General features: G+C 64.4%; 111 protein-coding genes, 2 tRNA genes and 1 pseudogene (2 of these 114 cut by a window edge). 68 read left to right on the top strand and 46 right to left on the bottom strand.

The window, feature by feature from the left end; translation table 11 throughout:
* Positions 1-498, top strand: the 3' portion of a protein-coding gene (locus FFS35_RS07185) for an rRNA large subunit pseudouridine synthase E (protein ID WP_137786443.1). Its footprint begins 51 nt before the window's first position; the window shows 498 of its 549 coding nt (coding positions 52-549); its start codon lies beyond the left edge, outside the window; its stop codon occupies positions 496-498.
* Complete coding sequence (locus FFS35_RS07180) at positions 483-860, top strand: reverse transcriptase-like protein (RefSeq protein ID WP_137786442.1); 378 nt, start codon at positions 483-485, stop codon at positions 858-860. The genes FFS35_RS07185 and FFS35_RS07180 overlap by 16 nt, the downstream gene beginning before the upstream one ends.
* Before the next feature lie 99 nt (positions 861-959).
* Here FFS35_RS07180 and FFS35_RS07175 read toward each other — a convergent pair.
* From FFS35_RS07175 to miaA, 11 genes are all read right to left on the bottom strand, one after another.
* A tRNA-Ile gene (locus FFS35_RS07175) sits at positions 960-1,035 on the bottom strand.
* A 281-nt stretch (positions 1,036-1,316) separates the two neighbouring features.
* Positions 1,317-1,565: a hypothetical protein gene (locus FFS35_RS07170; RefSeq protein WP_137786441.1), complete on the bottom strand. Its 249-nt coding sequence runs from the start codon at positions 1,563-1,565 to the stop codon at positions 1,317-1,319.
* Positions 1,566-1,700: 135 nt separating this feature from the next.
* Entirely contained in the window at positions 1,701-3,107 is a 1,407-nt protein-coding gene (locus FFS35_RS07165) for a M20/M25/M40 family metallo-hydrolase (protein ID WP_137786440.1), read from the bottom strand.
* 81 nt (positions 3,108-3,188) lie between these two features.
* Complete coding sequence (leuA, locus tag FFS35_RS07160; protein WP_137786439.1) at positions 3,189-4,847, bottom strand: 2-isopropylmalate synthase; 1,659 nt, start codon at positions 4,845-4,847, stop codon at positions 3,189-3,191.
* A 168-nt stretch (positions 4,848-5,015) separates the two neighbouring features.
* Positions 5,016-5,627 carry a TMEM175 family protein gene (locus FFS35_RS07155; protein WP_249341506.1) on the bottom strand — a complete coding sequence of 204 codons (612 nt, stop codon included), beginning with the start codon at positions 5,625-5,627 and terminating at the stop codon, positions 5,016-5,018.
* Positions 5,628-5,634: 7 nt separating this feature from the next.
* A complete protein-coding gene (locus tag FFS35_RS07150) occupies positions 5,635-6,444 on the bottom strand; it encodes a YceI family protein (RefSeq protein WP_349290318.1) in 810 nt (269 codons plus the stop codon).
* Positions 6,345-7,118: a hypothetical protein gene (locus FFS35_RS07145; protein ID WP_249341505.1), complete on the bottom strand. Its 774-nt coding sequence runs from the start codon at positions 7,116-7,118 to the stop codon at positions 6,345-6,347. Before FFS35_RS07145 ends, FFS35_RS07150 begins: the two co-directional genes overlap by 100 nt.
* A gap of 92 nt (positions 7,119-7,210) precedes the next feature.
* Complete coding sequence (gene ilvC / locus FFS35_RS07140; RefSeq protein ID WP_137786438.1) at positions 7,211-8,230, bottom strand: ketol-acid reductoisomerase; 1,020 nt, start codon at positions 8,228-8,230, stop codon at positions 7,211-7,213.
* A gap of 69 nt (positions 8,231-8,299) precedes the next feature.
* Positions 8,300-8,815, bottom strand: coding sequence for an acetolactate synthase small subunit (gene ilvN / locus FFS35_RS07135; RefSeq protein ID WP_137786437.1), 516 nt, complete (start codon positions 8,813-8,815; stop codon positions 8,300-8,302).
* Between the two features lie 64 nt (positions 8,816-8,879).
* Positions 8,880-10,625: an acetolactate synthase 3 large subunit gene (locus FFS35_RS07130; RefSeq protein ID WP_137786436.1), complete on the bottom strand. Its 1,746-nt coding sequence runs from the start codon at positions 10,623-10,625 to the stop codon at positions 8,880-8,882.
* A 78-nt stretch (positions 10,626-10,703) separates the two neighbouring features.
* A complete protein-coding gene (gene miaA, locus FFS35_RS07125) occupies positions 10,704-11,627 on the bottom strand; it encodes a tRNA (adenosine(37)-N6)-dimethylallyltransferase MiaA (protein WP_137786435.1) in 924 nt (307 codons plus the stop codon).
* A gap of 65 nt (positions 11,628-11,692) precedes the next feature.
* Between miaA and serB the strand changes: the two genes are divergently transcribed.
* Entirely contained in the window at positions 11,693-12,574 is an 882-nt protein-coding gene (serB, locus tag FFS35_RS07120; RefSeq protein ID WP_137786497.1) for a phosphoserine phosphatase SerB, read from the top strand.
* Between the two features lie 592 nt (positions 12,575-13,166).
* On the opposite strand, the gene FFS35_RS07115 is transcribed toward serB, so the two are convergent.
* Entirely contained in the window at positions 13,167-14,174 is a 1,008-nt protein-coding gene (locus FFS35_RS07115; protein WP_137786434.1) for an SPOR domain-containing protein, read from the bottom strand.
* A gap of 213 nt (positions 14,175-14,387) precedes the next feature.
* On the opposite strand from FFS35_RS07115, the gene FFS35_RS07110 reads away from it, so the two are divergent.
* From FFS35_RS07110 to FFS35_RS07100, 3 genes are read left to right on the top strand one after another with little or no spacing between them, the layout of a single operon-like run.
* Positions 14,388-15,104: a ParA family protein gene (locus tag FFS35_RS07110; RefSeq protein WP_137786433.1), complete on the top strand. Its 717-nt coding sequence runs from the start codon at positions 14,388-14,390 to the stop codon at positions 15,102-15,104.
* Positions 15,104-15,652: a hypothetical protein gene (locus FFS35_RS07105; RefSeq protein WP_137786432.1), complete on the top strand. Its 549-nt coding sequence runs from the start codon at positions 15,104-15,106 to the stop codon at positions 15,650-15,652. Before FFS35_RS07110 ends, FFS35_RS07105 begins: the two co-directional genes overlap by 1 nt.
* A gap of 22 nt (positions 15,653-15,674) precedes the next feature.
* Complete coding sequence (locus FFS35_RS07100) at positions 15,675-17,033, top strand: SPOR domain-containing protein (RefSeq protein WP_137786431.1); 1,359 nt, start codon at positions 15,675-15,677, stop codon at positions 17,031-17,033.
* Positions 17,034-17,060: 27 nt separating this feature from the next.
* On the opposite strand, the gene FFS35_RS07095 is transcribed toward FFS35_RS07100, so the two are convergent.
* From FFS35_RS07095 to FFS35_RS07075, 5 genes are all read right to left on the bottom strand, one after another.
* Positions 17,061-18,275 (bottom strand): amidohydrolase family protein, encoded by a 1,215-nt coding sequence (locus tag FFS35_RS07095; protein ID WP_137786430.1) that lies wholly within the window; start codon positions 18,273-18,275, stop codon positions 17,061-17,063.
* Positions 18,272-19,264, bottom strand: coding sequence for an aspartate carbamoyltransferase catalytic subunit (locus tag FFS35_RS07090; protein ID WP_137786429.1), 993 nt, complete (start codon positions 19,262-19,264; stop codon positions 18,272-18,274). The genes FFS35_RS07095 and FFS35_RS07090 overlap by 4 nt, the downstream gene beginning before the upstream one ends.
* Before the next feature lie 52 nt (positions 19,265-19,316).
* A complete protein-coding gene (locus FFS35_RS07085; protein WP_137786428.1) occupies positions 19,317-19,988 on the bottom strand; it encodes a DUF4893 domain-containing protein in 672 nt (223 codons plus the stop codon).
* Positions 19,989-20,105: 117 nt separating this feature from the next.
* A complete protein-coding gene (gene ruvX / locus FFS35_RS07080; protein WP_137786427.1) occupies positions 20,106-20,564 on the bottom strand; it encodes a Holliday junction resolvase RuvX in 459 nt (152 codons plus the stop codon).
* On the bottom strand, positions 20,561-21,655 hold the full coding sequence (locus tag FFS35_RS07075) for a DUF3089 domain-containing protein (protein WP_137786426.1): 1,095 nt from the start codon (positions 21,653-21,655) through the stop codon (positions 20,561-20,563). The genes ruvX and FFS35_RS07075 overlap by 4 nt, the downstream gene beginning before the upstream one ends.
* An 82-nt stretch (positions 21,656-21,737) precedes the next feature.
* Between FFS35_RS07075 and gatC the strand changes: the two genes are divergently transcribed.
* The 3 genes from gatC to gatB are packed head-to-tail and all read left to right on the top strand — an operon-like array spanning position 21,738 to position 24,978.
* Complete coding sequence (gene gatC / locus FFS35_RS07070) at positions 21,738-22,025, top strand: Asp-tRNA(Asn)/Glu-tRNA(Gln) amidotransferase subunit GatC (protein WP_137786425.1); 288 nt, start codon at positions 21,738-21,740, stop codon at positions 22,023-22,025.
* Positions 22,025-23,509: an Asp-tRNA(Asn)/Glu-tRNA(Gln) amidotransferase subunit GatA gene (gene gatA, locus FFS35_RS07065; RefSeq protein ID WP_137786424.1), complete on the top strand. Its 1,485-nt coding sequence runs from the start codon at positions 22,025-22,027 to the stop codon at positions 23,507-23,509. The genes gatC and gatA overlap by 1 nt, the downstream gene beginning before the upstream one ends.
* Before the next feature lie 11 nt (positions 23,510-23,520).
* Positions 23,521-24,978: an Asp-tRNA(Asn)/Glu-tRNA(Gln) amidotransferase subunit GatB gene (gene gatB / locus FFS35_RS07060; RefSeq protein ID WP_137786423.1), complete on the top strand. Its 1,458-nt coding sequence runs from the start codon at positions 23,521-23,523 to the stop codon at positions 24,976-24,978.
* A 7-nt stretch (positions 24,979-24,985) separates the two neighbouring features.
* Here the strand turns inward: gatB and moaB are convergent, their stop codons facing one another.
* Entirely contained in the window at positions 24,986-25,513 is a 528-nt protein-coding gene (gene moaB / locus FFS35_RS07055) for a molybdenum cofactor biosynthesis protein B (RefSeq protein WP_137786422.1), read from the bottom strand.
* A 265-nt stretch (positions 25,514-25,778) separates the two neighbouring features.
* On the opposite strand from moaB, the gene FFS35_RS07050 reads away from it, so the two are divergent.
* The 7 genes from FFS35_RS07050 (at position 25,779) to FFS35_RS07020 (ending at position 30,643) form a co-directional block, all read left to right on the top strand.
* A complete protein-coding gene (locus FFS35_RS07050; RefSeq protein ID WP_137786421.1) occupies positions 25,779-25,970 on the top strand; it encodes a hypothetical protein in 192 nt (63 codons plus the stop codon).
* Positions 25,971-26,141: 171 nt separating this feature from the next.
* Positions 26,142-26,507: a CsbD family protein gene (locus FFS35_RS07045; protein WP_137786420.1), complete on the top strand. Its 366-nt coding sequence runs from the start codon at positions 26,142-26,144 to the stop codon at positions 26,505-26,507.
* A gap of 10 nt (positions 26,508-26,517) precedes the next feature.
* Positions 26,518-28,038 (top strand): PAS domain S-box protein, encoded by a 1,521-nt coding sequence (locus tag FFS35_RS07040; RefSeq protein WP_137786419.1) that lies wholly within the window; start codon positions 26,518-26,520, stop codon positions 28,036-28,038.
* Positions 28,035-28,229 carry a CsbD family protein gene (locus tag FFS35_RS07035; protein ID WP_137786418.1) on the top strand — a complete coding sequence of 65 codons (195 nt, stop codon included), beginning with the start codon at positions 28,035-28,037 and terminating at the stop codon, positions 28,227-28,229. The genes FFS35_RS07040 and FFS35_RS07035 overlap by 4 nt, the downstream gene beginning before the upstream one ends.
* Positions 28,230-28,265: 36 nt before the next feature.
* Positions 28,266-29,147, top strand: coding sequence for a hypothetical protein (locus FFS35_RS07030; RefSeq protein WP_137786417.1), 882 nt, complete (start codon positions 28,266-28,268; stop codon positions 29,145-29,147).
* Positions 29,148-29,209: 62 nt separating this feature from the next.
* Positions 29,210-29,350 carry an entericidin A/B family lipoprotein gene (locus tag FFS35_RS07025; RefSeq protein ID WP_137786416.1) on the top strand — a complete coding sequence of 47 codons (141 nt, stop codon included), beginning with the start codon at positions 29,210-29,212 and terminating at the stop codon, positions 29,348-29,350.
* Positions 29,351-29,536: 186 nt separating this feature from the next.
* The gene (locus FFS35_RS07020) at positions 29,537-30,643 is read left to right on the top strand and encodes a helix-turn-helix transcriptional regulator (RefSeq protein WP_137786415.1); all 1,107 of its coding nucleotides are present in this window, start codon (positions 29,537-29,539) and stop codon (positions 30,641-30,643) included.
* A 78-nt stretch (positions 30,644-30,721) separates the two neighbouring features.
* Here FFS35_RS07020 and FFS35_RS07015 read toward each other — a convergent pair whose 3' ends face one another.
* Both FFS35_RS07015 and FFS35_RS07010 read right to left on the bottom strand, forming a co-directional pair.
* Entirely contained in the window at positions 30,722-32,557 is a 1,836-nt protein-coding gene (locus tag FFS35_RS07015; protein WP_249341504.1) for a lytic transglycosylase domain-containing protein, read from the bottom strand.
* Positions 32,554-33,315 (bottom strand): uracil-DNA glycosylase family protein, encoded by a 762-nt coding sequence (locus tag FFS35_RS07010; RefSeq protein WP_137786414.1) that lies wholly within the window; start codon positions 33,313-33,315, stop codon positions 32,554-32,556. The genes FFS35_RS07015 and FFS35_RS07010 overlap by 4 nt, the downstream gene beginning before the upstream one ends.
* A 108-nt stretch (positions 33,316-33,423) precedes the next feature.
* Here FFS35_RS07010 and FFS35_RS07005 point away from each other — a divergent pair, with 108 nt between their 5' ends.
* The 6 genes from FFS35_RS07005 (at position 33,424) to FFS35_RS06980 (ending at position 40,547) form a co-directional block, all read left to right on the top strand.
* On the top strand, positions 33,424-35,085 hold the full coding sequence (locus FFS35_RS07005; RefSeq protein ID WP_137786413.1) for an electron transfer flavoprotein-ubiquinone oxidoreductase: 1,662 nt from the start codon (positions 33,424-33,426) through the stop codon (positions 35,083-35,085).
* A gap of 22 nt (positions 35,086-35,107) precedes the next feature.
* Positions 35,108-36,679 (top strand): tetratricopeptide repeat protein, encoded by a 1,572-nt coding sequence (locus tag FFS35_RS07000; protein ID WP_171007544.1) that lies wholly within the window; start codon positions 35,108-35,110, stop codon positions 36,677-36,679.
* Complete coding sequence (locus FFS35_RS06995) at positions 36,676-37,515, top strand: 4-(cytidine 5'-diphospho)-2-C-methyl-D-erythritol kinase (RefSeq protein ID WP_249341503.1); 840 nt, start codon at positions 36,676-36,678, stop codon at positions 37,513-37,515. Before FFS35_RS07000 ends, FFS35_RS06995 begins: the two co-directional genes overlap by 4 nt.
* Positions 37,516-37,624: 109 nt before the next feature.
* Positions 37,625-38,698 carry a recombinase RecA gene (gene recA, locus FFS35_RS06990; RefSeq protein ID WP_137786411.1) on the top strand — a complete coding sequence of 358 codons (1,074 nt, stop codon included), beginning with the start codon at positions 37,625-37,627 and terminating at the stop codon, positions 38,696-38,698.
* A gap of 305 nt (positions 38,699-39,003) precedes the next feature.
* Positions 39,004-39,915, top strand: coding sequence for a class I SAM-dependent methyltransferase (locus tag FFS35_RS06985; protein ID WP_137786410.1), 912 nt, complete (start codon positions 39,004-39,006; stop codon positions 39,913-39,915).
* Positions 39,912-40,547, top strand: coding sequence for a glutathione S-transferase (locus FFS35_RS06980; protein WP_137786409.1), 636 nt, complete (start codon positions 39,912-39,914; stop codon positions 40,545-40,547). The genes FFS35_RS06985 and FFS35_RS06980 overlap by 4 nt, the downstream gene beginning before the upstream one ends.
* Positions 40,548-40,726: 179 nt before the next feature.
* On the opposite strand, the gene FFS35_RS06975 is transcribed toward FFS35_RS06980, so the two are convergent.
* A complete protein-coding gene (locus tag FFS35_RS06975) occupies positions 40,727-42,169 on the bottom strand; it encodes a pyruvate dehydrogenase complex E1 component subunit beta (protein ID WP_137786408.1) in 1,443 nt (480 codons plus the stop codon).
* A gap of 1 nt (position 42,170) precedes the next feature.
* Complete coding sequence (pdhA, locus tag FFS35_RS06970) at positions 42,171-43,202, bottom strand: pyruvate dehydrogenase (acetyl-transferring) E1 component subunit alpha (protein WP_137786407.1); 1,032 nt, start codon at positions 43,200-43,202, stop codon at positions 42,171-42,173.
* A 179-nt stretch (positions 43,203-43,381) separates the two neighbouring features.
* Between pdhA and FFS35_RS06965 the strand changes: the two genes are divergently transcribed.
* From FFS35_RS06965 to FFS35_RS06955, 3 genes are read left to right on the top strand one after another with little or no spacing between them, the layout of a single operon-like run.
* Positions 43,382-44,668 carry an MFS transporter gene (locus FFS35_RS06965; RefSeq protein ID WP_137786406.1) on the top strand — a complete coding sequence of 429 codons (1,287 nt, stop codon included), beginning with the start codon at positions 43,382-43,384 and terminating at the stop codon, positions 44,666-44,668.
* On the top strand, positions 44,665-45,585 hold the full coding sequence (gene cysK, locus FFS35_RS06960; protein ID WP_137786405.1) for a cysteine synthase A: 921 nt from the start codon (positions 44,665-44,667) through the stop codon (positions 45,583-45,585). Before FFS35_RS06965 ends, cysK begins: the two co-directional genes overlap by 4 nt.
* 11 nt (positions 45,586-45,596) lie before the next feature.
* A complete protein-coding gene (locus FFS35_RS06955; protein WP_137786404.1) occupies positions 45,597-46,832 on the top strand; it encodes a cell wall hydrolase in 1,236 nt (411 codons plus the stop codon).
* Between the two features lie 31 nt (positions 46,833-46,863).
* Here the strand turns inward: FFS35_RS06955 and FFS35_RS06950 are convergent, their stop codons facing one another.
* From FFS35_RS06950 to FFS35_RS06940, 3 genes are read right to left on the bottom strand one after another with little or no spacing between them, the layout of a single operon-like run.
* The gene (locus tag FFS35_RS06950; RefSeq protein WP_137786403.1) at positions 46,864-47,598 is read right to left on the bottom strand and encodes a hypothetical protein; all 735 of its coding nucleotides are present in this window, start codon (positions 47,596-47,598) and stop codon (positions 46,864-46,866) included.
* Positions 47,589-48,176, bottom strand: a complete 588-nt coding sequence (locus tag FFS35_RS06945; RefSeq protein WP_137786402.1) for a TadE family protein — start codon at positions 48,174-48,176, stop codon at positions 47,589-47,591. Before FFS35_RS06945 ends, FFS35_RS06950 begins: the two co-directional genes overlap by 10 nt.
* Positions 48,173-50,047 carry a TadE/TadG family type IV pilus assembly protein gene (locus FFS35_RS06940; protein WP_137786401.1) on the bottom strand — a complete coding sequence of 625 codons (1,875 nt, stop codon included), beginning with the start codon at positions 50,045-50,047 and terminating at the stop codon, positions 48,173-48,175. Before FFS35_RS06940 ends, FFS35_RS06945 begins: the two co-directional genes overlap by 4 nt.
* A gap of 80 nt (positions 50,048-50,127) precedes the next feature.
* On the opposite strand from FFS35_RS06940, the gene FFS35_RS06935 reads away from it, so the two are divergent.
* Both FFS35_RS06935 and FFS35_RS06930 read left to right on the top strand, forming a co-directional pair.
* On the top strand, positions 50,128-50,772 hold the full coding sequence (locus tag FFS35_RS06935; protein ID WP_137786400.1) for a hypothetical protein: 645 nt from the start codon (positions 50,128-50,130) through the stop codon (positions 50,770-50,772).
* Between the two features lie 68 nt (positions 50,773-50,840).
* The gene (locus FFS35_RS06930) at positions 50,841-51,299 is read left to right on the top strand and encodes an EF-hand domain-containing protein (RefSeq protein ID WP_137786494.1); all 459 of its coding nucleotides are present in this window, start codon (positions 50,841-50,843) and stop codon (positions 51,297-51,299) included.
* Here FFS35_RS06930 and trmFO read toward each other — a convergent pair.
* Entirely contained in the window at positions 51,296-52,603 is a 1,308-nt protein-coding gene (trmFO, locus tag FFS35_RS06925; RefSeq protein WP_137786399.1) for a methylenetetrahydrofolate--tRNA-(uracil(54)-C(5))-methyltransferase (FADH(2)-oxidizing) TrmFO, read from the bottom strand. The two genes, FFS35_RS06930 and trmFO, sit on opposite strands and share 4 nt — an antisense overlap.
* Before the next feature lie 74 nt (positions 52,604-52,677).
* On the opposite strand from trmFO, the gene FFS35_RS06920 reads away from it, so the two are divergent.
* From FFS35_RS06920 to FFS35_RS06805, 24 genes are all read left to right on the top strand, one after another.
* Positions 52,678-53,307, top strand: coding sequence for a lysoplasmalogenase family protein (locus FFS35_RS06920; RefSeq protein WP_137786398.1), 630 nt, complete (start codon positions 52,678-52,680; stop codon positions 53,305-53,307).
* On the top strand, positions 53,279-53,725 hold the full coding sequence (locus FFS35_RS06915) for a DUF488 domain-containing protein (protein ID WP_137786397.1): 447 nt from the start codon (positions 53,279-53,281) through the stop codon (positions 53,723-53,725). The genes FFS35_RS06920 and FFS35_RS06915 overlap by 29 nt, the downstream gene beginning before the upstream one ends.
* Positions 53,722-54,384, top strand: coding sequence for a DsbA family oxidoreductase (locus FFS35_RS06910; RefSeq protein ID WP_137786396.1), 663 nt, complete (start codon positions 53,722-53,724; stop codon positions 54,382-54,384). Before FFS35_RS06915 ends, FFS35_RS06910 begins: the two co-directional genes overlap by 4 nt.
* A 124-nt stretch (positions 54,385-54,508) precedes the next feature.
* Positions 54,509-55,195: a thiamine phosphate synthase gene (thiE, locus tag FFS35_RS06905; RefSeq protein WP_137786395.1), complete on the top strand. Its 687-nt coding sequence runs from the start codon at positions 54,509-54,511 to the stop codon at positions 55,193-55,195.
* Positions 55,196-55,292: 97 nt separating this feature from the next.
* Complete coding sequence (gene efp / locus FFS35_RS06900) at positions 55,293-55,856, top strand: elongation factor P (protein WP_137786394.1); 564 nt, start codon at positions 55,293-55,295, stop codon at positions 55,854-55,856.
* 46 nt (positions 55,857-55,902) lie between these two features.
* Positions 55,903-56,715 (top strand): inositol monophosphatase family protein, encoded by an 813-nt coding sequence (locus FFS35_RS06895; RefSeq protein ID WP_137786393.1) that lies wholly within the window; start codon positions 55,903-55,905, stop codon positions 56,713-56,715.
* A gap of 156 nt (positions 56,716-56,871) precedes the next feature.
* Positions 56,872-57,246: an NADH-quinone oxidoreductase subunit A gene (locus FFS35_RS06890; RefSeq protein WP_137786392.1), complete on the top strand. Its 375-nt coding sequence runs from the start codon at positions 56,872-56,874 to the stop codon at positions 57,244-57,246.
* Positions 57,243-57,800, top strand: a complete 558-nt coding sequence (locus FFS35_RS06885) for an NADH-quinone oxidoreductase subunit B (RefSeq protein WP_137786391.1) — start codon at positions 57,243-57,245, stop codon at positions 57,798-57,800. The genes FFS35_RS06890 and FFS35_RS06885 overlap by 4 nt, the downstream gene beginning before the upstream one ends.
* Positions 57,797-58,597, top strand: coding sequence for an NADH-quinone oxidoreductase subunit C (locus FFS35_RS06880; RefSeq protein WP_137786390.1), 801 nt, complete (start codon positions 57,797-57,799; stop codon positions 58,595-58,597). Before FFS35_RS06885 ends, FFS35_RS06880 begins: the two co-directional genes overlap by 4 nt.
* 35 nt (positions 58,598-58,632) lie before the next feature.
* Positions 58,633-59,847, top strand: a complete 1,215-nt coding sequence (locus FFS35_RS06875) for an NADH-quinone oxidoreductase subunit D (protein ID WP_137786493.1) — start codon at positions 58,633-58,635, stop codon at positions 59,845-59,847.
* Positions 59,847-60,527 (top strand): NAD(P)H-dependent oxidoreductase subunit E, encoded by a 681-nt coding sequence (locus FFS35_RS06870; RefSeq protein ID WP_137786389.1) that lies wholly within the window; start codon positions 59,847-59,849, stop codon positions 60,525-60,527. Before FFS35_RS06875 ends, FFS35_RS06870 begins: the two co-directional genes overlap by 1 nt.
* Positions 60,524-61,843 (top strand): NADH-quinone oxidoreductase subunit NuoF, encoded by a 1,320-nt coding sequence (gene nuoF / locus FFS35_RS06865; protein WP_137786388.1) that lies wholly within the window; start codon positions 60,524-60,526, stop codon positions 61,841-61,843. Before FFS35_RS06870 ends, nuoF begins: the two co-directional genes overlap by 4 nt.
* Positions 61,843-63,843, top strand: a complete 2,001-nt coding sequence (gene nuoG, locus FFS35_RS06860; protein ID WP_137786387.1) for an NADH-quinone oxidoreductase subunit NuoG — start codon at positions 61,843-61,845, stop codon at positions 63,841-63,843. The genes nuoF and nuoG overlap by 1 nt, the downstream gene beginning before the upstream one ends.
* Entirely contained in the window at positions 63,840-64,916 is a 1,077-nt protein-coding gene (gene nuoH / locus FFS35_RS06855) for an NADH-quinone oxidoreductase subunit NuoH (RefSeq protein ID WP_137786386.1), read from the top strand. Before nuoG ends, nuoH begins: the two co-directional genes overlap by 4 nt.
* A 2-nt stretch (positions 64,917-64,918) precedes the next feature.
* Positions 64,919-65,404, top strand: a complete 486-nt coding sequence (gene nuoI / locus FFS35_RS06850; RefSeq protein ID WP_137786385.1) for an NADH-quinone oxidoreductase subunit NuoI — start codon at positions 64,919-64,921, stop codon at positions 65,402-65,404.
* Positions 65,405-65,452: 48 nt separating this feature from the next.
* Entirely contained in the window at positions 65,453-66,067 is a 615-nt protein-coding gene (locus tag FFS35_RS06845; RefSeq protein WP_137786384.1) for an NADH-quinone oxidoreductase subunit J, read from the top strand.
* Positions 66,068-66,075: 8 nt separating this feature from the next.
* Positions 66,076-66,378 (top strand): NADH-quinone oxidoreductase subunit NuoK, encoded by a 303-nt coding sequence (gene nuoK, locus FFS35_RS06840; protein ID WP_137786492.1) that lies wholly within the window; start codon positions 66,076-66,078, stop codon positions 66,376-66,378.
* Positions 66,379-66,381: 3 nt separating this feature from the next.
* Entirely contained in the window at positions 66,382-68,415 is a 2,034-nt protein-coding gene (nuoL, locus tag FFS35_RS06835; protein ID WP_137786383.1) for an NADH-quinone oxidoreductase subunit L, read from the top strand.
* 10 nt (positions 68,416-68,425) lie between these two features.
* Positions 68,426-69,967 (top strand): NADH-quinone oxidoreductase subunit M, encoded by a 1,542-nt coding sequence (locus FFS35_RS06830; protein WP_137786382.1) that lies wholly within the window; start codon positions 68,426-68,428, stop codon positions 69,965-69,967.
* Complete coding sequence (gene nuoN / locus FFS35_RS06825) at positions 69,967-71,427, top strand: NADH-quinone oxidoreductase subunit NuoN (protein WP_137786381.1); 1,461 nt, start codon at positions 69,967-69,969, stop codon at positions 71,425-71,427. The genes FFS35_RS06830 and nuoN overlap by 1 nt, the downstream gene beginning before the upstream one ends.
* A gap of 5 nt (positions 71,428-71,432) precedes the next feature.
* Positions 71,433-72,128, top strand: a complete 696-nt coding sequence (locus tag FFS35_RS06820) for a biotin--[acetyl-CoA-carboxylase] ligase (RefSeq protein ID WP_137786380.1) — start codon at positions 71,433-71,435, stop codon at positions 72,126-72,128.
* An 11-nt stretch (positions 72,129-72,139) separates the two neighbouring features.
* The gene (locus FFS35_RS06815; RefSeq protein WP_137786379.1) at positions 72,140-72,922 is read left to right on the top strand and encodes a type III pantothenate kinase; all 783 of its coding nucleotides are present in this window, start codon (positions 72,140-72,142) and stop codon (positions 72,920-72,922) included.
* Between the two features lie 78 nt (positions 72,923-73,000).
* The gene (locus tag FFS35_RS06810) at positions 73,001-74,638 is read left to right on the top strand and encodes a ribonuclease J (protein WP_137786378.1); all 1,638 of its coding nucleotides are present in this window, start codon (positions 73,001-73,003) and stop codon (positions 74,636-74,638) included.
* Between the two features lie 4 nt (positions 74,639-74,642).
* Positions 74,643-74,918 carry a DUF1467 family protein gene (locus tag FFS35_RS06805; RefSeq protein WP_137786377.1) on the top strand — a complete coding sequence of 92 codons (276 nt, stop codon included), beginning with the start codon at positions 74,643-74,645 and terminating at the stop codon, positions 74,916-74,918.
* A 15-nt stretch (positions 74,919-74,933) separates the two neighbouring features.
* Here FFS35_RS06805 and FFS35_RS06800 read toward each other — a convergent pair whose 3' ends face one another.
* Complete coding sequence (locus FFS35_RS06800; RefSeq protein WP_249341501.1) at positions 74,934-77,231, bottom strand: hypothetical protein; 2,298 nt, start codon at positions 77,229-77,231, stop codon at positions 74,934-74,936.
* A 191-nt stretch (positions 77,232-77,422) separates the two neighbouring features.
* Here FFS35_RS06800 and FFS35_RS06795 point away from each other — a divergent pair, with 191 nt between their 5' ends.
* The 3 genes from FFS35_RS06795 to FFS35_RS06785 are packed head-to-tail and all read left to right on the top strand — an operon-like array spanning position 77,423 to position 81,039.
* The gene (locus FFS35_RS06795) at positions 77,423-78,601 is read left to right on the top strand and encodes a hypothetical protein (RefSeq protein ID WP_137786375.1); all 1,179 of its coding nucleotides are present in this window, start codon (positions 77,423-77,425) and stop codon (positions 78,599-78,601) included.
* Positions 78,602-78,661: 60 nt separating this feature from the next.
* Positions 78,662-79,705, top strand: coding sequence for a hypothetical protein (locus FFS35_RS06790; protein WP_137786374.1), 1,044 nt, complete (start codon positions 78,662-78,664; stop codon positions 79,703-79,705).
* Between the two features lie 8 nt (positions 79,706-79,713).
* Positions 79,714-81,039: a HAMP domain-containing sensor histidine kinase gene (locus FFS35_RS06785; RefSeq protein WP_249341500.1), complete on the top strand. Its 1,326-nt coding sequence runs from the start codon at positions 79,714-79,716 to the stop codon at positions 81,037-81,039.
* On the opposite strand, the gene FFS35_RS06780 is transcribed toward FFS35_RS06785, so the two are convergent.
* Genes FFS35_RS06780 through gltX form a run of 3 tightly spaced genes read right to left on the bottom strand, consistent with a single transcriptional unit; the run spans position 81,025 to position 83,964 of the window.
* On the bottom strand, positions 81,025-81,231 hold the full coding sequence (locus tag FFS35_RS06780) for a hypothetical protein (RefSeq protein WP_137786372.1): 207 nt from the start codon (positions 81,229-81,231) through the stop codon (positions 81,025-81,027). The two genes, FFS35_RS06785 and FFS35_RS06780, sit on opposite strands and share 15 nt — an antisense overlap.
* Positions 81,231-82,514 carry a citrate synthase gene (locus FFS35_RS06775; RefSeq protein WP_137786371.1) on the bottom strand — a complete coding sequence of 428 codons (1,284 nt, stop codon included), beginning with the start codon at positions 82,512-82,514 and terminating at the stop codon, positions 81,231-81,233. Before FFS35_RS06775 ends, FFS35_RS06780 begins: the two co-directional genes overlap by 1 nt.
* A gap of 22 nt (positions 82,515-82,536) precedes the next feature.
* Positions 82,537-83,964, bottom strand: coding sequence for a glutamate--tRNA ligase (gene gltX, locus FFS35_RS06770; RefSeq protein ID WP_137786370.1), 1,428 nt, complete (start codon positions 83,962-83,964; stop codon positions 82,537-82,539).
* Between the two features lie 29 nt (positions 83,965-83,993).
* Between gltX and FFS35_RS06765 the strand changes: the two are divergent.
* Positions 83,994-85,523 (top strand): annotated as a pseudogene (locus FFS35_RS06765) (ComEC/Rec2 family competence protein); the annotation flags it as partial.
* Positions 85,524-86,169: 646 nt separating this feature from the next.
* Here FFS35_RS06765 and lexA read toward each other — a convergent pair.
* Together lexA and FFS35_RS06755 are read right to left on the bottom strand one after the other, a co-directional pair.
* A complete protein-coding gene (gene lexA, locus FFS35_RS06760; RefSeq protein WP_137786369.1) occupies positions 86,170-86,844 on the bottom strand; it encodes a transcriptional repressor LexA in 675 nt (224 codons plus the stop codon).
* A gap of 56 nt (positions 86,845-86,900) precedes the next feature.
* Positions 86,901-88,088 carry a molybdopterin molybdotransferase MoeA gene (locus tag FFS35_RS06755; protein ID WP_137786368.1) on the bottom strand — a complete coding sequence of 396 codons (1,188 nt, stop codon included), beginning with the start codon at positions 88,086-88,088 and terminating at the stop codon, positions 86,901-86,903.
* 82 nt (positions 88,089-88,170) lie between these two features.
* Between FFS35_RS06755 and FFS35_RS06750 the strand changes: the two genes are divergently transcribed.
* Positions 88,171-89,556 (top strand): RNB domain-containing ribonuclease, encoded by a 1,386-nt coding sequence (locus FFS35_RS06750; protein WP_137786367.1) that lies wholly within the window; start codon positions 88,171-88,173, stop codon positions 89,554-89,556.
* A 5-nt stretch (positions 89,557-89,561) separates the two neighbouring features.
* Here the strand turns inward: FFS35_RS06750 and thpR are convergent, their stop codons facing one another.
* Positions 89,562-90,107, bottom strand: coding sequence for an RNA 2',3'-cyclic phosphodiesterase (gene thpR / locus FFS35_RS06745; RefSeq protein WP_137786366.1), 546 nt, complete (start codon positions 90,105-90,107; stop codon positions 89,562-89,564).
* A 121-nt stretch (positions 90,108-90,228) separates the two neighbouring features.
* Here thpR and FFS35_RS06740 point away from each other — a divergent pair, with 121 nt between their 5' ends.
* From FFS35_RS06740 to FFS35_RS06720, 5 genes are all read left to right on the top strand, one after another.
* Positions 90,229-90,975, top strand: a complete 747-nt coding sequence (locus tag FFS35_RS06740; protein ID WP_137786365.1) for a Bax inhibitor-1/YccA family protein — start codon at positions 90,229-90,231, stop codon at positions 90,973-90,975.
* A gap of 143 nt (positions 90,976-91,118) precedes the next feature.
* Complete coding sequence (locus tag FFS35_RS06735) at positions 91,119-91,427, top strand: PilZ domain-containing protein (RefSeq protein ID WP_137786364.1); 309 nt, start codon at positions 91,119-91,121, stop codon at positions 91,425-91,427.
* Positions 91,428-91,583: 156 nt separating this feature from the next.
* On the top strand, positions 91,584-92,873 hold the full coding sequence (locus FFS35_RS06730) for a 3-methyl-2-oxobutanoate dehydrogenase (2-methylpropanoyl-transferring) subunit alpha (RefSeq protein WP_137786363.1): 1,290 nt from the start codon (positions 91,584-91,586) through the stop codon (positions 92,871-92,873).
* A gap of 59 nt (positions 92,874-92,932) precedes the next feature.
* On the top strand, positions 92,933-93,937 hold the full coding sequence (locus tag FFS35_RS06725; RefSeq protein ID WP_137786491.1) for an alpha-ketoacid dehydrogenase subunit beta: 1,005 nt from the start codon (positions 92,933-92,935) through the stop codon (positions 93,935-93,937).
* Positions 93,938-93,942: 5 nt separating this feature from the next.
* Positions 93,943-95,238, top strand: coding sequence for a dihydrolipoamide acetyltransferase family protein (locus tag FFS35_RS06720; protein ID WP_137786362.1), 1,296 nt, complete (start codon positions 93,943-93,945; stop codon positions 95,236-95,238).
* Between the two features lie 45 nt (positions 95,239-95,283).
* On the opposite strand, the gene FFS35_RS06715 is transcribed toward FFS35_RS06720, so the two are convergent.
* The 4 genes from FFS35_RS06715 to FFS35_RS06700 all read right to left on the bottom strand — a co-directional run bounded on the left by FFS35_RS06715 (position 95,284) and on the right by FFS35_RS06700 (position 98,071).
* Complete coding sequence (locus FFS35_RS06715) at positions 95,284-95,427, bottom strand: lmo0937 family membrane protein (RefSeq protein ID WP_137786361.1); 144 nt, start codon at positions 95,425-95,427, stop codon at positions 95,284-95,286.
* Positions 95,428-95,526: 99 nt separating this feature from the next.
* Complete coding sequence (locus FFS35_RS06710; protein ID WP_249341498.1) at positions 95,527-96,183, bottom strand: DUF2490 domain-containing protein; 657 nt, start codon at positions 96,181-96,183, stop codon at positions 95,527-95,529.
* Between the two features lie 89 nt (positions 96,184-96,272).
* Positions 96,273-96,968 carry an NTP transferase domain-containing protein gene (locus FFS35_RS06705; protein WP_137786359.1) on the bottom strand — a complete coding sequence of 232 codons (696 nt, stop codon included), beginning with the start codon at positions 96,966-96,968 and terminating at the stop codon, positions 96,273-96,275.
* Positions 96,965-98,071, bottom strand: coding sequence for an inositol-3-phosphate synthase (locus FFS35_RS06700; protein WP_137786358.1), 1,107 nt, complete (start codon positions 98,069-98,071; stop codon positions 96,965-96,967). The genes FFS35_RS06705 and FFS35_RS06700 overlap by 4 nt, the downstream gene beginning before the upstream one ends.
* A 122-nt stretch (positions 98,072-98,193) precedes the next feature.
* On the opposite strand from FFS35_RS06700, the gene FFS35_RS06695 reads away from it, so the two are divergent.
* Positions 98,194-99,072, top strand: a complete 879-nt coding sequence (locus FFS35_RS06695; protein WP_137786357.1) for a CDP-alcohol phosphatidyltransferase family protein — start codon at positions 98,194-98,196, stop codon at positions 99,070-99,072.
* 65 nt (positions 99,073-99,137) lie between these two features.
* Entirely contained in the window at positions 99,138-99,671 is a 534-nt protein-coding gene (locus FFS35_RS06690) for a superoxide dismutase family protein (RefSeq protein ID WP_137786356.1), read from the top strand.
* Positions 99,672-99,680: 9 nt separating this feature from the next.
* On the opposite strand, the gene FFS35_RS06685 is transcribed toward FFS35_RS06690, so the two are convergent.
* Positions 99,681-100,196 (bottom strand): GNAT family N-acetyltransferase, encoded by a 516-nt coding sequence (locus FFS35_RS06685; RefSeq protein WP_137786355.1) that lies wholly within the window; start codon positions 100,194-100,196, stop codon positions 99,681-99,683.
* Between the two features lie 139 nt (positions 100,197-100,335).
* On the opposite strand from FFS35_RS06685, the gene FFS35_RS06680 reads away from it, so the two are divergent.
* Entirely contained in the window at positions 100,336-100,803 is a 468-nt protein-coding gene (locus FFS35_RS06680) for a hypothetical protein (protein WP_137786354.1), read from the top strand.
* On the opposite strand, the gene FFS35_RS06675 is transcribed toward FFS35_RS06680, so the two are convergent.
* From FFS35_RS06675 to FFS35_RS06665, 3 genes are all read right to left on the bottom strand, one after another.
* On the bottom strand, positions 100,790-101,494 hold the full coding sequence (locus tag FFS35_RS06675) for a Crp/Fnr family transcriptional regulator (protein WP_249341497.1): 705 nt from the start codon (positions 101,492-101,494) through the stop codon (positions 100,790-100,792). The two genes, FFS35_RS06680 and FFS35_RS06675, sit on opposite strands and share 14 nt — an antisense overlap.
* 45 nt (positions 101,495-101,539) lie before the next feature.
* Positions 101,540-102,796: an MFS transporter gene (locus FFS35_RS06670; protein ID WP_212742181.1), complete on the bottom strand. Its 1,257-nt coding sequence runs from the start codon at positions 102,794-102,796 to the stop codon at positions 101,540-101,542.
* 83 nt (positions 102,797-102,879) lie between these two features.
* Positions 102,880-103,629: an isocitrate lyase/phosphoenolpyruvate mutase family protein gene (locus tag FFS35_RS06665; RefSeq protein ID WP_137786353.1), complete on the bottom strand. Its 750-nt coding sequence runs from the start codon at positions 103,627-103,629 to the stop codon at positions 102,880-102,882.
* Positions 103,630-103,861: 232 nt separating this feature from the next.
* On the opposite strand from FFS35_RS06665, the gene FFS35_RS06660 reads away from it, so the two are divergent.
* On the top strand, positions 103,862-105,388 hold the full coding sequence (locus tag FFS35_RS06660; RefSeq protein WP_137786352.1) for a catalase: 1,527 nt from the start codon (positions 103,862-103,864) through the stop codon (positions 105,386-105,388).
* Positions 105,389-105,529: 141 nt separating this feature from the next.
* Positions 105,530-108,145 carry a PAS domain-containing protein gene (locus FFS35_RS06655; RefSeq protein ID WP_249341495.1) on the top strand — a complete coding sequence of 872 codons (2,616 nt, stop codon included), beginning with the start codon at positions 105,530-105,532 and terminating at the stop codon, positions 108,143-108,145.
* Positions 108,146-108,232: 87 nt separating this feature from the next.
* Here the strand turns inward: FFS35_RS06655 and FFS35_RS06650 are convergent, their stop codons facing one another.
* Both FFS35_RS06650 and FFS35_RS06645 read right to left on the bottom strand, forming a co-directional pair.
* Positions 108,233-109,030, bottom strand: a complete 798-nt coding sequence (locus FFS35_RS06650; protein WP_137786351.1) for a methyltransferase domain-containing protein — start codon at positions 109,028-109,030, stop codon at positions 108,233-108,235.
* Positions 109,031-109,232: 202 nt separating this feature from the next.
* A tRNA-Ala gene (locus tag FFS35_RS06645) sits at positions 109,233-109,308 on the bottom strand.
* A gap of 244 nt (positions 109,309-109,552) precedes the next feature.
* On the opposite strand from FFS35_RS06645, the gene FFS35_RS06640 reads away from it, so the two are divergent.
* Both FFS35_RS06640 and FFS35_RS06635 read left to right on the top strand, forming a co-directional pair.
* Positions 109,553-110,524: a DUF2171 domain-containing protein gene (locus FFS35_RS06640; RefSeq protein ID WP_137786350.1), complete on the top strand. Its 972-nt coding sequence runs from the start codon at positions 109,553-109,555 to the stop codon at positions 110,522-110,524.
* A 122-nt stretch (positions 110,525-110,646) separates the two neighbouring features.
* Positions 110,647-111,633, top strand: a complete 987-nt coding sequence (locus FFS35_RS06635) for an NADP-dependent oxidoreductase (RefSeq protein ID WP_137786349.1) — start codon at positions 110,647-110,649, stop codon at positions 111,631-111,633.
* A 19-nt stretch (positions 111,634-111,652) separates the two neighbouring features.
* Here FFS35_RS06635 and FFS35_RS06630 read toward each other — a convergent pair whose 3' ends face one another.
* From FFS35_RS06630 to hmgA, 3 genes are all read right to left on the bottom strand, one after another.
* A complete protein-coding gene (locus FFS35_RS06630) occupies positions 111,653-112,552 on the bottom strand; it encodes an alpha/beta hydrolase (protein ID WP_137786348.1) in 900 nt (299 codons plus the stop codon).
* 65 nt (positions 112,553-112,617) lie between these two features.
* Entirely contained in the window at positions 112,618-112,968 is a 351-nt protein-coding gene (locus FFS35_RS06625; protein WP_137786487.1) for a Rieske (2Fe-2S) protein, read from the bottom strand.
* A protein-coding gene (hmgA, locus tag FFS35_RS06620) for a homogentisate 1,2-dioxygenase (protein WP_137786347.1) crosses the window boundary here: on the bottom strand, positions 112,965-113,177 show its end. The gene runs 1,101 nt beyond the window's last position; the window shows 213 of its 1,314 coding nt (coding positions 1,102-1,314); its start codon lies beyond the right edge, outside the window; its stop codon occupies positions 112,965-112,967. The genes FFS35_RS06625 and hmgA overlap by 4 nt, the downstream gene beginning before the upstream one ends.

Here is a 113,177-nt window from a genome sequence, read left to right as displayed (position 1 = left end):
GATCGCGCTGCCGCCGGATCAACGCGCCGTACGCTTTCGGATTTTATCGATGTGCCGGGTGTTTATCCGGCAGGGCGGCTCGATCGGGATAGCGAGGGGTTGTTGTTGTTGACTGACGACGGGCGGTTGCAGGCGCGCATCGCCGATCCCCGCTTCAAACTGCCAAAGACCTATCTGGTGCAGATCGAAGGCGAGGTGACCGACGCGGCACTGGACGCGCTGCGCGGCGGTGTGCGCCTGAAGGACGGCCTGACGCGACCCGCTGAGGCGGGGCGGCTGGACGATCCGCAATTGTGGCCGCGGACCCCGCCGATCCGCGTCCGCAAGAACGTACCGGATTGCTGGATCAGTCTGACGATCCGCGAAGGGCGCAATCGCCAGGTGCGCCGCATGACGGCGGCCGTGGGCCATCCGACCTTGCGCCTGATCCGCTGGAGCATTGGCGACTGGGCGATCGACGACATCTCGCCGGGCGAGTGGCGATGCCACGCAGCGTGAAGGTCTATTTCGACGGCGGCTGTCGCCCCGCGCCCGCCGGCATGGAGACGGCTGTGGTGGTTAGGGGACAAACATATATCCAGCGCGATCTCGGCCCCGGAACAAGCATGGACGCCGAATGGCTGGCGCTGATCCGCGCAGTAGAGATCACGCTGGACCTTGGCCTCTCCGACCCGGTCTTCCTTGGTGATTCGCTTGCCGTTGTCCGTCAGGCTGGCGGAGCAGCGAAATGCAGGCGCGCGGCGGCCCAGCATTTCGTGAAGTTGACGGAGATAGGCACTGCACTCCTTCCGCTGCATACTCGCTATGTGCGTCGCGCTCAGAATCTTGCTGGCATTGCGCTGGCCGGGATCGCGCGCTGACATGCCGATATTTTCAGTCGCTTGTGAGATCGCGCGGGCACGCGCTGCCGATAAAGTGCCTGCTTTCACGCCCGTCAGTTCGTGCAGGAGAACGGGGATTGGTGGGCCCGGCAGGACTCGAACCCGCAACCTAGCCGTTATGAGCGGCCAGCTCTAACCATTGAGCTACAGGCCCACGCGCGCTCGTGACTAGCATCGCTATCCGACGGCGCAACCCCGCTTCAATATCCGGCGGAGTGGTCTCGCCTTAGACCGCGCTTCCGCAGGCGATCGGCGCCGTAGCTGGATCGCGCCAGACCCACCATTTCCGACAGTGATTCGCCCAGCCACTGCGTGACAAGCGCGGCCTCGGCTCTGCGCTCGACAGCCCAAACGGCCATTCATAGAAAAGGGGCGCTCTCTAAAGAGCACCCCCTCCCTGTACCGATATGACGAGCCTTTCGGCTCGTCAGCCGATCAATGTGCGTTCGACGCCGCGTCGCGGACGTTGTCCGCAGTCGCGTTCAGGTTGTCGGCGGCATTCGCCAGCGCACCAGCGGCAACAGCGTTAGACGTGTTGTCAGCAACCGCGTCCAGGTTGTCCGCAGCGCTCTGGAGGTTGTCCGCCACAACATCGGCGTTGTTCTCGGCCGGGGTCTCCGGCTTCGAGCAGGCCGCAACGGACATCAGGCCGGCGGCAGCAAGAACAAAGGCAAACTTCTTCATTCGGATGCTCCCAAGCATAACAATCATCGCGGCCGACCCTCGCCGTCGCGAAACCCCGGAATACCGAACCGTTTCGGTGGGTCAATGAGGAAATTCACGAAACAGAAAGGATGCGACGGATCGAACCACGATTTTTCAGCGCGATTTGCGCTCCACCGGTCCGATTTCTTCCGGCGCATTGGCGATAATCGCGAGCATCGCTGTCCAAGCCGCGACATTCTGGCGCAGTGCCTCGGGATCGATGCGATCTAGCGTGTCGTCGGCAGTATGATGCGTGTCGAAATAGTGCAGAGCGGACTGATTGAAGTCGATTCCCGCGACGCCCTTGGCCACGATCGGGCCGATATCGGCGCCATCGCCCCCCTCGCCTTGGCCATGCACTATTCCGAGCGGCGCGACCGCACTGGTGATCCGATCCACCACCGCTGCGGCGGTTGCGGGCAGCGACGCTTGAAACCGCCAGATTCGATCTGCGCCGAGATCGCTTTCCGCTGCGACGACGTGCTTCTCCGTTCCGTGACGCTTTTCATAGGCCTTGGCGCCGAAGCCGCCGACCTCCTCAGAGCCGAACCAGACGACCCTGATCGTGCGACGCGGTTGTTTGCCGGAATCCAGGATTCGCTTCGCAGCGGCCGCCGTGATCGCCACACCGGAAGCATCGTCAATCGCTCCGGTGGCGAGATCCCAGCTGTCTAGGTGCCCGCCGATCAGGACGATCCCCGCGTTAGGATCACTGCCGGGAACCTCGGCGATGACATTGCCCGATTCGCGCTCGCCGATCTGACGCGGCGTCAGGACCAGTTTCAACACGAGCGGCTTGCCGCGCGCTGCCATGGCCTCGATCAGCTTCGCGTCAGGAACGGATAGTGCGGCGGCCGGAATCGCTTTCACGCCATCGGGGAAATTGGTGACGCCGGTGTGCGGCGTGCGATGCGTGTCGGTCCCGATCGAGCGGATCAGCATGGCCGCCGCCCCCCGCCGCGCAGCGATCCCGGGCCCTGAGAAGCGCGCGATGCCGGACTGCCCGTAGCTGGACCCGTCCTGTGTGGGTGCCATGGCGTTGCCGACATAGACGATCTTGCCCTTGATCACGCTATCGGGCGCATTCATAAAATCGCCGAATGTCTTGAACACCGCCACTTCCGCAGTGAGGCCATTGGCTGGCGTTGCGCCCGAATTGCCGAGCGCGGTGAGCACGAGCTTCTGCGGGAAAGGCGCGACGATCTCCGCCCTCTCATCGCCGCGCACCCAGACGGGCATGCGGTAAGGCTCGCTGCGTACGTTATCGAATCCCAGTTCCTTCAGCTTCGCCACTGCCCAGTTTCGCGCGCGCGCTTCCGCCTCGGTGCCGGCAAGGCGCTGCCCCACTTCTGTCGTTAGCCCCTCCACGATACTATAGGCGATATCATCCTTAAGCGCGGCATCTCGAAGCGCGGCGACGCCGGGATCGACGGGGGCCGGGGTTACTGGTGCGACGCGCTGCGCCACTACGGGGAAAGGCAGGGTGAGCGCCAGCATGGCGGCGAGGAAACGGTTCTTCATGCGTCTGCGGTAAGGCGCGGGCGCCCGCCTCGCAAGCGATCGCGATTGTGACAATCACGCTTGCCGAAGATCGCAACGGCCTCAGGCGCGGTTTGCGGCGCTCAGCACCGCGCGAACGCTGGCGGTGGCGATATCGGTATCGATGCCAACACCCCAGACGGTGCGTCCGTCGCCGGTGCGGCATTCAAGATACGTCGCCGCTTGCGCGTCCGCGCCGTGACCGATCGCATGCTCGCTGTAATCCACCACCTCAAGTGCCGGTCCCGCCGATTCTGCGAGCGCGGCGATAACGCTGGAGATGAGGCCGTTGCCGCGCCCCGACAGCGAGCGCTCTTCGCCATCGATAGCCACGCGCCCCACGAATCGGCGATCGCCGGTCGCGCCGGTTTCCTCGTAGTCGAGCAACACGAAGCGGTCCCGCGCCGCGGGCAGATAAGTGCTGTCGAACGCATCCCAGATATCGGCAGCGTTGAGTTCACGGCTTGTCTGATCCGCCAGCGCCTGCACCACACGGCTGAAATCGGCCTGCATCCGTTTGGGCAGTTTCAGCCCCTTATCCTGCTCGATCACCCAGGCGACGCCACCCTTGCCGGATTGCGAGTTGACCCGGATCACCGCCTCGTAGCTGCGGCCAAGGTCCGCCGGGTCGATCGGTAGGTAGGGTACTTCCCAATAGTCGTCGTTGCGGGCCGCCTGCGTGGCAAAGCCCTTTCTGATCGCGTCCTGATGGCTGCCGGAGAAAGCGGTGAACACCAGTTCGCCAGCATAAGGGGTGCGCGGATGGACTGGAATGTTCGTGGCATATTCCACCGTCTTTACAACCTCGTCGATGTCCGACAGGTCCAGCTTCGGATCGACGCCCTGCGTGTACATGTTTAGTGCGACGGTCACGAGATCGCAGTTGCCGGTGCGCTCGCCATTTCCAAGCAGGCAGCCCTCGACCCGATCCGCGCCCGCCATCAATCCGAGCTCCGCAGCGGCGACGCCAGTACCGCGATCATTATGCGTGTGCAGCGAGATCACCACGCTGTCTCGGTTCGGAATATTGCGCGCGAACCATTCGATCTGATCCGCATAGACATTTGGCGTCGCGCACTCGACTGTGGCGGGCAGATTGAGGATGATAGGGTTTTCCCGCGTCGGGCGCAGGATATCCATGACTGCGGCGCACACTTCGACCGAAAAATCGAGTTCGGCAGTTGAAAAGGTTTCGGGGCTGTATTCGAAGGTCCAGCTGGTATCCGGTTGCTTGGCCGCTTCGTCTCGCAGAACCTTAGCCCCCTCGATAGCGATCTGGCGAACCTCGTCGCGGGACATGCCGAACACGATCTTCCGCCAAGCAGGCGAGACAGCGTTGTAGAGATGAACGATCGCCTGCTTCGCGCCTTTAAGGCTCTGAAAACTGGTCTCGATCAGGTCACGGCGTGATTGCGTCAACACCTGGATCGTCACGTCGTCGGGAATTTGGCCCGAACTCACCAGCCCGGAGATGAAATCAAATTCGGTTGCTCCCGCGCTGGGAAAGCCAACCTCTATTTCCTTGATCCCCACCTTCACCAGCAGATCGAAGAAGCGCGTCTTCTTCTCCGCATTCATTGGATCGATCAGCGCCTGATTACCGTCACGCAGATCGGTGGAGAGCCAGCGCGGCGCCCTCGTGATCGTCTTGGACGGCCAGGTGCGGTCCGGGATCTGGATGGTCGGAAATGGGCGGTATTTCATGGAGGGATCGCGCAGCATGACGGCTCTCTTGTGCGGGAGGGCGTTCGGGTCGTTCGGCTTGGCCCTTAGGCGCGTCGGCGTGCCGGGCACGCGGCAGAGTTCGCGCCTAAGGGCGCGTAAGTCGAAGGAGAAGGCCGAGTGCCCGCGTCATCGACACGTGCGGTAGCGTCCTTGGTGCACTCCTGTCTAGCCCCGGCGCGCGAACAAGCGGTCGAAAGGTGTCTGTGGCAGAATCCAGAACAACGCCACCACACCCGCGCAGACGATGCCCAGCCACGGCGACACCAAGGTCAGCACGAAACCGGCCGAATAGACGAGTACCGCGAAATAGCCCTTCCGCGTGGTGCGCAGATGATAATCGCGCGCGCGATCATGCTGCGCACCGGTGCGCGCGATGATGCGCTGCAGCCACGCGTAGCCGATCGCGGGCAGGAGCAACGTTATGAGATAGACCCGCGTCGCCGTCTGGCTGAATTCATGCTCGCCGAGATAGGCGGTGCCGAACGGCACGAGGCTCAATCCAAAAAGTAGTGCAAGGTTAGACCAGATCAGCGCGTTGCTGACGGTGCGGGCATGACCGAGCAGCCGGTGGTGATTGCCCCAGTAAAGCCCAACGTAGATGTAACTCACGAAGTAGGCGAGGAAGAGGTGCCACATCGACAGGATGTGGCTGATGCCGTCCTGGGCCGGTACTTTCAGTTCAAGCACCATAATCGTGATAATGATCGCGATCACACCATCGGAGAATGCCTCTATCCGGCCGATACCCTGGTCCTTGCCATCCCCTTCGCCCGCCATTGCGCGCCTACTTCTGGAACGCAGCGCTGATTTTCAGTTCCACTTCGTCAGAAATGATCGGCACGCCGAAACCAATACCGAATTCACTGCGCCGGATCGTCGTTTTCGCGGTGAAGCCGACGTTATCCTTGCCCATCATCTTGCCAGCCCCAAAGAACTTGGTGTCGAGCGTCACCGGCCTGGTCACGCCATTAAGCGTTAGATTGCCATCGATCTTTGCGGTCTGGCCGCTGGTAGTGACCTTCGTTGAAACGAAATGCGCATCGGATGGATTCGGGCCGAAGAAATCCGGTTTCGCGCCGGGCGCGGGCGCTTTCAGCAGATGCGCGGTCAGGCCGGCGCTGGTGGTGAGCACCTTGCTCACCGGGATTGTGACATCGACCTTTGCCTCGTTCGGCTTGGCCGGATCTAGCGCAAGCGTGCCGGTCGTATCGCCGAACAGCCCGAAATATGGCGTGAAGCCGAGGTGATCGACCGTCCACTCGATCAGCGTGTGATTTGGATCGACCTTGTAGGTGCCAGCGACAATGGCGGCGGTGTCCGGCTTGCCGGGCGGTGTGGTCGGCATTTGCGCGATGACCGAGGCGGATGCGAGGGCGATGATGGCAAAAGCGGCGAAACGCATTGGGGCGGCTCCCTTTTTATTCATCGCGATAGAACCACATGCGCGCCCGTTGCGGAAGCGTGTAATATCGAAACGGGCCGTTTCGGCGGAACTTACTTCACCGGGCCGTGAATCAGATCGAATTTGATCCTGACCCAGGCGCCGATCATCGGCTTGTCGCCGATGCGCGGCGGACGGACCAGGAACTGCCATGAAGCCTGCCGAAGCGCGCGCGAGATGCCCGAACCAGGCGTCTCGCCAATCTCGCGGCAATCCTCGACATGATAACGCTCGGCAATCCGGCAGATCACCATGCCCCATCCTTCACGCGCGTTGGCGGGCAGATAGGTTGCCATTTCCGCGCGTGACGGCTCACGATACCATTCTGCGTAATAGAGATCGGCGCCGCCCGGCGCGCCGCCTGCGACCGCGACGCGCGCGCCGTTCGGCGTAGCCTTGTCGCCATCCTCCCCGTCAGAAGAAGCGACCTGATCACGCTTCGATTTGATCCGCCCGATATCGGAGGCGACATAATCGGCACGCGACAGGTTGATGACGCCGGGCAGCGTTATGGGCGGCGTAGGGATGGGGGTCGATCGCTTCGGTGGCGCGGCGCGATGCTCTTCCTTATCTTGCTTCGAGACCTTTGGCCGCGGCGCGATCTCCTTTGTCTTGGTCGGCTGCTGCCCCTTGGTCTGGGATACGTTGAAGGTGGAGAGCGGCCGCATATCCACCAAAACGGGCGTGCCGGTGATCGCACCAACGGTGATAAGTGCGAGGACGACAAGCACGCCAATGCCAAGCGCCAGCAACAACGAGCCGGCGCGACCGCGCACGCCGACCTGGGATTGGTACGACGATGATCGATAGGACGCCGTCCGAATCACGCCCACGCCTCTAGCGAGGCGAGGGCGTCATTGCACCTGCCGACGAAAACGGTTCGTCGCGGTTTTCGGATTACAGATGGATTACGGAACGATCAGTTGCGCTCCTTGTCCACCAACTTGTTGGCGCTGATCCACGGCATCATCGCCCGTAGCTTGCTGCCGACCTGCTCGATCGGATGAACAGCGGCTGCCTTGCGCGCAGCCTTCAGCTCGGGCTGGCCGGCTCGATTGTCCAGCACGAAATTCTTCACGAAACGGCCGGACTGGATATCCGCCAGCACCCGCTTCATCTCTTTCTTGGTTTCGTCAGTGATGATGCGCGGGCCGGTGGTGATATCGCCATACTCGGCGGTGTTGCTGATAGAATAGCGCATGTTGGCGATCCCGCCTTCATACATCAGATCAACGATCAGCTTGAGTTCGTGAAGGCATTCGAAATACGCCATCTCGGGGGCGTAGCCGGCCTCTACCAGCGTTTCGAAACCGGCTTGCACGAGAGCCGTCGCGCCGCCGCACAGCACGGCCTGCTCGCCAAAAAGATCGGTTTCGCATTCCTCGCGGAAGTTCGTCTCGATGATACCGGAGCGGCCGCCGCCGACGCCAGAGGCATAAGCGAGCGCAATATCATGCGCGTTGCCGCTTGCGTCCTGGTGGATGGCGATCAGGCAAGGCACTCCGCCGCCGCGCGCATATTCGCTTCGCACCGTGTGACCGGGGCCTTTCGGCGCGATCATAATGACGTCGATATCCGCGGGCGGCTCGATCAGACCGAAATGCACGTTGAGGCCGTGCGCAAACGCGATCGCACTGCCGGGTTTCATATTCCCCTTGAGATCGCGCTCCCAGATCTCCGCCTGATGCTCGTCAGGAGCGAGGATCATCAGGATGTCGGCCCATTGCGCCGCTTCCTTGTTCGACAACACCTTGAAGCCGGCACCTTCCGCCTTCTTCGCGGTCATCGAGCCCTCGCGCAGGGCGATGGCGACGTCCTTCACCCCCGAATCGCGCAGGTTCTGCGCATGGGCGTGGCCCTGCGAGCCATAACCGAGGATTACGACTTTCTTGTCGGTGATGAGGTTCAGATCGGCGTCGCGATCGTAATAGACACGCATGTCATCAATCCTTTCGTGCAAAGCATATAGGTGCAGCCCACGTGTCGGTGGGCGATGGATAGAAAAGGGTCAGGCTGCCTCGTTTCCGCGCGAGATGGCGACGATCCCGGTGCGCGCGACCTCTATCAGGCCGACTTCGCCCATCAGCTCAACAAACTTGTCAATCTTGTCGATGCCGCCAGTCACCTCGAACACGAAGCTGGAGGTGGTGGCGTCGACCACGCGGGCGCGATAGACGTCGGCCAGGCGCAGCGCCTCGATCCGGTGATCGCCGGTGCCGCGTACCTTCACCAGCGCCAGCTCGCGCTCGACATGCGCGCCATCCGCCGTGAGGTCATGAACACGATGGACCGGCACCAGCCGATCGAGCTGCGCGACGATCTGCTCCAGCACCGGCGGGGAAGCCGAGGTGACGATCGTGATGCGGCTGACGGACTTGTCCGCCGTTATCTCGCTCACCGTCAGGCTTTCGATATTGTAGCCGCGCGCAGTGAACAGCCCCGCGATCCGGGCGAGGATGCCCGGTTCGTTGTTGACGATCACCGCCAGCGTGTGACGCTCGGCCTTTTCTTCCCTGATATGCATGTCATCATCCCGGCCAGCGCCGGGACCTCCCTGAAATGGTGGAAGCTTCTCGCAACGTTACAGATTAGACGAGCGCTTTCGCCTCGTCGTTCATCGTGCCCGAAACCTCGTTGGCCTGCAGGATCATATCGGTGTGCGCCGCGCCGCTGGGGATCATGGGAAAGCAGTTGGCGAGCTTCGCCACCCGGCAATCAACCATCACCGGGCCGTCATGCGCGAGCATTTCCGCAATGCCGCTGTCGAGCTGGTCGGGCCGTTCGATAAGGATGCCTTTCCAGCCATAAGCTTCCGCGAGCCTCACGAAATCGGGCAGCGCATCCGAATAGCTTTCGGCATAGCGGCTTTCATAGGTCAGTTCCTGCCACTGTCGGACCATTCCCATATATTCGTTGTTGAGAATGAAAATCTTCACCGGGAGGCGATATTGCGTGGCGGTGCCAAGCTCCTGGATGTTCATCTGGATCGAGGCTTCACCGGCGATATCGATCACAAGCGCCTTTGGGTTGCCGAGCTGCGCCCCGATCGCGGCTGGCAGCCCGTATCCCATTGTGCCAAGGCCGCCGGACGTGAGCCACTTGTTCGGACTTTCAAAGCCGAAATGCTGCGCCGCCCACATCTGATGCTGGCCAACCTCGGTGCTGATGATTGGCGCTCTTGCATGCGTCGCGTCCCACAACGCCCTTATGGCGCGTTGCGGCATGATCTCGTCGCCGCCATCGGGGAAATCGAGGCTGTTCACCGCTCGCCAGCCATCGATCCGGCGCCACCATTCGGTGATGTCTGGCTTTGGATGCTGGCGCGATTTCCAGATGCGGATCATGTCCTCCATCGCATGGCCTGCGTCGGCCAGGATGGGCAGGTCGATCCGCACTGTCTTGTTCATCGACGATCGATCCACGTCGATATGAACCTTGCGGCTGTTCGGGCTGAAAGCATCGAGTCGGCCGGTCACGCGATCGTCGAAGCGCGCGCCGATCGCGACGATCAGGTCCGCCTGATTCATCGCCATATTGGCTTCATAAGTGCCGTGCATGCCCAGCATCCCCAGCCATTGCGGGCCGGAGGCGGGATAGGCGCCGAGACCCATCAACGTGGATGTGACCGGCGCACCTGTGATCTTCGCCAGTTCGCGCAGCAACTGGCTTGCCCCTGGCCCCGAATTGATGACGCCGCCGCCAGTGTAAAAGATCGGCCGCTCGGCGGCCGCCAGCATATCGATGACCTGCTCGATACTGCGCCGATCCGCCTTCACCGGCGGGCGATAGCTCTTGTGCTGAATCGGGCCAGGCTTGGTATAGTTAGCGGTGGCGACCTGCACGTCCTTGGGAATGTCGATAACCACGGGGCCGGGGCGGCCGGAGGTGGCGATGTGGAAAGCTTCGTGAATAACGTCGCCAAGCCGGGCCGGATCTTTCACCAGATAATTATGCTTGGTGCAGTGACGCGTAATGCCGACGGTATCCGCCTCCTGGAAAGCGTCCGTTCCAATAAGGGTCGTCGGCACCTGACCGGTGATGACAACCATCGGGATCGAGTCCATCAGCGCGTCGGTGATGCCGGTGACCGCATTGGTCGCGCCGGGGCCGGAGGTCACGAGCACCACGCCAGGCTTGCCCGTGGACCGCGCGTAACCCTCCGCCGCATGCGTGGCCGCCTGTTCGTGGCGAACAAGGACGTGGCGGATGCGCTTGGCGCGGAAAATCGCGTCGTAAATCGGGAGAACCGCTCCGCCAGGATAGCCGAAGATGACTTCCACGCCGAGATCGCACAGCGCCTCGACAAGGATGTCTGCTCCGCTCTTCTCGGTCACTTCGATCACTCCTCTATCATGCTGCGCCAGCGAATAGCGGGTGCGGACGGCGGGCGCTAGGGCATCGAAAATTACTCGTCAAGGAATATTGAGGAAATATTGTTTCAAACTGCCGTTCGCGAGGGCTGATCGCCGAGGCCAAATCGGCGGGGGCTGATTTCGGAACCAGGTGTATTGCCGCTTGGCATAACGTCGCGTGGATAACTGGGCGGCAAGCAGCGCCTCTTCCCGCGTAAGATCGCCCATCAGCATTTTCGTGATCTCCGGCACGCCTATCGCCCGCCGTACCGGCGCATCGTCGGGGAGATCTGTGCGGGCCACCAGCGCTGCGACTTCCTCGACGGCGCCATGATCGAACATTTGGACCAGCCGGGCGTCACATCGGGCCACCAGCGTGTCCCGGTCGGGAAGCAGGATCAGCGGGCGCAACTCGATCGCGTCGCCGATTCCACCAGCGCGCTCGACCTGCCAATCGGCGAGCGAACGACCCGTGGACCGCACCACTTCAAGCGCGCGGGCGATCCGGGTGGTGTCGCCAGAGTTGAGCCGCGTTGCGGCTGCCGGATCCTCCCGCGTCAGTGCCGCATAGGTTTCCGTAACCGGCATGGCGCGCACCTCGGCCCGGATCGTAGCGTCGATCTCCGGCACAGGCGCAATACCGTCGAGCAGCGTACGCAGGTATAGCCCGGTCCCGCCGACCAGCACAGGCAGGCGATCCGCACTATGCGCCGCCGCGATCTCAAGCCGCGCGTCCGCCGCCCATTGCGCCGCCGAACAGGCGACCGCACCATCGATGTAACCGAAGAGACGATGCGGCACGCGCGCCTCATCCGCCGCGTCGGGCCGGGCGGAAATAACGCGCAGATCGCGATACACCTGGCTCGCATCGGCGTTGATGACGACGCCATTTGCGCTTTCCGCCAGAGCAATCGCCAGCGCGGACTTGCCGCTCGCCGTCGGCCCTGCAATGAGCGCGACCGTCGGCTTGCGCGGTTCAGTCATGGCGACGGCCGATATCCTGAGCGGCTGTGCGGATCGACGGGAGCATAAGGGATTTCGTATTGGGCATGTTCACGGCGACGTTGATAGCAACGGGAAGGCTTTCCGCCCACATCCTCGCCGACGCCACTGAACGGCTGACTGCCGCCCGGTGCGCGCCGGGCGAGGCGGTCTGGCTGGATGAGGGCGATGCCGCGGATATCTCGTTTGCGCATGATCCCGCTGCTGCGCGTATGGCGCTTGAGGGGCGGTTCGATCGCGTAGATGCGATCGTCCAGCGGACCGACGGGCGAGAGAAGAAGTTGATCGTTGCTGACATGGATTCGACGATGATAACCGTCGAGTGTATCGATGAACTCGCCGATTACGCCGGGCTCAAGCCACGGATCGCAGAGATCACCGATGCCGCGATGCGCGGTGAACTTGATTTCGCGGCGGCGCTCGATGCGCGTGTCGCACTGCTTGAGGGGCTTGGCGCCGACGCGATTGATCGCTGCCGCGCCGAGCGGGTGAAGATCATGCCGGGCGCGGTCGAACTGGTGCGCACGATGCGCGCGCGTGGCGCGAACGCCGTGCTCGTCTCTGGCGGCTTCACCGCCTTCGCCGAGCCGGTCGGGAAGGAGATCGGGTTTGATCGCGTGATCGCAAACCGCCTGGGCGTGAGCGATGGCCGGCTGACCGGCACGGTGGCCAAGCCGATCGTCGATGCCTCCACCAAGGAACACACATTGCGCGCGATGCGCGCCGAACTCGACCTCGGCGATCACGAGACGCTTGCGGTGGGCGACGGCGCGAACGACCTGGCCATGATCGGTATCGCCGGACTGGGCGTCGCCTATCACGCCAAGCCGATCGTCGCGACGGCGGCGGCGGCGCGGATTGACTATGGCGATCTCACCGCGCTGCTATGGGCGCAGGGGATTGCGCGCGATGACTGGATAAGGGGGTAAGGGCAGGGTTCGCACAATTTCTGATGACCGGAGCCTCCATCGTTCCGGCGCGCAGCCTCGAAAACCATTTCCGGTCAACGATGCTCAGCAACGAGAAGGCGATCGATGGTCGAGCTGCCGAACGCACCTTGCCGCCACCATGCTCAATTCCCAACCGATGATTAGGGTCAGCGCTTCGATCACGCCAAACACATCCCCTGCGCGGACGGCCTGAAGAAGGACAAGCGGTTCGACGCGCCGCGACCAACCCTTGCCGCAAAAGCGTTGGTCGACATGCTCATCGAAAGCAGGGCAACAGCACTGGGGGGCATTGAGACCCGCCGCACAAGACATGTCCCCACACCGGCCGGCTCGGCAGTGGGATTCGCTGGTCTCGCTATGCGAATTGTACCCGCTGATCACGCAATGTCCAAAATAACTACCCGGACAAATATGTTGACGTGAACCCGGCTACGGCCGGAAGCTACTCCCCAAAAGGAGGGTGTCTTATACGTGTAGGCTCAAGGCGTTGCGACCCGCCCGATTGCAACGCTTATCGGATATCGCAGCCGGGGGTGGTACGTAAATTGACAGCGTTCGACCAATACTCACACTATGGCCCGACCACTACACAGGCGACTCCGGCCTTACCGCAAGCCGCCTGCGCCGCTGCCTTGCTCGCGAAGCCGCTTGCCTGCACCTTGGTAATATCCCCCGCCTTGACGTAGCTTACGCGGCCGCCGGTCTTGCCGCCGACCTTGCCCCAGAGCGCGCGCGCATTGTTCTCATCGCGGAATGCGCCGAGCTGGATGCGCCAGGTGCCACCCGTCGATGTGGCCTGGGCGAGGGTGGGCTTGGGTGCCTTCGATTTCGCCGGCATGGAATGCTGCGCCGGCTCTGCCTTTTCGGCATTCTCTGGCTTAGGAGCGGGGGCTGGTTGCTTGGCCGGTGGTAGATAGCCTTGGCCGGTCGACTTGGCCGCCGAAGGACGCGGCAGATCAAGCGCGGCGGTGTGCTGCAACGCTGACGACGGCCTGCTCGCTGCGGCCAGGCGCGCGCTGCGGCCGTCGTTTTCGATCCGTTTCGCGAGTGCCAGCCCCTGTTGACGCTGCTCAGGTGCGATGTAACCGTCCATCTGCGCGAGCGTCTGCGATGCCTGCGGCAAACCCTGTTGAGACGAGCGCGTGACCAGGGCGAAGGCGCGTGCCCAGTCTTTCGTCACCGCGTCGCCGTTGAACAGCATCGTTCCCAGAACAAGCTCGGTTCGCTTCTCGTCGCGCGCGACCGACTTTTCGAGCCAGGGCAACGCCTCTGTCTTGCGGCCTTCCTGAAACAGGATCAGCGCGTAATTGTCCTCCGCTTGCGGATGGCCCTGGAGCGCAGCCTTACGGAACCAGTCTATCGCCTGATTCTGATCGGCGGGCACACCGCGCCCCAGCTTGTATGCCTGGCCCATGTTGAACTGGGCATCCGCATCACCAGCGATCGCGGGCTTGCGCCATTCGGCAATCGCCTTGTCATAGTCGCCCCGCCCCCAGGCGTCGACGCCCGCCTTCACTTCGGCCAGCGCTGGCATCGTCGTCAACAACAGCGCGACTGCGCCGAGGTAAGCAATCCTCATCGCCGAGCCCTCATCCCGCTTCTTTTCACGCACCATGCCCGATGGTTTACACTCCAGCAATTAACCATTCCTTCCCGTATAGTCCGCGGTGGAGCGATCGTTCAGTGCCGTCGCGCAGGGCGAAGAGTAAACACGCGCCCTTCCGTGGCATTTACCTTTCCTTATCCTCCCGCGTGTCATTTCTCTGCCCGAACAGGTGGATTTGAGGAACTCATGCGCGTTCTCGCAATGGCATCACAAAAGGGAGGGTCGGGCAAGACGACCCTGTCCGGCCATCTCGCTGTGCAGGCGCAGCTCGCAGGAGCCGGGCCGGTCGTGCTCATCGATATCGATCCGCAAGGCTCGCTCGCGGACTGGTGGAACGAGCGGACGGCGGAGTATCCCGCGTTCGCGCAGACAACGGTCGCACGGCTTGCAGCTGATCTGGAAGTGCTGCGCCAGCAGGGCTTCAAGCTCGCGGTCATCGATACGCCGCCGGCGATCACGATGGCAATTCAGAGCGTGATCCAAGTCGCCGAACTGATAGTGATTCCGACCCGACCCAGCCCGCACGATCTGCGCGCCGTTGGCGCTACAGTCGATCTGTGCGAGCGTGCCGGCAAGCCGCTGATCTTCGTGGTAAACGCTGCAACGCCGAAAGCGCGAATCACCAGCGAGGCGGCGGTCGCGCTGTCGCAGCACGGCACGGTCGCGCCGATCACGATCCATCAGCGCACCGATTTCGCCGCGTCGATGATCGACGGACGGACGGTTATGGAAACAGATCCAAATGGTAAATCCGCAGGCGAAGTGATCGCGCTGTGGAGCTATATCTCGGATCGGTTGGAAAAGAACTTCCGCCGCACCGTCTTTTCGGCGCCCAGCGCCGTCAATGGCTTCACGCCCGCGCGGCCAGCAGCGGCCGGCTTCGGTCGGCGGGTGATGGGCTGATGCTGGGGGCGCCAAAGCCGCTCGCGTCGCTTTCGTCGGGCCTCCTCGCCCGCAAGGGGCAGGCACGCCCCGCGATGCGTCCGCAAGGTTTCGCCAGTCTCGTCAGTGCCGGCGACGAACTCGGCTGGAACGACATGGGGGAGCCCGCACCGGCTCCACCGGTACCGCCGGTTCTGATCGAGCGCGAGGCGTTGCAGGAAAGCGTGGCGGTTCAGCCCGTCGCCCATCCCGAAGCGATAGCCGAACCGCAGCTCGAAACCGCTACGGATACGCCCGAAATCCAGCAAATGGTTTCGACCCCGCTGCCTGCGGCGATCGATGTGTCGGTCGCCACGGCGGCCCGTATTCGCCGCGAGACAGCGCATCGGCGCAAATCCGCCTTCACGCTGCGGCTGGATGAGGAGCGTCACCTGCGCCTGAGGCTCGCTACGGCGACCCGAAATCGCTCTGCGCAGCAGCTCGTAACCGAGGCGCTGGACGCCTTCATCGCCACCCTGCCGGAAGTGGAGACGCTCGTCGGGCAGCTCCCGCCGCGCAAACGGCGCTGATCGGGAAGACAGGAACATGGTCATGAATATTCGTGCGCTCGCCACCCTCAGCCTTTCGGCGCTGGCATTCGGCGGGACAATGGTCGGTTGTGCACAGGGCGGCACAGGCGTTGCCTCCGCCGGCAGCCGCAACGATGCGGCCATGGCAAAGCAGGCCGCAACCAACGCAGACAAGGCGCGCAAGGCGCTGGCAAGTGGGCGTATCGGGCAGGCCGTTTCCTTTGCGGAGTCGGCGGTGGCGATGCAGCCGCGTGACGCGGGCTATCGCGTGCTGTTGGGGCAAAGCTATCTCAAGGCGGGCCGCTTCACATCGGCGGAAACCGCATATGGTGACGTGCTGACGCTCTCTCCCACCGATTCGCGCGCCGCGCTGAATCTGGCGCTCGCGCAGATCGCCGGCGGGCATTGGGAACTCGCACAGAAGACCCTCGACATCCATGGCGAACGGATCGACGTAACCGATCTGGGGCTAGCGCTTGCGCTGGCGGGCAATCCGGCGAAGGGCGTCAGCATATTGATCGCGGCGACCCGTTCGCCAAGTGCTACGCCCAAGACCCGGCAGAATCTGGCACTCGCAATGGCGCTCGCCGGACAGTGGCAGGAAGCGCGCAACATCGCGGGCATAGATTTGCCGCCGGCGGAGGCCGACCAGCGGATTATGCAATGGGCGACGTTCGCCAAGCCGAATCACGCCGCGGATCAGGTCGCGGCGTTACTGGGCGTCACGCCGGCGCAGGATCCGGGCCAGCCGGTCGCGCTCGCGCTAAACGCGTCCGTTCCGGTAGCGCCCGTTGCCGTGGCGAAAACTGCGCCGGTGGATGCAGGCGCGTCGGTAATGACCGCGCCGAAGCCGGAGCCGAAGCCCACGCAGCTCGCCACCGCCGAAACCGCCGGGGCGCCCCCTTCGGTTGCTGTACCCGCCCCGGCCACCGCAACGGCGACCATTGCTCCCGCCTTCGCTAAAGTAACGTTCGCGCCGCGCCAGGAATTTGTGCAGGCGCTGCCGGCGAGCACCTTCGCGGCTGCGAAGGCGATGGTAGCAAAGAACGATGCGGCGCGCCGCGCGATCGTGCGCGGAAAGGAAAAGGGCGACTGGTATGTCCAGATCGGCGCATTCTCGTCCGCCGGGGTTGCCAAGGATGCTTGGGCACGCGCACAGCATCGCTTCGCCGGGTTTTCGGGCAAGGCGCCGGCTGGCATGACCTTCAAAACATCGAGCCAGGAATTCTATCGCCTATCGATCGGCGGCTTCACGCGCGCCGATGCGGACGCGACGTGCCGTTCCTATCGTGCGAAGGGCGGGGTCTGCTTCGTCCGGGCGGGAGCAGGTGATCAGGTTGCCCAATGGACCAAAGGCGGGGTGCAACTCGCCTCGCGCTGATCCGCTGGAAACTGGCGCCGCCCGATATCAGTGGATCTCGCGGCCGCCCTTGAACACCCTGCGTACACGCCCTTGAACCGGCAGACCGTCGAACGGCGTGTTTCCAGCCTTGCCAGCCATCTTTTCGGCATCGATCTGCCACGGTGCCTGATCGTCGATCAGAATGACATCGCCGGGTGCTCCAATCCGTAGCGACCCGGCTTCCACCCCAAGAATGGCGGCCGGATTGCGGGCGAGCAGGGCGAACAGCCGGTCGATGGCGATGCCGTTGTCCCGTGCGAGGCCAAGTGCGAGCGGTAGCAGCGTTTCCGCGCCCGATGCGCCGGCGCTGGCATCCGCATAAGGCAGGCGCTTTTCTTCCGGCCCCCGCGGGTCATGGCCGGAGCATAACACGTCGATCGTGCCGTCGGACAAAGCCTTCAACGCGGCGCGGCGATCGTCCTCGCAACGCAGCGGTGGCGACAGATGCGCGAAGGATCGGAAATCACTTATCGCAATATCCGACAGCAGAAGATGAGCAGGTGTTATGCCACACGTCACATTTACCCCGCGACGCTTGGCTGCGCGCACGAGATCGAAGCCCTGCGCCGTCGTGACCTGACGAACATGGATCGCCGCTTCCGCATCCTCCGCCAACATCAAATCGCGCGCGATCGCCAGCGCTTCCGCCACGGCGGGCGCGGCGGGGAGGCCGAGCCGCGTCGCCGTTTCGCCGGTGGTCGCCACTGCCTCGCCCGTGAGTCCACCATCCTCGGCGTGGGTGACGAGCGTGAGGCCGAGATCGCGCGCATAATCGAGCACGCGCCGCATCACGCCGGAATCGGCGATCCACCCGCGGCCGGTGCCTATCGCGCGCGCGCCGGCTGACTGGCAGATTGCCATCTCTGCCAGTTCCTCGCCCTGAAGTCCGCGCGTTGCGGCCGCGATTGGATGAATCCAAAGGTCGGGCTTGCCGATCAATGCGGAGCGCTGGACGATCCCGGGCTCGTCCAGCACCGGCGTCTGATCCGGCATCAGCCCGACGCGCGTGATCCCGCCAGCGCGAAAGGCGGCGTCATCGATCGTCGCGACGCCGAGATCGACGATGCCGGGCGCAAGGATCAGCCCATTGCAATCGATGATCGCCGCCCCGTCCGCCGGGCGATCCGTAATCACGCCGTTCGCGATGCACAGGTCGCCCGGCCGCTCACCGCCATCGGGGCAGACGATCCGGGCATTCTGGAAATGGAGCGCCGGGGTCATGCCCATCCCTTTACGCCGCGTGCGCGCCTCGTGAGCACGTCCAGGCAGGCCATGCGCACCGCCACGCCCATCGCCACCTGCTCCGTGATCGCAGAACGCTCGACGTGATCGGCAACGTTCGAATCGATCTCCACGCCGCGATTCATCGGGCCGGGATGCATCACCAGCGCGTCGGGCTTGGCGCGAGCCAGTCGCTCCAGCGTCAGGCCGTAACGCAGGTGATATTCGCGGGGCGATGGGACATAGCCCCCTGACATCCGCTCTGTCTGGAGCCGGAGCATCATCACTACATCCGCACCTTCAAGCGCGGCATCGAAATCAGTGAAGGCGGTCACGCCCATCCGTTCGATCGCGGCCGGCATCAGCGTGGTCGGCGCACAGACGCGGACCTCGGCGGCGAGCGCGGTGAGCGCCAAAATATTCGAGCGCGCGACGCGGCTGTGCATCAGATCGCCGCAAATCACGACGCGCTGGTGCGCGATTCCGCCGCGCCGCCGCCGGATCGTCAGGGCATCCAGCAGCGCCTGTGTGGGATGTTCGTGTCGGCCGTCGCCGGCGTTTAGCACGGGACAGTCAACCTTGTCCGCGATCAACCGCACCGCGCCGGAGGACATATGGCGGATGACGATCACATCCGCGCGCATCGCGTTGAGCGTCATCGCGGTATCGATCAGCGTCTCACCCTTCTTCACGCTCGATTGTGCAGCGTGCATGTTCACCACGTCGGCTCCCAGACGTTTCCCGGCGATCTCGAACGACAGCAACGTCCGGGTCGAATTCTCGAAGAAGGCGTTGATCTGTGTCAGGCCGGCGAGTCGCTTGTCCGGCGGCGCGTGCTCGGCGTTCGATGCGATCCAGCGTTCCGCCTCGTCGAGCAAAAACATAATCTCATGCGGTTGCAGGCCCTCGATGCCGGTGAGGTGGCGATGAGGGAAAACAGCGCCGCCCGGAATGAGAGTGGCGGGGCGGTGGTCCGACGGATCAGGCATCGAAGGTCAGCGGATAGTGATCGGGGCGGGTGGGCGCAACGGTGTTTTCCCGTTAGTCGTTGGGCACCATCGGCTTCGCACCTTTAACCTCCGGTGGCACGGGGACCATTTCGTACACATCCAGCACGCCGCCGGGTGCTGCCGAGCGATCGAGGATCACTCGCCAGCGAAACGATGAGACGCGCTCGATCAGGCCGACGATATCGCGCGAGGGATCATCGCCATAACGGTGCTGCGTCTTCTCGCCCTCTCGCCGCGCGGTGCCGAGCAGCACCATCCGCTTGTCGCCATCGGCATAGAGGCGCCCGTCCGGTCGGTTCTCGCCCGACGCTTTTGCGAAGGACAGGCTGCCGGTATCGGCGAGGATATAGCAGATATCGGGCGCGAACGATTGGAAGCCCCGCGCGCCGCCCAGCCTGATCAGCCGGCAATGATATGGCCCCGGTGATACCTGTGGCGCGAGTTGAGCCGCGTCCGGATCGAGCAGGGGGCCCTCAGCCCGGGCCTTAGAGACTGCGGCGCGGGGCAGGGCGCGGACTGCGCGCGCGAAATGCGCATCCAGCGTTTCTAGCGATCGCATCCCGGCGGGCGTTGCGATCCGCATCCATTCCGGGGTCGGCGTGCTGGTATCGACGGTCGCATGAGGGCGCATTGCCGAATCCCGCGTGGCGCATCCCGCAAGTGCGACGCCGGCCATCCCGGCCAGAAGCCATCCGCGAACCATCAATCTCTCCACGCAAACCGGCGGCCACCGGACAGCGACCGCGTTAACAAACAGTAAAACTTCGTGGTTAACGAAAGGTAAACGCGCGCCGATCGGCTCGCCGCGTCCGAGGATCTATCAGGCGCGCACCAGCGCATCTATCGCGCCCTGCAGGATGTAGGCGGCGGCCATTTTATCGACCAGCTCGGCGCGTTTCGCGCGGCTCGCATCCTGCTCGATCAGCGTGCGTGTCACCGCCTGCGTTGACCAGCGTTCGTCCCACAGCAATATCGGGCCGAGATCGGCGACATTACGGGCGAAGGCGCGGGTGGACTGGCTGCGCGGGCTCTCGCTGCCGTCGAGGTTGATAGGCAGACCGATAACGAGGCCGACAACCGCCTGTTCCACGATTAGCGCCCGCAACATTTCCTTGTCCCTGGTGAACTTGTTGCGCCGGACGAGCAGGGCGGGGCTGGCGAAGGTCCATTGCGCGTCGCACAGCGCCGTGCCGATCGTCTTGGTGCCGACATCCAGCCCGATCAGCCGGCCGCCGCCGGGCAGGGTATCGCGGAAATCGGAGACGATGGTGGTTATCATCGCGCGTACAGTCGGCGCGCCACATCCGCCCGGATGCTACCCCAGAACAGGGCATAATCATAGACGTGGTAGTTGTTGCCGGGCAGCACATAGGGTCCAAGCTGCGGCGCGGTGCCAATCAGCAGCAAGCCTCGCCCGGCGCAGCGCGCCGGCACCTTGCCCGGATCGATCACCGCCCCCGACATGTCTTGTGAAGGAAACAGCGTGCCTTTGTTGGCACTGGCGGGAGCGTCGGCGTCGGCGGTGCCGGTCAGGGGATTGGTGCAGACGATTCGCGTGCCGCGTCGCGGCCGGCCGGTGAGGCCAGTGGTGCGGTCGAAAATATCGAGGATCAGCGTGGGATCGGCCGGTTCGGCGAACGTCTCCCATGAAAGCACGCAGCCGCGCTGATCCGGCGCGGTACATTCGGGCAGGCCGAGTGCCGGAAGGTCGGCGCTGCGGCTGATCGGCCAGCCGATCACATAGGCCGCAACGATCCGATGCGCTAGCGGCGTGCCGGCGACGCGCTCCTTGAGCAGGCGCATAAGATGCAGCGCGCCCTGGCTGTGCCCGGCGAGGATGATCGGTCGATCCGGCCCGATCTCACGCAAAAATACATCGAATGCCTGCGTTATGTCGCGATAGGCGACATCCAGTGCACGAGCGGCGTCCGGGCTGGTCGTCAGGAACGAGCCGAAGGTCGCCTGCCGATAACGCGGTGCCCAGATATCTCCGGCCGCGTTGAACACGCTAGCCTGCCCCCGAAGGTATAATGCGGTGCGTTCGTTCGCTTCCTTGTCGCCCAGCGGCGCATTCCAGCCGTCGCGCTGGAGATAGGACGTGGGGTGAATGAAAAAGATCGATGCAGGCCCTGCCGCCGTCTTGTAGCCGGCGGGGGTCCACGATGCCGCTTTTTCCTTCACGCCCGGCCGCGCGAACCACATTTTCGGCAGGGCGTAGGCGTTGTCCGGCAATGGCGCGCGCGCCTCAAACGCAACGCCGGGCACGAAACGCCAGCGGATCAGCTCGTTGCCCCAGACGCGGAAAACGATCGCGGCGACGATCACCAATGCTGTCAGAAAGGCAATGATGTAGAGAAATTTGCGAGCCATCACGCGTGTGACTGCCCGAGCAGACCGGCGCGCGCAATGCCGGGCATTGCTTTCCCGCGATGCACAATGGTAGCGGCGGAGCATGTCCGTAGACACCGCCACAGTGAAGAAAGTCGCGAGCCTTGCGCGCATCGCGATCGACGATGCCGCAGCCGAGCGGCTCGTGCCCGAACTCAACAATATCCTCGGCTGGATCGAGCAACTCGGGGAGGTCGATACGCACGGGATCGAGCCGATGACGGCGGTGATCCCGAACACGCTGCGTCTGCGCGATGATGTCGTCACCGATGGCGGCATCCGCGACGCTGTGCTGGCGAATGCGCCGGCGGCCGAGCATGGCTTCTTCACGGTTCCGAAGGTGATCGAATAGTGTCCGACCTTACCGATCTCGGCATCCGCGAAATCCGCGACGGCGTACGCGCCGGCAGCTTCTCGGCGCGCGAAGTGGCCGAAGCCTTCAACGCGGCGGTCAGCGCGGCCAGGCCGCTCAACGCATTTCTGGTGGAGACTCCCGATCACGCGCTTGCCGCTGCCGATGCTGCCGATGCCGCGCGTGCGGCGGGCGAGCCACCGAAGCCGCTCGCCGGTGTGCCGATCGGCATGAAGGATCTGTTCTGCACGAAAGGCGTGACCAGCACGGCGGCGAGCCACATCCTCGAAGGTTTCACCCCGACATATGAGTCCACGGTCTCGCAGAACCTGTGGGATGCGGGCGCGGGGATGCTGGGTAAGCTCAACATGGATCAGTTCGCGATGGGTTCGTCGAACGAGACGAGCGCGTTCGGCAATGTGATCTCGCCGTGGCGGCGTAATGATGGCGGCAATGCCGCGCTTGCGCCGGGTGGTTCGTCGGGTGGTTCGTCGGCGGCGGTGGCCGCGCGAATCGCGCCCGGCGCAACCGGAACGGATACCGGTGGCTCGATCCGTCAGCCCGCGTCGTTCACGGGCATCGCCGGGATCAAGCCGACCTACGGCCGCTGCTCACGGTGGGGAACTATCGCCTTCGCCTCGTCACTAGATCAGGCCGGTCCGATGGCGCGCGACGTCCGCGATTGCACGATCATGCTGGAGGCGATGGCGGGCTTCGACCCGAAGGACGCGACCTCGCTGGAGCTGGCGGTGCCCCAATGGGAAGCGGAGCTGGACGCCAGCCTCGTCGGCAAGCGCGTGGGCGTGCCGAAGGAATATCGTGTCGATGGCATGCCGGTCGAGATCGAGCTGCTCTGGCAGCAGGGCATCGCCTGGCTGAAGGACGCGGGCGCCGAGGTGGTCGAGGTTTCGCTGCCGCATACGAAATATGCGCTGCCGGCTTATTATATCATCGCGCCGGCGGAAGCCTCGTCTAACCTAGCGCGCTATGACGGCGTGAGATATGGCGAGCGTGAACTGCCAGATGGGGCGAACTTGCAGCAGATGTATGCCGCGACGCGCGCCGCCGGTTTCGGCGAAGAGGTGAAGCGCCGCATCCTCATCGGCACCTATGTGCTCTCGGCCGGTTTCTACGACGCATATTACACCCAGGCGCAACGGGTCCGCGCGCTGATCGCGCGTGATTTCGAGGCGGCATGGGAAAAGTGCGACGTGTTGCTGACTCCGACCGCGCCGTCCGCCGCCTTCGCGTTGGGCGAGAAGCAGGCCGATCCGCTCGCGATGTATCTCAACGACGTGTTCACCGTGCCCGCGAGCCTCGCCGGCCTGCCCGCGATGAGCGTGCCCGGCGGGCTTGATCCTGCGGGCCTGCCGCTCGGCCTCCAGATCATCGGCAAACCGCTGGACGAGCAGGGCGTGCTCAACGCCGCGCTGGCGATCGAGGAGCGGGCCGGCTTCACGGCCCGCCCGCAGGCGTGGTGGTAAGGAATTGAACGATGACTGAATCCACCTATCGCATCACGGGCGCCACCGGGGACTGGGAGGTCGTGATCGGCCTCGAAGTTCATGCACAGGTCACATCGAACGCTAAACTGTTTTCCGGTGCGGCGACAGCGTTCGGCGCGGAGCCGAACACGCAGGTCAGCCTGGTCGATGCCGCCATGCCCGGCATGCTCCCGGTGCCGAACCGCGAGTGCATCCGTCAGGCGGTGCGCACCGGCATGGCGATCGATGCGCGGATCAACAAATGGTCGCGTTTCGATCGCAAGAATTATTTCTACGCCGATCTGCCGCAGGGATATCAGATTTCCCAGCTTTACCATCCCCTTGTAGGCGAAGGTTCGATAGATATCGAGGATGGGGGGCGCATCAAGACAATCGGTGTGGAACGTATCCATGTCGAGCAGGATGCCGGCAAGCTGATGCACGATCAGCATCCGACACGCTCCTATGTCGATCTCAACCGCTCCGGCGTGGCGCTTATGGAGATCGTCAGTCGACCGGACATGCGCTCGCCGGAAGAGGCGGGCGCCTATCTGCGGAAGCTGCGCGCGATCCTGCGCTATGTCGGCTCGTGTGACGGGAACATGGAAGAGGGATCGATGCGCGCCGACGTGAACGTCAGCGTACGCAAGCCGGGCGACGAATTCGGCACGCGGACCGAAACGAAAAACGTCAATTCGATACGCTTCGTGATGGCCGCGATCGAGCACGAGGCGAAGCGGCAGGTTGAGGTGCTCGAATCTGGCGGCGCGATCGTTCAGGAAACGCGTCTGTTCAATCCGGACAGCGGCACGACGCGATCGATGCGCTCCAAAGAAGATGCGCATGATTACCGCTACTTCCCGGACCCTGACCTGTTGCCGCTGGAGCTGGACGACGTCTTCCTCGACGCGTGCCGCGCCTCTCTGCCCGAACTGCCGAACGCGAAGCGCAAGCGTTACGAGGCGCTGGGCATCACCGCCTATAATGGCGAAGTGCTGACCGCAGAGGTGGAAACAGCGCGCTGGTTCGATGCTTTGCTGGAGGCAGGGGCGGCCCCTGTTGCTGCATCCAATTGGGTCACCGGGGAGCTGTTTGGCGCATTGAACCGGATCGGCAAGGGCATCGAGGAATCGCCGGTCGGGCCGAAGCAGGCGGCCGAGCTGCTCGCGCTGGTTGCCGATGGCACGCTATCGGGCAGCCTTGCCAAGCAGGTGTTCGAGGTGATGCTTGAAACTGCCGACGCGCCCGGCAAGATTGTCGAGGAGCGGGGGTTGAAGCAGACCTCCGACACTGGCGCGATCGAGGCGGTGATCGCGGACGTGCTCTCGAAAAATCCCAACCAGCTCGAACAATATCGCGCCGGCAAGGAAGCATTGTTCGGCTTCTTCGTGGGCCAGACAATGAAAGCCATGGCGGGCAAAGCCAATCCGCAGGTGGTGAACGACCTGCTGAAAAAGGCGCTGGCCTGACGCGCGATCAGCGCTCGCTCAGCCGCGGCATCAGTTCGACGAAGTTGCAGGTGCGGTGTCGGCTGTCGAGCTGATCCCGGAGGATGCCGTCCCAAGCATCCTTAACCGCGCCCGTCGATCCCGGCAGCGCGAAGATGTACGTACCGCGCGCCACGCACGCGCAGGCGCGGGATTGAACGGTCGATGTGCCGATTGTCTGGTAGCTCAGCCAGCGGAACAGCTCCCCGAACCCGGGGATCATCTTGTCCGCGATGCGCTCCACCGCTTCCGGGGTGACGTCGCGCCCGGTAACGCCGGTGCCGCCGGTCGTGATGATACAGTCAATGCTCTCGTCATCGACCCATAGATGAAGCTGCGCAACCAGATCGTCGGCGTCGTCGCGCAGTATCGCGCGTTGAGCAAGAACGTGCCCGGCACGGGTGAGGCGCTCGACAAGCGCGTCGCCGGAGCGGTCCTCGGCAAGCGTGCGGGTATCGGATACCGTCAGCACAGCGATGCGGACGGGGATGAACGGGCGGTTCTCGTCAATGGCCATTGGGCGGATGCCTTAGGGTGCGAGGGCTTTGCCGCGCAAGAGTCAGCGGACTGCTTCGTGTTGCGAGGCAGCGGTTTGGGATAAGTTGGGCAAGACTTTCTCGAATTTTCCATCTCCGTTGAGCCGCGTCGACTAAGCGATCGCGCCGCGAGCATGCTCCTGCCGCCGTTCAGCTGCGCGGCGCTCCGCACGGCGGGCAAATCTACCCAGCCGAAGGTACTTTTGCATTATATCGAATGCGGCGCAGGGGTGTTAGCTACTATCGATGACCAAAGCCGCACACGAAATCGCCCTTCGCGATCTTCAAAAAGAACGCGATTATTGGCGCAGACGTGCGGCTCAGCATGGCCAACTTGCTGAAAAGGCGGATAGTCCCGCCTCCATAGCGCTTCATCTGGACTTGCAGCGACTATACGATGCGCATGCGGACAGCTTTACCGTAGTGCAAGGCGACTAGGCCGAAGCGCAAAAATACTAGGAACGTGCCGCCTGATCGATGGTTGATGCGCCCGAACCGGCAGCACTCCTCCGATGTACATTGCTTGAGTCGAGACCGCGATGGTTTCGGCAAGCGTGTCATCCAGGATGCTGTACCGGGACCGTATCTTCTTCCCGAGAGGAAACCATGATGAACAAGCACGAGTTCAAGGGTAATGCGCGCTATGTAACCGGCAAGGTCGAGAAGGCGGTGGGCGATGCCGTCGATAGCCGCGACTGGCAGGTTGACGGGGTTGTTGATCAGGTCGCGGGCAGCGCCGAGCATGCCTATGGCCGCGCAAAGTCTGTCGCGGAAAACGCGATCGACGCTGCACCGGCGCTGGCGGAAGAGGCGCGCGATCGCCTGAAGGCTGCAGGCGACCGTGCCGCCGATCTGGCGCGCAAGAGCGGTAAGGCCGCCAATGCTTCCATGGGTGAGGCTCCGGCGCTTTGGGCGCTCGTGGCGGCTGTGGGTGGCTATGCGATCGCGTGGGCGATCCATGGGCGCCGCGCCTGAGAGACCTGCGATGAAAGCCGCGTCGTTCAAAACTCTGCGCGAGACCGCGGATCTGCGCCACTTGCGCCAGATCATCGCGGGGCTGGACGAGGGTGTGATCCTGATCGATCCGGACCAGAGCCTGCTCTGGGCGAACGATTCGGCGCTAACCATGCACGGTGTCGACACGATCGCCGATCTTGGCGCGACCGTGAATGATTATCGCGCCCGCTTCCAGTTGCGGTATCGCAACAACCATCGACTGGAAGCGGACGACTATCCGATCGAGCGTGTCGTAGCGGGTGACTCCTTTTCCGAGGTGGTGGTTGAAGTCATCGTCGCGGGCGAGGATCAGCCGCGGTGGGTGCATCAGGTTCGCAGCCTCGTGCTGAACGACGCCGATGATGGAGAACCTGCTTGCCTCGTGCTCGTCATCCAGGACGTATCGGCGCGCTACGAGGCGGAGGATCGATTCGAACAGTCGTTCAACGCGAATCCGGCTCCGGCGGTGATTTGCCGGCTGAGCGACTTGCGATTCGTAAAGGTCAACCAGGGCTTTCTTGAGATGACCGGGTATCAGCGCGAGCAAGTGCTTTGCAAAACGGTTTACGATATCGACGTCTTGCGCGCTGCTGATCGACGCGATCTCGCCAAAGAGCGCCTCGCGGAAGGGCGCACCATCCCGCAGATGGAGGCAGAGCTCGATATCCCCGACGGCGGGGCCAAGCTCGTCATCGTCGCTGGTCAGCCGATCGAGATGGATGAACAGCCCTGCATGCTGTTCACATTTGCGGACCTGGAGCCCCGGCGCAAAGCCGAAAGCGCGCTGCGCCACAGCGAGGAACGATTCACTCGCACGTTCGAGATGGCGCCCGTGCCGATGGCGATCGGCGCGCGCGACGGCCATCTGCTGTGCGAGGTCAACACCAGTTTCACCCAGATGACCGGCTATGCCCCTACGGAGATCATGGGCCGTCCGCTCGGGGAGGTCGAACTGTGGGAAAGCAGCACCGTCCGTCGCGAGATCGAAGCGGGTATCGCGCATGGGCGCGATCTGCGCGGGCACGAGGCGCGTATTCATGCCCGCGACGGGGCGACGATCGACTGCCTCGTGTCGACCGAGTCGATAAGGCTCGGCGACGATGACTGTGTTCTGTGGGCCTTTCAGGACATCACACAGCGCAAGGCGACCGAACTCGAACTCGTCGAGGCGATCGAGGCGGTGATGAAGGATACGAGCTGGTTCAGCCGCTCGATCATGGACAAGCTGGCCCGGTTGCGGGCGCCGCAAACCGATGTGTCGGGGCCGGGCCTGGACGATCTAACCGCACGCGAACGCGACGTACTGGCGCTCATCTGTCGCGGCTACGACGACAAGCGGATCGCGCGTACGCTGAATGTCGCGGGCAATACCGTGCGTAATCATGTCGCGCGTATTTACGCCAAGATCGGTGTCAATCGCCGGATCGCTGCCGTCGCCTGGGCGCGGGCGCGCGGTTTCGACGGCGAGGGCGTTGTGATCGGCGAACCGGATCGGGAGATCGAAGCATGACCAAGGAAGCTGAAACCCGTCGTCAACGCGTGGCAAGAGAAAGGTCTGCCACCACTCGCGCCGCCAAGGGATCGGTCAAGGAAGCGATTGGCACGTTGATCGGCGACGACGCAGTTCGTGCTGAAGGTCGTGCCGAGAAGCGCGCTCGCAGCGTGGCGGTTTCGTCAGGCAAGACCTCCGCGCGCCCCTGACGCGGAACACACCCTTCTTTTTCAACAGGAGTGAATATGGCGACCATAGTGGAAACCGGCGTTGTGCCGGCGGAAGAGCTGTATGTCGGAAAAGCGCCGACAAGGTTGTCGTGGGGCGCGGTGTTTGGCGGCGTCATCATCGCAATCGCGATTCAATTGGTGCTCGGCATCCTCGGCACCGGCATCGGCCTGACGATGGTGGATCCGGTTGACGGCACGACGCCCGGCGCGGCAGGCTTTGGCATCGGAGCGGGGCTGTACTGGCTCGTCACCACGATCATCGCGCTCGGGGCCGGCGGCTATGCCGCGGCGCGTGTTGCGGGAGTGAACGGGCGGTTTGACGCGCTGGTCCACGGGCTTGTCGTGTGGGGCGTCACGCTTATTCTCACCTTGTATCTGCTGACGTCGGCGGTCGGCGGGATCATCGGTGGCGCCTTCCGGACGGTAGGGGCGGTCGCGGGCGCTGCAGGTTCGGGCGTTGGCGCCGCAGCGCCCAAGGTCGCCTCGATTGCCGGCATTGATGAAAACGATGTGCGTAACGAGGCAGCGGCTTATCTTTCGGACGCGCCAGGCGATCCCGCGCAGATGACGCCCGAGCAGGCCCAGAAAGAGATCGCGAAGAACCTTCCCGCGCTGGCGCGAGGCGGCGCTGATGGCCGGCAGGCCGAAAGCCGGATCGTCGATATCGTCGCGGCACAGCGCAAGATCAGCCGGCCAGAAGCGCAGGCACAGGTAACCCGCGCAAAAGAACGTTTCGTAACCGCGAAGAACGATACCATCGCCACCGCGAAATCCGCCGCCGACAAGGCAGCGGGCGCTGCTGCGGGCACGTCGTTCGTGCTAGTATTGGCGTTGCTGGTTGGCGCGGCGGCGGCAGGGCTCGGTGCAACGGCGGCGGCACGCCGGCGTTTGCGCTGACAGTAAGCGGCGGGCCAGCGTATCCGGCCCGCCGCACCCCATGAACAAACAAGGAGATTATCATGACCAGGAAGATCGGCACGGGGATCGCGCTCTCGATGATCGTCGCGCTCGCTGCGTGCAACACCGTTAATGGTGCGGGCAAGGACGTGAAGTCTGCCGGAACGGCGATTTCCGACGCCTCGGGCAAGCAAAAGAAGTAAAGGGCGCGCCGGGGCCTCAGCCTCAGGCCGATGCCCCGGCGGCCTGCGGATTTTGTCGCTCCATTTCGTCGAATGAAATGGCATCTGCCAAAATTGCTATGCCGATCTGCGAGATAAGCAGATTTCCCCTTCCCCCGATCGCCCTCATCTGTTTGGGACAGCCCGCTATGAGGTGGCGGCCGAAGAATGACGCGTGACGCATCCGTTGACTGGGACGATATCTTTCTGACGGCCGCGCTGGAGCCGGATCGCTGGCTTGAATCGCTGGACATGCTGGCGCGCCATACCGGCGCTCGCTGCGGCCAACTCATCGGCATTGGCGGCGCGCGGAACATTCCGTTCAATCTCGTATCGAACTTCGATGCGGACCATATCCAGGAATTCATCGAGATCGACGGCGGATCGCCGATCGTTAACTTTCGCGTGGCGGCGAACGAGGAGCTGTGCGCGCGCGGTTTCTACGATCCGATCGTGCATGAGAAACATTATGACGACGTAAAATCCCGGCTGGCCTCCGACCGCTACGAGCAATGGTGCGAAGATCTCGACATTCCATTCGGATGCCAGACAAACCTTGTAGTGGATCGCGTCGGGCTCATTGGTTTTGCGACGCTGCGTGGGCGTAAAGACGGCAGGACGACGGCGACCCAGCGGCGCGTTTTCGCCAAGGCGGCGCAAGCCGCACGGCGCGCCGTGCGGTTGCAGGAGCGATTAGAGGGTCAGCAAGCTAAGCTGCTGGCCGGCGCCTTCGAAGGGATCGGAATAGCTGCTTTCATCCTCGATGCGCGTGGCCAGTTGCTATCCCATACAACAGGTGCGGAGGCCCACCTGCGGCAGGGCGACATCCGCGTGCAGCACGGCTTGCTCGAGGCATCGGGTCGTCCTTTCTCCCTGGCGCAGGCGGTCTCCGCCCTGACCAGCGACCCAGGTATGGCGCATGTGCGTTTCGCCATCGATTCCCCGGGCGGACGCCCGCCGATCCATCTCGAAGGGTTTCGCCTGCCAGTCCGGCCCTGGTCGCTGGGCAAGCTGCCCTTTGCGATCCTGGTTTGCAGGAAGCCAGCTCGGGACCGCGCGGGTATCGGGGCCTTTCTCGGTGCGATCTACGGCCTGACACCGGCGGAGGCTGATGTCGCAATGCGTTTGTATGAGGGCAAATCGCGCGGATTGATCGCGGAGGAACGCGCCGTGACAAGCGAAACGCTGAAGAGCCAGATCAAGCGGATTTACGACAAGATGGGTCTGTCTGGCGAAGGGGATCTGATCAGGGGATTGGCGCCGCTTATGCATTGAAGCGGTAACGACGCGTATGGCCGGTACAACATCTCCGATTGGAGCACACCGTCATTGAGCTCGCGGCGCCCAATCAGCTTAGCGACCGCCGGTACTCACGGTTGAGGAGGCCGCGCTGACACGGCCATCAACCGCTATCGCGGTTTGCGTCGCGAGACGCTTGATTCTCACCGCGCTCGGGCCGGGCAGGCCGGGAAAACGCGGCCACATCCCTTGCGCCAGCGCGGTGCGGCTCGCCGACGTAGCGCGACCGGTCTGAGCCTCGTACATCCAGTAATTGCGCAACACGGTCGTCACATATCCGCGCGTTTCCCAATAAGGGATGCTTTCGATGTAAAGCAGTGGATCGCCGCCATCCTGAACGATCGCATTCCAGTCCTGCACCGGCTTCGGGCCGGCGTTATAGGCCGCGATCACCTTGGGCAGCAGGCCTTGCGTCAGCCCCATGTCGCGCAGCTTTTCCAGATGGCGCTGGCCGATATCCATGTTGGTGGAGGGCCGGGTGAGGGCGGTGCGATCAACCGATACGCCGCGCTCGCGCATATAGTCCGTAGCGGCCGCCGGCATAATCTGCATCAGGCCATAGGCCCCGGCCGGGCTGACTACTTTGTTGCGGAAGCCCGATTCCTGCAGCGTGTGGGCCCACACCAAGGCCTTGTCGACGCGCCAGCCGGTGTCGGGCGTCCAGTTCGGTGTCGGGTAGCGCGCCTCGGCGGTCGCGGTGACGCCCGCTGGGCAGTTATGGGCGAGCCACACCACGCTCGCCGGCAGATCCATCTGCTCGGTCAGACGGATGAGCGCGGCGAATTCTTCGGGCGCGCCGATGCGTGCCTGCTGGCGAACCACCTGATCGGCGGCGTCATTCTCCCCGATCTCAACCAGTGCGGCCGCGACGCGAACGTTCGGGCGCCGCTCCAGCAACGCCCAGTCCGCTGTCACGCGCTGCGGCTGGACGATCTGTCGCGAGATCCCCAACGCCTGGCGCGCAAGCTGCCCGTAAAACGCCTCGCCGAACTGGGCGGCGTTCTTGAGCCGGCGTTCCACCCGGTCGGGTCGCCCGCAACGCATATCAGCGCGCGCCGCCCAGTAAAGGCCAGCCGCGCGCAGATCGGTGTCGCCCGCACGGCTCGACACCCCTTCGAAACCGCTGCCGGCAGCGACGCAATCGCCGACCCGCCAGGCGGAGAGCGCTGCCGTCCAGCGTGCCTGAACCGCCCATTCGCCGACGCCCATCGCGCCGCGCTCGCCCAATCGGCGTGCGTCGGCATCCAGCCCCTGGAGGAAGTAGATCCACGCGACCCGCGCAGTCCATTCGGTTTGCGCCTCCGAGGATAGGCCGCTGGTGGATTCGAGCAGCGTTTCTGCCTCGCGCCCCATGTCGCCCTTCACATACGGTTGCATCCGCACCGCGAGATCGGCTGCCACCAGGTCGCTGCGGGTCGCCTTGGCGCGGACGCGGTTAGGGGCGCCATCCTGCCAGATGAGTCGCTGCGTGCCGGGTAGCGGAGGAAGATCGGTCCCGCCGCGCGCGCGCGCCAGCCGCGCCAGCGCGTCGGCCTGCGGCAATTCGGGTGCCTCGGTGAGCAGCTTCACCAGCGGCTCAAGCTCGACGCGCGGTGAGCCCTTGGCCGTGTATAGCTCGGCGAGGGCATAGGAATGGAGCGGCCCCGGCGCCATGCTCGCCAATCCGATTTGTGCGTCCTGCCATCGCTGCTCGCGGATTGCAGTGAGCACCGCGCGATAGCCGATGCGTTGCTCGGGGGAGAGTTGCGCCGGTACAGGCGCGTAGGCTGTGGCGCTGATGGCGGTTGCACCTGTCGTGCCAACGGCGCTCGCGGAGGGCAGCGGGTCGGCCGAGGCGAAACCTGCCGACAGCGCGCCAATTCCCGCTGCCGCTACCAGCTTCGCGATCACGCCTGCATCCCCCTCACCAGCAATTGAAGATCCCTCCAGGCCTCGGCCTTGGCGATGGGCCGCTCGCGCAACAGGCGCGGATGATAGCTCGCCACGGCTTCGGTCCTCTTTCCACCCTTATGGTCAAGGGAGTGCAAACGCCCACGGGCATCGGCGACATCCGCCGAAAGCAGCGCACGACTCGCCGCATTTCCAAGCATAAGCAGTCTTTTTGGGGCGAGCAGCGCCACGTGGTGGCGGGCGATGGCGAATAACTCGTCCTGCTGTTCGCGCGGTAAGCGGCCGGCGCTGGGACGCGCGGCGGCGATCGTGGCGAGATGAACGTCCGCGCGGCTGCGCCCGATCGCCGCAAGCATCCGGTCGAACAGGCGCGCGGTTTCGCCCGTCAGCAGGCCGTCACGATCCTCGCGGTCGGGGCAATCGATAAGGATCATCAGATCGGCGGTCGACGGGCCGCTTGCCGGGAATAGCGGCGCTCCCCACGCGGCTTCCGGTGCATCCGGGCCGACTCGCCAGGCGAGGAACGCCTCCAGCGTCGGCGGGATCACGAGCGGACGCGGCGGAACGGTGACGAGGGCGCCATGCGCCTCGAATTGTGGCGCGGAGCGGTTCGTTTGCGCTGCCACGACTTCCGGCTCAGCAGTGGCGAGCCAGTCGAATGCCTCGTCGCCCACCACCACGTCCGCGCCGGCGGTTTCCCACCATTCCAGCGTGCTTGCCGCGGCTCCGGCCCAATCGAAAATCTGTTCTGCCCCCATCGCGCGTATAAGGATTGGCGTTGACGCGCGGGTCAATTCCCTTGAGAGCCGGTCACGGACAGGACGTTGCCGGATCGCGGCCGGATGCGAGCGGCTCGGGAGAGAATAATGAGCGAACGCGAATCGATGCCCTATGACGTGGTGATCGTCGGCGCCGGCCCCGCAGGCCTTGGCGCGGCGATCCGTCTGAAGCAACTCGCCGCTGAAAAAGAGGCGGAGATTTCGGTATGTGTGCTCGAAAAGGGCTCAGAAGTCGGCGCGCACATCCTGTCGGGCGCGGTGATCGATCCGCGCAGTCTTGATGAACTGCTGCCCACGTGGCGCGACGATGGCTGCCCGCTGGCGGAAGTGCCGGTGAAGAAGAACGAGCATTGGGTGCTGTCGCGCGGCGGCAAGTTCGACATGCCGCATTTCCTCACGCCGCCTTTCATGCACAACAAGGGCACCTACACCGGCTCGCTGGGGAACCTGTGTCGCTGGCTGGCGGAGAAGGCGGGCGAACTCGGCGTGGAGATTTTCCCTGGCTTTGCAGCTGCGGAAATTCTCTATGACGATCAGGGTCGGGTGAAGGGCGTGGCGACCGGCGACATGGGCGTCGCGCGGGATGGCACGCGCAAGCCCGATTATCAGCCGGGGCTGGAGCTGCATGCGAAATACACTTTCTTTTCAGAGGGGTGTCGCGGACATTTGACAAAACAGCTTATCCGCCAATTCGATCTTGATGCGGAAAGCGATCCGCAGGTCTATGGTATCGGTGTCAAGGAATTGTGGGATATCGATCCCGAATTGCACGAGCCCGGCCGTGTAATCCATACGCAGGGGTGGCCGCTTTCGGAGACGGACGGATCGAACGGCGGCGGCTGGATCTATCATCAGGCGAACGGGCAGGTCAGCATCGGCTTCGTCACCTGGCTCAACTATACCAATCCGCATCTCTCGCCGTTTCAGGAGATGCAGCGGTGGAAGACGCACCCTGAGATCGCGAAGCTGTTAAAGGGCGGCAATCGCGTCAGCTATGGCGCGCGCGCGATCAGCGATGGCGGATTGCAGTCGATCCCGAAGCTGGTGTTCCCGGGCGGGGCGCTGATAGGCGACACGGCGGGCTTCCTTAACGTGCCGCGTATCAAGGGCACGCACACAGCGATGAAATCCGGCATGATGGCGGCGGAAGCGGCGGTCGATGCGATCCTGTCGCAGCGCGAGGGCGATGAACTCGCGGCATATCCGGCTGCATTCGAAGCAGGCTGGGTGAAGAAAGAATTGTCGGTCGTCCGCAATGTCGTTCCGCTTGTGAAGAAGTTCGGCGATTTCCTCGGTTCCGGCCTCGCCGGCATCACGATGTGGCTGGAGCATCTAGGCATCAAGGTGCCCTTCACGCTGCACCATCACCCGGATAACGAAACGCTGTGGCGCAAGGATCTCGTCAGGAAGATCGACTATCCCAAACCGGACGGCGTGCTGACGTTCGACCGGCTTTCGTCTGTGTTCCTTTCGAACACCAATCATGAGGAAGATCAGCCGGTCCATCTCACGCTCAAGGATCCGTCGATCCCGGTGGATTACGACCTGCCGATGTTCGACGAGCCGGCGCAGCGTTATTGCCCGGCCGGTGTGTATGAGATCGTCGGTGAGGAGGAAGGCAATCCGCGCTTCGTCATCAACGCGCAGAACTGCGTCCATTGCAAGACGTGTGATATCAAGGATCCGACCCAGAATATCACCTGGGTCGTGCCGGAAGGTGGCGGTGGGCCGAATTATCCCAATATGTAAGGCAATACTGCTGATAAGCGGTGTGAGCCTGACGCTGGCGGCGCCCGTGGCCGCCGCCAGCCGCGCGACGGCATCGTCGGCGCTGCTTGCCTATCTCGCTGCGCGCGCCGATGCCGCGAACGGCAGTGGTGACGAGTCCGTGCGCCGTTATGTCGCCGCGCTTGCCGATGCGCCGGGCAATGCCGAGGTTGCCCAAAGCGCCTATCGCGAGGCGCTGATCGTTGGCGACGACGCGCTTACGGATCGTGCGATCGCGGCCCTGCTCGCGATCGGCGACGCGCCACCGGACAGCGCCTTGATCTCGGTCGCCTCGGCAGCGCACGCGCGTGATTTCACCACCGCCGACGCTGCGATCGCGCGGCTTTCCAGCGGGCAGCTCGCGATCCTGGCCGGGCCGCTCCGGGCCTGGGCCGCGCAGGAGCGGGGCGGCGATCCGCTCGCCATTCTCGCGCAGCGTCCCCGCGATGCCGTGGCGAAGCGCCTGAACGATGAAACCCGCGCGCTGATCCTGATCGCGCGGGGGCGCTACGACGACGGCCTGGCCGCGTTACGCGCTGTTCTGGGCAACGATCAGGCGGCCGTCGATCTGCGCATCGCGGCGGCGCAATTGTTGATCGGAGCGGGGCAGGTCGAGCGCGCCCGGGCATTGCTGGACGGCGATATCGCGCCAGTGGTTGCCCTCCGCGAGCGGCCGCAGGGAATGAAGCCTACGCTGGCGTTCGGCGCCACGCGCCTTTTCGTTCGGCTGGCGGATGATCTTGCGGCGGGCGATCCCGGGCCGCTATCGATCACGTTGACCCGCGGGGCGTTACGTGCGGAGCCGGGCAACGATCGTGCACGGTTGCTGCTCGCCGGAACGCTCGCGCGGCTCGATCGCACCGATCGTGCGCTGGTCGTTTTGGCGGGCGTCGACAAGGCTGGCCCCTACGGCGCGACGGTGGCGTCGGCGCGGATCGCGATCCTGGCGAGCGCGGAGCGATATGACGAAGCGATTGCCATTGCCGCTCCGCTCGCGCAGTCGCGCGATGCGTCGGACCAATCGCTGGCGACGCTCGGCGACCTGCTATTCACCGCGAACCGCGCGAAACTGGCGGTGCCAGTCTATCGCCGCTTGGTAGAGCGACCCTCAGGCGCCGCGAAATGGGACGTGTGGCTGCATTATGCGGCTGCGCTCGATCAGGGCGACGACTGGCCGGCAGCGCGCGAGGCACTGTTGCGCGCCCTGGCTATCGCGCCCGACGAGCCGTCTGTCCTCAACTATCTCGGTTATGGTGATATAACCCATGGTGGTGATGTGCCAAAGGCGCTGGCGATGCTGCAGCGTGCGATGATGCTGCGCCCGGATGATCCGGCGATCGTTGATTCGCTTGGCTGGGCCTATTTCCGTAACGGCGATCTAGCGAACGCCCTGCCGCTGCTGGAGCGAGCGGCGCAGGCGGCGCCGGAAAATCCCGAAATCGGCGAACATCTTGGCGATGCCTATTGGCGTGCCGGCCGCCGTTACGAAGCGCGCTACGCATGGCGCGCGGCTCAGGTGGCGGCGGATGCGAAGGATCGCGATCGCCTCGCAAAGAAGGTTACTGACGGCCTGTGACGACTGCGGAAAATGGCGCCGTGATCGTCGAGCACGCGCCCGCCAAACTCAATCTAGCGCTGCATGTCCGGCGCCGGCGGCCGGACGGCTATCACGATATCGAGACATTGTTCGTATTCTGTCGTGATGGCGATCTGATCTCCCTGTCCCCAGCGGCGCAGGATAGTTTTGCGATCGAGGGGCCTTTCGGTGCCACCTTGTCTGGCGAGAAAGACAATCTCGTCACGCGCGCGCGTGACCACTTCCGCGCCGCTTTCGATTTACCGACGCCATGCGCAATCGTGCTTGAAAAAAATCTGCCGGTGGCCTCGGGGATCGGCGGGGGCTCTGCCGATGCGGCGGCGACGTTGCGCGCGCTCGCGCGGTTGCATGGCATCGCGGCCGATGATGCGCGCCTGTTCGAAATCGCGGCCGGCCTCGGTGCTGACGTTCCTGCGTGTCTGCTGGGCATGAGCGCCGTTGGCCATGGTCGGGGCGACGATCTGCATCAGGTCACAGGCTATGCCGGAACGCCGGTGCTGCTGGTAAACCCTGGCGTCGCAATTTCGACCGCGCGGGTTTTTTCCGGTTGGGACGGCGAGGATCGCGGGCCGATTTCCGGCGATCCCGCCGATGACCGCAACGATCTCTCTCTCCCTGCGATCGCCGCCGTGCCGATGATCGCAGAGGTGCTGGCGGTGCTCGATCGCCAGCCCGGCGTTTCGCTTGCCCGCATGTCAGGCTCGGGCGCGACGTGCTTTGGATTGTTTGACACCGCCAGCGCCGCACAGTCCTCAGCCGCCGCGATAACGGCCAGATATCCAGACTGGTGGACGCTGGCCACCTCTCTGACGTGACGAGTGCATGGAAATTTTGTTCCCCTCTTGTTCGATGAGAACAAATGGGATACTTACGGCGGAACGCGTTGAATGGTTCACGCGCATGGTCTAGCGACGAGGGCAGACAATGGCCGCCAACCTCAAGGTGATCGATAACGGCATGGCAATCGCGAACGCAGACCGTCAGAAGGCGCTTGACGCCGCATTGGCACAGATCGACCGGGCTTTCGGCAAAGGCTCGGCGATGAAGCTTGGGCAGCGCGAGACGATGAAGGTGGAAACTGTCTCCACCGGCAGCCTCGGGCTGGATATAGCGCTCGGCGTTGGTGGATTGCCGCGCGGACGCATCGTCGAGATTTACGGGCCGGAAAGCTCGGGTAAGACGACGCTGGCGCTTCATGCCATCGCGGAGGCGCAGCGGGTCGGTGGCACCGCGGCTTTCGTCGATGCCGAACACGCCCTCGATCCGGTCTATGCCAAGAAGCTCGGCGTCGACATCAACGATTTGATTATTTCGCAGCCCGATACGGGCGAGCAGGCACTTGAGATCGTTGATACGTTGGTCCGCTCAAACGCGATCGATGTGCTGGTCGTGGATTCGGTTGCGGCGCTGGTCCCCCGCGCGGAGATCGAGGGGGAAATGGGCGACAGCCACGTCGGCCTGCAGGCGCGGTTGATGAGCCAGGCGCTGCGCAAGCTGACCGGCACGATCAGCCGCTCGCGCTGCCTCGTCATCTTCATCAACCAGATCCGCATGAAGATCGGCGTGATGTATGGATCGCCGGAGACGACGACGGGCGGCAATGCGTTGAAGTTCTACGCCTCGGTCCGGCTCGATATCCGGCGGACCGGCTCGATCAAGGATCGCGACGAGGCAATCGGCAATACCGTGCGAGTGAAGGTGGTGAAAAACAAGGTCGCGCCGCCGTTCAAACAGGTCGAATTCGACATCATGTTCGGACAGGGCATTTCGAAGCTCGGCGAGATGATCGATCTGGGCGTGAAGGCCGGGCTGGTCGAGAAATCGGGCTCGTGGTTCAGCTACGATAGCGTTCGGATCGGCCAGGGACGCGAGAATGCTAAGCAGTTTTTGCGCGACAATCCCGAGCTGGCCGAGCGACTGGAGCGCGCGATTCGTGCCCGCACGGAAGGGCTGAGCGAGGAACTGATGGTCGGCGAATCGGAGCAGGACGATCTTTGATCGTTAGCCCGGTGCATTCGTTTCAATGCGGCGGGGCGACCGTCGCAACAATCGCGAAGGCCCGTTCCGTAAAGGAGCGGGCCTTTCGTTATGTTCTGCGCGTTCAATTCACATCATCGTCCGGTGATATGTCGAATCCGACGAGCGCTGTGGGTCGTTGGGCAAGGTGACGGTGCGCGCGGGGCGCGTCTGCACGCGTGTTGACACCGTTGGATTCGGAAGGTTCGTATTTCCGTTTACGCGTCGATGTGTATTCTCGCGAGGGCGTCGAAGCGAACCGCTCGCGCCACGAAAGGGGTTCCCGGATGACTGGGTCGTTCGAGTGGCAGGGGTCGGTGGGCAACGCATGGGCGCAGGACTGGCGCCTTACCGATATGAGCTTCGCGGGCCTTGCTGCGCCGTTTGATGCCGCGATCGTGGAGGCTGCGCCCGCGCAAGGCGCGGCCCTGGATATCGGGTGCGGGGCGGGGGTCACCAGCCTCGCGCTGGCCGCTGCTCGCCCGGATCTTGAGATAACCGGGGTGGATCTTTCTCAGAGCCTCGTCGACGTGGCAAATTCTCGTGGCAAGCAGTCGCCGAATCTTCGTTTCTTCGTGGCAGACGTCACGAAAATGACGGACAGCGCGATGCCCGCCGCCCGTTTTGACCTCGCGTTTTCGCGGCACGGCGTGATGTTCTTCGATGATCCGGTCGCGGGATTTCGCGCCATTCGACGCTTGCTTGCCGATGAAGCAAGGCTTGTCTTCTCCTGCTTCGCGGATGTCGACCGCAATCCCTGGGCCGCTCAACTCGTCAACGTCATCGCGGGCACCTCGGAGGTCATCCCCCCGGGCGCCGGCACGTCCCCCGATACCATGCCGATGGCGGAGGCCGGCCCGGCGGAATCGCGCGCGCTGTCGTACGTTCCTGGTCCGTTCGGATTTGGCGACCCGGCATTCGTCCGGGGCGTGCTGGAGCGGAGCGGCTTCGTTCCGGGTAAGCCGGAACTTGTGAACTACCGCTATCGCGCGGGCGAGGGGGCGGACGCAGTGGCGCAGGCACTGCATTTTTTTCAGCGCATCGGGCCGGCGGCGCGGGCGCTTGCGATGATCGAACCGGCGGCGCGGACAGCCGCGCTTGAGCGGCTTCGTGCGCTGCTCGCGCATCGGGCGCGCGAAGGAGCGGTGGAATTTCCGGCTGCGGCCTGGATATGGACGGCAAGGGCGGAGGCACAATGACGATCATCGTACACCATCTGGAAAACTCGCGGTCGCAGCGCATCCTGTGGATGCTGGAGGAGGTGGAGCTTCCGTACGAAATTCGCCGGTATCAGCGCGACCCCCGCACCATGCTTGCACCGCCTGCATTGCGCGCGATCCATCCGCTCGGCAAGTCCCCCGTTATCGAAGATACAGACGAACCCGGCCGCGTCATCGCGGAGACGGGCGCGATCGTCGAATATCTGGTCGACAAAGCGGACGGCCGGTTTGGTCCGCCTGCCAACCGCGATCGTGCCCTAGCGTATCGTTTCTGGCTGCATTACGCGGAGGGATCGATGATGCCGCCGCTGCTCGTAAAGCTCGTCCTGACGCGGATACCGCTGATCGGGGGACGGGTGGCGAAGCGGCTCCAGCCGATGATCGACATCCATCTCGACTATGTCGAGCGGACGCTCGCTGGCAGCCAATGGTTCGCGGGCGATGTGATCAGCGCCGCGGATATCATGATGAGCTTCCCGCTGGAGGCCGCCCGAGCGCGCGCTGGGCTGGATGAGAGCCGGCCACATACGATCGCGTGGCTTGATCGGGTCCATGCTCGCCCCGCCTATCGCCGCGCGCTGGAGGCGGGCGGACCCTATGCCTATGCGTGACAATGGGGAGGGCGGTGTTCGGCCTGAACGCGGTCCCCGACGATCATAATCGCAAGCCTTCGTTGCGGAGCACGCGGAGGGCGGACAGTAATCGCGCAGCGGCCGCGCCGATCCGTTTTTCAGCAGAAACGGGACGATCCGATCCGATCGGCGCGCCCCGTTTCAACCGCTCGTCTGGATCACGCGCGGTAGGTGACCTTTTTCACCGCGGCGATGATCTTGTCCGCTGAGATCAGTGCCAGCTTCTCGAGGTTAGCCGCATAAGGGAGGGGCACATCCTCGTTGCACACGCGCACGACCGGCGCGTCGAGATCGTCGAACCCTTCCTCCATGCAGATCGCGACGATCTCGCTGGCGATCGAGCAGGTCGGCCAGCCTTCCTCGGCCACCACCAGTCGATTGGTCTTCGCGAGCGACGTCAACACCGCCTGCTTGTCGAGCGGGCGCAGCGTGCGCAGATCGATCACCTCGGCGTCCACGCCTTCTTCGGCCAGCTTGTCGGCAGCTTCGAGCGCCAGGCCGACGCCGATCGAATAGCTGACGATCGTGACATCCTTGCCCTCACGCATGATCCGCGCCTTGCCGATGGGAAGTACCCAATCGTCCAGCTTCGGCACCTCGAACGAGCGGCCATAAAGCAGCTCGTTCTCGAGGAACACCACCGGATCGTTCGAGCGGATCGCCGCCTTCAAAAGGCCCTTCGCATCGGCCGCATCATACGGCGCGATAACGATCAGGCCGGGGACACTGGCGTACCACGGGCCGTAATTCTGGCTGTGCTGCGCCGCGACGCGGCTCGCGGCGCCGTTGGGGCCGCGAAATACGATCGGGCAGCGCATCTGGCCGCCGGACATATAGTTCGTCTTGGCGGCTGAGTTCACGATATGGTCGATCGCCTGCATCGCGAAATTGAACGTCATGAACTCGACGATCGGGCGCAGCCCGCCCATCGCCGCGCCCGTGCCAACGCCGGCAAAGCCATATTCGGTGATCGGCGTATCGATCACGCGGCGCTCGCCGAATTCGTCGAGCAATCCCTGCGTCACCTTGTATGCGCCCTGATATTGCGCAACCTCCTCGCCCATCACGAAGACACGATCATCGGCGCGCATTTCCTCGGCCATGGCGTCGCGCAGCGCCTCGCGCAGCGTAACCTTCACCATCTCGGTGCCTTCGGGCACAGCCGGGTCGCTGATCTCGGCGTCATGTTTCGCCGCCTCGAACATCTGGCGCGCCCCGGTTTCCACCTTGTGCGGCGTGGGTGCCTCGCTTTCGGCGGCCTGTTCCTGAGTCTCGGGCTGCTCGGCGGAGGCGACCGGCTTCGATTCCGGCGCCGGCTTCGGCTCAGCCCGAGGCTTGGTCGTGGAAGATACGTCCTCGCCTTCGCCAGCGATCTGCATGATGACGGTGCCGACCTTTACGCCATCGGTTCCTTCGGCGACCAGGATGTGCGCGACGGTGCCTTCATCGACCGCCTCGAATTCCATCGTTGCCTTGTCCGTCTCGATCTCGGCGAGGATGTCGCCGGACTTCACGGTGTCGCCTTCCTTGACCAGCCACTTGGCCAGCGTGCCTTCTTCCATCGTGGGCGACAGCGCCGGCATCTTGATGTCGATCGCCATCTCAATATTTCTCCACCAGCACGTCGGTATAAAGCTCTTCGGGTTCGGGTTCGGGTGTGTTCTCGGCGAAATCGGCCGCCTCGTTCACCTGCCGGCGGATCTCGCTCTCGACCGCCTTCAGCTCGTCTTCCTTCACCCCCTCCGCCTCGAGCAGCTTCTTGACGTGTTCGATCGGGTCGGACTTGTCCCGCACCGACTGCACTTCCTCGCGGCTGCGATACTTGGCCGGATCGGACATGGAATGACCACGATAGCGATAGGTCTTCATTTCGAGGATGATCGGCCCCTTGCCCGCGCGCACCCAGGCGAGCGCTTCCTCCGCCGCCCCGCGTGCGGCTAGCACGTCCATTCCGTCGATCTGGAGACCGGGGATGCGGAAGCTTTCGCCGCGGCGGAAGAGTTGGTCCTCGGATGAAGCGCGGTTGACCGAGGTGCCCATGGCATATTGGTTGTTTTCGATCACGAAGATCACCGGCAGCTTCCACAGCTCGGCCATGTTGAAGGCTTCGTAAACCTGGCCCTGATTTGCCGCGCCGTCACCGAAATAGGCAAGGCAGACGCCGCCGTCGTCATTATATTTGTGCGCGAAGCCAAGGCCGGCGCCGAGCGACACCTGCGCGCCCACGATGCCGTGCCCGCCGTAGAACTTATGCTCCACGCTGAACATGTGCATCGAGCCGCCCTTGCCCTTGGAAATGCCGGCGGCACGACCGGTAAGCTCGGCCATCACATCCTTTGGCGGGATGCCGCACAACAGCATGTGGCCATGATCGCGGTAGCCGGTGATGACGCTGTCCTTGTCGGTCAGCGCCGATTGCAGCCCGACGGCGACCGCCTCCTGGCCGATATACAGGTGGCAGAAACCACCGATCAGGCCGAGGCCGTAAAGCTGCCCGGCCTTCTCCTCGAACCGGCGGATCAGCAGCATGTCGTGATAGAATTGGAGCAGTTCGTCCTTCGAAGCCTTGTATGGCTGCGGCTCTGCCGGGCGTTCGCGGTTCGGCGTCGCGGGCGGGGCGCTGCGGGCTTTCATGCTCCGTGCGGGGGCTTTTGCCACGTTTGAAAAGACCTCGTTTTCCTTGGGGAAGAGCGACGCCTATAGTCTCGCAGGCCCCGCGCGCGCAATCCGCGCCGTGCCGAGAAGGTTGGCTATCGCCCGGTTCAGGCGAAGCATCGTTGCGCGGCGGGATCGTGCGCCTTAATCGACAGGTAATGGCCGTCCCGACCCATCCGCTGCGCATCGCCAATTTTCGCGCTTATTGGTGTTCGCGCCTCGCCGGCACGATCGGCACCAGTGCGCAGGCGATCATCATCGGCTGGCAAGTCTATGGCATCGCGCGTGAAACCATGGATATCAAGCGGGCCGCGTTCCTGCTCGGAATGATGGGGTTGGCACAGTTTCTGCCGCTGTTCTTCCTCACGCCGGTGGTAGGGCTGGTCGCCGATACGTTCGACCGGCGCTGGGTCGTGCGCTTCACCACATTGCTGCTGATCTTCGTTTCGGCGATGCTGGGTATGCTGACCTGGCTGGGGGCGCTGACACTGCCAGCGCTGTTCTTTGCCGCCGTGCTGCTGGGCGTGGCGCGCGCCTTTTCGGGGCCGGCCTATTCGGCGCTCGCCCCGAACCTCGTGCCGCGAGAAACCCTGCCCACCGCGATCGCGATTTCCTCGATCGCATGGCAGGTGGGCACGATCGCGGGCCCGAGCCTTGGCGGCCTGCTTTATGCGATCCATCCTGATGTCGCCTATGGCTGCGTCTCGATCCTGTACCTCGTGGCGCTGATCGGCATCTTCCTGATCGGCCGCGTCCCGCAACCGCCGGCGCAGACCGATCGGCACCCGATCGCGCGCGTGCTGGACGGCTTCGCCTATGTGAAGCGCAATCGGCTGGTTCAGGCGACGATCACGCTCGATCTCTTCGTCGTGCTGCTGGCTGGAGCGACGGCGCTGCTGCCGATCTACGCTCGCGATATCCTGCACGTCGGCGCAACCGGTCTGGGCGTGCTTGCGGCGGGAATGGGCATCGGCGCGGCGGTGACGGCGATCTGGTTCTCTTTCCGCCCGATGCGCCATGATGTCGGCCGAAAGATGCTGTTGGCCGTTATGGTGTTCGCGCTGGCGATCCTGATCTTCGGCATCTCGACGAGCTTCATCATCAGCTTCCTCGCGCTGATCGTCGCCGGGGGTGCGGATATGGTGTCGGTCTATGTCCGCTCGTCGCTGATCCAGCTCCACACGCCGGATGCGATGCGTGGGCGGGTGAATGCGGTCAGCCAACTCACGATCTCGGCGTCTAACGAGCTTGGGGAGGCGGAGAGCGGGCTGATGGCTTCTATCCTCGGGCCGGTTGGTGCCGTGGTGTTCGGCGGTATCAGCGCGATAGTCATCACCCTGTTATGGTCCCGGCTGTATCCGGAACTGAAGCTCGCCAAGACGTTTGATCCACCTGACGCTGCGGGACAGGATGTGCCGCGGCCCCATGGAGTAGCGCAGTCATGAAAGCCAATACGATCCTGGAGACGATCGGCAACACTCCGCATGTCCGCATGCAGCGGCTGTTCCCGGATGCCGAGGTGTGGATCAAGTCCGAACGCTCCAACCCCGGCGGCTCGATCAAGGATCGTATCGCGCTCGCGATGATCGAGGCGGCCGAGCAGGACGGGCTGCTCAAGCCTGGCGGCACGATCATCGAGCCGACCAGCGGCAACACTGGTATCGGGCTGGCGATGGTTGCGGCGGTCAAGGGCTACAAGCTGGTGCTGGTGATGCCGGAGAGCATGAGCATCGAGCGCCGCCGCCTGATGCTTGCCTACGGCGCGACGTTCGATCTCACCCCGCGCGAAAAGGGCATGAAGGGGGCGATCGAGCGCGCGCTGGAACTCGTCCAGCAGACACCTGGCGCGTGGATGCCGCAACAGTTCGACAATCCGGCGAACATCGACGTGCACGTCCGCACCACCGCCCAGGAAATCCTGAAGGATTTTGCCGATGCGCCGATCGACGTGATCGTCACGGGCGTCGGCACGGGCGGCCACATCACCGGCGTTGCGGAAACGCTGAAGAAAACATGGCCGAAGCTGAAGGTGTTCGCGGTCGAGCCGAGCGCCTCGCCGGTGATCGGCGGCGGTCAGCCGGGGCCGCACCCGATCCAGGGCATCGGGGCCGGCTTCATTCCCACCAACCTCCATACCCAGTCGATCGATGGGGTGATCGCGGTGGAGGCGGATGCCGCGAAGAACATGGCTCGTCGCTCCGCGCGCGAGGAAGGCCTGCTGGTCGGCATTTCCTCGGGCGCGACGCTGGCGGCGATCGCGCAGAAACTGACCGAGCTGCCCGCAGGATCGCGCGTGCTCGGCTTCAACTACGATACCGGCGAGCGCTATCTTTCCGTGCCGGATTTCCTGCCGGAAGCCTGACGCCAGCCTCCATGACCCGCCGCCCACCGCTGCTTCACGCGATCCTGGCGCTGATCGCGGTGGGGGCGCTCGTGCTGCCGCTGGCGGTGGTGATCGGCACGCGTGCGCCAGCTTCCTGTCGTCATGCGAAGGCCCCGCGTCGCGTGATGACTCCGACCGAATTGCCTCCGGTCGAGCCGGTAAAGCTGCAGGCGCTCTCGCCAGACGACGCGCGCGCCTATAACTCGGCTATTCCGTTCGCCAGCGGGCCGAAGCCCGCGGCGCGCCCCTTCGCGTTCGTCGGCCTTGCCGCCGATCTTGCGCGCGCGACCGATTGCCTCGCCGCCGCCGCCTATTACGAGGCGGGCGACGATGCCGTCGGCGAGCGCGCGGTGGTGCAGGTGGTGCTCAACCGGCTGCGCCATCCCGCCTTTCCAAAGACGGTCTGCGGCGTCGTCTTCCAGGGAGCGGAGCGTTCGACCGGCTGCCAGTTCACCTTCACCTGCGATGGCGCGCTGGGGCGCGTGCCGTCTGAAAGTGCGTGGCGCCGGGCGCGGCAACTGGCGACCGCCGCGCTGCACGGCGCGGTCTATCGTCCGGTCGGATATGCCACGCATTATCACACTGACTGGGTGGTCCCTTACTGGAGTGCCAGCCTGGACAAGATCGCCGCCGTACACACTCACCTGTTCTTCCGCTGGACCGGCTGGTGGGGCACACCCCCGGCGTTCGGCCGCGCCTGGAGCGGCAACGAACCACTTATCATAAAGCTCGCGGATTTGTCCGAGGCGCACCGCGCGGGAGCGGGGCCGCCTGAAGACGGGGCGGCGGGGGATGCCGCGCGCTACACCGGCCGCATTCCGCCGCCGCTCGCCGACGATCCTGACGTGTTCCTTGTGCGGTTCGCGGCGGACCAGTCAGCGCAATTCCCCGTGATCGCGCGCGCGGCCTGCGGCGATCGGGCGAAATGCCGCGTAATGCTGTGGACCGATCCGGCCAAGGCGGGTCATGCGTTGCCGCTGACACTTGCGGAAATAGCGGCGATGTCTTTCAGTTATATCCGGGACACGCCCTCCGGGCTTGATCGCGCGCTGTGGAATTGTGAGGAGTTCGAGGGCCGTACGCCGTGCATGAAGCGGCAGTCGCTGCGGCTGCCCGCGGTCGCGCCAGCGGAGGCCGCGCCACCGCTATGGGGAGTGGCGGAGTTGAGCGGCGTCCGGCGCAAGGCGCCAGCGATCGACGACGGCGCGCTTGCCAACCAGCATTGAGCGCCCGATCGGGAAGCCCCCCCGCGGGCGTTCAGGCGGAATATTTGTCGCAGGTAGAGCGCGGCGCGGCCGGTGTCGGGTTGTAGATCTGCGCATAATCGCGCTTGTCGCTGCGCACGACGAATGAAGCGACATAATGGATACGCGGGATGCCGACGAAATACGCGGTGACGAGCGGCTTGTATTTGAAATTCAGCTCGACGAACATCACGCCGGCGCCGGACGGCGCGTTGACCAGCGCGGTGGGATCGCCCATCCCGGAGGGCGCCGGTGTTCCCTGGTTGCCGCTCGTCGCATCGGTCCCGGCGGCGGCCGAGGTGGTGCCGTAGGATGAATCGTATCCGGTGCCGCTCATTAACCCGACACAGCGTTGCCAGTGGATACGCTGCGTGGGGGCGCTATCATAGCTCTGCTGGACGTTTTCGAGGCTGGAGATGATGATCCGCCCGTTGCTCGTCAGGCCGATGCCGGAGCCCTGCACGCGTGCCGCCTGCAGCACGTCGTTGATGTCCCACTCGCGGATCTGCTGGATCGAGAGCGGGCTGGTAAGGCCGACGCGTGAGGCGTTGTCCGCCAGATTCAGTGCGATCTGGTTGACCCGCAGGTTCGCCAGCGCGAGATTCCCCGCCTCGAGCGCATACATCCCCATGCCGAGAACGAGCGGCATCGAAAATGCGAACTCGAGCAGCGCCAGCCCGCTGGTATCGCTGGCAAGGCGGTGAAGCAGCGCGCGGGCGCCGCGCGGTCGGGGAGCGGTCAGATGCATATGGTGGCCTGTGTCGGTTGAACCTGGGTGGCGTAGGGCTGGTTCTTCAGGAACGTCATCGCGCTGATCGTCAGCGTAGACGGCCAGCCGATCAGCGAAGCGACCGGAAACAGCCGTGGATAGGTGACGGTCATCGTATACATCGTGGCGTCGTTCGCGCCGCCCTGGCCCGTCGCGCCGGGATCGGCATCCCACGCCTTGTTGCCGTTGATGTCGGTATAGCATTCGCCGGGATCGCGCACGCCGTTGCCGTTCGTGTCGATGAACGGCTCAGGCGCCGCTGCGCCGAAATAGGCGTAGCTCTTGCGGGACGAGGCGAATGTCGCCGCGGGCGCGATATATTGCACCATCGACGTCACTTTGGCATCGAGCGCGGCGGTGTTCTGCGCATTGCCCTGGATCGTCGCGTCACGCGCGGCCTTCTGTACCGCGCCGGTCAGCACCGACTGGACGTAGCCCTGATAGAGCATGTCCCCCAGGCCCATCAGCAGGATCAGCATGACCGGCGCGACCAGCGCGAATTCCACGATGGTCACGCCGCGCCGGTCCCGGCTCAGGCGGCGGAACAGCGCGATCATTGCGAAAGCCTCAGCATGGCCACCTGCTTGGCGATGGTCTGGAACGCCGCCGTCAGCGACGCCGCATCGGTGGCGAAATAGGCGGAGCCGGACGAGGCGCAGGCATTGAGGTTCGCATCGGGCGCCGTCTTCACGCTGACGACGAAGATCGTGACGTTGCGGTTCTTCGCCTCCTGACACGTGGCAAGGAAGCGCGCGTTGTGAACGGTATCGCCGTTCAGCGTGCCGCCGGTCGTCCGCTTGTCATATTGCTCCCATCCCCACATCCCGTAGATGCTGGAATTGGTCGCCATGTTGCCGTCCGTCATGAACACGATGTAGCGGTTCGGCGGATTGCGGTTCGGCCATGCGGTGGTGTCCGACGCGAACAGGCCGGTCGGTGATATCAGGCGCAGGCCCCAGATCATGCCGGTATCGTGATACGTGCCGCCCCACGGCACGAAATCCGACGCATAGACGTAATTGGATACATCGCTGCGGCTCATCGGCTTGATGCGCGACACAGGCTTGCCGCAGACCATGAAGCCGCTCGACAGGTAGGTCAGCTTCGTGTCGGCATAGGCATAATAACCCGTGCTGCTGTTGCCGGGCGCGGCCGTATCGCCCACCGGCGGGCCGCTGCCGCTTTTGGTGATGTTTCCGCTCACGCCGTTGCGGGCATAGATCACGTCGGGCCACATCGGCCGCCAGCGCGTGCTGTCGCTGGTGGGGACGAGATCCGGATCGATGTCGGGCGTCGGGTTGGTCGGGTCGAAGGTGGACGACACGGTCGTGTCACGTTCTTCCAGGCAGCCCTGCCATTTCACCTGCGCGCCGGTGATCTTCGTCGGATCGGTGATCGTGTTCCCGAGCTTCAACTGGCTCGTATCCAGCGACTGATAGCCATAGATCCACGACATGCGGACCGGCTGGGTCGTTACGGTGCACTTGCTGCCGTTGCTGTTCCAGGAGGTGGTATAGACGGTCGCGGTGCCGGCGTTGTAGCCGCTTGCCGGGCTGCGGCCCGCCTGGTTGTTGCACGTCGTTTGCGACACGCCGCTCGTCGTGACCGACGAAGAGCTGCCGTTGTTCACATCACCGGATGGCGACGGTGCGGGCGTCCGCGTGTCGTACGTCCAGTTGTTCACGATATAATCGGGCGACAGCGAGGTCACCGCGCCGCCCGCATTCACCGTGGAAGTGTATGTGACGAAGCCATATCGGATGTGGCTCGACGGATCCATGGTCGACGCCACCGTATCGTAGAAGGTCATCACCGCGCTTTGCAGCGCGGCGATGCGCGATCCGCTCGCCGGCTGAACGTAATAGCCGGTCGTGCCGTCAGGCCGCGTATAGGAAAGGGTGGGCTGGCCGCAGGAATCGGGCTGGTTCGGCGGACACGCCATCGATCCGGTGTTGTCGAGCACGAACATCACGTCGGTATCGGCGGTGTCGTAGCGGGCGGTGCAGTTCACCGTCAGGGCGGAAGGCGCAATGCCGAACATGCCCATCAGCGCCATCGGCACCGTCGCGGAGGCGGTGCCGGCAAGCTGGTTGTCGCTGGTCGGCGATGCGCTGAAGGAGACATTGTTCGTCGTCATCCAGCCGGACGTGAAATTATTCGTGAAGAATGAGGCCGCCTGCGCCTGCGCGTTGCTATCATAGAGATTGTTCGGGGACGAGATCATCGCCTTGCGCCCGGCGAGCACCCCCGCATCGCATGCCTGCTGGAGCCGGACCTTGACGAGATAGAGCCGCGCGGTATCGACCGCGGAGCCTGCGAGGCCCGCCATCGGCACCAGCATCGCCGCCATCAACGCGAGCGTGTTGCCGCGTCGATCACGCCGTAAGCGGTTGAGAAATGTCCCTCGATCTGCTTCTTCAGCACGCATTCGCCCGACCTTAAGCTGTCCCTCCCGGTATCCGGGACCGACGCCATGGACCGGGCACGGCTAATGGCGGCTCAAATGAAATGGTAAACGCGACAGAAATCTTTGGCGTTAACCCTGCCGCCGATCGCCCCGATCGCGCGCTCGCGCTCGGCTACGCCCGCACGGGCGGCGAGACGCTTCACGCGCTGTTCGCGCTGGACGTGACGCTGGCGCGGCTCGCGCTCGGCACGAAGGAGCCGCTGGTGGCGCAGATGCGGCTCACCTGGTGGCACGATGCGCTGCGATCGGCGCAGCCACCCGCGAATCCGATCCTGCGCGCGCTTTCGGCGGTGGACGGCGCGCGGGCGGCGGCGATGGTCGATGGCTGGCAGCTGTTGCTCGATGCTCCCGACGATGCCGCGCTCGCCGGGTTTGCGCACGCGCGCGGTGGCCTGTTCGTGCTGGCCGCCGCCGCGATCCATGCCGACGACCCGGTGGATGCGGCGGGCCGCGGCTGGGCGCTCGCCGATCTCGCGCTGCTCACCGCCGATCCCGCGCTGGCGCGCCGCGCGCGCGCGGCGGCGGCACCGTTGCTGGCGCAGGCGACAGCGCAGCACTGGAGCGCCAGCGGCCGTGCGCTTGGCGCGCTGGCGCATCTCGCGCGTATCGATCTCGATGTGCCGCCCCACGAAGGTGGCGCGAGGCGTGTCGCCCGGCTTGCGTGGCATCGGCTGACCGGGCGCTGATCGCAGGCCGCCGCCCGTTGCGTCTGGCGCGCGAGGCTTTACCATCCCCGGCACCGGGGGGTTTCGATATGTGGCGATATGCGGTGGGCGGCGTGGCGGCGTTGTTGATGGTCGCAGCGGGCTGGGTGCTCTTTCATGGTGATGCGGCGCGCGAGGCGGTGCTGCCGCCGCAGCCTGCGCTGGCGGCATTGCCGCAGGACGATGCCTTGCCCGATGTGCCGGAGGCCAGCGCGCGCACGCGCGAGCAGAAGCGCTTCGATCGCTACGACAAGGATCGCGACGGCAAGGTCACGCGGGAGGAATATCTCGCCTCGCGTCGCAAGGCCTTCGCCAGGCTCGACACCAATGGCGACGGCAAGCTCTCGTTCGACGAATGGGCGATCAAGACGACGACCCGGTTCGGCGGCGCGGATCGTGATCGGTCCGGCGCGCTCGATCGCGCCGAATTCGCCACCACCGCGCCCAAACGCCATCCGAAGCCGAAGTGCGTGTGCGCGGCGGCGCCTGCTGCCCCGCCCGAGGACTAGGCCAGCCAGTCCGCCAGCGCGGTGCGGGCGCGCCCGGTGTAGAGGCGCTTGCGATCGGCTTTTTTGGTCCGGCCCTCGATCGGCGGGAACAGGCCGAAGTTGACGTTCATCGGCTGATAGGTCTCCGCGACCGCGGCGCCGGTGATGTGATGCAGCAGCGCGCCGAGCGCGGTTTCAACCGGCGGCGCGGCGATCGGCCGCCCGCGCAGTTCCGCCGCCGCGAACCGCCCCGCGAGCAGCCCGATGCTCGCGCTCTCGATATAGCCCTCGCAGCCTGTCACCTGCCCGGCGAAGCGGATGTTCGGGCGCGATTTCAGCCGCAGCTCGCCATCGAGCAATTCGGGCGAGCGCAGGAAGGTGTTGCGGTGCAGCCCGCCCAGCCGCGCGAACTCGGCCTGTTCCAGGCCCGGGATGGTGCGGAACAGGCGCACCTGCTCGGCGTGCTTCAGCTTGGTCTGAAAGCCGACGATGTTCCACAATGTTCCGCTGGCATTGTCCTGCCGGAGCTGGACGACGGCATAGGGCCAGCGCCCGGTGCGCGGATCATCGAGGCCGACCGGCTTCATCGGGCCGAAGCGCAGCGTTTCCGCCCCGCGTTCGGCCATCACCTCGATCGGCATGCAGCCCTCGAAATAGGGGACGTTCTCCCAGCCGCGATATTCCGTCTTCTCGCCCGCGATCAGCCCGGCGACGAAGGCTTCATACTGCTCCTTGTCGAGCGGGCAGTTGATGTAATCCTTGCCGTCGCCCTTGTCCCAGCGGCTCTGGAACCATGCCACGTCCATGTCGATCGAGTCGCGGTGGACGATCGGCGCGATCGCGTCGAAGAAAGCGAGCGCGTCCTTGCCCGTTTCCGCGCCGATCGCCTCGGCGAGTGCCGGTGCGGTGAGCGGCCCGGTGGCGATGATCGCCGGTCCGTCCGGCAGGGTATCGATGCGCTCGCGCACGATCGTGATGTTGTCATGCGCCTCGAGCGCGGCGGTGACGCCGGCGGAAAAGCCGTCGCGGTCCACCGCCAGCGCGGACCCGGCGGGAACACGATGCGCATCGCCCTCACGCATCACGAGCGAGCCGAGCGCGCGCATCTCCTGATGCAGCAGCCCCACCGCGTTGCTCTCGGCATCGTCGGAACGGAAGCTGTTCGAACAGACGAGCTCGGCCAGCGCGTCGCCCTGATGCGCCGGGGTCATGTCGCCGCCGCCGCGCATTTCGGACAGGCGGACGCGCAAGCCGGCTTCGGCGAGCTGCCATGCCGCTTCCGATCCGGCGAGGCCGCCGCCGATGATGTGAATGTCGTGGGTCATCGGGGCGCGTTAGCGCCGCACGGCTCGGATCGCCAGCCGCTGGCGCTTCGGTCGCTGCGCGTTACAACATCGCTATGGGGAGAGGATTCGCCGCGGCGCTGGTCGCCGGTGTCAGCTTCATGGTGCCGGTGCTCATGGGATGGAGCGGGCCGGCGATCGTGGCGTGGAAGGGGGCGGGCGTCGCCCTGCTCGCCTTATGGGCAGCGCGCCGGGCCGCCGGCCCCGACGGCCGCCTGATCGCCGCGGTCATGGCGCTCGGCGCGGCGGGGGACGTGCTGCTGGAGGTCGCGGGGCTGGAGACGGGCGCGCTCGCCTTCCTCGCGGGGCATCTGATCGCAGTCGTTCTCTATCGCCGCAACGGTGCGCCGTGGCTTGCGATCCTCGCGGGCGGAATCGCGGTGGCGGGCGCGGCGTCGATGATCCTGCCCGATCCGGGCGTCGTGGCCTATGCGCTTGGCCTTGGCGCGATGGCCGGCGGCGCGAGCAGCGCGCGTTTCCCTCGCGCCATCGTCGCGCTGGGCGCGTGGCTGTTCGTCGTGTCCGATCTGCTGATCTTTGCGCGGCGGGGCGTGCTGGCGCACAGCATGCTGCCGCATCTGCTGGTCTGGCCGACCTATTTCGCCGGGCAGGCATTGATCGCCTGGGGCGTCGTCACGACCTTGACGGGTGATCGACATGACCACCGCGTTCACCATCGGCTATGAGGCCACGACCATGGCCGAATTCCTCGCCGCCCTGCAAGGCGCCGGCGTGCGGCGGGTTATCGACGTGCGCGCGCTGCCGCTGTCCCGCCGGCCCGGTTTCTCGAAATCCCCGCTGAGCGCCGAACTGGCGGGCGTCGGGATCGGCTATGTGCATCTGAAGGCGCTGGGCACGCCCAAGCGCGGCCGCGATGCGGCGAAGAGGGGTGACGTGGAAACACTGCGCGAGGTCTATGAAGGCCAGCTCGCCCTGCCCGAAGCGCAAGCCGCCGCGGCGCAGATGCGCGCGCTGATTCGGGAAGCGCCGTCCGCACTGCTGTGCTTTGAACGCGATCCATGCCATTGCCACCGCACCTTGCTCCTCGCTGCCGAGGGAAGGGATTTCGCCGTGGTCCACCTCGTTCCCGGAGTGATGCAATGACCCGCACGATGACCTTCGACGTGATCTCCGACGTGGTCTGCCCGTGGTGCGTGATCGGGCTGCTGGGGCTGGAGCGCGCGCTCGACGCGACCGGCGACGTCGTGGCGCCGGTGATCCGTCTCCAGCCGTTCGAGCTGAACCCGCACATGCCGCCGGGCGGCCAGGATATCGGCGAGCATCTGCGCGAGAAATATGGCCCGCGCGCGGACGGTGGCGGCGAGGTGCGGGAGCGTATCCGCTCGATGGCCGCCGCGCTGGGGTTCGAGATGGTCCGGCGGCCGGGCGCGCGTATCTACAACACGTTCGACGCGCATCGCCTGATCGAGCATGCGCAGCGCGAGGGCCACGGGTTGGCGGTCGCGCACCTGCTGTTCCGCGCGTATTTCACCGAGGGCCGTGATCCGGGCGACCCGTCGGTACTGATGGATGCGGCGCGCACGGCGGGGCTGGACGCGGGCGCCGCGCGCGGGGTGATCGAAAGCGGCACCTATGCCGCCGAGGTGCGCATCGCCGAGGATGAGTGGCGCGACAACGGCATCACCTCGGTGCCGACGATCATCGTCGACAAACGCTATGTCATCCAGGGCGCGCAGGAGCCCGCCGCCTATGAGCGCGCCATTCGTCGCATCGCGGCGGAGCAGCCGACGCCGGTTGGCTGAGGAGCTGCGGGATTGTCCCGATCGCGCTCGGGACGTTCGGCCCCGGTCAGCTGGAAGCCGCGCGCGGTGCGGGCCGATGCGCCGCGTGGTTGCAGCCGCGCCGCGCTGACCCTAGGGCGTGCGCATGGACGAAGAAGACCCGCTCGGCCCGCTCGACCCCGATTTCGCCGCCGCGTTCGTGCGCGATCTGCGCCGGCCGCCATGCCAGCTTTACCTCATCTCGCCGCCCGATGTGTCGGGCGGGTTCGGCGACCGGCTGGCGCGCGCGCTAGATGCCGGGCCGGTGGCGGCCTTCCAGTTCCGCGTGAAGGACGTGGACCAGCATCAGGCGGCGAAGCTGGCCGAGCCGCTTCAGCGCATCTGCGCGGATCGGGAGGTGGCGTTCATCGTCAACGATTCGATCAGCCTCGCCAGGCGGCTGGGCGCGGACGGGGTGCATCTCGGGCAGGACGATGGCGATCCGCGTGAGGCGCGCACGGCACTTGGCCCGAATGCGCAGATCGGCGTGACCTGCCACGACAGTCGCCATCTCGCGATGGAGGCGGGCGAGGCGGGGGCCGATTATGTGGCGTTCGGCGCCTTCTATCCCACGAATACCAAGGAGGTCCGGCATCACCCGGAGCCGGTGATCCTCTCCTGGTGGTCCGCCCTGTTCGAGCTGCCATGCGTCGCGATCGGCGGGATCACCCCGGCGAACGCGGCGCCGCTGGTGGCGGCGGGCGCTGACTTCGTGGCGGTCAGCAACGCCATATGGGGCGGAGACGAGGCGGCGGCGGTGCGCGCGTTCGCCGGGGTGCTGGGCGCGGCCTGACCTTCCGCCGTCTTGCCGGACGACGCTTGTCACGCTAGATCGCGCGGCATCGGAGCCGGCAACGGCTCCTCGCGCTCTTTCAAACAGGTCAAGATCCATGAAGATCAGCGGCGTGGACATCCGTCCCGGCAATATCATCGAATATGAAGGCGGCATCTGGCGCGCCGTGAAGATTCAGCACACCCAGCCCGGCAAGGGCGGCGCCTATATGCAGGTGGAGCTGAAAAACCTGCGCGACGGGCGCAAGAACAACGTCCGCTTCCGCTCCGCCGAGACGGTCGAGCGCGTGCGGCTCGATACCAAGGATTTCCAGTTCCTGTTCGCCGAGGGCGACGGGCTCGTCTTCATGGACAAGGACACCTACGATCAGGTGACGCTGCCGCGTGATCTGCTCGGCGATGCCGCCGCCTTCCTGCAGGACGGGATGGACGTGGTGATGGAGCTTTACGACGAAGAGCCGATCAGCGTGCAATTGCCCGATACGATCGAGGCGACGATCGTCGAGGCCGATGCGGTGGTGAAGGGGCAGACCGCCTCGTCCAGCTACAAGCCCGCGATCCTCGACAATGGCGTGCGCATCATGGTGCCGCCGCATATCGCCAGCGGCACCCGCATCGTGGTCGACGTGTACGAGCAGACCTACGTCCGCCGCGCCGACTGATTTGAAGTTTGCCCCTCCCGCCGGCGGGAGGGGGGAGTAAGTTACAATGCCATCCCATTCCGGTCTGTTCACTGTGGTCGAGCGCGCCGCGCGCAAGGCCGCGCCGCGCCTGCGCCGCGATTTCAACGAGGTGCAGCAGCTTCAGGTGAGCCGCAAAGGGCCGGCCGACTTCGTCTCGATGGCCGATCAGCGTGCCGAGCAGACCATTTATGAGGAGCTGTCCAAGGCGCGGCCCGACTGGGGCTTCGTGATGGAGGAGCGCGGCGAGATCGCCGGCGATCCGAACAAGCCGCGCTTCATCGTCGATCCGCTCGACGGCACCTCTAACTTTCTCCACGGCATCCCGCATTTCGCCATCTCGATCGCGGTCGAGGAGCCGATGCCGAATGGCAAGCGGGAGGTGACGACGGCGCTCGTCTATCAGCCGCTGACCGATGAGAGCTTCTGGGCGGAGAAGGGGCGCGGCGCCTGGGTGCAGTCCGAGCGGCTGCGCGTTTCGGCGCGGCGGGATCTGTCCGACGCGCTGGTCGCCACCGGCATCCCGTTCATGGGGCATGGCGATTTCGTCCAGTGGACGCGCATCTTCGGCGCGGTCGCGCCGCAGGTGGCCGGCATCCGCCGGCTCGGCTCGGCCGCGCTGGATCTTGCCTGGGTGGCGGCCGGGCGGTTCGACGCTTATTGGGAAAGTGATCTCAATATCTGGGATGTCGCCGCCGGGATGTTGCTGGTGAAGGAAGCGGGCGGCTTCGTCACGGATTTCCGCGGGGGTGATCGCCCGATCGAACGCAACGAATATCTTGCCGCCAATGATGCGCTTCATTCGAAGCTGCACAAGCTGGTTGCCGGCGCGCTGCGCTAGGATCGGTCGCGAATTTTTCGTTCCGTGCGCGGAGCATGTGGCGGAAATCGCGGGAAAACCGTGTAGTTGCGATTCATTCTCACCGCTGCGGCGCTTGCCGGGGCGAACCCATCCGCCTAAAGCGCCTCCATTAGTTTTCGCACATGCGAGATGCCCGTGGTCGACCTGTCACAATATCTGCCGATCCTTCTGTTTCTCGGCGTCGCGCTCGTGCTTTCCAGCGCGTTCGTGTTCCTGCCGATGATCGTCGCACGCCTGACGGGCGCGCATAATCCGACGCCCGAAAAGCTTTCGGAATATGAGTGCGGCTTTCCTGCGTTTGAGGATTCGCGCGCGCAGTTCGACGTGCGTTTCTATCTCGTCGCGATCCTGTTCATCATCTTCGATCTGGAGGCCGCGTTCCTCTATCCGTGGGCGGTGAGCGTGTTCTCGCTCGGCTGGACGGCGTGGATCAGCATGATGATCTTCATTGGCGAGCTTGCGCTCGGCCTTGCCTATGCCTGGAAGAAGGGGGCGTTGGATTGGGAATGAGCATCTCCAGCCCGGTCGAACTGCTGCGTGATCCCAGCGGGCAGGCCGTCGTGCCGCCCGATCAGGGGTTCTTCGATGGCCTGAACGGCGAACTCACCGACAAGGGGTTTCTCGTCACCTCGACGGAGGAGCTGTTCCAGTGGGCGCGGACCGGCAGCCTGTGGTGGATGACGTTCGGCCTCGCGTGCTGCGCGGTCGAGATGATCCATGTCAACATGCCGCGTTACGATCTGGAGCGGTTCGGCGCCGCGCCGCGCGCGTCGCCGCGCCAGTCGGACGTGATGATCGTGGCGGGCACGCTCTGCAACAAGATGGCGCCGGCGCTCCGCAAGGTCTACGATCAGATGTCGGAGCCGAAATACGTCATCTCGATGGGCAGCTGCGCCAACGGCGGCGGCTATTATCACTACAGCTACAGCGTAGTCCGCGGCTGCGACAGGATCGTGCCGGTGGACATATATGTCCCCGGCTGCCCGCCGACCGCTGAAGCGCTGCTCTATGGCATCATGCAGCTCCAGCGGAAGATCCGCCGCAGCGGGAGCATCGAGCGATGAGGGCGCCGGCGCCGGCATTTGCGGCCGATCTGAACGGCGCGACGATTGATGCGGCGCGGGCGGCGCTCGGTTCCGCGCTGCTCGATGCGCGCGACGCGGTGGGCGAGGTTTCGCTTTTCGTGACACGCGAGGGGCTTGTCGACGCAATGATCGCGCTGCGCGACACGACGGGGCTAGAATATCAGCAGCTCATGGAAATCGCCGGGGTTGATTTTCCGGACCGTGAGGAGCGGTTCGAAGTCGTCTACTGCCTGCTCTCGCTGACGCGCAATCACCGCATCCAAATACATGTTTCAGCGACCGAAGACGCGCCTGTGCCGTCGGTCACCGACATCTGGCCGGTCGCCGGCTGGCTCGAGCGGGAAGTGTACGACATGTACGGTGTGCTGTTCGCGGGGAATCGCGATCTGCGCCGCATCCTTACCGACTATGGTTTCCGTGGCCATCCCCAGCGCAAGGATTTTCCGCTCTCGGGCTTCGTCGAGCTGCGATATTCCGAAGAGGCGAAGCGCGTCGTCTATGAGCCCGTTCAACTGGCGCAGGATTTCCGGACGTTCGATTTCATGAGCCCATGGGAGGGCGCGGAATATGTGCTGCCGGGCGACGAGAAGGGCAGGCTGCCAGAAGCCAAGGGCGCGCCCACGGCGCTGAATGCCGACCAGATCGCCAAGGCTGACGCCGCCGAATCCGGCAAGGCGCAACCGGCGGCCACGCCGAAATCCACCCAGTCGCCCGCCGAAACGGGGGCAGGCAAGCCGCATCCGAATGCGGCCGAAGACAAGGGAGCGGAGAAGTGACCGACACCCTGACGACCGATCCCGCGCTCGAAAAGATGCTGCACGAAACGGATGCCGCGCACCCCGACGCGGGCGATGTCGCGATCCAGAATTACACGATCAACTTCGGCCCACAGCATCCGGCGGCGCACGGCGTGCTGCGTCTTGTCATGGAACTGGACGGCGAGATCGTCGAACGTGTCGATCCGCATATCGGTCTGCTCCATCGCGGCACGGAAAAGCTGATCGAATACAAGACTTACGCCCAGGCGCTGCCTTATTTCGACCGGCTCGATTATTGCTCCCCGCTGGGCATGGAGCACAGCTTCGTGCTCGCGGTAGAAAAGCTGCTCGATCTGGAGGTGCCGGCCCGCGCGCAGTATCTGCGGACCTTCTTCGCCGAACTGACCCGCATCTCTAACCATATGCTGAACCTGGGTTCGCATGTGATGGACGTCGGCGCGATGACGCCGAACCTGTGGCTGTTCGAAATCCGCGAGGATTGCCTGAACTTCTTCGAGCGAGCGTCCGGCGCCCGGATGCACTCGAACTATTTCCGGCCCGGCGGCGTCCATCAGGATGTGCCGCTCAAGCTGCTGACCGACATCGCGGACTGGCTCGACACGCGCCTGCCGCGCCTGTTCGAGGATGCGATCAGCCTCGTCGCGGACAATCGCATCTTCAAGCAGCGCAACGTCGATATCGCGACGGTCAGCCGTGACGATGCGATCAAATGGGGCTTCTCCGGCCCGATGATCCGGGGCTCCGGCATCCCGTGGGATCTGCGCAAGTCGCAGCCCTACGATGCCTATGCGAAGATGGATTTCGAGGTGCCGGTCGGCACGCGCGGCGATTGCTATGACCGGTTCATGGTCCGTGTTGAGGAAGTGCGCCAGTCCGCGCGGATCATGCGGCAGTGCCTCAACGATATGCCGGACGGGCCGGTCGCGAGTTTGGATCGCAAAGTGGTGCCGCCGAAGCGCGCCGAGATGAAAAGCTCGATGGAAGCGCTCATCCACCACTTCAAGCTCTATACCGAGGGCTATCACGTCCCCGCCGGCGAAGTGTATGTCGCGACCGAAAGCCCGAAGGGCGAGTTCGGCGTATATCTCGTTTCCGACGGATCGAACAAACCCTATCGCTGCAAGATCCGCCCGACCGCGTTCAGCCATCTCCAGGCGATGGACATGATGTGCAAGGGCCACATGCTTGCGGATACGACCGCCATTCTCGGCGCGATGGATATCGTCTTTGGTGAATGTGATCGTTAATGGCTGACGCACCAGAAATTCCAGATGAGGCAGAGGTCCGCGCGCGCTGGGGCGCGTTCGCCTGGACCGAGGAGAATGCGAAGAAGCGGGACGAGATCCTCGCGCGCTACCCCAAGGGGCGCGAACAATCCGGCTCGATCCCGCTGCTCGATCTCGCTCAGCGACAGGTCGGCGCGGAGACTGATACGCAAGGGTGGCTGCCGATCCCGGTGATCGAGTTCGTCGCGCGCGAGATCGGCGTGCCTTACATGCGCGTGCTGGAGGTCGCCAGCTTCTACACGATGTTCAACCTGGCGCCGGTTGGCCGGTTCCATGTGCAGGTGTGCGGCACTACGCCCTGCATGTTGCGTGGCTCGGACGATGTGTTTGCGGCTTGCAAGAACAAGGGGCTCATCAAGGGCAAGACCACGCCCGATGGCCTGTTCACGCTAACCGAGGTGGAATGCATGGGCAATTGCTCGTCCGCCCCGATGGTGCAGGTCAATGACGACAATTACGAAGATCTGGATTACGATCGCACGATCGCCATTCTCGAGGCGCTGGAGCGTGGCGAACAGCCAAAGACCGGAACGCAGGAGCCGGGCCGCCATACCGTGGAGCCGCTGGGCGGCCCGACCACGCTGACCGCGATGGTGAGCGAGAACCACGATTACCGGCCCGAGTGGGGGAATGCCGCATGAGCGCGATCACCTCGCTGACCGACAAGGATCGCATCTTCACCAATCTCTACGGCTATCAGTCGTGGCGGCTCGATGCCGCGCGGGTGCGTGGGGATTGGGACAATACCAAGGCGCTGCTCGACCTCGGGCAGGACAAGATCATCGACGTCATCAAGGCGTCCGGCCTGCGCGGGCGCGGCGGGGCGGGCTTCCCCACGGGCATGAAATGGTCGTTCATGCCAAAGGAGCCGCGCGCCGATCGCCCGAGTTTCCTCGTCATCAACGCCGACGAATCCGAGCCTGGCTCGTGCAAGGATCGCGAAATCATCCGCCACGATCCGCACAAGCTGATCGAGGGCGCATTGGTCGCTGGCTTCGCGATGCGCGCGCGGGCGGCCTATATCTACATCCGCGGCGAATATATCCGCGAGGCTGAGACGCTGTTCGCCGCCGTGGCAGAGGCTTATGACGCCGGGCTGATCGGCAAGAACGCGGCCGGCTCCGGCTATGATTTCGACGTGTTCGTCCATCGCGGTGCAGGCGCCTATATCTGCGGTGAGGAAACCGCGATGCTGGAAAGCCTGGAGGGCAAGAAGGGCCAGCCTCGCCTGAAGCCGCCGTTCCCGGCCGGCGCGGGCCTTTATGGCTGCCCCACAACGGTGAATAACGTGGAGAGCATCGCGGTCGCGCCGACGATCCTGCGACGCGGGGCGGAATGGTTCTCCAGTTTCGGAAACGAGAACAACAAGGGCACCAAGCTCTTCCAGATCAGCGGCCATGTCGAAAAGCCATGCGTGGTGGAGGAGGCGATGAGCGTCTCCTTCCGCGAACTGATCGAGAAGCATTGCGGCGGCATCCGCGGCGGGTGGGATAATCTTCTCGCGGTGATCCCCGGCGGCTCCTCGGTGCCGTTGGTGCCGGCGAAGGAGATCATGGACTGCCCGATGGATTTCGATGGGCTGAAAGCGGTCGGCTCCGGCCTCGGCACCGCCGCTATCATCGTCATGGACAAATCCACCGACGTGATTCGCGCGATCAGCCGGCTTTCGTATTTCTACAAGCATGAAAGCTGCGGCCAGTGCACGCCGTGCCGTGAAGGGACCGGCTGGATGTGGCGCGTGATGGAGCGCCTGCGCACCGGCGATGCCGACATCGGCGAAATCGACATGCTTCAGCAAGTGACCAAGCAGGTGGAGGGCCACACGATCTGCGCGCTGGGCGATGCTGCCGCGTGGCCGATCCAAGGTCTTATCCGCCATTTCCGCCCCGAACTGGAACGTCGCATCAACGAGCGTAAGGGCGGCGATGCCGTCCGCATGCAGGAAGCTGCCGAATAATGCCCAAGGTCAAAGTCGACGGCGTAGAGATCGAGGTGCCGCAGGGCGCCACCGTGCTGCAGGCGTGTGAGCTTGCCGGCAAGGAGATCCCGCGCTTCTGCTATCATGAACGGCTCTCGATCGCGGGCAATTGTCGCATGTGCCTGGTCGAGGTGAAGCCCGGGCCGCCCAAGCCGCAGGCCTCTTGCGCGCTGCCGGCGGCGGACAATCAGGAAATTTTCACCAACACGCCGATGGTGAAGAACGCCCGCGAGGGCGTGATGGAATTTCTGCTTATCAACCACCCGCTCGATTGCCCGATCTGCGATCAGGGCGGCGAGTGCGATCTGCAGGATCAATCGATCGCTTATGGCCGTGGATCCTCGCGCTTTCATGAAAACAAGCGCGCGGTTACTGAGAAATACATGGGGCCGATCGTCAAGACGGTGATGACCCGTTGTATCCAGTGCACACGCTGCATCCGTTTTGCGGAGGAAGTGGCCGGCGTCGAGGAAATCGGCGCGCTTTACCGCGGCGAAAACATGCAGATCACCTCCTATCTGGAGGAGGCTGTCACCAGCGAGCTTTCCGGCAATGTGGTCGATCTGTGCCCTGTCGGCGCGCTCACCTCGAAGCCCTACGCGTTCGAGGCGCGCCCTTGGGAACTGAGGAAGACGCTTACCATCGACGTCATGGATGCGGTCGGCACCAACGTCCGCCTCGACAGCCGTGGCCGGCAGGTGCTGCGCTGCGTGCCGCGTATCAACGAGGACGTGAACGAGGAGTGGGCGACCGACAAGACGCGCCATGCGGTCGATGGGCTTGTGCGTCGCCGGCTCGATCGCCCGTTCGTGCGGCGCGACGGCAAGCTCGTGGAGGCGAGCTGGGACCAGGCGTTCGCGGCAATCGCAGACGTGACGAAGGAAGCAGGCGACAGCATAGCGATCGTTGCCGGCGATCTGATCGATTGCGAGACGATGTTCGCGGCCAAGGCGCTGGCGAAGTCGTTGGGTTCGTCGCTGCTCGAAGGCCGACAAACGGGAATGGACTACGATACGTCCAGCCTCGCGGCGGTGAATTTCAACAGCACGATCGCGGGAGTCGAGACGGCGGACGCGATCCTGCTGGTCGGCACCAACCTGCGCTGGGAAGCCAGCCTCGTGAACACCCGTGTTCGCAAGGCGATCAAGAAAGGCGCGAAGGTGTTTGCGGTCGGGCCTGAAACCGACCTTACCTACAAGGTCGAATGGCTGGGAGATGATCTGGGTGTGCTGGGCAAGTTGCCCGAAACACTGACCCAGACGTTCGCGAAGGCCGCTCGGCCGATGGTAATCGTTGGCGGCGGCGCGATGAAGGGCGCGCATGGCGCCGCGCTGGCGTTGATCGAGCCGCTTGGTCTCATCAAGGATGGCTGGAATGGTTTCAACGTCGTCCATATGGCAGCCAGCCGGATGGGCGGGCTGATGCTTGGTTATGCGCAGAAGGGCGGAATCTCCGACCTTTATGGCGCGAAGCTCTCCTTCTTCCTCGGTGCGGATGAGTGCGACTTCGGCAGGTTCGGGGGGTTCAAGGTCTATATCGGTCACCATGGTGACGCCGGTGCGCATCATGCGGATGTCGTGCTGCCGGGCGCAAGCTACGCCGAGAAGTCGGGTACTTGGGTTAACCTCGAAGGTCGCGTGCAGCGCGGCGAGCGTGCGGTGTTTCCGCCCGGCGATGCGCGTGAGGATTGGACGATCCTGCGCGCTCTTTCCGAGAAGCTCGGCAAGACACTGCCGTTTGACACGCTGGAAGAACTTCGGGCGGCGATGGCCGTGGACTGCCCCGATCTGGCGAACACTGGCCTGGTGACATTCCCGTGGAACCCGCCCGCGCTGACGGCACAGGCGGAAGGCGTGCTGGCCGGTTATCCGATAAAGGATTTCTACCTCACCAACGCCATCTGCCGGGCGTCACCGACGATGCAGCGCTGCTCGGCCGAGCTTGTGCATGGCGAGACCTTCGCGGAGGCGGCGGAGTGACCGAGTTTTTCCAGAACTTCAATTTTCTCGGAATCCCGGCATTGCACGTGGCGATGAGCTACGAGTGGGCATGGTTTCTCGCGACCATCATCGGAATTCTCGTCATCGCGCTTCCGCTGATGTTGGCCGTGGCGATGATCATCTACGCCGATCGCAAGATCTGGGCGGCGATGGCGCTGCGGCGTGGCCCGAACGTGGTGGGGCCGTTCGGTCTGCTCCAGTCGTTCGCGGACGGGTTGAAAGTCTTCCTTCAGGAAACGATCGTTCCGGCGGCGGCCAATCGCGGCCTATTCATTCTGGCGCCGATCATCACGTTCACGGTGGCGCTGATCGTGTGGGCGGTGGTGCCGTTTCAGGTTGGCGTGGTGCTGGCCGATATCAATGTCGGATTGCTCTATGTGCTCGCAGCGTCGTCGCTGGGGGTATACGGCATCATCCTGGCCGGCTGGTCGTCCAACTCGAAATATCCGTTCTTCTCGGCGATCCGCGCGGCGGCGCAGATGGTTAGCTACGAAGTCGCAATCGGCTTTATCCTGATCTCGATCGTGATGTGGGCGGGTACGTTCAACCTGACCGGCATCGTTGAGGCGCAGCGAGGCGTATTGGGGACGCCGATCAACGGCTTCTTCCTCAATCCCTTGCTGTTCCCGATGGCGGTGATGTTCCTCATCTCCTCGCTGGCGGAGACGCAGCGCGCGCCGTTCGATCTGACCGAGGCGGAAAGCGAACTGGTCGCAGGCTATCAGACCGAATATTCGTCGATGAGCTTCGCGCTCTATTGGCTCGGTGAATATGCCAACGTGATCCTGATGTGCACGCTGAACGCCACCCTGTTCTGGGGCGGGTATCTGCCGCCGCTGGATTGGGCGCCGCTATATGCCGTGCCGGGGATCATCTGGTTGTTCGCCAAGATCCTGTTCTTCTTCTTCGTGTTCAGCTGGGTGAAGGCGACGGTTCCGCGCTATCGCTACGACCAGCTGATGCGGCTGGGCTGGAAGGTTTTCCTGCCGGTTTCGCTGTTCTGGGTGTTCCTCGTTTCCGGTGTCCTGATGTGGCAGCGGGTAGGGTTTTGACGATGGGTATCGCGTCGACGATCAAGGCCTTCACGCTCTGGGAGTTCGTGAAGGCGCACGCCTTGACCTTGAGGTATTTTTTCAAGGCGAAGGCCACGATCAACTATCCGTTCGAGCGCAATCCGGTTTCCCCGCGCTTCCGTGGCGAACATGCGCTGCGCCGCTATCCGAACGGCGAGGAGCGTTGCATCGCGTGCAAATTGTGCGAGGCGGTCTGCCCCGCGCAGGCGATCACCATCGAGGCCGAGCCGCGCGACGACGGCAGCCGCCGCACCACGCGCTACGACATCGATATGACGAAGTGCATCTATTGCGGCCTCTGCCAGGAGGCGTGCCCGGTCGACGCGATCGTCGAGGGGCCGAACTATGAGTTCGCGACCGAGACGCGCGAGGAACTGATCTACGACAAGGCCAAGCTGCTCGACAACGGTGACCGTTGGGAGCGCGCGATCGCGGCCAATCTTGCCGCCGATGCGGCATACAGGTAGGCGCGCAGTGCATTCGGGGGCTTTCATGATTCTGACGGAGAACGGCCGGTGATACAGGCCTTCGCCTTCTATCTTTTTGCGATCGTCGTGCTGCTTTCGGGCGCGATGACGATCTCGTCGCGCAACCCGGTCCATTCGGTGCTCTGGCTGATCCTCGCGTTCTTCAACGCGGCGGGGCTGATGGTGCTGGTCGGCGCCGAGTTTATCGCGATGCTGCTCGTCATCGTCTATGTCGGCGCGGTCGCGGTGCTGTTCCTGTTCGTCGTGATGATGCTCGATATCGATTTCACCGAGCTGCGCGCCGGGTTCGTCCGTTATGCGGCGATCGGGCTGGCGCTCGCGGTGGCGCTGGTTTGCGAGATACTGATCGGCATCGGCGCGTGGAGCGCCGGGGGGATCGATCTCGCACGCCGCGCTGCGCCGGTGGAGGGATCGACGATCCCCAACATCCAGGCAATCGGCAATCTGCTGTACACGCGCTATCTGTTCGTGTTCGAGGGCGCCGGCCTGGTGCTGTTGGTAGCGATGATCGGTGCGATCGTGCTGACCCATCGCGAGCGCAAGGGCGTGAGGGTGCAGAATGTCGCGCGCCAGATCGCGCGACGGCCAGACGAAGCGACGCGTAATGTTCGGCCCGACGTGGGGCGGGGGGTGCAATTGTGAGCGGCTCTATCGGCCTCATCCACTATCTTGTCGTGGCGGCTATCCTTTTCACGATGGGCGTGCTGGGCATTTTTCTCAACCGCAAGAACATCATCGTCATCCTGATGGCGATCGAGCTGATACTGCTCGCGGTGAACATCAATCTCGTGGCTTTTTCTGCAGCGTTGCACGATCTTGTCGGGCAGGTGTTCGCGATGTTCGTGCTGACCGTCGCTGCTGGCGAAGCCGCGATCGGTCTGGCGATCCTCGTCATCTTCTTCCGCGGCCGCGGGTCGATCTCGGTCGATGATCCCAGCCGGATGAAGGGATAAAGCGTGACTTCGATCCTCTTCATCGTTTTCCTGCCGCTGCTGGCGGCGGCGATTGCCGGGCTGGGCAACCGTGCGCTCGGCAACACCGTCGCCAAATCGCTGACGACGGGCGCGCTTTTTGCCTCGTGCGCTTTGTCTTGGCCGATTTTCATCGGCTTCATGACCGGCGGCCTGAGCGCGAGCGTCACCCCGGTGTTGCACTTCATTACTTCCGGTTCGTTCGATGCGAGCTGGGCGCTGCGCGTGGACGCGCTGACGGCGGTGATGCTGGTCGTCATCACAACCGTGTCGGCACTCGTCCACCTGTATAGCTGGGGCTATATGGCGGATGACCCGGATCAGCCGCGCTTTTTCGCTTATCTCTCGCTGTTCACCTTCGCGATGCTCATGCTCGTGACCGCGGACAATCTGATCCAGATGTTCTTCGGCTGGGAAGGCGTAGGTCTCGCCAGCTACCTGCTTATCGGCTTCTGGTTCAAGAAGCCCAGCGCCAATGCCGCGGCGATCAAGGCGTTTGTCGTGAACAGGGTGGGCGATCTGGGTTTCATGCTCGGTATCTTTGGCACCTATCTGGTGTTCAACACCGTCTCGATCCCGGAAATTCTCCACGCCGCGCCTGGCATGGCCGGTTCGACGATCGGCTTTCTGGGGCACCGCTTCGATACGATGACAGTGCTCTGCCTGTTGCTGTTCGTTGGTGCGATGGGCAAGTCGGCGCAGCTCGGCCTGCACACCTGGCTGCCGGACGCGATGGAAGGCCCGACGCCGGTCTCCGCGCTGATCCATGCCGCAACGATGGTGACGGCGGGCGTGTTCATGGTTTGCCGCCTGTCGCCGATGTTCGAAACGTCGCAGACTGCGCTGCATGTGGTCACCGCTGTTGGAGCCGCGACCTGTATCTTCGCTGCGACGATCGGCACGACGCAGACCGACATCAAGCGCGTCATCGCTTACTCGACCTGCTCTCAGCTCGGCTACATGTTCTTCGCGGCTGGCGTCGGCGCCTACGGTGCGGCGATGTTTCACCTGTTCACGCATGCTTTCTTCAAGGCGCTGCTGTTCCTCGGCGCTGGCTCGGTGATCCACGCGATGCACCATGAGCAGGACATGCGCTATTACGGTGGGCTGCGCAGGCACATTCCGGTTACTTTCTTGGCGATGCTGCTGGGTACGCTGGCGATAACCGGGGTCGGTATCTACGGCGTAGGCGGGTTCGCCGGCTATCATTCCAAGGACGGTATCCTTGAAGCTGCCTGGGCGGCCGGCCAGCCGGGTGCATTCTGGACTGGAATCTTCGCGGCGCTGCTGACCAGTTTCTATTCGTGGCGGCTGATGTTCCTGACCTTCTGGGGCAAGCCGCGCTGGGCGCAGTCGGAGCATATCCAGCACGCGGTGCATGATGCGCACGGGCACGGGCATGGCCACAATCATGCCCACCACGATGCGCATGTCCACAGCGACGGCGACGGCACGGCCGGCTATCACCCGCATGAAAGCCCCCTCAACATGCTTATCCCGCTGATCGTGCTGTCGATGGGCGCGGTGGCGGCGGGCTTCGTGTTCCACGGCTGGTTCATCGAGCCGACGGCTGGCGAGCATTTCTGGCGCGGCGCGATCGCGTTCAACGAGCATCTGATGCACGCGATGCATGGCGTGCCAATCTGGGTGAAGCTGGCGGCCACGGTTGTGATGCTGCTCGGCTTCTCGGGCGCGCTCCTGGCGTACATCGTCCGCACGGACATCCCGGCGCGCTTCACCGCCACGTTCGAGGTGCTGTACGATTTCATCTATCACAAATGGTATTTCGACGAGCTGTACAATCTGCTTTTCGTCCGCCCCGCTTTCGCCATCGGCCGCCTGCTGTGGCACAAGGGCGATGAGGGAACGATCGATCGCTTCGGGCCGAATGGCTCGGCATGGGTGGTTCAGATAGGAAGTCGCGTCGCCTCCCGTGTTCAGACAGGGTATTTGTATACTTATGCGTTCGTCATGCTGATCGGGCTTACCGCCGCGGTCACCTGGGTCGTTGCGGGTTGAGGTGGGGCAGATGAACGGCTTTCCAATCCTCTCCGTTATGCTGCTGGTGCCCGCGCTGGCGGCGGTCGCGTGCCTGTTCCTGTCCGCACCGCAGGCGCGTCTGCTTGCGCTGGGGGCAACGCTCGTCAATCTCGCACTGGGCGTGCTGCTTTGGCTGAACTTTGATGTCGGTGGGGCGCAGTGGCAGTTTGTCGAGCATGCGCAGGTGTTCGGCCGGTTTGGCTGGTCGCTTGGTATCGACGGCTTCGCGCTGCTGCTGATCGAACTTTCGGTTTTTCTGATGCCGATCTGCATCGGAGCGTCGTGGGAGGCGATCGAAAAGCGCGTCCCGGAATATATGAGCCTGTTCCTGTTCACCGAAGTGCTGATGATCGGCACTTTCGCGGCGCAGGATCTGTTCCTGTTCTACATCTTCTTCGAGGCGGGCCTGATCCCGATGTATCTGATCATCGGGATCTGGGGGGGCGCGAACCGGATCTACGCGTCGTACAAGTTCTTTCTGTATACGCTGCTTGGCTCGGTCGTGATGTTCATCGCGATGCTCTACATGAGCATCACCGCGGGCACGACTTCGATCCCGGCGCTGATGGCATATGATTTCCCGCCGCATATACAGACCTGGTTGTGGCTGGCCTTCTTCGCATCCTTTGCGGTGAAAATGCCGATGTGGCCCGTTCACACCTGGTTGCCCGATGCGCACGTTCAGGCGCCCACCGCCGGGTCGGTGATCCTGGCCGGTGTGCTATTGAAGCTCGGCGGATACGGCTTTTTGCGTTTCTCCCTGCCGATGTTTCCGGAGGCATCGGCGCAGCTCGTCTGGCTTGTTTTCGGATTGTCCGCGGTGGCGGTGATCTACACGAGCCTGGTGGCGCTGGTGCAGTCGGACATGAAGAAGCTGATCGCCTATTCGTCGGTGGCGCATATGGCGATCGTCACGATCGGTCTGTTCGCGTTCAACGCGCAGGGCATCGAAGGCGCCATGATGGTGATGCTGGGCCACGGCCTGGTTTCCGGCGCGCTCTTCCTCTGCGTCGGCGTGATCTACGATCGGCTGCATACGCGAGAGATCTCCCGCTACGGTGGGCTTGCGATCAACATGCCGCGGTATGCGGTACTGTTCCTGCTGTTCACCATGGCGTCGATCGGTTTGCCGGGCACTTCGAACTTCGTCGGCGAGTTGCTCAGCCTTATGGGCACCTATCAGGTATCCACCACGATCACGCTGCTCTGCACCACCGGCATCATTCTGGGCGCTGCCTACATGCTCTATCTCTATCGCCGCGTAGTGTTTGGCGAGATCAAGTCTGATGATGTGCGCGCCATGCCGGATCTGTCGAAGCGCGAGCTGTGGTTGCTGGCGCCAATAGCGGCGGTGGTGATGTGGATGGGCGTCTATCCGGAAAGCTTCCTCGCGCCGATGCGCAAGGACACGCAGGCCCTGCTTGCGCGGATCGATCGTGCTAGGCCCGCCGGTGACTCACTGCCGACCAGGGGGAAGGTTGCAATTCCCGCCGCTCATGCCGAATCCGCCGCGCGTGGGGAGGCGCACTGATGAATTACGCCGCTCAACTCTCGATGACATTGCCGGAGGTGGTGCTGTCGCTGGGCGCCCTCGCGCTGATGATGGTCGCCGCCTGGACAGGTCCGAACGCGACGCGCGCGATCTCGTGGACCGCGGTGGCGGTGCTCGCAGGCGCGGGCATTGCGCTGGTCGGGCCCGCCTCGGCGGGGGGCAGCGCGTTCGACGGCATGTATCGCGCTGATGCTTTCGCGGCCTTCTCCAAGGCGCTGATCTACGTGGCGGCCGCTGTCGCGATCCTGCTTGCGCCGGGCTTCTTCCAGAGGACGGTCGGGGACGACTTGCGGCCAGAATATCCGGTGCTGATCCTGCTTTCGGCGGTCGGGATGGGTATCATGGTATCCGCCGCGGATATGCTTACCCTGTACGTCGGCCTCGAATTGCAGAGCCTGGCGGCTTATGTTCTGGCCAGTTTCATGCGGCGCGATGCACGATCGGCCGAAGCTGGGCTCAAGTATTTCGTGCTCGGCGCGCTGGCGAGCGGCATTCTATTGTATGGCATCAGCCTGGTCTACGGCTTCACCGGATCGACCCTGTTCGATGAGATTGCGGGCGCATATGCGGCTGCGCCGCTCACCGGCAGCGGCAAGTCATTGGGGCTGCTGTTCGGGTTGGTATTTGTATTCTCGGGTCTGGCCTTCAAGATATCCGCGGTGCCGTTCCACATGTGGACGCCCGACGTGTATGAGGGCGCGCCAACGCCGGTTACGGCTTTCTTCGCCTCCGCACCGAAAGTGGCCGGCATGAGCCTTGCCGTGCGCGTTGCGGTGGAGGCGATGGGCCCCGCGGATACGCAGTGGCGCCAGATCGTGATCGTCGCCGCGCTTCTCTCGATCCTGCTCGGGGCGGTAGCGGCGATCGGACAGAAGAACATCAAGCGGCTGCTGGCGTACTCCTCGATCAACAACGTCGGTTTCGCGCTTGTCGGCCTGGCCGCCGGTACGCCCGAAGGCGTTTCCGCCGTGCTTACCTACATGGCGATCTATATCGTCATGACGCTCGGCTCCTTCCTCGTCGTGCTCCAGATGCGGGATGCGGACGGCCAGCCGGTCGAGACGATCGCATCGCTGGCTGGTCTGTCACGAACACGGCCTGGCCTCGCGTTTGCGCTCGCCGTGTTCATGTTTAGCCTGGCGGGCATTCCGCCGCTATTCGGCTTCTACGCGAAGTTCGCGGTATTCTACGCGGCGGTGGCCGCTGGCCTGTTCCCGTTGGCTGTGGTCGGCATCGCGATGAGCGTGATCGGCGCTTATTATTATCTGCGCGTCGTCAAGACGATGTATTTCGACGAGCCCGTCGGTGAGTTCGGCCCCGGCGACAGATTGGAGGGCGGGCTAATCGCGCTAACGGCCGCGCTGGTATCGCCGCTCGGGTATCTCGCCATCCCGCTACTCGGCGGCTGGACGACGGCGGCGGCGAAGGCGCTGTTCTGACGCATATCATTACCGTTTCTGAAACGGGGTCCACCAACACCGACCTCCTCGATCTCGCCGCGAACGGGGCTGAGGAGGGCCTTTGGCTTCGTGCAGAGCGGCAACTCGCCGGCCGCGGGCGTCAGGGGCGGTCATGGGAATCCCCGGTTGGCAATCTTTACGCGTCCTCGCTGGTCAGGCTTCGCCCCGGCGATCCTGCGGCCGCCTCGCTGGCTTTGGTCGCGGCCGTGGCACTGGAAGAGGTGATTGCGCGGCTTGCGCCACGTGTCACCATGCTAAAATGGCCGAACGACCTGCTCGTTTCCGGTGCGAAGCTTTCCGGTATTCTGCTGGAGCGGATGGGCGATAATGTGGTGGTGGGGATCGGTGTGAATGTCGCGCACCATCCCGATCTTGCCGACCGCGCCGCCACCAGTCTTGCGGCAGAGGGGGTGGCGATCACGCCGATGGCACTGCTGGAGCGTCTGACGGGGATGTTTGCCGCGTGGCTCGGCATCTGGCGCGCGCAGGGGCTGGCGCCGGTTGTCACGCGGTGGCTGGAACGCGCGCACGCGACCGGCACGCCGCTGATCGCGCGGCTGGCAGATGGTTCTGCCATGGATGGCACGTTCGAGACCATGGCAAGCGACGGCGCGCTCGTCCTGCGCTTGGCGGATGGCTCGACCCGTGTCATCCACGCCGGCGACGTGTTTCTGGTTTGAAAGGAAAGAGGATGCTGCTCGCGATCGATGCCGGGAACACCAATGTCGTGTTCGCCCTGGTCGAGGATCGCGCGATCAGAGCTCGCTGGCGGATCGCCACCGATGCCCGCCGAACGGCAGACGAATATGCTGTATGGCTCAATCAGTTGCTGATGCTTGAGGGTTATGACCGCAAGGTGATCGACGCGGTCATCATCTCCACTGTGGTTCCGCGCGCGCTTCATAACCTTCAGGTGCTGTCGACAAAGTATTTCGGGCGTGAGGCGATGATCGCCGGCCGTCCCCCGGTAGAATGGGGTATCGCGATCGACGTTGACGAACCCCAGTCGCTGGGTGCGGATCGCGCGGTGAATACGATCGCGGCCCATGCATTGCATCAGGGTGACCTGATCGTCATCGATTTCGGTACCGCTACTACTTTCGACTATTCGGACTATACCGGCGCGTACAAGGGCGGAATAATCGCGCCGGGCATCAACCTGTCGCTGGACGCCCTGTTCAACGCCGCCGCCAAGTTGCCCCGCATCGCGATCGAGGCGCCGCGCGACGATGTCGGTGTGATCGGTCGCAATACAGTCGATCAGATGAACATCGGCATCTATTGGGGCTACATCTCGATGATCGAGGGGCTCGTGGCGCGGATGAAGGCGGAGGTGGGGCGGCCCGTGAAGGTGATCGCCACGGGGGGGCTCGCCACCCTGTTCGAACAGCATACCGAAGCGTTTGATGCGATCGAGCCGGATCTCACCATTCAGGGGCTGGCGATCATGTGGGAACGCGCCCATAATCAGTGAACGATGCGCCCCTATGAAAGCCGGCGCGCCCGGCCCGACCAGCTGCATGGCGGCTTGGGGCACCCAGTTAGGATCAAGATGACTCCCGGTAACGAACTTCTTTTCTGCGCGCTCGGCGGTTCGGGCGAAATCGGCATGAACGTCAACCTCTACGGCACCAAGGGCAAGTGGCTCATGGTCGATATGGGCGTGACGTTTGCCGATCACAGCTATCCTGGCATCGATCTCGTGCTGCCGGATCTTTCCTTCATTGAGGAACGCCAAGGGGAACTGGCGGGGATCGTCCTCACCCACGGGCATGAGGATCATATCGGCGCGTTGCCGTATCTTGCGCAGGATCTGGGCGTGCCGCTGTATGCGACGCCTTTTACCGCCGGGCTGATCCACGGCAAGCTGGAGGAGGAGCGGATCGCAGGCAGCGTCGATCTTCGCGTCATCCAGCCGCGCGAGCGCTTCGCGGTCGGTCCATTCGATATTCGCTTCGTGCCGCTGGCTCATTCAATCCCGGAGGCGAACGCGCTGGAGATCATCACTCCGCACGCCCGCGTGTTCCATACCGGCGACTGGAAGCTGGATCCCCGGCCTGTGATTGGCAAGCCGGCCGGCGAGGATGAACTGCGCGCGATCGGCGATGCCGGGATCGACGTGCTGGTGTGCGATTCCACCAATGTCTTCAACGCAGAGGCGTCCGGCTCCGAAGAGTCGGTGCGGCGCGGGCTGACGGAAACGGTGGCGAAGGCGCGCAGCCGCGTGCTGGTGACGAGCTTCGCTTCGAACGCCGCGCGTCTCCATACGCTGGGCGAAGTCGCGAAGGAGACCGGGCGCAAGCTGTGCGTCACCGGGCGCTCGCTCGACCGGATCATCAGAGTGGCCAAGACATGCGGCTATCTGCGCGATTTCCCGGAAACGGTTGATGTCGACACCGCGATGCGGCTGCCGCGCGATCGTGTCCTGATCGTTGCGACCGGCGGTCAGGGGGAGGCGCGTGCCGCGCTGTCGCGTATCGCGGAGGGGACCCATCCCGTTTCGCTCGACGCCGGCGATACGGTGATCTTCTCGTCCAAGCAGATCCCCGGCAATGAAGTCGCGATCGGCCGCATCCAGAATATCCTCGCCGGGCGCGGGGTGGAGATGGTCACCGAGAAGCAGGCGCATGTTCATGTCTCGGGCCATCCCGGGCGCCCCGAACTGGCGGCGATGTATGATTGGATCAGGCCCAACGTGCTCGTGCCGGTGCATGGCGAAATGCGGCACCTGATGGAGCAGGCTCGCTTCGGACTGGCACAGGGCATTCCGCGCGCCCTGGTGCAGACCGATGGCGATATCGTACGCCTGGCGCCGGGTGCACCGGAAAAGCTGGGTCACGCCTTGGTGGGGCGACTGGTGCTCGACGGCGATGTGATCCTGCCTGCCGATGGGATCACGATCAACGAGCGCCGGAAGCTGGGGGTCAATGGCCAGATATCTGTCGCTGTCGCGGTTACGCGTGAAGGGCGGCTCGCCGGATCGCCGCAGGTTCGTGCGCAGGGAGTTCCGGTCGAGGATGAGCGCGAGCCCTTCCTTGCGGAGGCCGGGGAAGCGGCTGCCGAGGCTGTGCGCGGCGCGACGGGCAACCGCGATCGACTGCGCGAGAATGTCCGCCTCGCGGTGCGCCGCGTCGCGACGCGCTGGACGGGCAAAAAGCCGATCGTCGATGTGTTGATCGTGGAGGTCTGAAGCGATGCGCTGGACGTCGATGCTGGCGATCTACGTGCTGTTCTGGGCCTTCTCGGTGTTCCTCGTCCTGCCGTTCGGGGTGCGGACGGCGGAGGAAGCAGGCGCCGAGAAGATTCCGGGGCAGGCCGAAAGCGCACCGCACGATTTTCGCATCGGGCGCACGGCAATTCGCGTTACGATCGTTGCGACGATCCTGTTCCTGCTGTTCGTGGCGAATTACCAGTTCGGCTGGATAACGACCGACATGCTCGATTTTCTGGACGTCGCCAACGGCCTGTAGGCGACGCGCAATCGCCTAGCGGAGTCGCTCGATAGCCTGCGCCAGCGCGACATAAAGCTTGCCCATGTCCGACGAGAGCAGCGTCACGCCCAGCGGCGAACCGTCCCGCTGAGTCAGGATCGTTCGCAGCATTGCCTCGAAATCGTGGATGTAGCGGTTCACCTGGTCGCGGAAGGCGAGATCGTCGTCGTATAGCCGGGCGATATCGCGCTGCTCGGCCGAATCCAGCAGCCGCACCGCGCGCCGCGTGAATACGCCGCGATCGCCCTTCAGATATGCTGCCCAGGCGCTGTCCGCGATATCGGGCGCAAAGGTGCGGGTGATATCGATCGAGGCGGAGTTCAGCGCCTCGATCAGCAGCGAGGCGCGTTTGGCGAAGCTCTCCGTCTCATGCTCCTCGCGTTCGCTGCGGGCCAGCTCGATCTTGCTGTCGACCATCGCGGATTTTTCATCGATGCTGCGGATCTGTCGATCCAGCTCTGCCGCGGCGCGCGAGGTGGCCGCGATCGCGCTTTCCGCAACCGATGAAAGTTCGGCGATCGTCTGCTCGAAACCCTGATCGACCGCGTGACGCAGCGCCACGACGCCCGATTTCTCTAGCGCTTCGGCCGCCTCCGGGATCACCTTTGCAAGCGTGTCACGTGCGTGCTCGGCGGCCTGCGTCGCGGTGTCCCGGACGCGCAGCAGCGCTTCCAGCAGGCGCGGCGCGGCGTCCTCGGCGAGGCGGTTCGCGCGCTCGGTCGCTTCATCGACCATCTGGCCGATGGCGTCGGCCTTGGCGCGGCCACTGGTGAGCGACTCGAGCAAGGTGCCGGTGAGTGTGTCAACGTTGCGGCGTTGGTCCGCAATTACCTGCGCGATCGCTTCGATGGCGTCATGGGTGCTTTCCGCCGCCGTGACGAGCGCGAGCAACTCGGGTTTGGTCGCCACTACTACAGCCTTAGACGCGGCGAAGCGGCTGTCGAGCCGATCGACGGCGGCCGGCATCGTCTCGTCCATCTCGCGCGAGGCGGCATCGAGCGCGACAAGCAACGCTTCGGTGGTGCTGATGGCGCGCGTGGCCATTTCATCCCCGGCGCGCATCGCCTCGGTCATCGCGTCCGCCGATCCGCCAAGTGCGCTGATCGAGGCGGCCAGAAGATTGGATCGCTCTATGCCGTGCTGGTGCAGGGCCGCAAGCTTGCGTTCCACCTCGGCGATGCCGTCATCGAGCTTCGTCAGCAAGGTGTCGCTCGCGCCCTGCTGGGCGTCCAGCCGCTGCGCCACGCGGTCGATCACCAGTTCGATCAGGCTGATGCGATCGGCAAGCGACTCCGCGCTGACGCGCGCCGCTGTATCCAGAGCCGCCTGATTCGCGCCAACCATCGCCAGCATCGCGTCGCCCTGCGCGGCGATACTCTTGCGCGATTCGTCGATCGCGGTCGCCGTGCGATCGAGCATCAGGTCTACCGCAGTCGACATTTCGGCGGTGACCGCTTCCAGCCGGGCGCCGGCGTTTTCGCTCGTCGCTTCCATTCGCGCGATATGCGCGGCAAGCTTCTGTGCCGCGCCGCCCGCCACCGTCTCCGCCTCGCGGCCGCGATCGGCGAGCGCGCTGACCTGCACGTCCAGCGCTGCCGCCTGCTCGCCAGCGGCGAGCGCCGCGCGATCGATGTGGATGACGAGGCTCGCAATCTCTTCCTGCGCACGTGGCAGGCCGGCAGTCAGAATATTCAAATTGTCCTGCGCGGCGCGGGCCGTATCGGCCAGCGCCCGGGCGTGGCCGGTCGCGTGCGAAACCTCTTCCGAAAGCGCGCTGCCGATCGCGGCCAGGCGCGCGGTGGCGGTGTCGCCCAGCGCGGAGAGTGTCTGCGCCTGCTCGTTGATGAGCGAGCGGTTCGACTCGATCGCAGCGGTAAGCGAGGCGACGGTCTGCTCAAGCAACCCTGCTTCGGCGCGCATCGCCCGAGCGGTCGCGCCGAAGCGGCGCGCCTCGGCCGCACTCGTGCGCAGCGTGATGAGCCACAACACGCCCGCGAGCAAAGGCACGGTGAGGAGCGCGGCGGCGAACTGAGCGATGGCGACCGGCGTCATCTCCCGCAGGCTGTTCCATGCAAGTACGCTGAGCGCGCCGACCCAGATGAGCGAAAGCACCGCCAGCGCGATCGGGGCGATCTTCGACCAGTGTGACGGCTCGGGGGTTTCCTGGACGAGATCGTTTTCGTGCAATGCCTCGCGATCAGCCACGTTGAACTCGCTCAGGAACAATGGCTGCTCCTCTTGCGCGTCCATCTGGCCGGCTGTCGTGTTGACGGCTTCGCGCAGCCCGATCATCGTTGTTCCCCCGCTCATCGGAGCGGTTTACCACGAATCGTCCGCTGACAAAGCGGTTAGCGTCAGACGGCTTGATCGATTCGCCGCAACGAGCCGCCAGTCGGACTTTTAGTCGGGTTCTCGAACTCTTATTCCGGCCATCTGCGCCACCCCGGTTTGCCATTGCCGCGTTCACCGCTAACAGCGCGGGAATGCTCGCGGGATTGCTGTTTGCCGTTCAGGATGCTGAAGATCGCCCGGGGATGCTCGCGGCGACGTTGCCGTTCGCCGGTGTTACGCTGATCGAATATCAGGCCCGCCTCCTTGCCGCGACGGGTGCGTCGCAAATTGTGATCGTCGTTTCCCGTTTGACCCCTGAATTGCTTGGTGCGATCGCACGGATCGGTCGGCGCGGGATCAGCGTGGATACCGTACGCAGCGCCGCCGAGGCGAGTGCGCGGCTGCACCCGCTCGCACAGATCATCGCGGTCGCGGATGGGCTTATAACCACCGATGCGGTAATAGCGCCGTTCAGCGAGGATGGCGGGGACGCGCTACTGGTGGTCGCGTCAGGTATCGCGACGCCGGATTACGAACTGATCGGTGGAGGGCTTGCCTGGGCCGGAATCGCGCGGCTCGACGCACGACGGCTTGCCGAAGTCGCGGCGATGCCGAGCGATTATGATGTGCAATCGGCGCTGCTGCACGCTGCCGCGCAGTCGGGTGCCCGGCACATAGCGTTGCCCGCCGGTGATGCGAACGCGGGGCACGGCGTCGAACGGCGCGGCGCGGCGCTGGAAGAGCGCAGCCGTGCGGTGATGATGGCGACCCTTGCGACGCGATCATCATGGTTCGATCGCTGGATCGTGCGCCCGATCGCCGGATTCGTCCTGCCGCCGCTGGTGAGGCGCACGGCTTCCACGGCCGCCGTCGCGGCAGGTGGCGGCGTGGCCGTCCTGCTCGGGTTCGGGCTGACGCTGATGGGCTACAATGCGGCCGGCCTGATCGCGGTGCTGGCCGGGACGATCGTGGCGGCAATGGCGGAGCGGACGGCGTGGCTTCGCGACGAGACGCGGCTGGAGCGGGCGCTCAGGCTCGAGATTCTGGCGGTGCCGGCGCTGGCCGCGCTTTTGCTCGGCTATTCGCTCGATTCGGTCGCAGCGACCGATTCGGCGCTCGTGATCGCCCTGGTGCTGGTGGTGGCGGCGGGGCTCGCCGAGCGCGCCGCGAGTGTGCCGCGTGCCGCCTGGTGGGGTAGCCCGCCTGCCTATCTGGCTACGCTCGCCGTGCTGACGCTCGTGCGGTTGCCGATGACCGGGCTGGCGCTGACCGCGATTTACGCCTTTGCCACGCTGGGCGCGACAATTGAGTTACTTCGCCGTCAGGCTTAGTCGCGTCTTAACGACATTGGCGATATTCGGATTCGCATGCCGGTCGATCAGGACGACCCCTTGCACGCGATCGCTCCCGACGCAGCGCCGATTTTCGCGCGCGCGGCAGGCGCGGATGCGCGCGCCGAGCGGCGGCTGGACGCGGCGATCGAGGATTTCTTTCTTTCCGCGCATGATCGGCTGGATGATCGCACGCGCGCCGCGCTGCATACCGCGATCGCCACGACGCTTGAGGGGATCGAGCGCGAACTCGCGGGACACGCGACACGGCTGCTGACCCGCTCCGGCGGAGGGCTGGTGACGGCGGAACCGGCCGAAACGTTGCGACGACTGCTCGATGCCGGCCTGCTGCGTGACCCCGAACTGATGGCGGAGATGATCGGGCAGGTGCGGCTCGCGTTGCTCGGTGCGGCGTTGGCCGCGGGTCGGGAGCCGGGTTTGCCAGCGACGTTGCTGCCGCGAATGGCGCAGGGTGACGATGCGGTGACCGCCGGCAGCGCACGCGATTATCTCCTCGCCGACGGCCGGCGTGATGCGGGCGGCGCGCGCGGATTGACGCTGCCGGGGGAATTGCATCGCCGGGTCGTCTGGTGGGTCGCCGCCGCGCTGCGGGAAAAGCGGCCGGGGAGGGTGGATCAGGCGCTGGTCGAATCGGCGATACGGTGCATCGATGCGCATGACGACGGAGCGCGGCTGGATTCGATCGCGCTGCGGCTGGCAACCGCGATCGATGCGCGCGCCGATGAAATCCCCGCGTTGCTGATCGAGGCGCTAGGCGACGGCCGTGCCGAACTAGCGGTGGCCCTGATAGCTTATGCGCAGCGGATCGAGCTAGGCGAGGCGCGGGCCTTACTGCTCGATATCGATGGCGATCGCCTGTGGCTGGTCCTGCGCGCGCACGGCTTCACACGGGATGACTTGGCGCGGGTGGCGCTGCTGCTGGCGGATGCCGAGCCGCGTCGCGATATCGAGGCGTTCGCCGATCTGCTCGATACGATTGCGGCGATTCCGGTGCTCGCCGCGCGCGCGGCGCTGGCGCCGCTATCGCTGCACGCCGATTTCCGCCGCGCGATCCGGGCGCTTGCACGGTCGCATCGCGCATGAGCGAAGGCATGACGCTCAGCGCGCGGCTTGATTCGTCCGATCGGCTGGTATCGGCTGACGCCGGGTTCTCCACACTCAACGATCGCGCGGGAGGTGCGATCGGTGAAGTGCTCGCGGTGCCGCAATTGGCGACTGTCGTGCGGCTGGCCCGGCGCCTTCGCATTCTGGTTCAGCGAACGGTCGTGATCGCGGATATCGACGCCGATCTCGAATGCTGGGTACGCGCGGTGCCCAGCGCGGACGGAGTCACTCTTTCAGTCGCGCCGCTGCGCGAGCGCGCGGCGTGGCGCAGTGCGACGACCGCGACGCAGCACGCGCCGCCCCCCGCCGGCGCGGACTGGTTGTGGGAGATCGATGCGGCGCTGCGGATCGTTCACTTGCCGACCGACGTGGCCACGGCTCACGGGCTGGATGCATCGATGTTGATCGGCAAGCCGCTGACGGAATTGTTTACGTTGCTGCCGGATGCACGCGGCGGGATGACGCTGCTCGAGGCCGTGGCGGCGCAGCATGATTTCGACGGACAGGTGGCAACGATTCGCGGGGCGGCCGATCGGGTGATGCTGGCCGGCACCGCGCGGCGCAATGCGATCGGGGTATTCGCCGGCTTCGTTGGCGGGGTGTTTCTGCCGCTCGGACCCGACGACACTACGGGCATCGAGCCTGCGCCGGCGTTCAACGTGAAGCTCGACGGGATCCTGCGCGGTTCGCTGAACCGGATCATCGCCAATGCCGACAGCATCAATGCTGCCGTCGATGGTCCTATCGACGCGCATTACGTCGATTATGCCGCCGATATCGCGAGCGCCGGCCGCCATCTGATGGGGCTGGTGGACGATCTATCCGATCTGGAAGCGATCGAACGTGAAGACTTCCGCATCGAATTCGAGCCGGTCGATTTTCCCGATGTGCTTCGTCGCGCGGCAGGTCTGTTCGCGGTGCGCGCGGCGGATGCAGGCGTTAGCGTGGATGTTGGCGACGCAGAGGAGGGGCTGGTCGCGATCGGCGAATTCCGCCGTGTGCTGCAGATTCTCGTCAACCTGATCGGCAATGCGCTGCGATATTCGCCGCCGGGCGGCACCGTCTGGCTGAGGGTGCAGCGCGATGGCGGCAGGATCGTGGCGATCGTGGCGGATCAGGGCAAGGGCATCGCACCAGAGGATCACACGCGCATCTTTGCCAAGTTTGCCCGGGTGGACCCGCGTGAACCGGGCGGCAGCGGTCTGGGGCTTTATATCTCGCGGCGGCTCGCGCGCGCGATGGGCGGAGACATCAGCGTCGATAGCGCTGAGAATGAAGGCGCGCGCTTCGTGTTGTCGTTACCGGCGGCCTAAACGCCGCGCGGCGAGCACCAGGAGAATGCCGACTGCGGCCAGCGCCGCGCCGCGATCGGCCCAGGGGCGCTGATCGAGCATGAAGCTCGATTGCGGCCAGTGGACATATCCCAACCCCTGGCCAATCCACAGCATGCCCATCATGAAAGAGAGCACGCCCAGCACAGTCAGCACCGGGCGTGCGATACGCATCAGCGCTTGTCCGCCGCGACATAAGGCCGCTGCGTCGGCCCGGTGTAGAGCTGGCGCGGGCGACCGATCTTCTGATCGGGATCGGTAATCATCTCGTTCCACTGCGCCACCCAGCCGACGGTGCGGGCAAGCGCGAAGAGCGCGGTGAACATGGAGGTGGGGAAGCCGATCGCCGACAGTATCACGCCGGAATAGAAATCGACGTTCGGGAACAGCTTCTTCTCGACGAAATAGTCGTCGTTCAGCGCGATTTCCTCAAGCTTCAGGGCCGTTTCGAAAACCGGATCGCTGACCTTCAGCGCCTCGAACACCTCACGCACCGTCTTTTGCATCACGGTCGCGCGCGGATCATAGTTCTTGTAGACGCGGTGGCCGAAGCCCATGAGACGGAACGGGTCGTTCTTGTCCTTCGCCCGGGCGATGAACTCCGGGATGCGATCGGGCGTGCCGATCTCGTGCAGCATGTTGAGCGCCGCCTCGTTGGCGCCGCCATGTGCCGGCCCCCAAAGACAGGCGATCCCGGCTGCAATGCACGCGAACGGGTTGGCGCCCGACGAGCCGGCGAGTCGGACGGTGGAGGTGGAGGCGTTCTGCTCGTGATCGGCGTGGAGAATGAAGATCCGGTCCATCGCCTTTTCCACGACGGGGTTCACCTCATATTGCTCGGCGGGAACGCCGAACGTCATGCGCAGGAAATTGCCCGTGTAGCTCAGCGAATTGTCGGGATAGAGAAATGGCTGCCCGACGCTGTACTTATAGGCCATCGCCGCGATCGTCGGCATCTTCGCGATCAGCCGGTGCGACGCGATCATCCGCTGCTTCGGATCGTGAATATCGGTCGAATCATGATAGAAGGCGGAAAGTGCGCCAACGACGCCGCACATGATCGCCATTGGATGGGCATCGCGGCGGAAACCGCGATAGAAGGTGGCGAGCTGCTCGTGCAGCATCGTGTGGCGGGTGATCGTCGTTTCGAACGCTTCCAGTTCGCCCGCCCCCGGCAATTCGCCGTTGAGCAGCAGATAGGCGACTTCCATGAAGCTGGAATTTTCGGCCAGATCACCGATCGCGTAGCCGCGGTGCAGCAGAACGCCCTCGTCTCCGTCGATGTACGTCAGCGCCGAACGGCACGATGCGGTCGAGGTGAAGCCCGGATCGTAGGTGAAGGCGCCGGTCGCGCCATAAAGCTTGCGGATATCCACCACATCCGGGCCGACCGAACCGGACAGGACCGGATATTCTGAAGTCTTGCCGGAGAGAGAAAGCTGCGCAGTATCCGTCATTTTAGTCTCCTTTGTCCCCGGCCTAACGCATCTGATCCGCAATCCGGGCCAGGCTTTCGTCGCGGCCCAGCAGGGCCAGCACGTCGAAGATGCCTGGCGAGGTCTTGCGACCAGTGAGAGCCGCGCGGAGCGGCTGCGCGACCTGGCCGAGCTTTACGCCCGCTGCCTCTGCCACACGCCGTACCGCATCTTCGAGCGCCTCCGTATCCCAGTTGTGCAGCGCGTCAAGGGCCGCGTGCAACTGCGACAGCAAAGCAGGTGCGTCGCCCTCCAGAAGCGGGCGCGCGGCATCGTCGATTGTCAGCGGGCGCGCGGCAAACAGAAACGTCGTGCCGTCGGCCAGTTCGTTGAGATTGGCGGCGCGGGGCTTCAGCGCCGGCATCGCGCGGATCAGCAGCTCGCGGCGCGCGTCATCGCCAGCAAAGCCAAGCCGGTCGCCGACCAGTGCCGCAAGCCGGGCGTCGTCCGTCTCGCGGATGTAGTGGCCGTTGAGATGTTCCAGCTTCTTCAGGTCAAAGCGCGACGGCGATTTGCCGACATCGGCCAGATCGAACCATTCGATCGCCTGTTCGCGGCTGATGATCTCCGCATCGCCATGGCCCCAGCCGAGCCGCATGAGATAATTGTCGAGCGCCTCGGGCAAGATGCCGAGTTCATCGCGATATGCCTCGATTCCCACGGCGCCGTGCCGCTTCGAAAGCTTCGCGCCGTCAGATCCGTGGATCAGCGGAATATGGGCATAGACCGGCTCGGCCCAACCCATCGCGCGATAGATCGGCAACTGCCGGAACGCGTTGTTGAGATGATCGTCGCCACGGATGACGTGCGTGACGCCCATGTCGTTATCATCGACCACGACTGCCAGCATATAGGTGGGCGTGCCATCGGAACGGACGAGCACCAGATCGTCAAGCTCGGCGTTCTGCACCGTGACCTGACCCTGGACGAGATCGTTGATCGTGGTCGCGCCGTCCAGCGGCGCTTTCAGGCGGATGACGTGCGGCGCATCGGGATCGGACGGCGCTTTGTCTCGCCACGGCGAGCGGATGCGCAACGGCTTCTTCGCAGCTTCCGCCTCGGCGCGCATCTTGGCCAGTTCGTCGGCGGTAAGGTAACAGCGATAGGCGCTGCCGCTTGCCACCATCGCGTTCGCCACCTCGACATGACGATGCGCACGCGCGAACTGGAACACGGCGTCGCCGTCCCAATCCAGCCCGAGCCATCGAAGCCCGCTCAGGATCGCGTCGATCGCTGGCTGGGTCGAGCGCGCGCGATCGGTATCCTCGATCCGCAGCAGGAACTTCCCGCCGTGATGGCGGGCGTAAAGAAGGTTGAACAGCGCGGTTCGCGCGCCGCCCAGATGAAGGAAGCCGGTGGGGGAGGGGGCGAAACGCGTAACGACCGAGGTCTTGCGCTCGCTCCCGTCGGCGGGATCGGTGGTTGCGCTCAAGCGCGCTTGCTCCCAGACTGAATTACGACATGGCAACGATGCCCGGGGGCGCCCCTAGCACGCGCCTGATGACGCTTCAAACCTCCGGCATCGAAGAATGGCTGGAGGCCGAGCGCGATCAGCTCGCGCTGTGGTTGCCGGTGTTCCTGGGTGCAGGCGTAATCCTGTGGTTCGCCTTGCCTGATCCGCGTGCATGGCTCGGGGCGACTTTCCTGGCTCTTGCGGCGGCGGCGTTCGCCGTAGCGCAGCATCGCGGCGGGCGGCTGGCGTGGAGCATCGCCGTGGCCAGTGGGGCGTTGGCGCTCGGGATGATGCTGATCTGGTGGCGGGCGGAGCGCGCCGCGGCGCCGGTGCTGCCGCGCGCAATGGTCGTGCGGTTCGAAGCGCGGGTCGAGCGCGTCCAGCCGTTGCCAGCGCGCGAACTGACCCGGCTTACGATGACGCCGACCCGCTGGCTGGATCGCGCGCCGGATACCGCGCCAACCCGTATCCGCATCAATCTCGCCGAGGCGGACGTGCCCGAAGCGATCGCGCCCGGTGCGGTGGTGTCGATGCGCGCGCGGCTGTTGCCGCCAGCGCCGCCGGCGGTGCCGGGTGCCTATGATTTTCAGCGTGTCGCGTGGTTCGATGGTCTCGGCGCCACCGGGCGCGGGTTCGCGCCGGTGACTGTCCTGTCGGGCGGCGATGCGCGGCAGGGGCTGCGCGTTCGCCTGTCCAGCCACATCCACGCGCAACTTGACGGGAGTGCGGGCGGCATCGCGGCCGCTCTCGCCACCGGGGATATCGGCGCGATCAGCGATGCCGACGCGGAGGCGATGCGGCGCTCCGGGCTGGCGCATCTCCTCTCGGTCAGCGGCCTCCATATCACGGCGGCGGTCGGCATCGCGATGTTGCTCGCCACGCGCCTGCTCGCCCTGAGTAGCCGCCTCGCGTTGACCGGACGGGTGCCGCTGCTGGCGGGCGTGGTGGGGGCGGGCGCCGCGATCGGCTACACATTATTGACCGGCAGCGAGGTGCCGACGATCCGCAGTTGTATCGCTGCGCTCCTGATCCTGGGCGCGCTGGCGCTCGGCCGCGAGGCGGTGACGCTGCGGCTGGTTGCGGCGGGCGCGTTCGTCGTGACACTGTTCTGGCCTGAGTCTCTGGTCGGGCCAAGCTTCCAGTTATCTTTCGCGGCGGTGACGACGATCGTCGCCCTGCACGAGCATCCCATGGCCCGGCGCTGGTTCATGAAGCGGGACGAGGGCTGGATCGCGCGGATATTGCGCGATGGCGGATCGCTGCTCCTCACCGGCCTGATGATCGAATTCGCGCTGATGCCCATCGCGGTGTATCACTTTCATCGCGCGGGGATTTACGGCGCTTTCGCGAACATCGTCGCGATCCCGCTCACCACCTTCGTTGTGATGCCGCTGGAGGCGCTGGCGCTGCTGTTCGACGCGATCGGGGTCGGGGGCCCGCTGTGGTGGCTGACCGGAAAGGCGCTCGCGTTGTTGCTGTGGATCGCGCGAACGACGGCCGCCGCGCCAGGCTCGGTGACGGCGTTGCCCGCAATGCCGGGGGCGGCCTATGCGCTGATGGCGGTCGGCGGATTGTGGCTGGCATTGTGGCGGACGCGATGGCGGCGGCTCGGCTTCATCCCGCTAACTCTCGGTGCGGGCTGGGCGCTGGCAACGCCGGCACCGGACCTGCTTGTTACCGGTGACGGACGGCATGTGGCGATCCGCACCGCGCGCGGCGATCTGGCGATACTGCGCGACCGCACCGGGGACTATGTGCGCGGGATGCTGGCGGAGAATGCCGGCGCGGAGGATGATCCCCTGCCGCTGTCGGAGCAGCCGGATGCCGCCTGCAGTCGGGATGCCTGCATGATCACAAGGATGGCAGGCGGCCGGCGATGGCGCATCCTTGCGACGCGCAGCGGATATCTGCCGGCGTGGGCGCAGATGGTGGCGGCGTGTCGCGCGGCCGATATCGTCGTCAGCGACCGTCGCCTGCCGCGCGCCTGCACGCCGCAATGGTTGCTATTGGATCGCCCGATGCTGGAGAAAACCGGCGGCATCGCCATCAGCCTTGCAAGCGGAAGGATCGCGACGGTTCACGTTGCGGGCGATCGGCATCCGTGGGTCATTGCCGCCAGGACACTAACCTCCGCCGGCGCCTACCCGCGAAAGCCGGAGCGTCGTGCCAGCGAGCGCGATCGCCTCAATCGTAGCGACGCAACAGTCCCGCAAGCTTGCCCTGCACCCGCACCTGCGCCGGCGAATAACGCTGCGGATCGTAGCTCCGGTTGGCCGGATCAAGCCGGACCATCGCCCCCTCGCGGCGGAAATATTTGAGCGTCGCCTCATTGTCGTCGATCAGCGCGACGACGATCTCGCCGTCACGCGCGGTCTCGGTGCGGCGGATCAGCGCGTAATCGCCATCGAAAATACCCGCCTCGACCATGGAATCGCCCGCCACCTCGAGCGCGAAATGCTCGCCTGCCCCCAGCAGTGCCGCGGGAACCGGCAGCGATGACGAACCCTCGAACGCCTCGATCGGCATGCCCGCCGCGATCCTGCCGTGGAGCGGAATTTCGATCACATCATTCGCTGGTTGCGGAAGCGCGCGCTTCGCCGGCTGGGCCTGATCCGCGGACGGCTGACGCTGCGCCGCCTCGATCCGTTCAGGCATCTTCACCACTTCGAGCGCGCGCGCGCGGTTGGGCAGGCGGCGCAGAAAGCCACGTTCCTCAAGCGCGCTGATAAGCCGATGGACGCCAGACTTGGATTTCAGCTCCAGTGCATCCTTCATCTCCTCGAACGACGGAGAAACGCCGGTTTCGGCGAGGCGATCATGGATGAAACAGATCAACTCATGCTGTTTCTTCGTAAGCATCGCGATCCTCCGCAGGCGAACAGACGCGGAACCTTTACGGAACAAGCGAGGAGAGGTCAAGCGATCGGCAGGATTTCCGCCGATTCGCCAATTGCCGCGGGCGGAGCATATGGCTCACGCAGGATCAGGCAGGTCGCGCGCGCCAGCGTCGCGAGCATCGAGCTGTCCTGAATCGCGGCGGTGTAAAGCAGGCCACCGCGCAGTTCCGCACGTAGATAGTCCGTGCGCTCGTTATTGGCCGGCAGGGGCTCGCCGAGCGTCGCGCGCGTGGTTTGCGGCAACGGATCGCGCGCGCCCGCGATCGCCGCCGCGAGCGGGCGCACGAAAAGCATGCCGGTGACGAAGGCCGACACCGGGTTACCCGGTAGGCCGACGACCACGCAGTCGTCGCGACGCCCAGCCATCATCGGCTTGCCGGGCCGCAGTGCGATCCGCCAGAAATCGATCGCTGTGCCGGCCGCCTCCAGGGCGGGTCGGACAAGATCGTGATCGCCCACCGATGCGCCGCCGGTGGTGACGAGCATGTCCGCCCGGACATTGGCGAACGCTTCGGTAAGAACATCGAGCCGATCGGGGAGGATGCCGAGATCGACGAACTCGACCGGCAGATCCGCAAGCATCGCACGAAGCATCAACCGGTTCGATTCCGGCAGGCCAGTGCCCCCGCCGCTGCCCGGCTCGACCAGTTCGTCTCCGGTGGCGGCCAGCGCGATGCGTATGCGGCGACTGACTGTCACGGTGCGTGCGCCGCCGGTCGCGATCAGCGCAAGGCGCGCGGGGGTCAGCCGGTCGCCGGTGGTGGCGAGCACATCGCTCGCGTGAAAATCGAGGCCGCGCGCGCGGACATTCCGCGTGCGGTAGCGCGGCCCCTCTCCAGCGAGGCGCAGCAACGCGCCGTCGCGCTCCGCTTCTTCCTGCACCAGCACGGTATCGGCGCCCGGCGGCATCGGTGCGCCGGTAAAAATGCGCACCGCCTCTCCGGCATCAATCGCCCCGTCATGGCCATGACCGGCCGCGCTCTCCCCGATCACTCGCCATGGGCCGGGCATATCCGCGAAGCGGATCGCATAACCGTCCATCGCGGACAGGTCTTGCGCCGGCTGGCTGCGTTGCGCGACGACGGGCGCACGAAGATAGCGTCCAGCCGCCTCGATCACCGCCAGTTGCTCGGTATCGATCGTGGGAGCTAGCGCGAGCAGCCGCCGCTGCGCTTCGGCCACCGGCAGAAGGGGAGGATGTGTCATCCCGCCTTCATTGCATGGCCCCGCCGCCGGGGCCACCGCGAGATGATCGACAGCGCGCGACGCCGCCGATAATCTGCGCGCGATGAAGACGTTGCTCGATCCCGATCGCGCGCTGACCGAGGGCCTCGCCGCGATCCGCACGCAATATGACGTTCCCGAAAGCTTTCCGCCGCAGGTGCTCGCGGCGGCCGAAGAGGCGGCGAGGCGCGCGCCTGCCGCGCATGTCGATCGCACCGCGATTCCGTTCGTCACGCTCGATCCGGCGAGTTCGACCGATCTGGATCAGGCTTTCGCGATTGAGCCGGCAGGAAGTGATCTGCTGCTGCGCTATGCGATCGCGGACGTGGCTTGGTTCGTTGACGAGGGTGGCGTGCTCGATGGCGAAGCATGGCTGCGTGGGGAATCGCTGTATCTCCCTGACGGCAAGGCGCCGCTCTATCCGCCGGTGCTTGGCGAGGGCGCGGCGAGCCTGCTACCGAACGGGGACCGGCCCGCTGTGATCTTCATGGTACGTGTGGCGCCGGACGGCGGCGTGCGGCTGGATGGCGTGGAGCGCGCGATGATCCGCAGCCGCGCTAAACTCGCCTATGAGAATGTGCGGCCGGCGGATCTGCCTCCCGGTTTCGCCGATCTCGCCGCACGTGTCGGCGCGGCGGAGGATCGGCGCGGTGCGACGCGCGTCGATCCGCCGGAGCAGGAACTTGCGCGGAACGGTGATGGCCGGCTGCAATTGCGGTTCCGGCCGCGCGCGGCGGCGGAGGATCAGAACGCGGCGATGTCGCTCGCGACCAATCTTGCGGTGGCGGATGCGATGCTGGCGCATCACACCGGGCTGTTCCGCGTCATGCCAGGGCCGGATGAACGCGCGATCGGGCGATTGCGCAACGCTGCGGCGGCGCTGGGGATCGTGTGGCCGGCGGGGACGACGCTCGGCGAATTCCAGCGTGAGCTGGATGGGCATGACGCGCGGCAGGCGGCGATGATGATCGCCATCCGCCGCGCGGGCGAGGGGGCGAGCTACGCGCCCTACCAACCCGGCGTTGTGCCATGGCATGCGGCGGTAGCGGCGACTTACGCCCATGCGACCGCCCCGCTGCGGCGACTGGCGGATCGCTATGTCGTGCAGGCGGCGCTGGCGATCGCGAACGGAGCGCCCGTGCCGGATGTCGTCACCGTCGCGTTCGGCAAGCTGCCCGCGGTTATGGCACGGTCCGGTTCCGTCGCCGGCGCGATCGACCGCGCGGTGATCGACATGGCGGAGGCGGTCACGCTGCACGGTCTGGAGGGGCAGGCGTTCGCCGCGATCATCCTGGATCGCGATGAACGTGGTGCGCGCATCCAGCTCTGCGACCGTCCGGTAGTGGCGCGCGTGGCGACCGATGCCGGCGAACCGGGTGAGAAGATCTCGGTGCGGCTGGATGATGCCGATCCCGTGCGGCGCGCGTTGCGTTTCACGCGTATCGGCTGAGCGCGCTACCGGCCCAGTGGGTGGCGCGAGACCGGCGTATAGCTTGCACCGCCCTGCCCGAGGCGGCTTTGGTACAGGATCAACTCGCCCATCGTGAAGGGGGCGCTGGTGAGCCCCGAATGCGTCGCCAGCCAGCGCTCGATCGCTGCGCCATGCCCTGCGCTGCGCGGCAGGCGGGCGAGCGTGACATGCGGCAGGTACGCGCGCCGCTCCGGTGCCAGCCCCAGTCGCACCAGCGCATGATCGACCTTGCGATGCAGCGTGGCCAGTTCGGCATGAGGAGTGATGGCGGCCCATAGCGCATCGGATCGGCCGCGCTTGTCGAATTGTCCCACGCCGGCGAGCCGCACTTCCGGGATCGAAGCGGACACGCCGGACAGTGCGTGTGCGATCTCCTCCGCCAGCGGACGATCGACATCGCCGATGAAACGCAGCGTCAGGTGAAGCTGTGCATCGGTCTGCCAGCGCGCGGCAGGCACGCCGCTCATCACCGCGGACAGCGCGGCGCGGATCGACGCAGGCGGGCGGAGCGCGGCGAACAGACGATACATGCGACGATGCCTTTGTAACGAAAGATTGCTTTCGGGCGGTTCGCTTGAAAATTGCGGCGGGACGGGCAATATTTCCCTCATTCCCGCGCATTTCTTTGCGGGATAAAGGAGCGAAGTGACAATGGCTAACTGGTCTGACCCCCGGCCGACCGCCGCCCCGTTCGGGACGAGCGCCGCCGATACGCGGGCTGCCGCGTATGACGCGGGTCTCCGGTCCTATATGCTCTCGGTCTATAACTATATGGCCTCGGGCGTTCTGTTGACCGGGATCGTGGCGTTGCTGTTCGCCAGCGGCGGACGCGACAGCCTCGCGGCACAGGTTTTCATGGCGCCGGGCATCCTGAAATATCTCGTGATGTTCTCGCCGCTGGCCTTCGTGCTGGTGCTGAATTTCGGTATCAACCGCCTGTCGACGGGTGCGACGCAGCTGATCTTCTGGGCCTTCGCCGCCGTGATGGGCGTGTCGATGTCCACGATCTTCCTCGTCTATACGGGCACGTCGATCGCGATCACCTTCTTTGCGACCGCTGTCGCCTTCCTGTCGCTGAGCATCTACGGCTACACGACGAAGCGCGATCTGTCGGGCTTCGGCACCTTCCTCATCATGGGTGTCGTCGGCATCATCGTCGCGTCGCTGCTCAACCTGTGGTTCAAGTCGCCCGCGATGGCGATGGTCATCAGCGCGGTCGGCGTGCTGCTGTTCGCCGGTCTTACCGCGTATGACACGCAGCGGATCAAGAGCATGTACGCTTATGTCGCCGGCACCGACATGATCGGCAAGACGGTGATCATGGGCGCGCTGTCGCTCTATCTAGACTTCATCAACATGTTCCAGTTCCTGCTGTCCTTCATGGGCCAGCGCGACTGAGACCATCGGTCTCAGACCGAACGTTCGAGAAGGCCCGGCGACGATCCGCCGGGCCTTTTTCGCGTCTGTCACGCTTCTGCGGCGCTACGATCTGTTAACCATCGCGGTGGCAGACTGCGGCAGAGGAAGACAGGGACTGATCGATGACCGCTCTCGCCAAGCCCAAGGATGCCCGTCGCGCACCGCGTGCGCCTGCGGAGTGCCGCGCCACCGCGCGTGTCGCGGTTTCCGTCGAGGTGGTCGATGCCTCGTCGAACGGCATTCGGGCGCGGATGTCGATCCCGTTGCCGGTGGGGACGACGCTGAAGATTGGTCTGCCGGGCGGGGTGCAGCGCCACGCGCGTATCATCTGGGCCAGCGATGGGGAGATCGGGTGCGAGTTCCTTGCCCCACTGGCGATCGATGAGCTCGATCTGCTCCTTGCGGCCGCCCCCGACGCGCGACCACGCTGACGCCGGCGTGCTCACGCGGCACGAGAGCTTGCTTCAACTGCACGACGGATAACCCCTTAAATAGGTCATGCCGCGCTTTTCGCCGCTTGAAATTATATTTCAAGCAAGCGAAATAGCCGTGCGCGCCGGCGAAAGAGGCGCGAGTCTGGAGAGAGCATGTCCGGCGAGCCTGTTCGCAGCAATTTGAAGCCATTGTCGCTCCACGTGCCGGAGCCTAAGTTCCGCCCCGGCGACGACGTGGATTTCTCCGCTGTCGACGTGCCTCCAGCCGGCGCCGCGCCGCGCCCCGATACGCATGCGGCGGCATCGTCCTTCACCGATCTGGCATACACCATGGTGCGCGTGCTGGATGAGCAGGGCCAGGCGGTCGGGCCGTGGAATCCGCGCCTCTCACCGGATACGATGCGCCGGATGCTGCGTCACATGGCGCTGGTCCGTGCCTTTGACGAGCGCATGTTCCGCGCGCAGCGGCAGGGCAAGACCAGCTTCTACATGAAGTCGCTGGGCGAGGAGGCGGTGGCGGTCGCCGCTGCCTATGCGCTGGAACACGATGATATGTGTTTCCCCTCCTATCGCCAGCAGGGGCTTCTGATCGCGCGGGATTGGTCGATCGTCGACATGATGAACCAGATCTATTCGAACCGCGCCGATCGCCTGCAGGGCAAGCAGCTTCCGATCATGTATTCGGTGCGCGAGGCGAGCTTCTTCTCGATCTCCGGCAACCTCACGACGCAATATCCGCAGGCGGTGGGCTGGGCGATGGCGTCCGCATCGAAGGGCGACACCCGCATCGCGGCGACATGGTGTGGCGAGGGATCGACGGCGGAGGGCGATTTCCATTCCGCGCTCACCTTCGCCACCGTCTATCGCGCGCCGGTGATCTTCAACGTCGTCAACAATCAATGGGCGATTTCCAGCTTCTCGGGCTTTGCGGGCGCGGAAGCGACCACCTTCGCCGCGCGCGCGGTGGGTTATGGCATCGCCGGTTTGCGCGTTGACGGCAACGATGCGCTCGCGGTCTATGCGGCGACGCTCTGGGCGGCCGAGCGCGCGCGCACCAACGCCGGGCCGACGCTGATCGAGCATTTCACCTATCGTGCCGAGGGCCATTCCACCTCCGATGATCCGAGCGCCTATCGCTCCGCGGGAGAGCCAAACGCCTGGCCGCTCGGGGATCCGATCCGGCGGTTGAAGGATCATCTGATCGCGATCGGCGAATGGGACGAGGAACGCCAGGGCACCATGGACCGCGAAGTCGCCGAACAGGTGAAGGCGGCGCAGAAGGATGCCGAGAAGAACGGTATCCTTGGTCATGGTCTGCATCAGCCGCTCGACAGCATGTTCGACGGCGTGTTCGAGGAAATGCCCTGGCACCTCCAGGAACAGCGGCAGATGATGATGGACGAGGAAACGGCTTCGGGCCGTCCCTGGGCGCGCAAGGGGTGATGTCAGTGTCCGAAACGATTGAAACGGAAGCGGTGTCCGACGCGGGCGAGATCACCCGCATGAACATGATCCAGGCGATAAATTCTGCCATGGACGTGATGATGGCGCGCGATCCCAATGTGATCGTGATGGGGGAGGACGTGGGCTATTTCGGCGGCGTCTTCCGCGCCACCGCGGGCCTTCAGAAGAAATACGGCAAGACGCGCGTGTTTGATACGCCGATCACCGAATGCGGCATCATCGGCGTCGCGGTGGGAATGGGTGCCTATGGCCTTCGCCCGGTGCCGGAAATCCAGTTCGCCGATTATATCTATCCCGCGCTCGATCAGGTTGTCAGCGAGGCGGCGCGACTGCGCTATCGCTCCGATGGCGAATTCATCGCGCCGCTCACCGTGCGCTCGCCCTTTGGTGGGGGGATCTTCGGCGGCCAGACGCACTCGCAATCGCCCGAAGGGATCTTCACTCACGTATCGGGCCTGAAGACGGTGATCCCGTCCACGCCTTACGATGCCAAGGGGCTGCTGATCGCCGCGATCGAGGATAATGATCCGACGATCTTCTTCGAGCCCAAGCGCATCTACAACGGCCCGTTCAACGGCCATTGGGATCGCCCGGCCGAAAATTGGTCGAAACACCCCGCGAGCGAGGTGCCCAGCGGCTATTACCGCATCCCGCTAGGCAAGGCGAACATAGTGCGCGAGGGCGAGGCGCTCACGATCCTCGCTTACGGCACGATGGTTCACGTCTGCCTCGCCGTTGTCGCCGAGGCCGGGGTAGATGCGGAGGTGATCGACCTGCGCACGCTCGTGCCGCTCGATATCGAGACGATCGAGGAGTCGGTGAAGAAAACCGGACGCTGCATGATCGTTCACGAGGCGACGCGAACTTCCGGCTTCGGCGCGGAACTTTCCGCACTGGTGCAGGAGCGGTGCTTCTATCACCTCGAGGCGCCGATCGAGCGCGTCACCGGGTTCGACACGCCCTATCCGCACAGTCTGGAGTGGGCCTATTTTCCAGGGCCGGTGCGGATCAGCCAGGCGCTCAAAAAGATTCTGAAGGACTGATGACGATGGCGCGTTTCAACTTTCGGTTGCCTGATATCGGCGAGGGGATTTCCGAAGCGGAAATCGTGGCGTGGCATATCAAGGTTGGTGATCGGGTCGAGGAGGACCAACAGATCGCGGACATGATGACCGACAAAGCGACCGTGGAAATGGAGAGCCCCGTTTCCGGCACCGTCGTGGAGTTGGCAGGGGAAGTCGGCGAGCAGGTCTCGATCGGCGCGACCCTGGTCGTGATCGAGATGGAGGGCGAAGGCGAGGCGGAGGAAGAAGCGGCAGCAGCGATCACGGCGGAAACGCCGGGGGCGGCGGTGGTCGAGCCGGTTGCGGTCGAAAGCTTTTCGCATCCTGAACTTTCCAGCACCGCCCCGGCTTCGGTGTCTCTGGCGGAAGAGGAGATCGCGCCCGCGGCGCCTGCGCCTGCGTCGGCAGAAACGCAGCGTCATGTGCTCGCGTCGCCAGCTGTGCGTGCACGCGCGGACGATCTCGGCATCGATCTGTCGCATGTTAAGCCGGCCGAGGGGGATCGTATCCGCCACGCCGATCTTGACGCTTATCTCCGCTATGCCTCAGGGCAAGGCTATCACGCGCCGCACGCCGCAAACGCGCGCGCCGACCAGCAGATCAAGGTTATCGGGATGCGCCGTCGCATCGCCGAGAACATGGCCGCGTCGAAGCGCCACATTCCCCACTTCACCTATGTCGACGAGATTGACGTAACCGAGCTCGAGCGGGTGCGCGCCGATCTCAATGCAACGCGTGGAAGCCGGCCGAAGCTGACGATGCTGCCGTTGCTGATCGTCGCGATTTGTCGCACATTGCCCGAATTCCCGATGCTCAACGCGCGGTACGATGATGAGGCCGGAGTCGTTACGCGTTCGGGCCGCGTGCATCTCGGGATGGCAACACAGACCGATGCCGGTCTGACGGTGCCCGTCATCCGAGACGCGCAGGATCGCAATATATGGCAACTCGCCAGCGAGATCGGGCGTCTTGCGGAGGCCGCGCGGGCGAACAAGCTGAAGCCTGATGAATTGGGTGGCGGAACGATCACCGTGACCAGTCTTGGCCCGCTTGGTGGTATCGCGACAACTCCGGTTATCAACAGGCCCGAAGTCGCTATCATCGGCCCGAACAAGATCGTCGAGCGCCCGGTTTTCCGGGGCGACGAGATCGTTCGCGCGAAGCTGATGAATCTGTCGATTAGCTGTGATCACCGCGTCGTGGACGGATGGGACGCCGCAAATTATGTGCAGGCGCTTCGTAAGCTGCTCGAAACGCCGGTATTGTTATTCGCGCAATGAGAAAAGCGGCGCCGGTCTGATGACTGCGACCGGCGCCTGCCTATACTATACCCTGCGACCGGTGAAAAGCTGGACCAGACCGACGACAAGCGCGACGATGAGAAGGATATGAATCAGTCCGCCGGCGATGTGCAGGCTGAAACCAAGCAGCCACAGGACCAGCAGGATCACAACAATCGTCCAAAGCATCGCATCTCTCCGTAATGTCTTGAAGCGAGAACGTGGATTGTGTCGGAATCGTTCCGGGTTTGTGACAATATTTGTCTGATCGCGATGTACGAAACCGCCTCAATGAAATGCCGCGTTGAGGGCGATTGTCACGGCGTGATCCTGCCCGTCGCTGCCACCCTGGATGAAGCGGTGCTGGTTCATATAGCCCAGTTCGACATTCAATCCTGTCACGATCGGGGTGTACAAGGTTACCGCGTTGCGCATGCGTTCCTCACCTTCGATCGCCTGAAACTTCGTGCGGTTGAGATCGATGAAACTTTCATGGCTGATCGCGATTCCGGTCTGCCCTTGGGTAGCAAGCGGCAGGGCAATGCGGACGAAGGGGCGCACGCGCCAGCCCGTTCCCACCATGCCTTCACGCCAGCGTTGCTCGCCGCGCAGTCGCAGAGCCATGCTTAGTCGGCCCAGCCGGATATCGTCGAGTGTCACCTGCTCGCGTGCGCGGTGCTCCATGATCGCGAATCTCCCGGCGTCGTAATTCGGATCATGCGTATAGCCGGCCCATAAGATCAGATTCGGCGCTAGGCTGTAACCGATGAGCGAATTGCTCTCGACCTCGTAAAGGCCGTGGCGTTGATCGCTGATCCTGGTTACGATTTCCTGCGAAAACCGCCATTTATCGCTGACTCGCACAGTGGCGAACTCGGTTAGCCAAAGCTGTGAATCGTCGCTCGCCCATGCCGATGTGGGGAAAAGCGCGATTGCCGCAGACATCATAAAGCAAGACCAGGGCGCGCGCATTGCACAACTGATGCGCATATGCGTGATACATCCGCAACAAAACTATTTGCGTGCGGGATGGATCAGGAGGCCAGCGCGGCCTCCGCCTGTGCAAGCGCGGTCGGATCGTCCACGTCCAGCCACCAGGCGTCCCCGATATCGACCACGCGCGCTCCGCCGCGATGCGCGAGCGCCTCGACTCCAGCGGAGATCGATCCGTTGCCGCCCGCCGCGATGCTATCACGCAGCGCAGCATGGAACCGGCCATCGACGGCGAACACCCCACAATCGAACGCGTCGTAATCGGCAAGATGCTTGCCGATCGCGGCGATCCGGTCCCCGCTTGTGCGGACCCGGGTCACGTCTTCGAGATCGACCAACGGATTGTTCAGGCGGCGATCGATCGCCAGTGTCAGCGGCGCATCCGGCGCAGCAAGCGTGTGTGCCACGATCGCCGGATCGAAAAGATGGTCTGACATCATCAGCAGGTGCCGCTCCGGCCCGATCGCATCCGCGCCCGTGAGCACCGAATGCCCGTTGGCGCGCGACCAGTCAGTCGTCCGGATGCAGACGATGCTCGAATCCAGCCCGCGCAGATAGCTTTCCACGGCGTCAGCCTCATGCCCCGTCACCACCGTGAAGGCGGTAGCGCCGCCGGCACGAGCCGCCGCGATGACACGCGCGATCAGCGGAACACCGGCAACCTCGGTCAGCGGCTTCGAAGGGGACACCGCGCGCAGCCGGCTGCCAAAGCCGGCTGCGACGATGAGTGCCCTCACTCGGCGGCGAGCCGCGCGTCGGCGTGGATGAAGTCGTCGGTCATCTGCGCCGCGATATCGTCGGTATATTGTTCCGGCGGATGCTTGCAGAAGAAGGAGGACGGTCCGGTCAGCGCGCCGGCGATGCCGCGATCGAGCGCGAGCTTGCAGCAGCGGATCGCGTCCACCACCACGGCCGCCGAATTCGGGCTGTCCTCGACCGAAAGGCGCAGTTCAAGGTTCATCGGCACGTCGCCGAACAGATTGCCCTCAAGCCGCAGGAAGCACAGCTTGTTGTCATGCAGCCACGGAATATAGTCCGACGGGCCAACGTGGATATTCTCGTCGGCGAGCCGCTCGGCGAGGACGGCCTGCACCGCCTCCGTCTTCGACTCCTTCTTGCTCGATAGGCGATTGCGGTCGAGCATGTTCATGAAGTCGGTATTGCCGCCGGTGTTGAGTTGGTAAGTGTGATCGATCGTCACCCCGCGGCTGCGGAACAGATTGGACAGCACGCGGTGTACGATCGTCGCGCCGACCTGCGCCTTCACGTCGTCGCCGATGATCGGCAGCCCGGCGTCGGCGAAGCGGGCTTCCCACTCCGGCTTGGACGCAATGAACACGGGCATGCAATTCACGACGGCAAGACCCGCCTCGATCGCGCACTCCATATAGAATTCGGTTGCGGCCTGGCTGCCGACCGGAAGGAAGTTCACGAGGATCTCGGCGCCGGAGTCCTTCAGCGTCTTCACCACGGTAGCGCGATCCGCGTCTGGCGTGCTGTCCACTTCGAAGCCGCGATCGTTGGCGGCAACGAGCATATGCTCTGCGACCCCGTCGAGCTTCGCACCCATCTGCACGACGGTGCCCGTCTTTGGCACGTCGGCGTGGAACACCTTCGTGCAGTTCGGCTTGGCGAAGATCGCCTCGCCCAGATCGATCCCGACCTTGCGCGAATCGACGTCGAACGCGGCGACGAATTCTATATCGCTGACCTTGTAGCCGCCGACATCCTCGTGGATCAGGCCATGGGCCGTGTTGCCGGCACTATAATGATATTTTCCCTGCACCAGGCTGCTTGCGCAATTACCAACCCCGATGATGGCAACCTTGATCGTCGACATTAAACCCCCGCTTTGCCGGCTGCCGCCGGCGGATGACCGATTAATGTCAACGTCGTGACAGATGCGCCACGCCTGTCAAGCGATCCCCGCACCTGTTATCCGGTGGAAAAGGGGACTTCGTCTTGGAATCGAGTGAATTGCCTGCGTTTGTTACAGGAAAGCCGCGCGAACTGCAGGGTTTCCTGAACCGGACTGCCTACCATCCGGCGGCGCGCCGACTCGCGGCGGCGCTCGCGCGCACCCCGATCACGCCCAATATGGTATCGATATTCGGCGCCGCGATGGTTTGCGGGGCGGGTGTGCTGTATGCGCTGATCGCGACCCCGCTGGCGATCGCGATCGGTTTCGCGCTCCACCTGCTCTGGCATGTCGTTGACGGTGCGGATGGCGATCTTGCCCGGATGACGGGCAGGGCCAGCCCGCGGGGCGAGGTGATCGACGGGTTGTGCGATTACGGCGGGCACACGGTGCTTTACCTTTTGCTTGGCTATGCGCTGCAACAGAGCTTCGGCCCGCTGATCTGGCTCGTGGTGGTGGGGGCGGGCGCGTCGCGCATTGTGCAGTCCGTCTTCGCTGAAAGTTCGCGCCGGACATACCAGTGGTGGGTCTATGGCGTGCCGTGGATCCAGCAGAATCGCGCCGTCGCTTCGGTCGGTCTGGGCGGGGCGCTTGCTGGCTTTTACCTGAAGGTATCACGCGCGATCACCGGGCCGACCGAGCGGATCAACATCCTGGTGACCAGCGCTGAAGCCGATCCGGCGGAGCGCCGGCGCATCGCGAGGCTGGCGAATGAATCCGGGCGACGCACATTGCTCCTGCCCGCCTTGCTGGGGGCGAATCCGCGCACAGTCTTGCTGGGGTTGAGCATGATCGCAGGCTCCTCCGTCTGGTTTTTCCTGGTCGAACTCACGATCTTCAATCTGCTGCTGCTGGTCGCAATCATGCGACAACGCGCCAATTGTCAGCGCCTTGCCCGTCTCATCGCGAGCGGCAGGGAGTGATGCGGGGAACCGGGCCACGTCGAGAATGGTTCGTCATCGGAACAGAATTTCAGGGAGAAGATGTGATGCGCGTGATGGTGGTAATGGCCGGAGCACTGGCGCTGGCCGCGTGCAACGATGGCGAAGGCAGAATGCATACTGGTGCGCCTGTCGCGGGCGGGGCTCGCGCGGTGGCGCTGCTCAAATCGGCGACTGGCGCGGATATAGGCCGCGCGACCGCGACGGAGGTGGCGGGCGGCCTGCGCATCACCGTTGATGCGAAAGCACTGGCGCCCGGGAAGCATGGCGCTCACGTCCATACCGCGGGTCGTTGCGACGCGCCCGATTTCGCCAGCGCCGGCGGCCATTGGAACCCGACCAATATGAAGCACGGAGCGATGAACCCTCAGGGCCCGCACGAGGGCGATCTGCCAAATCTGGAGATCGATTCCCGCGGGCGCGGGACGGTCGCGATGATGATTCCTGGCGCGACGATGACCGGCCTTCTCGACACAGACGGCGCCGCGCTGGTCATTCATGCCAGCGCCGACGATCTGATGACCGATCCGGCGGGTAACAGCGGTGCGCGGATCGCGTGCGGGGTGTTCCAGGCCGGGTGAGGGCGCGGCTCAATCAGCTTTCAGGTTGCGGCTTACCTTGACGAGCGTCGGGTCGCCTTCCAGCGGCGCGACGCTAAGTCCCAGTTCGCGCTCCAGACTGACCGCGGCGACATTGTCTCGTGACTCGATCGCCTCCACCCAATGGGCGCCCTGCGCGCGCGCCTGATCCATCGCGAAGCGCATCAATTCCCAGCCGATGCCGTGCGCCTTGTGATCCGTGCGCACCGCGACCGCCACCTCGGCGCGCTCGCCGCCCGGATCGAAGCATAACATCGCGAGCGCGAGCAGGCGGCCGTTACCGGCATCTGTCGCCAGGAATGTGCGGTCACGCCCGTCGTTACGCGTCATCGCCTCGATCAGCGAGCGGCCGACCCGGCTTGACGTGGCCAGAAAGCGGAAACGACGATCTTCGGGGGAAAGCTGATCGAAGAACTGGTCGATGAGAAACTCGTCGCCCGGCTGGGCGAGCCGTATGTCCAGTTCGGTGCCGGCGCGCGTGGTCAGTTTGCTCGTAGGCTGCTGCATGTCTTGACCTTTCGATGCCGGACGACGGATGATGCTGGCCGCACTGAACCTATGCTCCTCGTCCGCCTTTGACCATCGTCAAAGCGCACCCGCGCACGGGCGCGCAGTCTCCGCGTCGATGCCCCTGGGATGTGTTGCGATGACCGAGCTTGCCGATCCGTCAGGCCATGAAGCCATCGAACCGACGCTCGATACGATCGAGGAGGATCATGCCATCCAGCGCGCATTGTGCCGGGATCTGGAGGCGCTGGCCGATGGCCTGCCGAAGCTGCCGCCGCTGCCGGAGGTGCGTCGCCTGTGCGATTGCGTGATGCGGGTGGGAGGCACGCATCTCGTCCGCGCGGAGCTGGTGCTGGAACGGTTGCCAGCCGGTCGGCGGCCGAGCGACCCCGAACTGGAAATGTTGCGCGAGATGCATGCGCTGGATGCAACACACAGCGACGATCTGGTGGCGGCGCTGTGGGAGCATGTCGGGCGGGAGCCAAGTGCCCATGTCGGGCAGCTATCCTATATGCTGCGATGCTTTTTCGATGGTTGTCGCCGCGCGATCGCGCTCAAGGAGAGCTGGATCGCCGCGGCGCGGCGCGCGGACATCAGCCCGGGTTAGCTATAGCTTCCAGCGACCGGCGATTAACGATCGTGCAGTCGCGTTCACCTTTGGCGAATTCGATGATTCCGGCGGTTTTCAATCGTGTGAGGTGACGGCTGACGGTTTCGATGGTCAATCCAAGGAAACCGGCCATTTCGCCCCGGCTTATCGGGATCTGCACCCGTACATGCCCCGTCGGGTCGAGCGATCCGGTGCGCTCCGCCAGTTCCAGCAGGAAGCCGGCTACCCGTTCGCGCGCATCCTTGCGGCCCAGCGCCAGCATCCGCTCCCGCGCTTCATCGAGCGACGCCATCGTTCGTTCGAGCAGCAAGCGTTCCATCCGCGGGTAGGTGTGCAGCGCCTTCTCGAAGCTCGCGCGGGGAAAGGTGCACAGATCGGTGTCGGTCAATGCGGTGACGGTCAGCGATGCCTCGGTGACGAATAGCTGGCCGACGAAATCACCCGGAAAGAGCAGCCCCACGATCTGTTCCCGGCCGTCGGCGGTAGAGGCGGAAACCTTGAGCGCGCCTGACACGACGTTGGCGCAGCCGCTGTTCTGATCACCAGCCCAGGTGATGACCTGACCAGCCCCAACCTCGCGCCGGCGGCCGAAGGTGCTAAGCGTGGCAAGCTCGCAATCGCTCATGCTGGCGCACAATGAGGTGTCGCGCACGAGACAATCGAGGCAGCGTTGTGGAACCTCGGTCACGCGATGCTTTCTCGCACTTTATACGCGGCTTGTCAGCAATAGTTATTACCGCTGCGGTCCGCTGCCCGGCCGGATCCGCGCCCATGCCGTCTCCGGCAGCTTCAGCAGCACGGGCAACACGCACACGGCGACGATCGCGATCATGACGCCCGGCATCACCGGCCAGCCGGTCCGCGTGATCAGCAGGTGCGAGAGATAGGGCGTGAGGCCGCCGAACAGAGCCGTCGCCGTGGTCGCACCGAATGCAAGACCGCTGAGCCGACCCTCACCGGGAAACTGCTCCGCGGTGGTGACCGCGCCGATTGCGCTGACCGCACCGCCGAGGCAGGCGAGGGCGATCGCCCCGGTCAGCGCCATCCAGAAAATGCCCTGCATCATCAACATGAATGTCACGATCGGCAGCAGGATCGCTGCGATGCCAAGCGCGATCAGCACCGGCCTCCGCCCGATCCGGTCGGCGAGCATGCCCGTCGGCGGGGTCACCGCGATCACCGCTACGGCCGCGAGCGTGGACAGCCACAGCGCATTCGCTTCGCTCATCGCGCCCGCGCTGGTGAGGAAACTCGGGACGTATGTGATCCCGACGTAATAAGTGATGGATCCCAGCGCGGAGATCGCGAAGCCGCGCGCGATCGCCACCCGGTGATGCGTAAGGCTCAGTCGCAAGGGCTGCTTCGGCACTCGCTGCTCGGCCTGTTGTCGCAGGAAATCGGGGGACTCCTCGATCGCGGCGCGCGCTATCAACACCAGCCCAGCGAGCGCCGCACCGAACAGGAACGGGATGCGCCAGCCCCAGCTATCCAGACTTGTGCCGTCAAGCATGCCGACCGTCAGTGCCGAAAGGCCCACCGCGAGCAGGCCGCCGATTTCGCTCGCCGCAGAAGCCAGCGAGGTGATGAGCCCCCGGCGCGCGGGAGCCGCGGCCTCGAGCAGATAGGCGACGACGCCGGTATATTCTCCGCCGACCGAGAAGGCCATTATGCAGCGCAGGAGCAGTAATAGCCCGCCCGCCCATGATCCGATCTGCGCGTAAGTGGGGAGCAGTGCCGTCGCGAGCATCGCCAGCGTCATCATCGCCATCGACAGCAGCATCGCCGGTCTGCGCCCGTAGCGATCACCGATATGGCCAAAGGCGATCGCGCCGATCGGCCGCATCAGATAGGCGATGGCAAATCCGGCCAGCGCCTCGCTCAACCCAGCCGAGCCACCACCGAAGAAGGTGCGGGACAGAACGGTCGCGAGATACAGGTAGAGGGTGAAATCATACCATTCGATCACGGTCGAACAGCCGGCGATCACGATCGAACGGGTGGAAAGGCGCGGCGTGACAGCCGGCGCGTGCTCCCCCGGGCCGCGCCCGGATGCGGCGTTTGATGCCCCGTAGGTCAGGGTGCACACGCCTTCAGCCGCAGCGCCGCGTGATCGAAAGCGTCCCAGCAAATCCTGGCCAGGCTGCCGCCGATGCTGCAACGCCGGACGCCAAGTGCGGCGAAACCCGCGATCCGTTCGTCATAGTCGTGAACGAGGACGTTGACCGGCTTCGGCGCGACCGCCGCGACCAGTTCGGCAACCGCGCCATGATCCGCGATCATCGGGACGAACAGACAATCCGCCCCCGCCGCAGCATAAGCGACCGCGCGCGCGATACTGGATGAGGCGGTCATGTCTGGGATGCGGAAATTCTCGTTTCGCCCGATCAGCATCACATCGGGATTGAGCGCGTCGATCGCCGCGCGGGCGGCCGCCAGCCTTTCAACCGCGTGGCCGCGATCATACATCGCGCTTCCGGACCAGTCCTCGATCGATAGTCCGGCTACACCCGTCTCCAGCGCCAGCGTAACATTGGCCGCGAGATCTGCAGGGCTGTCCGCAAAGCCGTTTTCGAAATCGGCATTCACGGGAAGGTCGGTCGCGGAGACCAGCATCCGCAAATGGCGCAGCACCTCGTCGCGCGTAAGTTCGCCGTCGCTTTTGCCCATCGCCCAGGCCGCGCCCGAACTGGTGGAGGCGATCGCCTTGAATCCCAGCGCGGCAAGCCGCACCGCGCTGCCGCGATCCCAGGCATTCGGCAGGATGAAGAAGCCGCGCTCGTGCAGCGTGCGAAACCGGGCCGCGGCGTCGTGAGAATGGCTCATACTATTCCCCCCGCTCCACACCGCGACCAACGCGTAGCTCATTTGCTTACCGTGCTCACGCCGATCGGCAAGTCGGAACGCCGATTTTCGTAATCCAACGGCGTTTTCTTGCCGTGGGTTAAGATAGACGCCGGCTCGGCGCGACTTATTCACCTGCCGTGGCACCGCATGGAACTTCACGCGTGCTCACCCGTACCAATCGGAGCAGATAATCCAGATGATGAGGGCACCGATGTCAGAGCAATCCACACGCCGCACTACCAATGATGCCGGCGCACCGGTGCAGAGCCAGGAACATTCGCTCACGGTCGGACGGGATGGTCCGATCGTTCTCCACGATCATTATCTGCTCGAGCAGATGGCGAACTTCAATCGCGAGCGAATCCCCGAGCGGCAGCCGCACGCCAAGGGCGGCGGAGCATTCGGGCATTTCGAGGTGACGGGAGATGTCGCTCGATACACCAAGGCCCGCGTTTTCCAGCCGGGCGCGAAGGCGGATGTGGCGATGCGCTTCTCCACCGTCGCGGGGGAACGCGGCAGCCCCGATACGTGGCGTGATCCACGTGGGTTTTCGGTCAAGTTCTACACCGAAGAAGGCAATTTCGACATGGTCGGCAACAATACGCCGATCTTCTTCATTCGCGATCCGATCAAGTTCCAGAACTTCATCCGCTCGCAGAAGCGCCGGGCCGACAACGATCTGCGCGATCATGACATGCAGTGGGACTTTTGGACGCTGTCGCCCGAGAGCGCGCATCAGGTCGCCTATCTCATGGGCGATCGCGGCATCCCCAAGACGTGGCGCGAGATGAACGGCTATTCGAGCCACACCTATTCGCTGGTGAACGCGCAGGGCGAGAAATTCTGGGTCAAATTCCATTTCCGCACGGATCAGGGTGATGGCAATGCCTATCTGTCGCAGGCGGAGGCTGACGAGCTGGCGGGCAAGGACGGCGATTTCCATCGTCGGGATCTGTTCAACGCGATCGCGGGGGGGAACCATCCGAGCTGGACGCTATATTGGCAGATCATGCCGTATGAGGATGCCAAGACCTATCGCATCAATCCATTCGATCTCACGAAAATCTGGCCGCATGCCGATTATCCGCTGATCGAGGTCGGCCGGTTGACGCTGACGCGGAACCCGACCGATTTCCATACGGAGATCGAGCAGCTCGCGTTCGAGCCCAACAATATCGTGCCGGGGGTCGGGCTCTCGCCTGACAAGATGCTGTTGGCACGCGGCTTTTCCTACGCCGACGCGCATCGGGCCCGTCTTGGCGTCAATTACAAGCAGATACCCGTGAACCGGCCCGTCGCGCCGGTGAACAATTACTCGAAGGATGGCGCGATGCGGGTCGAGAAGGCGTCCGACCCGGTCTACGCGCCAAACAGCTACGGCGGCCCCGCAGCGCAACACGATCCCTACGAGGCGGGGCTGTGGCACGCTGACGGCGAGATGGTGCGCGAGGCCTATACGTTGCGCGCGGATGACGATGACTGGAGCCAGGCCGGCACATTGGTGCGCGATGTGATGGACGATGCGGCACGGTCGCGGCTGGTGGACAATGTCGTCGGCCATCTGTCTGACGGGGTAAGCGAGAAGATCCTGCAACGGGCATTTGAATATTGGCGGAACATCGATGAGCAAACCGGTAAGCGCATCGAAGCCGGCGTCCGCGAAAAACTGGGCGGTGAATCCAAGGCGCCCGGTTTAGCTTCCGCCGAAGCCGTTCGCGAGGCACAAGCCGCGGAATGACAGGAGCGCGCTCGCGGTCGATCGGGATTTCCTGGCCGGTCGCGGGCGCGTTGGTTTGAAAATCAACATTTGCAAAGCTAAATCCGACAAGCAGGAAGCTTGCGGCAGGGTTGCTCGCCGCTTGCCGAAGGAAGGCAATCGTTGACGGAACGGGAAGATAATAAGGGCCGGTCGGGGCGCAGCATCGCCGACGACGAGCGAATCGCGGGCGAACTGGCCGGGCTGGATCGGCACACCGATCCGTTCGTGGCGGCCGTTCATGCCACGCGAATGCCGATGATCATAACGAACCCGCGTCTGCCGGACAACCCGGTCGTGTTCGTCAACGAATCGTTCGTGCGCCTCACCGGATATCCCAAGGAAGAGATAATCGGCCGCAATTGCCGCTTCCTTCAGGGCCCTGACAGCGACCCGAAAACGATCCGCGCGCTGCACGATGCGGTCGAGCGCATGCAGCCGATCGAAGTCGACATCCGGAATTACCGGAAGGACGGGGAGCCGTTCTGGAACCGTTTGTTGATGGCGCCGGTATTCGATGCCGATCAGCGTCTTGCCTATTTCTTTGCCAGCCAGGTGGACGTGACGATCGAGCGCGAGCGTCTCACCGGGCTGGAGCGCGACAACGCCGCGTTGATGGCGGAACTCACCAGCCGCCTGCGCACCCAGCAGGAGCGCGAGCGGGAACTGGCGCTCGCGCTGAAGGCCGGTGGCTTCGGCACGTGGAGCCTCGAACTCTCGACCGAGGTGCTCACGGCGTCCGAGGAGTGCAAGGCGCTGTTCGGTCGGCCACCGAACGTTCCGTTCAGCTATGACGATCGGATCGCCGCGATCCACCCCGACGATCGTGCGCGCGCGGTCGAAGGCATGGCGAAAGCGGGCGCGCTCCGCGGCGAATATAGCGAAGAATATCGGGTCTTGTGGCCGGACGGGTCTACCCATTGGCTGTCATCGCGCGGGCAGCCGTTCTTTGATGCGGAGGGCAATCCCGTGCGGATTGCTGGCGTGTCGATGGACATTACGACCGCCAAGCGGCGGGAACTCAAGCGGCAGGCACTGTTCCATCTCAACGATGCGTTTCGCAGGCTCGATGATCCTGCCGACATTTCCTTTGCGGCTGCCCAGATACTGGCCGAGACGCTTGGTGTATCCCGCGCCGGTTATGGCCTGGTCGATCGCGCCGCCGAAACCATCACGATCGAGCGGGACTGGAACGCACCGGGGGTCTCGACCATTGCGGGCACGCTGAATTTTCGCGACCACGGCAGCTACATAGAGGAGCTGAAACGCGGCGAAACGGCTATCGTCGAGGATTCCCGGCTCGATCCCCGCACGGCCGAAACCTCGGCGGTGCTTGAGGCAATCAGCGCGCGTTCGTTCATCAACATGCCGCTGACCGAACAGGGCGGCCTGGTGGCGCTGCTGTTCTTGAACCACGCGGAGCCGCGGCAGTGGTCGGACGATGATCTGGATTTCGTGCGCGAAGTCGCAGAGCGCACGCGCGACGCGGTCGAACGGCGGCGGGCGGAGCGTGATCTGGCTGATCTCGCCGCCTCGCTTGAGCGGCAGGTCGCAGAGCGCACCGCCGATCTTGTGACCGCCGAAGAGGCATTGCGTCAGTCCCAGAAGATGGAGGCCGTCGGGCAGTTGACTGGCGGGTTGGCGCACGATTTCAACAACCTGCTCACCGCGATCAGCGGCAGCCTGGAAATGATCCAGTTGCGCTTCACACAGGGTCGCGGCGCAGACGTGGACCGCTATGTCGAGGCGGCAAAGGCAGCCGCCAAGCGCGCCGCCGCCCTCACGCATCGGTTGCTTGCTTTCAGCCGCCGACAGACGCTGGATCCGCGCCCGACCGACCCGAATGCCCTGATTTCGGGGATGGAGGAATTGATCCAGCGCACGGTCGGGCCATCGGTGATCGTTGAGACCTCGCTGGAGGACGGGCTTACTTCCACGCTGGTCGATCCGAGCCAGCTTGAGAATGCGCTGCTTAACCTGTGCATCAACGCCCGCGACGCGATGCCGGATGGCGGGCGGATCATGATCGGCACTCAGGCGCGCCATGTCGATGCGCGCGCCGGCCGCGAGCGGGATATCGAACCGGGCGATTACGTCTGCGTGTCGGTCAGCGACGTGGGCACGGGCATGGCGCCGGAAACCATATCGAGGGCGTTCGAGCCGTTTTTCACCACCAAGCCGATCGGGAGCGGAACGGGACTGGGCCTGTCGATGGTCTATGGCTTCGCCCGGCAATCCGGCGGGCAGGTTCGCATCCACTCGACCCCGGGGTCGGGGACGACGGTCACCATATATCTGCCGGTCGATGGACAGCCGGCGTTCGTGGAGCCGGAAGCCGCCACGCTGTCCACCGTGCCGCGCGCGGCGGGGACTGAAACGGTGCTGGTGGTGGATGACGAGGAATCGATCAGAATGCTCGTCACCGAGACGCTTGCGGGGCTTGGCTACAAAACGCTGGAGGCAGCCGATGGCCCCGCCGCGCTAAAGATGCTGACGCCCGATCGCCATATCGATCTGCTGGTTACGGATGTCGGGTTGCCCGGGATGAACGGCCGGCAGCTTGCCGATGCGGTTCGTGTGAACCGGCCGCGGCTCAAGGTGCTGTTCATCACCGGCTACGCCGAAAATGCCGTCCTCAATCACGGCCATCTCGAGCCGGGCATGCATGTCATCACCAAGCCATTTGCGATGGAGGCATTCGCATCGCGTGTTCGCGCGCTTCTCGGCGCCGCCAATTAGGGTTGAGCGGCGCGCGTGAAGAGGCGTTTGCGCCCGCTACCGCCGGGATCGGGGAAGGCCTCCCGATCCCGGCGGTGGCAGCCTTGCTCAGCGTGGTTTGACGAACCTTAGCGTCATGCGATCGCTTTCGCCGATCGCGGCATAGCGTGCGCGATCCTTGTCCTTTTCGGCGAAGGTGGGGGGCAACGTCCAGACGCCGCCCGGATAGTCATGCGTGTCCTTCGCGTTCGCGTTGATCTGGCTTTCCGCCACCAGCCGGAAGCCCGCTTTCGTGGCATAGGCGATCACGGAAGAGCGCTTCATGTAGCCGCTTTTGCCCTCCTCCACGCCCGCCTGATCCTCGGGGAGGCGATGCTCCTCGATGCCGAGTATCCCGCCAGGTTTCAGCATTGCGAACATCTGGTCGAACGCCGCCTGGGTCTGGTCCGAAGCGCCGAAGCGCCAGTTGTGGATATTGCGAAAGGTAAGCACGACATCGGCCGTGCCGGCAGGCACACGGGCCTGGCCGTCCGCAGCGGGGAAGATCGCGTAGTGCAGGCCGCCGTAGATATCCGGTCTGGCAGTGGCGAGCGCGCGTACCGCGCCTAGCCCGCGTTCGCTCGGTCCGGCGGCATACAGCTTGCCGCTTTTCGCCAGATATGGCGCAAGCACCTCGGTATACCAGCCGCCGCCCGGCCAGATCTCGACAACGGTATCGGTAGGCTTCACCCCGAAGAAGGCGAGCGTCTCGGCGGGGTGGCGATACCGGTCGCGGGCCACGTTCGCAGGGGTGCGGCTGTCCGCCTTCACCGAAGCGACCAGCGCCGCAGACGGCACGGCGTCTTTCGCTGTCACGGCGACAGGTAAAAGCGCGAGGGCGAGTGGCGCGAGGGCAAGGACACGCATCGATCATCTCCCGTATATTTGGCTAAGCGCAACGCATCGTGCTCAGGTCGGAAGATGCGATAGCCGAAAAGGCGCGGTCGCGGTCAAGAAAAGCGAGCCGTGCCAGGTGGCCGTTCCTCAATTCCAGAGCGCCGCATTCGCCGCGCACGCCAGATCGGCAAACACCGGTAATTGACTGTTCGCTAGATGTTTTGGATTGGGCTGGTGGAGCCGAGGGGAATCGAACCCCTGACCTCTGCAGTGCGATTGCAGCGCTCTCCCATCTGAGCTACGGCCCCGCCCGGTGCCCGGCGCAGCCGGGGAGCGACGCCCATAGCTTCCTCTTTTCGGGGATGCAACGCCTCCCGCGAACAGGCACAAAACTTTACCCTGCGACAGGACGCTTTCGTGGTGCGGCAGTTGCCCGGTACATCCCCGTAACGATTGGAACGATAACGGTTTTCGCGGCTTCTTCTGGCTATCGATGCCCGCTCGCACAGACGCATTCGGGCATCGTGACGGCAACGATTTTGGAGAGAAGCGATGGCTTACGAACGCTATCCACGCAGCGGCGATCCGGCTGATTATGGGCGGGATTATGGCTCGGGCCGGGACTATACCTATTCGAGCGGGCGCGATTATCTGGCGGCCGGCAATTACGGGGCCGATCGCGCTCGTCAGGATAGCGGGCGTTACGGCCAGCGGGACTACGGGCGCTCCGGCTACGCGGATCGTACGCGCTATGATCGTACCGATCAGTCGCGGGACTATCATGGCAGCTACTCCTCTGATGGTCGCCGTTTCGAGGACGTAGGTCAGCGGCGCCACTGGGACGACGATGACCGTAATACCGGCCGCTACCGCGATCAGGGCGGACGTTTCGCGCGCAATACGCCGGACTATGATTATGACGAGCGCGGCTTTTTCGCGCGCGCCGGTGACGAAGTTCGCTCGTGGTTCGGCGATGACGAGGCGGAGCGCCGGCGCCAGGCCGACATGTGGAATGATGAACGCTATAGTGATCGTTGGAGCAACGAGCGCGACTCCGATTACGGCAACTGGCGCCGCGGCCAGATCGCCGCGCTCGATCGTGATTACGACGAATATCGGCGCGAGCATCACGCCAAATTCCAGAACGAGTTCGGCGCCTGGCGTGCCGGCCGGCAGACTCAGCGCGACTCGCTGAACCGCGTTGAAGAGCATATGGAAGTGCTCGGCTCGGACGGGTCCCATGTCGGCACGGTGGATAAGGTACGCGGTGATCGTATCCTGTTGACGAAAAGCGATCAGGATGCCGGTGGCCGTCATCACTCGATCCCGTCGAGCTGGATCGAGAAGGTCGATGGCAACGTGACGTTGCGCAAGACGGCCGACGAGGCGAAGAAGCATTGGCGCGACGAAGAGCGCAACCAGGCGTTCTTCGGCGACAATGATCGCAGCACGACCAGCTCGGCCAATGCGACGACGCGCGACAACGCGAACAACGCGACAAGCGGCGGATTCTTCTCCCGCTGACGGTCAGTCGCGCGCTTTCGAGCGGGCAAGCGGGGGGCCGGGCGGCAACGTCCGGCCCCCTTGCATTTATGTGATGCTTCGCCATACCGCATGCTCGAATCGAACCATCAAGGAGTAGAGCGATGCCGCGTGCCTGGAGTTTGAAATCACGCCCCTCGGGTGTCCCTGCCGATGAAAATTTCGCGCTCATCGACGTGCCTTCCGCATCTCTCGGCGCCGGGCAGGTGCGGGTGGCGAACCGGTGGCTTTCGGTCGATCCATATATGCGCGGGCGGATGAATGACGTGAAGAGTTACGTCCCGCCGTTCGTCCTGGGCGAGCCGATGGAGGGTGGCGCGATTGGCGAAGTCGTCGAAAGCAACAGCCCGGATCTGCCGGTCGGTACGCGTGTGCAGCACATGCTCGGCTGGCGCGAGGAGGCGGTGCTGAACGCTGCCGAGGCGCAGAAGCTGCCGGATCTGGGCGTCGACGATCAGGCCTATCTGGGGCAACTCGGCATGCCCGGTATGACGGCGTATTTCGGATTGTTGAGCATCGCGTCCGCGAAGCCGGGCGATGTGGTATTCGTATCTGCGGCAGCGGGCGCGGTGGGCTCGACGGTGGTGCAGATCGCCAAGGCCAAGGGCATGACGGTCATCGGTTCGGCCGGCGGGGCGGAAAAGTGCGCCTGGGTGAAGCAGATCGGCGCGGATCACGTCGTCGATTACAAGGCGGGCTCGGTGACGCGCGGGCTGATGGAGGCTGCGCCGGAAGGGATAGACGTCTATTTCGACAATGTCGGCGGCGAGCATCTGGACGCTGCGCTGCTCGCTGCGCGGATGAATGCGCGCTTTGCGATCTGCGGCATGATCGACATCTACAATGACGGGAAGGCTCAGGAACTGCGTTATCTCGCCAAGGTGATCGGCGCGAGGATCAATATCCGCGGCTTCATCGTCAGCGATTTCTTTACGCGTGTCGATGAATTCTACGGCGATATGGGCGCGTGGCTGAAAGAGGGGAAGCTCAAGCGCCACGAAACGGTGCACGAGGGGCTGGAGACAATGCCGGCGGCGTTCCGCGGGCTGTTCACCGGCGGGAATACCGGCAAGATGCTCGTTCGCGTCTGATGGATCGCGTCGCCAACCCTCAGGCGGCGCGGGACATCCGCTGCGGGTTGGCGACGCTTTCGAACGCAGCCACCACCGCCGGGATCACGTCCGGCGGCAACGTGTGGCCCATGCCGGGTATTTCGACCAAGCGCGCGCCAGGCACGTGGGCCGCGGTATCGCGGCCCCCCTCGACAGGCACGAGCGGATCTTCCGTGCCGTGCACGACGACGGCCGGGGCGGTGATCGCCTTCAGCCGCGCGCGCCGATCGCCGTCTGCGAGGATCGCGGCCATCTGACGCACGAAGCCAGCCGGATGGTGATTGCGCGTCACTTCCTCGCGATAGCGCTCCATCATGAAGGCCTCGTCTTCCTGCAACCGGGCGGCCACCACCTTCGACGCGCGCACGCCATGTGCCACGATCGCCTCCACGTCAGCGCTGCGCGGGCGACGCAACAGGATGCCCATCGCCTGAAGCGACGCGCCCGGGAGGGCAGGGTTGCCCGTGGTGGACATGATCGACGTGAGCGACAGCGTGCGTTCCGGCCAGTGCGCGGCGAAAAGCTGGGCGATCATGCCGCCCATCGATGCGCCGACGATATGCGCCCGCTCGATGCCGAGCGCGTCGAGCAGCCCGACCGCGTCGGCGGCCATGTCGGTGAGCGAATATGGCGCGCGAACCGGGCGACGCAAAATGTGTGAAACCGCCATCAGCGCGAAGCTTGGCGTGCCCATCGCATCGAACTTGGTGGAAAGCCCGACATCGCGATTGTCGTACCGGATCACGCGATAGCCGCGCGCCACCAGCGCCTCGACCAGGTTCATCGGCCAGCGTACGAGCTGCGCGCCCAGCCCCATGATCATCAGCACCGCCGGGGCGTCCGGCGCGCCGAATTCATCATATTCGATCTCAATGCCGTTGGCGGCAACCCGTGCCATCGCGCCCGCGCCTCCTTCAAACCGGGGACCATGCCCCGTCTGTCACGAAATCGCAACATAAAGGCTCAGGCGGTATGGATGGTTCCGTCAAGCACCGTCACCGGCCAGGGCGTGAGGCTCGTGCCGGGGCAGGGGCCGCCACGGCATTTGCCGCTTGCGATGTCGAAAACCGCGCCGTGCCAGCCGCAGGCGATTATTCCGCCCGCGACATAATCGTCAAGCTTCTGGGCGAGCGGCAGGCCCATATGCGGGCAGCGATCGACATAGCCGAACGCGCCTGCCCCGCGCCGCACGACGAAGCCGTGGAAACGCCCTGCGCGCATCTCGATCACGAAGCCACGCGCCGCGCCGTCGGCGATCTGCTCCAGCGGGCCGAGAGCGATGCCGGGCGGGGTGGCGGTCAGGCGTTCGGTCAGGGCAGGGTCGCCTTGGGGAAATCGGCCCAGCACGCATCGTAATCGGGCTGGGCATGCGCCAGCGCGAAGCGGGTGGGGCGATAGGGCCAGCAGCTTTCGAGCATGAACGCCATCGTGCCGCCGATCCGGTGCGGCTGCAACGCAGTGTTCGAGGCCGCGTCCCACGTCGCCTTGTCCGGCCCGTGGCCGGAAAGCAGATTGTGGAGCGA

The organism is Sphingomonas sp. 3P27F8, from assembly GCF_005502745.1.
In the GTDB taxonomy this organism is placed as follows: Bacteria; Pseudomonadota; Alphaproteobacteria; order Sphingomonadales; family Sphingomonadaceae; genus Sphingomonas.
This window is presented reverse-complemented; position numbering and strand designations above follow the sequence as displayed.

Bases quoted from the DNA above. Each gene is read 5' to 3' on its own strand.
- FFS35_RS07180 (WP_137786442.1), top strand. From the start codon at position 483: ATGCCACGCAGCGTGAAGGTCTATTTCGACGGCGGCTGTCGCCCCGCG.
- FFS35_RS07170 (WP_137786441.1), bottom strand. From the start codon at position 1,565: ATGAAGAAGTTTGCCTTTGTTCTTGCTGCCGCCGGCCTGATGTCCGTT.
- FFS35_RS07165 (WP_137786440.1), bottom strand. From the start codon at position 3,107: ATGAAGAACCGTTTCCTCGCCGCCATGCTGGCGCTCACCCTGCCTTTC.
- leuA (WP_137786439.1), bottom strand. From the start codon at position 4,847: ATGCTGCGCGATCCCTCCATGAAATACCGCCCATTTCCGACCATCCAG.
- FFS35_RS07155 (WP_249341506.1), bottom strand. From the start codon at position 5,627: ATGGCGGGCGAAGGGGATGGCAAGGACCAGGGTATCGGCCGGATAGAG.
- FFS35_RS07150 (WP_349290318.1), bottom strand. From the start codon at position 6,444: ATGGCAGTTCCTGGTCCGTCCGCCGCGCATCGGCGACAAGCCGATGAT.
- ilvC (WP_137786438.1), bottom strand. From the start codon at position 8,230: ATGCGTGTCTATTACGATCGCGACGCCGATCTGAACCTCATCACCGAC.
- ilvN (WP_137786437.1), bottom strand. From the start codon at position 8,815: ATGCATATCAGGGAAGAAAAGGCCGAGCGTCACACGCTGGCGGTGATC.
- miaA (WP_137786435.1), bottom strand. From the start codon at position 11,627: ATGACTGAACCGCGCAAGCCGACGGTCGCGCTCATTGCAGGGCCGACG.
- serB (WP_137786497.1), top strand. From the start codon at position 11,693: ATGTTCACGGCGACGTTGATAGCAACGGGAAGGCTTTCCGCCCACATC.
- FFS35_RS07115 (WP_137786434.1), bottom strand. From the start codon at position 14,174: ATGAGGATTGCTTACCTCGGCGCAGTCGCGCTGTTGTTGACGACGATG.
- FFS35_RS07110 (WP_137786433.1), top strand. From the start codon at position 14,388: ATGCGCGTTCTCGCAATGGCATCACAAAAGGGAGGGTCGGGCAAGACG.
- FFS35_RS07105 (WP_137786432.1), top strand. From the start codon at position 15,104: ATGCTGGGGGCGCCAAAGCCGCTCGCGTCGCTTTCGTCGGGCCTCCTC.
- FFS35_RS07100 (WP_137786431.1), top strand. From the start codon at position 15,675: ATGAATATTCGTGCGCTCGCCACCCTCAGCCTTTCGGCGCTGGCATTC.
- FFS35_RS07095 (WP_137786430.1), bottom strand. From the start codon at position 18,275: ATGACCCCGGCGCTCCATTTCCAGAATGCCCGGATCGTCTGCCCCGAT.
- FFS35_RS07090 (WP_137786429.1), bottom strand. From the start codon at position 19,264: ATGCCTGATCCGTCGGACCACCGCCCCGCCACTCTCATTCCGGGCGGC.
- FFS35_RS07085 (WP_137786428.1), bottom strand. From the start codon at position 19,988: ATGGTTCGCGGATGGCTTCTGGCCGGGATGGCCGGCGTCGCACTTGCG.
- ruvX (WP_137786427.1), bottom strand. From the start codon at position 20,564: ATGATAACCACCATCGTCTCCGATTTCCGCGATACCCTGCCCGGCGGC.
- FFS35_RS07075 (WP_137786426.1), bottom strand. From the start codon at position 21,655: ATGGCTCGCAAATTTCTCTACATCATTGCCTTTCTGACAGCATTGGTG.
- gatC (WP_137786425.1), top strand. From the start codon at position 21,738: ATGTCCGTAGACACCGCCACAGTGAAGAAAGTCGCGAGCCTTGCGCGC.
- gatB (WP_137786423.1), top strand. From the start codon at position 23,521: ATGACTGAATCCACCTATCGCATCACGGGCGCCACCGGGGACTGGGAG.
- moaB (WP_137786422.1), bottom strand. From the start codon at position 25,513: ATGGCCATTGACGAGAACCGCCCGTTCATCCCCGTCCGCATCGCTGTG.
- FFS35_RS07050 (WP_137786421.1), top strand. From the start codon at position 25,779: ATGACCAAAGCCGCACACGAAATCGCCCTTCGCGATCTTCAAAAAGAA.
- FFS35_RS07045 (WP_137786420.1), top strand. From the start codon at position 26,142: ATGAACAAGCACGAGTTCAAGGGTAATGCGCGCTATGTAACCGGCAAG.
- FFS35_RS07040 (WP_137786419.1), top strand. From the start codon at position 26,518: ATGAAAGCCGCGTCGTTCAAAACTCTGCGCGAGACCGCGGATCTGCGC.
- FFS35_RS07035 (WP_137786418.1), top strand. From the start codon at position 28,035: ATGACCAAGGAAGCTGAAACCCGTCGTCAACGCGTGGCAAGAGAAAGG.
- FFS35_RS07030 (WP_137786417.1), top strand. From the start codon at position 28,266: ATGGCGACCATAGTGGAAACCGGCGTTGTGCCGGCGGAAGAGCTGTAT.
- FFS35_RS07025 (WP_137786416.1), top strand. From the start codon at position 29,210: ATGACCAGGAAGATCGGCACGGGGATCGCGCTCTCGATGATCGTCGCG.
- FFS35_RS07020 (WP_137786415.1), top strand. From the start codon at position 29,537: ATGACGCGTGACGCATCCGTTGACTGGGACGATATCTTTCTGACGGCC.
- FFS35_RS07010 (WP_137786414.1), bottom strand. From the start codon at position 33,315: ATGGGGGCAGAACAGATTTTCGATTGGGCCGGAGCCGCGGCAAGCACG.
- FFS35_RS07005 (WP_137786413.1), top strand. From the start codon at position 33,424: ATGAGCGAACGCGAATCGATGCCCTATGACGTGGTGATCGTCGGCGCC.
- recA (WP_137786411.1), top strand. From the start codon at position 37,625: ATGGCCGCCAACCTCAAGGTGATCGATAACGGCATGGCAATCGCGAAC.
- FFS35_RS06985 (WP_137786410.1), top strand. From the start codon at position 39,004: ATGACTGGGTCGTTCGAGTGGCAGGGGTCGGTGGGCAACGCATGGGCG.
- FFS35_RS06980 (WP_137786409.1), top strand. From the start codon at position 39,912: ATGACGATCATCGTACACCATCTGGAAAACTCGCGGTCGCAGCGCATC.
- FFS35_RS06975 (WP_137786408.1), bottom strand. From the start codon at position 42,169: ATGGCGATCGACATCAAGATGCCGGCGCTGTCGCCCACGATGGAAGAA.
- pdhA (WP_137786407.1), bottom strand. From the start codon at position 43,202: ATGAAAGCCCGCAGCGCCCCGCCCGCGACGCCGAACCGCGAACGCCCG.
- FFS35_RS06965 (WP_137786406.1), top strand. From the start codon at position 43,382: ATGGCCGTCCCGACCCATCCGCTGCGCATCGCCAATTTTCGCGCTTAT.
- cysK (WP_137786405.1), top strand. From the start codon at position 44,665: ATGAAAGCCAATACGATCCTGGAGACGATCGGCAACACTCCGCATGTC.
- FFS35_RS06955 (WP_137786404.1), top strand. From the start codon at position 45,597: ATGACCCGCCGCCCACCGCTGCTTCACGCGATCCTGGCGCTGATCGCG.
- FFS35_RS06950 (WP_137786403.1), bottom strand. From the start codon at position 47,598: ATGCATCTGACCGCTCCCCGACCGCGCGGCGCCCGCGCGCTGCTTCAC.
- FFS35_RS06945 (WP_137786402.1), bottom strand. From the start codon at position 48,176: ATGATCGCGCTGTTCCGCCGCCTGAGCCGGGACCGGCGCGGCGTGACC.
- FFS35_RS06940 (WP_137786401.1), bottom strand. From the start codon at position 50,047: ATGCGTGCTGAAGAAGCAGATCGAGGGACATTTCTCAACCGCTTACGG.
- FFS35_RS06935 (WP_137786400.1), top strand. From the start codon at position 50,128: ATGGTAAACGCGACAGAAATCTTTGGCGTTAACCCTGCCGCCGATCGC.
- FFS35_RS06930 (WP_137786494.1), top strand. From the start codon at position 50,841: ATGTGGCGATATGCGGTGGGCGGCGTGGCGGCGTTGTTGATGGTCGCA.
- trmFO (WP_137786399.1), bottom strand. From the start codon at position 52,603: ATGACCCACGACATTCACATCATCGGCGGCGGCCTCGCCGGATCGGAA.
- FFS35_RS06920 (WP_137786398.1), top strand. From the start codon at position 52,678: ATGGGGAGAGGATTCGCCGCGGCGCTGGTCGCCGGTGTCAGCTTCATG.
- FFS35_RS06915 (WP_137786397.1), top strand. From the start codon at position 53,279: ATGACCACCGCGTTCACCATCGGCTATGAGGCCACGACCATGGCCGAA.
- FFS35_RS06910 (WP_137786396.1), top strand. From the start codon at position 53,722: ATGACCCGCACGATGACCTTCGACGTGATCTCCGACGTGGTCTGCCCG.
- thiE (WP_137786395.1), top strand. From the start codon at position 54,509: ATGGACGAAGAAGACCCGCTCGGCCCGCTCGACCCCGATTTCGCCGCC.
- efp (WP_137786394.1), top strand. From the start codon at position 55,293: ATGAAGATCAGCGGCGTGGACATCCGTCCCGGCAATATCATCGAATAT.
- FFS35_RS06895 (WP_137786393.1), top strand. From the start codon at position 55,903: ATGCCATCCCATTCCGGTCTGTTCACTGTGGTCGAGCGCGCCGCGCGC.
- FFS35_RS06885 (WP_137786391.1), top strand. From the start codon at position 57,243: ATGAGCATCTCCAGCCCGGTCGAACTGCTGCGTGATCCCAGCGGGCAG.
- FFS35_RS06880 (WP_137786390.1), top strand. From the start codon at position 57,797: ATGAGGGCGCCGGCGCCGGCATTTGCGGCCGATCTGAACGGCGCGACG.
- FFS35_RS06875 (WP_137786493.1), top strand. From the start codon at position 58,633: ATGCTGCACGAAACGGATGCCGCGCACCCCGACGCGGGCGATGTCGCG.
- FFS35_RS06870 (WP_137786389.1), top strand. From the start codon at position 59,847: ATGGCTGACGCACCAGAAATTCCAGATGAGGCAGAGGTCCGCGCGCGC.
- nuoF (WP_137786388.1), top strand. From the start codon at position 60,524: ATGAGCGCGATCACCTCGCTGACCGACAAGGATCGCATCTTCACCAAT.
- nuoG (WP_137786387.1), top strand. From the start codon at position 61,843: ATGCCCAAGGTCAAAGTCGACGGCGTAGAGATCGAGGTGCCGCAGGGC.
- nuoI (WP_137786385.1), top strand. From the start codon at position 64,919: ATGGGTATCGCGTCGACGATCAAGGCCTTCACGCTCTGGGAGTTCGTG.
- FFS35_RS06830 (WP_137786382.1), top strand. From the start codon at position 68,426: ATGAACGGCTTTCCAATCCTCTCCGTTATGCTGCTGGTGCCCGCGCTG.
- nuoN (WP_137786381.1), top strand. From the start codon at position 69,967: ATGAATTACGCCGCTCAACTCTCGATGACATTGCCGGAGGTGGTGCTG.
- FFS35_RS06815 (WP_137786379.1), top strand. From the start codon at position 72,140: ATGCTGCTCGCGATCGATGCCGGGAACACCAATGTCGTGTTCGCCCTG.
- FFS35_RS06810 (WP_137786378.1), top strand. From the start codon at position 73,001: ATGACTCCCGGTAACGAACTTCTTTTCTGCGCGCTCGGCGGTTCGGGC.
- FFS35_RS06805 (WP_137786377.1), top strand. From the start codon at position 74,643: ATGCGCTGGACGTCGATGCTGGCGATCTACGTGCTGTTCTGGGCCTTC.
- FFS35_RS06800 (WP_249341501.1), bottom strand. From the start codon at position 77,231: ATGATCGGGCTGCGCGAAGCCGTCAACACGACAGCCGGCCAGATGGAC.
- FFS35_RS06795 (WP_137786375.1), top strand. From the start codon at position 77,423: ATGCTCGCGGGATTGCTGTTTGCCGTTCAGGATGCTGAAGATCGCCCG.
- FFS35_RS06785 (WP_249341500.1), top strand. From the start codon at position 79,714: ATGACGCTCAGCGCGCGGCTTGATTCGTCCGATCGGCTGGTATCGGCT.
- FFS35_RS06780 (WP_137786372.1), bottom strand. From the start codon at position 81,231: ATGCGTATCGCACGCCCGGTGCTGACTGTGCTGGGCGTGCTCTCTTTC.
- FFS35_RS06775 (WP_137786371.1), bottom strand. From the start codon at position 82,514: ATGACGGATACTGCGCAGCTTTCTCTCTCCGGCAAGACTTCAGAATAT.
- lexA (WP_137786369.1), bottom strand. From the start codon at position 86,844: ATGCTTACGAAGAAACAGCATGAGTTGATCTGTTTCATCCATGATCGC.
- FFS35_RS06755 (WP_137786368.1), bottom strand. From the start codon at position 88,088: ATGACACATCCTCCCCTTCTGCCGGTGGCCGAAGCGCAGCGGCGGCTG.
- FFS35_RS06750 (WP_137786367.1), top strand. From the start codon at position 88,171: ATGAAGACGTTGCTCGATCCCGATCGCGCGCTGACCGAGGGCCTCGCC.
- thpR (WP_137786366.1), bottom strand. From the start codon at position 90,107: ATGTATCGTCTGTTCGCCGCGCTCCGCCCGCCTGCGTCGATCCGCGCC.
- FFS35_RS06740 (WP_137786365.1), top strand. From the start codon at position 90,229: ATGGCTAACTGGTCTGACCCCCGGCCGACCGCCGCCCCGTTCGGGACG.
- FFS35_RS06735 (WP_137786364.1), top strand. From the start codon at position 91,119: ATGACCGCTCTCGCCAAGCCCAAGGATGCCCGTCGCGCACCGCGTGCG.
- FFS35_RS06730 (WP_137786363.1), top strand. From the start codon at position 91,584: ATGTCCGGCGAGCCTGTTCGCAGCAATTTGAAGCCATTGTCGCTCCAC.
- FFS35_RS06725 (WP_137786491.1), top strand. From the start codon at position 92,933: ATGAACATGATCCAGGCGATAAATTCTGCCATGGACGTGATGATGGCG.
- FFS35_RS06720 (WP_137786362.1), top strand. From the start codon at position 93,943: ATGGCGCGTTTCAACTTTCGGTTGCCTGATATCGGCGAGGGGATTTCC.
- FFS35_RS06715 (WP_137786361.1), bottom strand. From the start codon at position 95,427: ATGCTTTGGACGATTGTTGTGATCCTGCTGGTCCTGTGGCTGCTTGGT.
- FFS35_RS06710 (WP_249341498.1), bottom strand. From the start codon at position 96,183: ATGTCTGCGGCAATCGCGCTTTTCCCCACATCGGCATGGGCGAGCGAC.
- FFS35_RS06700 (WP_137786358.1), bottom strand. From the start codon at position 98,071: ATGTCGACGATCAAGGTTGCCATCATCGGGGTTGGTAATTGCGCAAGC.
- FFS35_RS06690 (WP_137786356.1), top strand. From the start codon at position 99,138: ATGCGCGTGATGGTGGTAATGGCCGGAGCACTGGCGCTGGCCGCGTGC.
- FFS35_RS06685 (WP_137786355.1), bottom strand. From the start codon at position 100,196: ATGCAGCAGCCTACGAGCAAACTGACCACGCGCGCCGGCACCGAACTG.
- FFS35_RS06680 (WP_137786354.1), top strand. From the start codon at position 100,336: ATGACCGAGCTTGCCGATCCGTCAGGCCATGAAGCCATCGAACCGACG.
- FFS35_RS06665 (WP_137786353.1), bottom strand. From the start codon at position 103,629: ATGAGCCATTCTCACGACGCCGCGGCCCGGTTTCGCACGCTGCACGAG.
- FFS35_RS06660 (WP_137786352.1), top strand. From the start codon at position 103,862: ATGTCAGAGCAATCCACACGCCGCACTACCAATGATGCCGGCGCACCG.
- FFS35_RS06650 (WP_137786351.1), bottom strand. From the start codon at position 109,030: ATGCGTGTCCTTGCCCTCGCGCCACTCGCCCTCGCGCTTTTACCTGTC.
- FFS35_RS06640 (WP_137786350.1), top strand. From the start codon at position 109,553: ATGGCTTACGAACGCTATCCACGCAGCGGCGATCCGGCTGATTATGGG.
- FFS35_RS06635 (WP_137786349.1), top strand. From the start codon at position 110,647: ATGCCGCGTGCCTGGAGTTTGAAATCACGCCCCTCGGGTGTCCCTGCC.
- FFS35_RS06630 (WP_137786348.1), bottom strand. From the start codon at position 112,552: ATGGCACGGGTTGCCGCCAACGGCATTGAGATCGAATATGATGAATTC.